Source organism: Pseudomonas sp. GL93 (genome assembly GCF_003408955.1).
Classification (GTDB): domain Bacteria; phylum Pseudomonadota; class Gammaproteobacteria; order Pseudomonadales; family Pseudomonadaceae; genus Aquipseudomonas; species Aquipseudomonas paracarnis.
Genome location: NZ_NKRF01000095.1, coordinates 57,672 through 155,770, shown reverse-complemented (window position 1 = coordinate 155,770; position 98,099 = coordinate 57,672). Strand labels below are relative to the sequence as shown.

Below are 98,099 nucleotides of genomic sequence, written 5' to 3'. Positions count from 1 at the left end.
GAGCGGTTGGTTAAGATCTTTCGTCTCAACCGAGGCGCGCATTCTACAGCAGCCTCATTTGCTGTCAAGTGGTTATTTTCAGAAGCTCTCGAAGATTTCTTCAACAACTTCAACCACTTGCGCTTGCGATCTCTCGTAAGCGGGAGGCGAATTCTACAGCGTTACACGCTGCTGTCAACACCTCTTTTTCAACTTCCTTTTGGCTTCGATGAACTGAAGCAACTTGCTGCCGAAAACCTCGTAACTCATTGTTTACCAAGGAGTTTTCCGTTTCGACTGCGCCGGAAGTGGGGCGAATTATAGACAGATATAATTCGCCGTCAACACCTATTTCAGACTTATTCGGATTTGAGCGTAATGCGCGCAAACGCCTTCTTGCCCGCCTGGCAAACGTGAGTGGCACCCAGCTCGTATATAAAGGTGCGATCAACCACCTCACCATCTATACGCACACCGCCCGACCCCAAAAGATCACGCGCGACCGCTGAATTCTTCACCAGACCAGCTTTATTAAGCACAGCAGCAATCGGCATCGCCTCGGCAGCAGTCAGCTCAATCTCGGGCAGATCGTCAGGCAGCTCGCCATCTTTCATGCGATTACCTGCCGCACGGTGAGCGCTGGCCGCAGCCTCCTCACCATGGAAACGCGCAACGATTTCTTCAGCCAGCTTAATCTTCACATCGCGAGGATTAGCGCCCGCCTCGACATCCGCACGCAGCGCATTGATCTCGTCCATCGAGCGGAAGCTCAACAGCTCGAAATAGCGCCACATCAGCGCATCCGGAATAGACACCAGCTTGCCGTACATCACACCCGGCGCTTCCTGGATACCAACATAGTTACCCAGGGACTTGGACATCTTCTTGACGCCATCCAAGCCTTCCAGCAATGGCATGGTCAGAATGCACTGAGCCTCCTGACCATAGGCGCGCTGCAATTCACGCCCCATCAGCAGGTTGAACTTCTGATCGGTGCCACCCAGCTCGACATCCGCACGCAGCGCCACCGAGTCATACCCTTGAACCAGCGGGTAAAGGAACTCATGGATGGCGATTGGCTGATTGGTCGAGTAGCGCTTGTCGAAGTCATCGCGCTCGAGCATGCGCGCCACGGTGTACTGAGAAGTCAGGCGAATGAAATCTGCCGGCCCCATTTTGTCCATCCAGGTGGAGTTGAACGCCACCTCGGTCTTGGCTGGGTCAAGAATCTTGAATACCTGGGTCTTATAGGTCTCGGCATTATCGAGCACCTGTTCGCGAGTCAGCGGCGGGCGCGTAGCGCTCTTGCCGCTTGGATCACCGATCATCCCGGTGAAGTCACCTATAAGGAAGATGACTTGATGGCCCAGCTCCTGGAACTGACGCAGCTTATTAATAAGCACGGTATGCCCCAGGTGCAGATCCGGCGCGGTCGGATCAAAGCCAGCCTTGATACGCAGGGGTTGGCCACGCTTGAGCTTTTCGATCAGCTCGGCCTCGACCAACAGTTCTTCCGCACCACGTTTTATCAGCGCTAGCTGCTCTTCAACCGACTTCATAACAGACCCGCAAGGCTCAGATTCAAAAGGGAACCAACCATACAAGATCAGGGACTAATTACAAGTTTTGCCCTGCGCACGGACACCGTTCAGCAAGCCCAGCGTTCGCGAGCTTGCGCCACAGATGATTTGGTTATATTTTATACAGTTATTTCATCTTCATCATGTCATTCATCTTTTCCATTTCATTTTCAAAGTCAAAATTACTTATGACCACTGAACCGTCTAAAGCGCCGCCGCTTTACCCGAAGACCCACCTGCTCGCCGCAAGTGGTATCGCCGCCCTTCTCAGCCTGGCACTGCTGGTATTCCCTTCCAGTGACGTTGAAGCCAAACGAACATCCCTGAGCCTTGATCTGGAAAGCCCAGTTGAACAACTGACACGAGATCAAGACGCTTCCGACGCTCAACAAGCCACAAACACTGCAACTGAGTCACCTTTCGCACAGATCGAAAGCACTCCCGAAGACACCCAGCAAGCCGCCCAGGAAGCACCTGCAGCAGCCGCAGCCAAGAATCCCCAGCATCGCGAAGTCATCGTGGGCAAAGGCGATACACTATCTACCCTGTTCGAAAAGGTTGGGTTGCCTGCCGCCGCTGTAAATGAAGTGCTCGCCAGCGATAAGCAAGCCAAGCAATTCACTCAGCTCAAACGTGGCCAGAAGCTTGAATTTGAGCTGACGCCAGACGGCCAGTTGAACAACCTGCATACCAGCATCAGTGACCTGGAAAGTATCAGCCTGAGCAAAGGCGCCAAAGGCTTCGCATTCAACCGAATCACCACCAAACCCGTCATGCGTTCCGCCTACGTACACGGCGTGATCAACAGCTCCCTGTCGCAATCGGCCGCGCGTGCGGGCCTGTCGCATAGCATGACCATGGACATGGCCAGCGTATTTGGCTACGACATCGACTTCGCTCAGGACATCCGTCAAGGCGACGAATTCGACGTAATCTACGAGCAGAAAGTAGCCAACGGAAAAGTGGTCGGCACTGGCAACATTCTGTCTGCACGCTTCACCAACCGTGGCAAAACCTACACCGCCGTGCGCTACACCAACAAACAGGGCAACAGCAGCTACTACACAGCTGATGGCAACAGCATGCGTAAGGCATTCATCCGCACCCCCGTGGACTTTGCCCGTATTAGCTCGCGTTTCTCCATGGGCCGCAAGCATCCAATTCTGAACAAAATTCGCGCACACAAGGGCGTCGACTATGCCGCGCCGCGTGGCACGCCAATCAAAGCGGCTGGCGACGGCAAGGTCTTGTTGGCGGGGCGTCGTGGCGGTTACGGCAATACGGTGATCATCCAGCACGGCAACACTTACCGCACGCTGTACGGCCACATGCAAGGCTTTGCCAAGGGCGTCAAGACTGGCGGCAACGTGAAACAGGGCCAAGTGATCGGTTACATCGGTACCACCGGCCTCTCCACCGGCCCGCACTTGCACTATGAGTTCCAGGTCAATGGCGTACACGTCGACCCATTGGGCCAGAAGCTGCCAATGGCTGACCCTATTGCCAAAGCCGAACGCGCGCGCTTCATGCAACAGAGCCAGCCGCTGATGGCACGGATGGATCAAGAGCGCTCCACCTTGCTGGCTTCGGCGAAGCGTTAAGGTATGCCGCTCTATATCGGTGTGATGTCCGGGACCAGCCTCGACGGCCTGGATATAGCCCTTATCGAACAAGGCGCGGCGATCAATCTGATCGCCACTCGCTATATCCCAATGCCCGACGCCTTGCGCACAGAACTGCTGAGCCTATGCGCCAGCGGCCCGGATGAAATCGCCCGCTCGGCGATCGCCCAGCAACAATGGGTAACGCTCGCTGCACAAGGCATCCACGCCTTGCTGGATCAACAGAACCTCAAGCCTAAGGACATTCGGGCGATTGGCAGCCATGGTCAGACGATTCGCCATGAACCCGCCCGAGGCTTTACCGTTCAGATCGGCAACCCTGCCCTTCTCACCGAGCTGACAGACATCACCGTCGTCAGCGACTTCCGCAGCCGCGATGTCGCTGCCGGCGGCCAAGGCGCTCCTTTGGTTCCGGCCTTTCATGAAGCCTTGTTCGGCGAACAGACGGGCAATCGCGCGGTATTGAATGTCGGCGGGTTCAGCAACCTCAGCCTGATCGAGACGGGCAAACCTGTCGCCGGTTTCGACTGCGGCCCGGGGAACGTCCTCCTCGATGCCTGGATTCACCTGCAGCGCGGCGAACACTTCGATCGGGACGGGCAATGGGCAGCCAGCGGCGAGGTCCAGCCCCAACTGCTCAATACGTTGCTCAGCGACCCGTTCTTCATGACCAAAGGCCCGAAAAGCACGGGCCGCGAAGTGTTCAACCTGGCCTGGCTGCAGCAGCACCTTGGCCGTTTGCCCGCCTTTGAACCCCAGGATGTACAGGCCACCCTGCTGGAGCTGACGGCCCTGACCATCGTCGAGTCCCTGCAAAGCGCCCAGACTGACACGACAACCTTGCTGATCTGCGGCGGCGGCGCCCATAACGCGGCACTGATGAGCCGGCTCACAACATTGCTGCCTTCCACCCATGTCAGCACTACAACGGCCTACGGCGTAGATCCTGACTGGGTAGAAGCAATGGCCTTCGCCTGGCTGGCCCATTGCTGCCTTGAAGGCATTGCCGCCAATCGCCCCAGCGTCACTGGCGCACGTGGGCTTCGAGTGCTTGGCGCGATCTACCCCGCCTGACTCCCAGACAGCAAAACGCCGCTTGGCCCGTATGAGCCAAGCGGCGTTTTTGTATCTGCTACCGATCAGATCGAGAACGAAGACCCGCAACCACACGTCGTGGTGGCATTAGGGTTCTTGATCACGAAACGCGAGCCTTCCAGACCTTCCTGATAATCCACCTCGGCACCCGCCAGGTATTGGAAGCTCATCGGATCCACGACCAGGCTCACACCTTCGCGTTCAACGATAGTGTCGTCATCGGCCACATCTTCATCGAAGGTAAAACCGTACTGAAACCCTGAACAACCGCCGCCCGTAACGAATACGCGCAGCTTCAAGCGATCATTACCCTCTTCATCGACCAGGCTCTTCACCTTGTGCGCAGCACCGTGGGTGAATTGCAAAGCCGTGGGGGTGAAGGATTCAACGCTCATGCTGATAATCTCCCGGCGTAGCGCCGCCATATGCGTAATGGCCGGTATTATCCGCTTCTCCTAGAAAAGCGGTCAACTATTGTTACGGTATATCAATCTGCCCAGCGACCATTAAAAATGCAAAAGGCCCGATCAACGGGCCTTTTGCGCAACGGTAAGCCCGCGTTAAGGCAACATCCCCGCGTGGGACAGGCCCAACTTCTCGTCCAGGCCGAACAGGATGTTCATGTTCTGCACCGCCTGGCCCGAAGCGCCCTTGACCAGGTTGTCGATCACCGATAACACCACCACCAGGTCGCCATCCTGCGGACGATGCACCGCAATACGGCACACATTGGCACCACGCACGCTGCGCGTTTCCGGATGGCTGCCGGCCGGCATCACATCGACGAACGGCTCATTGGCATAACGCTTTTCAAACAGCGCCTGCAGGTCTACCGAGCGATCGGTGACGGTCGCATACAGCGTGGAGTGAATCCCGCGGATCATCGGCGTCAGGTGCGGCACGAAGGTCAGCCCCACATCCTGGCCGGCAGCGCGACGCAAGCCCTGGCGGATTTCCGGCAAGTGCCTATGACCTTTTACCGCATAGGCTTTCATGCTTTCCGACGTTTCGGAGTAAAGGGAACCTACCGCTGCACCACGGCCCGCACCACTGACGCCCGACTTGCAGTCGGCGATCAGGCGCGACGCATCCGCCAAGCCAGCTTCCAGCAATGGCAGGAAGCCCAATTGCGTCGCCGTCGGATAGCACCCCGGCACCGCAATCAGGCGTGCTTGCTTGATCTGCTCGCGATTGACTTCCGGCAGGCCGTAAACCGCCTCTTCCAACAGTTGCGGCGCACCATGGGGTTGGCCGTACCATTTGGCCCACTCATCGGCGTCCTGCAGGCGGAAGCCTGCCGACAAGTCGATAACTTTGGTACCTGCCGCCAGCAGCTCGCCTGCCAACGCATGAGCCACTCCGTGAGGCGTGGCGAAGAACACCACGTCGCAGGCAGCCAGGGTCTTGGTGTCCGGCACACTGAACGCCAGGCCATCATAGTGGCCTCGCAGGTTGGGGTACATATCGGCCACGGCCAGCCCGGCTTCGGATCGGGAAGTGATGACCACCACCTCAGCCTGCGGATGCTGAGCCAACAGACGCAGCAATTCGACACCGGTGTAACCCGTGCCGCCGACGATACCGACCTTGACCATAAACCTGCCCTCAACGAACCCACTGGAAAGCCGTCGATAATAGGGGCCGTATCGTCCTGCGACAACCGTCAACGTGACGTACGGGCGCATGAGCCACTACTATCTTCGCTACCGTGAACCTGGGAATAACTAAAATGCTCTATCTATGGGTCAAAGCCTTCCATATCGTCAGCATCGTTTGCTGGTTTGCCGGGCTGTTCTACCTGCCGCGCCTGTTCGTCTACCACGCCCAAAGCGAAGACACCGTCAGCAAGGAGCGCTTCAGCATCATGGAGCGCAAGTTGTACCGGGGCATCATGGGCCCGGCGATGGTTGCCACACTGGTCTTCGGCATCTGGATGCTGGCCCTCAACCCCGGCATTTTCCAGTCGGGCGCCTGGATCCACGCCAAGCTGACCCTGGTCGTCCTGCTGATTGGCTACCATCACATGTGCGGCGCACAGGTAAAGCGCTTCGCCCGTGGCGAAAACACCCGCAGCCATGTCTTTTATCGCTGGTTCAATGAAGTCCCGGTTCTGATATTGCTGGCTATCGTAATTTTGGTCGTGGTCAAACCGTTCTAACGTCAATTACTCGGGGAACCTCCAATGTCGCTGCCCGCTCTGCTGGAACAACGTCTGCGCCTGCCCGTGGTGGCCGCGCCGATGTTTCTGATCTCCAATCCGCAACTGGTCCTGGCCTGCTGTCGCAACGGGGTAGTTGGGAGTTTCCCGGCGCTCAACCAACGCGAAAGCAGTGGCTTCAAGGCCTGGCTGGAAGAAATCGAAGCGGGCTTGGCGCTGCTGGACAACCCTGCGCCCTATGCCGTTAACCTGATCGTGCACAACAGCAACCCGCGGCTGGAGGCCGACCTGGCGATCTGTGTCGAGCACAAGGTGCCCATCGTCATCACCAGCCTCGGTGCGGTAAAGGAACTGGTGGACGCGGTTCATAGCTACGGCGGCCTGGTATTTCATGACGTTACTACCCGACGCCATGCGGAAAAAGCCGCTGAAGCCGGCGTCGACGGCCTGATTGCCGTAGCCGCTGGCGCGGGTGGCCACGCTGGCACCTGGAGCCCCTTTTCACTGATTGCCGAAATTCGCCAGTTCTTCGACAAAACCCTGCTGCTGGCGGGCTGCCTTAACCATGGGCACGAAATTCTTGCCGCCCAGATGCTGGGGGCAGACCTGGCATATTTCGGCACGCGCTTTATCGGCACCGCCGAAAGCCAGGCACCGGATGCCTATAAGGAGATGCTGCTCACATCGCGCGCTGCCGACATCGTGCACACTCCTGCAGTCTCCGGCGTACCTGCAAGCTTCATGCGCCAGAGCCTGGAAAATGCCGGTTTTGACCTCGCTGCGCTTCAGGGCAAAGGTGAGGTCAACTTCGGTTCCAAGCTCAAGCCATTGAGCGATGAGGCCAAAGCGTGGAAAACTGTATGGTCTGCTGGCCAAGGCGTCGGTGAGATCAATGATGTACCCACTGTGGATGAGCTCATAGCGCGCCTGGACGCCGAATACCGCAAAGCACGCGAGCACGCCGCGCAACTGCGCTGGCCACGCTGACCCACTGCCGGGCCTGCCAACTGGACAGGCCTGCATACTCTCCCTGATTAAGTGACAAGGATGCCCGCATGAGCGACAGCCGTTTCAAGATTGTGTTTGACGGAGCCTTGCGCCCAGGTGTCGAAAGCACCACCGCCAAGCTGAACCTCGCCGAGTTATTCAAAAGCGATGTTGAAGCGATCGAAAAGCTCTTCACCGGCCGCCCCGTCGCGCTCAAGCGCGACCTGTCCCACCCCGACGCGCAAACTTACCTGACGGCACTGCACAACGCCGGGGTCGACGCTCGCATCGAGGCCGAACAACCCGTGGCATTCAACCTTGCAGAAACCCACGAGACGGACTCGTCAACCTCTGACCGCGCCGCTGCGTCACCTTATGCACCGCCACGCGCTGCCGTTGGGGACGACCTGCCGGAGTTCGCAACCCTCAAGGTCTTCACCATCCACGGGCGCATCGGGCGCCTGCGCTACCTGGCCTGGACGCTGGCACTGACCGTCGCGATGCTGGTGGCGGCGGGCATCATCAGTACGGTGGGCTTCGCGGTGGCGACAGCCTCGCCAACCATCGCCATCATTATTGGCTCACTGCTGGGTTTCGCGCTGTTTGTGGCACTGGTAGTGGTGAGCGTGCAAATCGGCGTGCAGCGCCTGCATGACCTGGGCTGGTCTGGCTGGTTGTACCTGCTGAACCTGGTTCCGCTGGTTAACAGTGTTTTCCCGCTGCTGTTGCTGGTATTGCCAGGCAATACGGGCGCCAACCAATACGGCGCGCCACCACCACGCAACTCCACTGCGGTGAAAATCCTGGCCTCGCTGTGGCTGGCGTTCATTCCCTTGATGCTCATCATCGTCGTCACCCTGGGCATGAACGGCTACCTGGACCAGCTTGAAGCCAACATGGACAGCAGCTACGAAAGCAGCTCCATCACCTCCGATGCAGACGCCGATCAAAGCGCTATCGTTGACGAAGCCGCAGCGCAAAGTGCTGACGATGCAGCCGAACCTGTAGACTCTCCAGAACAGTGAAGAAACGCCCGCCGCCTGTGACGCACTGTCATAGGCCGGTGGCGTTGCGATGGAGAAAGGCATGACCCGTTACGCTCTGATCACCGGCGCCTCCAGTGGCATCGGCCTGGCATTGGCCGAGGCCTTGGCACGGCGCGGCCGTAGCTTGATTCTGGTGGCCCGCCAGCGTGATCAGTTGGAAAGCATTGCATTGGAGTTGACCCAACGCTTCGGCGTCGAGGTGCTGTTTCGTGCCTGTGATTTGGGCGAGCCGCTGCGTTTGTCCGGCTTTTTGCTGGAGCTCGAAGAGGGTGAGCGACAGATCGACCTGCTGGTCAACTGCGCCGGCATCGGCACCAGCGGGCCGTTCCTGGCCCAGGACTGGATGACCGAGCAGGACCTCATCGAAGTCAACATTCTGGCCTTGACCCGCATGTGCCACGCACTGGGCAATGCCATGGCCCTGCATGGCGGCGGGCAAATCCTTAATGTGGCTTCGGTCGCCGCCTTCCAGCCTGGGCCGTGGATGAGCAGCTACTACGCCAGCAAAGCCTACGTGCTGCACTTCTCCGAAGGGTTGCGCGAAGAATTAAAGACCTGCGGCATCAAGGTTTCAGTGTTGTGCCCCGGGCCTACGCGCACCGCATTCTTCGGCACCGCACAGATGGATACGGCGAAACTCGACCGCAGCCAGCAACTGATGAGCCCGGAAGAAGTCGCGCTTTACACCGTGCGGGCGCTGGAAAATAACAAGGCCATCATCATTCCCGGGCGCCGCAATCGTTGGCTGACGTTCAGCCCACGCCTGAGCCCCCGCTGGCTGACCCGCAAAATTGCCGGCGCCATCAACAAGGCCTATTGCCCACGCTGACGGCCTGGGTACACTCACCTAACTTTCACGATGGAGAAACGGCTGTGGATACTCTGTTCACCAAGATCATCAACAGAGAAATACCGGCGAGGATCATCTATGAAGATGACCAAGTCCTGGCTTTTCACGATATCGCCCCGCAGGCGCCAGTGCATTTCCTGGTTATCCCGAAAAAGCCCATTCGTACCCTCAACGACTTGACCGAGGACGATAAGGCGCTGGCCGGCCATATCCTGTTCACCGCCCAGCGCCTGGCCGTGGAACAAGGCTGCGAAAAAGGCTTTCGCGTGGTGATGAACTGCAATGAAGACGGCGGGCAAACCGTTTACCACATTCATATGCACGTGCTGGGTCAGCGCCAGATGAACTGGCCACCGGGCTGAGTGCACAAGGGCAAATTGACTCAGCACAAACGCTGCACGCTCTCTTGCGGTAAACTGGCCGCCGAGATTCTTCCCGGAGGTCAGCATGACTACCCAACGTCACTACTCGCCGATTGACCGTCTGTTGCTGCAAGCCGACATGGCCATGCGCACCCTGCTGCCGTTCAGCGGCCAGCCCTACCGCCCATCGCCCGCCATTGTGCAGCCGGATGTACAGCTGAGCGAGACCGACACCCGTCACGTCGCTGGCCTGATGCGCATCAACCATACCGGTGAAGTCTGTGCCCAGGCGCTGTACCAGGGCCAGGCGCTGACCGCCAAGTTGCCGCAGGTACGCACGGCAATGGAGCATGCGGCCGAGGAAGAGATCGACCACCTGGCCTGGTGCGAACAACGCATCCGCCAGTTGGGCAGCCATCCCAGCGTACTCAACCCACTGTTTTATGGTTTGTCGTTTGGTATCGGCGCTGCTGCCGGGCTAATCAGCGACAAAGTCAGCCTGGGGTTTGTGGCCGCGACAGAACATCAGGTGTGCAAGCACCTGGATGAACACCTGGAGCAACTGCCGGCCGAAGACGAAAAGTCACGGGCTATTCTTGAGCAGATGCGCATCGATGAAGAGCACCACGCAGAGAGCGCACTGGACGCGGGCGGCTTCCGCTTTCCAGCCCCGGTACGGTTCGGCATGAGCCTGTTGGCCAAGGTCATGACCAAAAGCACCTATCGAATCTGAACCGAAAAAAAGGGCGCCCGAAGCGCCCTTTCTTTTGCCTGCTGCAATCAACCCAACTCGATGATTTCGTAGTCGTGGGTAATGACCACGCCCGCGGCCCCCAGCATGATCGAGGCTGAGCAGTACTTCTCCGCCGACAGCTCGATGGCACGCTTGACCTGGGCTTCTTTCAGCGCCCGGCCCTTGACCACGAAATGCATATGGATCTTGGTAAAAACCTTGGGGTCTTCAGTGGCGCGTTCAGCTTCCAGGAAGGCTTCGCAGCTTTCCACGGCCTGGCGGGACTTCTTCAAGATGCTGACCACGTCAAAATTGCTGCAACCGCCCACACCCAGCAGCAACATTTCCATCGGGCGTACACCCAGGTTCCGACCGCCGGCTTCCGGCGGACCGTCCATGACCACCACATGGCCGCTGCCCGACTCACCGAGGAACATGGCTTCGCCCGCCCATTGGATGCGTGCCTTCATCGCCCAGACTCCACTGCTAAAAAAGGGTCGCCAGCTTAGCACAGGGCCTTGAAACAACAGCGCCCTGCATAAATTCGATAAATGACAGCGTTTGCCCGGTAAATTGGCTAATCGCGGCAGAAAGTGTCTGGTAAGCTGGCGCCAAATGAATGGCGCATTGCCATGACTTGTACAGCGTATATCAATGAGATGCCGCTGGATAAAAACAACGCCAACTACACCGCGCAGTCTTTTCGGGATACAACCATGGTTGCTCTTACTCCCACACCCAAGATCAAGAACCTCGACAAACTGTTGCTGCATTGCCAGCGCCGACGTCATCCGGCCAAGCACAACATCATCTGCGCCGGCGAGCGTTCAGAAACCCTATTCTTCATCATCAAGGGCTCGGTCACCATCCTGATCGAGGATGAAGATGGCCGTGAGATGATCATTGCCTACCTCAACGCCGGAGACTTCTTCGGGGAGCTGGGTTTGTTTGAACAAGCAGGCAAAGAGCAGGAACGCAGCGCTTGGGTACGGACCAAAGTTGAGTGCGAAGTGGCCGAGATCAGCTATACGAAATTTCGCGAACTGGCCCAGCATGATCCGGATATCTTGTACGCCCTGAGCGGGCAGATCGCCCAGCGCCTGCGCGACACCACCCGCAAAGTCGGCGACCTGGCGTTCTTTGATGTCACCGGCCGCGTCGCTCGCTGCCTGCTGGAGCTATGCAAGCAACCCGATGCCATGACCCATCCCGACGGCATGCAGATCAAAGTCACGCGCCAGGAGATCGGACGTATTGTCGGGTGTTCACGGGAAATGGTCGGCCGCGTGCTCAAGGACTTGGAAGAACGCAACCTGGTGCACGTCAAAGGCAAGACAATGGTGGTGTTCGGTACCCGCTAGAGCGGCAGGAAGCCAGCCAGCATCTGCCGGTACAGCGTGTCGAGCCGACTGATAGCATCCGGCGCCGTAAACGCTTCGTGCAGTGCGATATGGCTGTCGGCGCGAACCCGCTGCTCCAAGCCGCAGGCCTGATTGAAGCGGTTGACCGCCGCAATCAATTCCTCACGATCGTTCTCCAGCAACATCGCCCCATGCACCAACCCAACGGGGCGGCCACCGCTTTGTCGCCAACGCTGGGCAGTGCCCACCATTTTGCGGCCATTGAGGTTGACGTTGTAACGACCGTCGCAAAAGGCACCGTCAATTTCGCCGACGGACGCATCGCCACCCAACTCGATCAACAGATCACAGATCGGCTGGCACAAGCGCTGATAACCGGTTTCGATACGCCCCTGGTCGCCTTCACTGCGCGGCGGGGCATAGACCAGGGCGATATTGACCGTGGCGCCGGACTGCGGCCCCGGCTCACCGCCGGTTTCCCGCAGCAATACCGGCCAACCCGCATCGGCCGAGACTTGGCTCGCCGCCTCGAATGCCGGCAGCCGGCTCAAACGGCGCGGCATGACGAGCGCTTGGTCGCTGGGCTGCCAGAACAGCAGCCCGAATGCCTGCTCCCCCGCGCAAACGGCTGCCAATAGGGCTTGCTCGGCGGCAAGGCCTGCTTCGACAGTCATGATCACGGGCTGGAGCATCGAACACCTACCTACCTGAATAAACACAAAACCTAATGTGGGAGCTGGCCAGCTCCCACAGTTTCGAGCGTATTTCAAATCAATCCAACGTCGAACCGCTGATCGTCGTACCGCGCTCCGGGAAGAACAAACGCTGCAACTCCGCCCCCGGGTTCTCGGCGCGCATAAAGGTCTCGCCTACCAGGAACGAGTACACGCCGCTGATTTCCATCAACTCCACATCGGCGCGGTTGACGATGCCACTCTCGGTAATCACCAGACGATCGCGCGGAATACGCGGCAGCAGGTCGAGGGTGGTTTCCAGGCTGACGTCGAAGGTATGCAGGTTACGGTTGTTGACGCCCAGCAGCGGTGTGTCGAGGGTCTTCAACGCGCGCTCCAGTTCGTCGCCGTCGTGCACTTCTACCAGCACGTCCAGACCGACGCTTTTGGCCACGGCCGCCAGCTCGGCCATCTTCACGTCATCCAATGCGGAGACAATCAGCAACACGCAGTCGGCACCCAAGGCACGGGCTTCGACGATTTGGTACGGGTCGACCATGAAATCCTTGCGGATCACCGGCAGCTTGCACGCAGCGCGCGCCTGTTGCAGGAACAGGTCGGAACCCTGGAAGTAGTCAATATCGGTCAGCACAGACAGGCAGGTCGCCCCTCCCCTCTCATAACTGACGGCGATCTCAGCGGGTACGAAGTGTTCGCGAATCACCCCCTTGCTCGGCGAGGCCTTCTTGACCTCGGCGATCACGGCCGGCTGCTTGAGCTTGGCCTGGGCGATCAAGGCATTGGCAAAGCCACGTGGTGCATCGGCGGCTTTCGCCTGCGCTTCCAACTCGGCCAGGCTCACGCGGGCGCGGCGCTCGGCCACTTCTTCAGCCTTACGGGCCAGGATCTTTTCCAGAACGGTTGGCACACTCATCCTTCATTCTCCATCTTGAATACGGCGGTGAATGCTCCCAGCTCTTCGAGCTTCTCACGAGCCAGGCCGGTGTGCAGCGCATCGTGGGCCAAGGCGACACCTTCCTTGAGACTATAGGCGTGGTCGGCGGCGTAAAGGGCTGCGCCAGCATTGAGCACAATCATTTCCGCAGCTTTCTGACCGTTTTCGGTCTTGCGACGCCCCAAGGCGTCACGAATCAGCTCCAGCGAAGCCGCCGGGCTTTCCACCGCCAGGCCGTGCAAGCTCTGGCTTTTCATACCCAGGTCTTCGGGCTCGACCCAATATTCGGTGACCTCGTCGTTCTTGAGCTCCGCCACGAAGGTCGGCGCCGCCAGGCTGAATTCGTCGAGGCCATCCTTGGAATGCACCACCAGCACATGCTTGCTGCCCAAGCGCTGCAAGACTTCGGCCAACGGCCGGCACAGCGCCTGGCTGAACACACCCACCACTTGGTGCTTCACACCGGCCGGATTCGTAAGCGGGCCGAGCATGTTGAACAGGGTACGCAGGCCAAGGTCCTTGCGCGGGCCGGCAGCGTGCTTCATCGCGCCGTGATGGGACTGGGCAAACATGAAGCCAATGCCAACGCTGTCAATGCAGCGCGCTACTTGCACCGGCGTGAGGTTCAGGTAAATACCGGCCGCTTCCAGCAAGTCGGCACTGCCGCTCTTGCCAGACACTGCACGGTTACCGTGCTTGGCGACGGTGCAGCCAGCGGCGGCCACCACAAAGGATGAGGCAGTCGACACGTTGAAAATATTCGCCCCGTCACCGCCGGTACCCACTACATCGACGACGCCGTCGAGGGTCTTGAGTTCGACCTTGTCCGCCAGCTCACGCATCACCGACACCGCACCGACGATTTCGTCGATGCTTTCGCTCTTCATGCGCATCGCCATCATAAAAGCGCCGATCTGAGCATCGGTGCATTGACCGGTCATGATCTCGCGCATCACATCGCTCATTTCCGCGGTGCTCAGGTCCAGATGGCCGACGATACGGCTCAGGGCAGTCTTGATATCCATGAAAAGTCCTTAGCGCGTGCCGCCGCTCTGCTTGAGAAAGTTGGCGAACAGCTCGTAGCCCTGCTCGGTCAGGATTGACTCAGGGTGAAATTGCACCCCTTCGATGTTCAGTGTCTTGTGGCGCAGGCCCATGATCTCGTCGACCGAGCCGTCTTCCAATTGGGTCCAGGCGGTCAGTTCCAGACATTCGGGCAAGGTTTCACGCTTGACCACCAGTGAGTGGTAACGGGTCACGGTCACCGGCAGGTTCAGGCCATGGAACACACCCAGGTCGCGATGAAATACCGGACTGGTCTTGCCGTGCATAACCTCGCGCGCGCGCACCACATCACCGCCAAACGCCTGGCCGATCGACTGGTGCCCCAGGCAGACGCCCAGGATCGGCAGCTTGCCGGCGAAATACTGGATAGCTTCCAGAGAGATGCCCGCCTCGGTGGGCGTGCACGGGCCAGGTGAGACGACGATGCGCTCGGGGTTCAACGCGGCGATTTCGGCAACGCTGAGTTCATCGTTGCGCACCACCTTGACCTCGGCACCCAGCTCGCCCAGGTACTGCACAACGTTGTAGGTAAAGGAGTCGTAGTTATCAATCATCAGCAACATGTGGGTTCAAACCTCTTGAATTCACTGATTTCAAATGACCGCCTTCCAAGCGTGTGACCCGCTGCCAGACGCACGTTCCGGTTGCCAGGGTGAGTTGGCAAGGGGCGTCAGACAACGGGTGAAGAAGGCAAATCGGTACAGGTCCGGCCAGGCCGGCAGAGAAAAATGTCAGGCGCGCCAACGCCAACGGGCGTGTGCCTTGACTACTCGCATCAAGAGTTTGCTGATGATCAACACGGGGAGGGTCTCATTCATACGTTCAGGCACAGTAACGTAGGCTCGCCAGCGGTGCAATATGGAGCCGCAAATACGGGGATGCAACGTAGGCAGATTCCGGATTTCCCTACAGAAAATGCCAGAAATTTTGCTAGTGTTTCACTTCCGACATAAAAACAACCCAATGGAATCTTGCATGCTCAGACCAGCGTTTTTCGCGCCCCTTGCCGGCTGCCTCCTGTCATTGGCCTGCGCCCAGGCGTTCGCAGCCCCGTCACCTTATTCAACCATGGTGGTTTTCGGCGACAGCCTGGCGGATGCAGGCCAGTTCCCCGACGGTTCGGCCGGCGCCACATTGCGCTTTACCAACCGCACCGGGCCGACCTTCCAGGGTGAGTACGGCCTGGTCTCATCGACCCTGCTGGGCGCGAAACTGGGCGTCGCTCCCAACGACCTGAATGCCTCCACCTCACCGGTTCGCGCAGCCCAGGGTTTGCCAGACGGAAACAACTGGGCAGTGGGTGGCTACCGTACCGACAATATCCTCGACTCCATTACCTCAGTCTCCAATGCTGCGATTCCCCCAGGCAACCCTGGGGCCGGCACTTTATTACGCAGTCGGCAGGGCTATCTGCCGGCTAATGGTGGGAGAGCCGACCCGAACGCGCTTTACTTCCTTTCCGGTGGTGGCAATGACTTCCTGCAAGGCCGGGTACTGAGCCCCGCTCAAGCGGTCGCCGCCGGTGGCAGGCTGGCGGACAGCGCCCAGGCCCTGCAACAAGCCGGCGCGCGTTACATCATGGTATGGATGCTACCCGACCTGGGCCTGACGCCGGCGATCAACGGCACCCCACAGCAGGCGGCGACTTCGGCCCTGAGTAATATTTTCAATCAGTCCCTGGTGCAGCGCCTGTCGCAAGTCGATGCTCAGGTTATCCCGCTGAACATCCCGCTGTTGTTGAACGAGGCCTTCGCCGATCCAGCCCGCTTCGGCCTCGCCACCGGCCAGAACCTGACGGGCACCTGCTTCAGCGGTAACAGTTGCACCGCCAACCCAACCTATGGCATCGGCGGCACCAACCCGGACCCAACCAAGCTGATCTACAACGACTCGGTCCACCCTACCGTGGCCGGGCAACGCTTGATTGCCGACTACGCCTATTCGCTACTCGCCGCGCCGTGGGAACTGACCTTGCTGCCGGAAATGGCCCAAGGCACATTGCGGGCGCATCAAGACGAGTTGCGCAACCAATGGCAAGCAGACAACGGCAGTTGGCAAGCCGTCGGCCAATGGCGCGCCATAGTGGCCGGCGGCGGCCAACGCCTGGATTTCGATGATCAGAGCAGCTCGGCCAGTGGCGACGGCAGCGGCTACAACCTGAATATCGGTGGCAGCTACCGGCTCGATGAGAACTGGCGCGTGGGGGTTGCCGCCGGCCTGTATCGGCAGACACTCGAAGCCGGTGCCAATGATTCGGACTACAAGCTCAACAGCTATATGGGTACGGCATTCGCTCAATATCAGCAGAACCACTGGTGGGCCGATGCCGCATTGACCGGCGGCAAGCTGGACTTCGACAGCCTCAAGCGCAAGTTCGCCCTGGGCATCAGCGAAGGCTCGGAGAAAGGTGACACCGATGGCTGGCTCTGGGCCCTGAGCGGCCGCGTGGGGTATGACATCGCTGCGCCAGGCAGCGACTGGCACCTGTCGCCATTCATCAGCGCCGATTACGCGCGGGTTGAAGTCAATGGCTACTCGGAAAAAAGCAGCCGCTCCACCGCCCTGACCTTTGATGATCAACAACGCGACTCCAAGCGCCTGGGCGTCGGCCTGCAGGGCAGCTATCGCATCACGCCGCAAACTCAAGTTTTTGGCGAAGTGGCCCACGAGCATGAGTTTGAAAATGACACACAGAAGGTGAACATTTCGCTCAACAGCGTGCAGGGGATCGACTTCAAGCTGGACGGGTATACGCCTCGCAGTAACTCTGACCGCTTGAGCCTGGGTGTCAGCCACAAGCTGACTCAGGACCTGGCGTTGCGGGCGGCGTATAACCTCAGGAAGGATGACAACTTGACCCAGCAGGGCGTCAATGTCGGGGTCAGTCTGGATTTCTAAATACTGCGCAAAACAAATGTGGGAGCTGGCTTGCCTGCGATGGCGGTGGATCAGTCACTGAATATCTCGAGTGACACACCGCCATCGCGGGCAAGCCCTAATGCCAGTCAGTTAAGCGTACATCGCCCTCTGTAGGAGCGAGCTTGCTCGCGAAAAACCGCAACGATAACGCGTGCTTCCTGAATGAACGCGGCGCCTATGAGTTTTTCGCGAGCAAGCTCGCTCCTACAAAAGCCTTAACTGACTGGCATTGGGGCAAGCCCGCTCCCACATTTTTTATTCCAGCTTTAGTCTTGTGGAGTTTGCTCTGCCAATGCCACGGCACGGAACATCGCCCGACGCTTGTTCAGGGTTTCTTCCCACTCAAGGGCCGGCACCGAGTCCGCCACAATCCCGCCGCCGGCCTGCACATGCAGTTCGCCGTCCTTGATCACCGCCGTGCGGATCGCAATGGCGGTGTCCATATTGCCGTTCCAGGCGAAATACCCGACGGCGCCGCCATAGACACCGCGCTTGACCGGCTCCAGTTCGTCGATGATTTCCATCGCACGGATCTTCGGCGCCCCCGACAATGTGCCCGCCGGCAAAATCGCTCGCAGTGCGTCCATCGCCGTCAGCCCGGTTTTCAGTTCGCCGGTGACGTTGGATACGATATGCATCACATTGGAATACCGCTCGATGACCATCTTCTCAGTCAGTTTCACCGAGCCGATTTCCGAGACACGCCCGGTGTCGTTGCGCCCCAGGTCGATCAGCATCAGGTGTTCGGCGATTTCCTTTTCGTCGCTGAGCAGGTCTTCTTCCAGCGCCACGTCGGCTTCTTCGGTCGCGCCACGGGGGCGCGTGCCGGCAATCGGGCGCACGGTGATCAGGTTGTCTTCAACCCGCACCAGCACTTCCGGCGAACTGCCAACGACGTGGAAGTCGCCGAAGTTGAAGAAGTACATATACGGCGTCGGGTTGAAGCAACGCAGTGCGCGGTACAGGTCAATCGGCGCCGCCTTGAAGTCGATGGACATGCGTTGCGACGGCACCACTTGCATGCAGTCACCGGCGAGGATGTATTCCTTGATGGTATCGACGGCGCGCTCGTAGTCATCCTGGGTAAAGCTTGAGCGGAACACCGGGTCGGCCGCCGGTGGGCGACTGAGGTCCAGGCCGCGACGCGGGGTGATCGGCTGGCGGAGTTTTTCCAGCAGCGCTTCCAGGTTGGCCTGGCCTTGTTCGAATGCATCACCCTGGGCAGGGTCGGCGAGGACAATCGCATGCATCTTGCCGGCGAGGTTGTCGAACACTACCACTGCGTCGGACACCATTAGCAAAATATCCGGCACCCCCAACGGGTCTGGGTTCGGGCATTTGCCCAGGCGCTTTTCCACATAGCGCACGCAGTCGTAGCCAAAATACCCCACCAGGCCACCGTTGAAGCGCGGCAGGCCAGCAATGGTCGGCACGTTGTAGCGCGCCTTGAAGGTTTCGACAAAGGCCAGCGGGTCTTCTACGTCATGGCTTTCGATCTCCACGCCGTCATGGGTGATGCTCACATGATGGTCGTGGACCCGCAGCACCGTGCGGCATGGCAGGCCAATGATCGAGTAACGGCCCCACTTCTCACCGCCCTGTACCGACTCGAGCAGGTAAGAGTTGGGCTCGTCGGCCAGCTTCAGGTAGATCGACAGCGGCGTATCGAAGTCGGCCAGGGTTTCGCAAGCCATGGGGATACGGTTATAGCCGGCAGCGGCCAAACGCAGGAATTCTTCGCGGGTCATGAGGTGCCTCGTGGTGTGAGGGTCAAACAGTCAGGTAGGCAAACGTGCCGCACATGCGGCCAGGATCAGTCAGGCGCGCCAACGCCAGCGGGCCAGGGCCTTGATGACTTTCATCCAGAGTTTGCGAGTGACCACCACGATGGGATTTCCAGAAGGAGACGAATCGATGTCGGGCAACGTTATCTCAGCGCCCGCGCCCAAGCAACCGGGGATTAGCAGTCGCAAGTCATCAATGACCAGCGCGGGGGACTCCTCCGCAATCGGCCGGCCATGGTTGTAACCATAACTCAAGGCCACGCACTGCACGCCCGCCGCTTTCGCCGCCAGCACATCACTGCGCGAATCGCCGACAAACAACGACTGAGACGCCGGAATATTGGCCATTTTCATCACGAAGAACAGTGCCGCCGGGTCGGGTTTTTTCTGCGGCAAGGTATCGCCGCCGATAATCCAGCGGAAATAGCGACCGATTTTCATCTGGTCCAACAACGGCGCAACGAAGCGCTCCGGCTTGTTGGTGATCAGGGCCATTTCCACGCCCTGCTTGCTCAACCACTTGAGGGTGTCGCGCACGCCGGGGTAAACCACGGTCAGTTCGTGGCTGCTTTCATAAGCGGCATTGAATAATTCCAAGGCATGTTCTGCCTCTACCTCATCCACACCCGTGGCATCGATGTCGTTGGCCAGGGCCCGGCGCACCAACATCGGCGCGCCATTGCCGACCCACTCGCGCACCGACTCGATGCCTGCCGGCTTGCGCCCCAGCTTGAGCAGCATCTGGTCCACTGCGGCCGCCAGGTCGGGCACCGAGTCGATCAAGGTACCGTCCAGATCGAACATCACCAGCCGTGGCAATTTGCCGGGGAACAACTGCTCAAAACCGCTCATGGACGCGCCAGCGCCAGTTCGGCACGCATCTTGTCGATGACGGCCTGGTAGTCCGGGGCATTGAAAATCGCCGAGCCGGCCACGAAGGTATCGGCACCCGCTGCGGCGATCTCACGAATATTGTTGACGTTGACCCCGCCGTCGATCTCCAGGCGAATGTCACGCCCCGACGCATCGATCAGCGCACGGGCCTCACGCAGCTTGTTCAAGGTGCCAGGGATGAACTTCTGCCCGCCGAAGCCTGGGTTGACGCTCATCAGCAAGACCATGTCGACCTTGTCCATCACGTACTCAAGCACGCTCAGCGGAGTAGCCGGGTTGAATACCAAACCCGCCTTGCAGCCGCCTTCGCGGATCAGTTGCAGGGGGCGGTCAACGTGCAACGTAGCTTCCGGGTGGAAGGTGATGTAAGTCGCACCCGCCTCGATGAAGTCACCGACGATACGGTCCACCGGGCTGACCATCAGGTGCGCATCAATCGGTGCGGTGATGCCGTACTTGCGCAGCGCGGCGCACACCATCGGGCCGATGGTCAGGTTGGGCACGTAGTGGTTGTCCATGACATCGAAGTGCACGAAGTCGGCACCGGCGGCCAACACCTTGTCCACTTCCTCACCCAGGCGGGCGAAGTCGGCAGAGAGAATCGATGGAGCAATGACGAAGGGCTGCATGACGCACCTTTTTTGAGCTAAATCACGATGGCGCGCATTGTATACCTCATGCTTTGCTGCGCGCACCGTGACCTATCTCAACGGTTAGTAAGCTGCCCGGTAGATTTTTTCGATATCGGCGGCGCTGAGCTTGCGCGGGTTGTTACGCATTAAGCGCTCAATGCCTGCGGCTTCGCTGGCCATGGCCGGGATGGCGTCCTCGGGCACGCCGAAACTGCGCAGGCCCGAGGGGATCTCCACCGCCGCACACAGCCGCGTCATCGCCGCTACAGCCTGGTCGGCAGCGTCATTCACACTCAGCCCGGCGATATTGACGCCCATGGCCTGGGCAATGTCCTGCATGCGCTCGACGCAGGCCAATTTGTTCCAGTGCATCACATACGGCAACAACAGCGCGTTGCTTACGCCATGGGCAATGTTGAAGCGCCCACCCAACGGGTACGCCAGCGCATGCACGGCACCGACGCCAGCGTTGCCAAAGGCCATGCCGGCCATCAGGCTGGCGGTGGCCATGTCGTCACGGGCCTGCAGGTTCGCCGGGTTGGCATAAGCCTTGGGCAACGCGCTGGCAATCAATTTGATCGCACCGATAGCCAGGGCGTCGGTAATCGGCGAGGCATTCAGCGACAGGTAGGACTCGATGGCGTGCACCAAGGCGTCCACACCACTGGCGGCCGTGACACCCCGTGGGCAGGTCAAGGTCATTTGCGGGCTGATCAGCGCAACGTCCGGCAGCAAGTAATCACTGACAATGCCTTTTTTCAGCTGTGCGGCCTTGTCGGACAGTATCGCCACGTTGGTCACCTCCGAGCCGGTGCCGGCCGTGGTGGGGATGGCGATCAACGGCGGGCCTTTGCGCGGCACCTGATCGACGCCGAACAGGTCCGCCAGCGCGCCGTGATAACCGGCGTAGGCCGCCCCGCTCTTGGCGATGTCGATGGCACTGCCGCCGCCCACACCGATCAGGCCGTCATGCCCGCCTTCGCGGTACGCACGCATGCAGTCCTCGACGATGGCAATTTCCGGATCGGGCAGCACGCGGTCGAAGATTTCGTAGGCTCGATCCCCCAGATGCTCCAGGGCCAGCGCCACGGTGCCCGACTGGACCAGCGCGGCGTCGGTGACGATCAGCGGGTTATCCACATCCAGGCGCGTGAGTTCGGCAGCCAGTTGTTCGATGGCACCTGCGCCGGTCAGCAGTTTGTGGGCAATCTTGAATGAGGAAGTACTCATGTGCGCGGCCTCTTATGAATGATGGGCTGGCACAAGAATAGCCGCCCCTGGCGTGTTGTCTGCCATTCATTGGTTGAATGGTCGCGCAGCGCCCATCAAGGCAGCTAACAAACCGCCGATAGCCTGTTGGTAACGAGAACCGCACCTCACACCCCTGACAAATACCGACCAACCCATTAGGCTGCTGGAATAACTTCTGGCCGGGAATCAACGATGCTTTTTATTCACCGTTCGGCACTGCCAGCATTGTGCCTGTCACTCCTGTTTACCAGCGTCTTGCCTGTTCAGGCCGAGGATGCACCCTCGCCTGCCGTCGAAAAGCCGGCTGAACGCCAGCCCTTGCCCGAGCGTAGCCAGCAAGAAGCCAGCGCGCTCGAACGGCAGGTGCCGCAGCAGGAACAACAGCAATTGCAGGCCGGTAGCGATTCGTTCCTGGCGCTGTGGAAACCTGCCAACAGCGCCGAAGCCGAAGGTGTGGTGATCCTCATACCAAGTGCTGGGGAGAACGCGGACTGGCCGCAGGCCATCGCGCCTCTGCGGCGCAAGTTACCGGACGCCGCCTGGGGCACCCTCAGCCTGTCATTGCCTGACGTCAGTGTGGACACCCTGCCGCCACGGCTCATCGAGCCGCCGAAAGCGGCGGTCGATACCAGCAGCAAGGAAGGCAGCACCGCTGCCAAGCCGGTCGAACAGGCCGCCAGTGCCGAGGCCGAAGGCACGGACCCGGCGGTGGTGCCGGGGGCGGATGAACAGGACAAGACCGACGCCAAGCGCATCTTCGACCGCATCGACGCCGCCGTCGCCTTCGCCCAGACCCAAAGCGCCCGCAGCGTGGTGTTGCTCGGCCATGGCACCGGGGCTTGGTGGGCGGCACGCTACCTGAGTGAGAAACAACCCTCCCAGGTGCAGAGGCTGGTGATGGTGGCCGGCAAGACGCCCGTAGCTCGCCAACCGGACCTGCAGCAACTGGCGCCGGACTTGAAGGTGCCCACGGCGGATGTGTTCTATCAAGAGGGCGCTCAGGATCGCAAAAACGCCCTGGAGCGACTCCAGGCGGCCAAGCGCTCGAAGAATGACGGCTATAAGCAGGTATCGCTCACAGCGTTGCCCGGCAATAGCGCGGCGCAGCAGGAGCAGTTGTACCGCAGGGTCCGCGGGTGGTTGAGCCCGCAGGGCAGCGCTGACTGACACTCCGCTGTCGGGGGCAACATCGCTTTCTGTAGGAGCTCGCTCGCGAAAAACGTCAACGATAATGCGTGCTTCCTGAATAAACGCGGCGCCTGGGAGTTTTTCGCGAGCAAGCTCGCGCCTACAATTAGGGCTTGCCCCTCCCAGATGGAGTTGAGTGGCGATAGTCTCAACGAAAATCGCGCCGCTCGCGAATCAGCGCATAGGCGTTATGCAACTCACGGGTTCGTTCGGTCGCCTCCCGCACTTGCGCGGCGCTGGCACCCGTGCCGGCGATCTTGTCCGGATGGTGACGGCTGAGCAGTCGGCGGTAGGCGCGCTTGATCACCGAAGGCTCAGTGGTTGCCGTCACCCCCAGGATACGCAACGCCTCTTGATAGGCACCGCCACGATTGGCCACGGGCTTGCGCTCCGGCGCGTAATCGGTCGCCAATGCCTGCAACTGCTGCGGCGTCCAGCCCAGCCACCTGCCCCATTGGTCGATCAGGTCGCGCTCGGCAGCATCCGCCCGACCGTCCGCCCACGCCATGCGCCAACAGGCCCGGAGCACGCCTTCCGCCGCATGGGGCTGCGTCTTGAGCACCCGCAGGTAACTGCGTACCCGGTCGCTGCCGGATTTACCCCGGTTGAAGGCGCTGATCGCGCGGCGCTGGGCCGGCTCACTCATATCCAGTGCGCGCATTTCCTGGCGCGCTTGCTGGATATGCCCATCGACAACCCGGCCATTACTCTTGGCCAGGCGTCCCAGCAGCACAAACAATAGTTCGTCGTTGCGCAAGGCCGGGCGCCCACCCAAGCGTTCACGTAACTGCGCCCAGCTGTGCAGTTGCAAACGGCGGTCCAGCGCCTGCCCCAGCAATGCCCCCAACAAAGCCCCCGGAATACTGGCAATGGCAAAGCCAACCCCGGCGCCGATCAGCGTCCCTGGCCACAACATCCTACTGCCCCGCTGTCAGCAAGGTTTCGACCTGCGCCAGTCGCTCCAGCGTCCCCACATCCACCCAGCGTCCTGCCATGTGCTCCCCCGTTACCAAACCTTTGGCCATGGCCTCGCGCAACAGCGGGGCCAACTTGAAGGCACCGGCGCTGCAACCCGCGAACAATTTAGGGTCGAGCACTGAAATGCCACTGAAGGTCAGGTTATCGGCACCGGGCGCGGCATCATGAAGCCGCCCCTGATCTAGATAGAAGTCCCCGCCGGAGGGGTGATGCGCCGGATTATCGACCATCACCAAGTGGGCCAAGCCCTGGAGCGGCTGCCGCAATTGGCTGAAGTCATAATCGGTCCAGATATCACCATTGACCACCACAAAGGGCTCATCCCCCAGCAATGGCAGCGCCTGGAAAATCCCACCACCGGTTTCCAGCGGCTCGCCTTCGGCCGAATAGCGGATACGCAAGCCGAACTGGGCGCCATCGCCCCGGTAGCTTTCGATCTGCTCGCCGAGCCAGGCGGGGTTGATCACGATCTCGGTAAACCCGGCCTTTGCCAGCGCTTCAAGATGGTATTCGATCAATCGTTTGCCGCCCGCCTGTACCAGCGGCTTGGGCGTGTGCAGGGTGAGCGGACGCATGCGCTCGCCCTTCCCCGCCGCCAGGATCATCGCCTTCATACGATGGCCTCGGCGGGCTGGCGCAGGCTGGCGAGCAATTCGCCCAGATCGCTCAACTCAGGCCGGTCGGCCAGCACCGCTTCTATATAAGCAAAGAAACGCGGCACGTCGGCCAGGTAACGTGGCTTGCCGTCGCGGTGACAGATACGCGAAAAAATGCCGATAACCTTGAGGTGACGCTGCACGCCCATCAGGTCGCTGGCACGCAGGAACTCTTCAAAGTCGTCCTGTACGGGAATCCCCAGCTGCCCGGCGCGCTGCCAATAGCCGCGCTGCCACTCACGCACGCGGGCCTGGGGCCAACTGAGGAAGGCGTCCTTGAACAGGCAGGTTATGTCATAGGTCACCGGGCCGTAGACCGCGTCCTGGAAATCCAGCACGCCAGGGCTCGGCTCACTGATCATCAGGTTGCGCGGCATGTAGTCGCGGTGCACCAGCACCTTGGGCTGGGCCAGGGCGCTGTCGATCAACTGCTGGCTGGCACGTTGCCAGAGGGCTTGTTGCTCAGGGTCGAGGTCGATGCCCAGGTGACGACGCACGTACCATTCCGGGAACAGTTCGAGCTCACGACGCAATAAGGCCACGTCATAGCTGGGCAGTGGTGCATCCATCGGCAATTGCTGGAAAGCCAGCAGCGCGTCGATGGCATCGGCAAATAATTGATCGGCATTTTCACCGTCAATCACGTCCAGATAGGTTTTTCTGCCCAGGTCATTGAGCAAAAGAAAGCCGCGGGGCAGATCTTCTGCATAAATTTTTGGCACATTTATTCCCGATTTCGCGAGCAAATGCGCGATATCGACGAAAGGTTTGCAGTTTTCCTGGGGGGGTGGCGCGTCCATGACGACGAACGTATGGGCACCGCCCTCCCATCGGAAGTAACGCCTGAAACTCGCGTCGCTGCTGGCCGCGGTCAATGTGGCCGGGGGCACGGGGCCCCAGTCCTGCGCGTTGAAGAGGATCGGCAACTGCTCATCCAGCCAGACTTCCAGCTGTTGTAAACGTAGATCTTGCTCGGGCATTACAAGGGTCTCCGACGGCGCTAGCCGTCAAGCGGGGCATGCTTTATTATCACGCATCTTTTTCAGACCATCGAGAGGCGTGCGGCCCAAACCGCGGGCAGATGGCACGCAGGAAGCCCGGACTAATAAGATGGCATTGAAATCCCCCGCGTTTCGTAGAAAATTTCCGTTGCTGGTAACCGGCAGTCTGCTGGCCTTGCAACCTTTCGCCACCTCATTCGTGGTCGCCGCGGAACAGTATGACTGCTCAGTCTCTGCTTCGGGTGCCTGGGATTGCGCGCCGAAGACGGCCGCCGCCCCATTGCCACCGCGCCCGGTGCATGACGGTGCTGCCGTCAGCTCGGCCAACAGCACGCCGCAAGGCAAAGCTGGCGGCAGCGTCGACGCCGAACCCAAGACCATGCTGGTCACCGAAGCCAAAGGCCGTGGCCTGCGTTCGCGCAGTGCCGACTACAGCCACCTGGACTGGGTACCTCGCGACAAGTTGACCGCAGCACAGTTGGCCGAAACCGGCCCTTACTGCGGCGGCGCGTACATCGAGCCGACTCGTCCTGGCATGAACGACAAGACGAACAAGAGCGATGCACCGACCTTCATCGGCGCCAAGGCCTCTCGTTACGAGCAGGAGCAGCAGGTCGCGACCCTGGCTGGTGACGTGGTCATGCGCCAGGGCAGCATGCAGCTGGAAGCGGACGAAGCCAGCCTGTACCAGGCCGAGAACCGTGGCGAGCTGAACGGCAAAGTGCGACTGCGCGACAACGGCGCGCTGATCGTGGGCGACCATGCCCAGGTTCAGCTCGACACCGGCGCCGCCCAGATCGACAACGCCGAATACGTGATGCACAAGTCGCGCATTCGCGGTAACGCCCTCTACGCCAAGCGTGCCGAGAACGCGATTATCCGTCTCAAGGACGGTACGTACACCACCTGCGAGCCGGACAGCAACGCCTGGCAGCTCAAGGGCAACAACATCACGTTGAACCCGGCCACCGGTTTCGGTACGGCGACCAACGCGACGTTGCGGGTCAAGAACATCCCGATCCTGTACACCCCGTATATCTACTTCCCGATCGACGACCGTCGTCAATCCGGCTTCCTGCCGCCGAGCTTCAGCACCGGTGGCGAGACTGGCTTTACGCTGGTAACGCCGTACTACTTCAACCTGGCGCCGAACTACGATGCCACGTTGTACCCGCAGTACATGACTAAACGTGGCTTGTTGATGGAAGGCGAGTTCCGCTATCTGACCAAGTCGAGTGAAGGGCAGTTTGGCGGGGCGTACCTCAACGACGATAACGACGAGCGGAAGAACCAGACTGATTACGAAAAGACCCGCTATATGCTCAATTGGCAGCATAAGGGTGGGTTGGATTCACGTCTGACGTCGCAAGTGGATTACACCCGGATCAGCGATCCTTATTACTTCCAGGATTTGAAGTCGTTTGAGGAAGGGGTTGAGAGTCAAGACGCTCTGAACCAGCAGGGATCTTTGACATATCGGGGCGATTCTTATCAGGCCCGTTTGAATGTCCAAGCCTATCAACTGGCGACAATCACTCAGATCACTCCATATGACCGGTTGCCGCAACTCACGCTGAATGGCCAACTGCCATTTCATCCGGGCGGGCTGGATTTCAGTTATGAAACCGAAGCCGTACGCTTTGATCGAGACTTGGAGAACGGTAACTTTACGGACGAAAATGGCTTGGTTTCGCGTCGTCTGGATACCAACGTTACCGGCCTGACCCGTGCAAACGGCACTCGTCTGAACCTTGCGCCAGCTGTCTCTTATCCGATGAACTGGTCCTACGGCTTTTTGACGCCGAAGTTGAAGTACGTTTATACCAAGTACGATCTTGACCTTGACGGTACAGGCAAGAGCCAAATGGCTGCAGGAGGTCAAACCTTCAATAGCTCACAGGACCGCTCAGTACCTATTGCAAGCATCGACAGCGGCCTGTACTTCGACCGTAAAACCAATTGGTTCGGCAAAGACTACAACCAGACCCTCGAACCTCGTGCGTTCTACCTCTACGTACCGAATAAAGACCAGACCGAGATCCCTGTCTTCGACACCAGCGAGAACTCGTTCAGCTACTCCTCGTTGTTCCGGGATAACCGCTTCAGCGGTTCCGACCGCATCGGCGACGAGAACAAGTTGTCCTTTGGTCTCACCAGCCGCTGGATCGAAGAAAACGGTTTCGAACGTCAACGCGCCTCCATCGGCCAAGCGGTGTATTTCAAGGATCGTGAAGTTCAATTGCCTGGCATCGACGCCAAGACACGTGATGACGCTCACTCGAACGTATCTCCTGTTGCACTGGAGTACGAGTTCCGCTTCAACCGCGACTGGCGCGCCACAGCCGACTACAACTGGGATACCGAAAGCCATAGCCCTCGCTCCGGCAGCGCGATGTTCCACTACCAGCCGGAAGACAACCCGAACAAGGTCGTCAACCTGGGCTACCGCTATCGCAACGACCAGGTTGTCTACAACCAGCTGACCGGCAAATGGCAGTTCGGCGGAGACTTCGGCAGCCCGGGCCAAGAGAACTATGTGAAGGATTACTACAAAATCCAGCAACACGATTTCTCGATGATGTGGCCGATCATTCCCCAGTGGAACCTGATCACCCGCTGGCAGTACGACTATGCCCGCAACCGCACCCTGGAAGCCTTCGGTGGTTTCGAGTACGACAACTGCTGCTGGAAGCTTCGCGTCATCAACCGTTACTGGGTTTCCAACGACGAATACACGCAGATCGCCCCTCAGAACGAAAAGGGTGACCACGGGCTCTTCTTCCAGATCGTCCTTAAAGGACTCGGCGGCCTGACCGGCGCCAAGGTAGAGAGCTTCCTCGACAAAGGCATTGAAGGTTATCGTGAACGTGAAGACAAAGCTTTCTGAGTGTTTGCGCCCGCTAGTGCTGGGCGCGCTGTTCCTGGGTACTGTTTCGGCACACGCCGCAGTTCAACAGCTGGATAAAGTAGCGGCCATCGTCGACAACGACGTGATCATGCAGAGCCAGCTGGACCAACGGGTCAAGGAAGTTCAGCAAACCATCGCTAAGCGTGGCGGTGGGGGGCCGCCGACCAGCGTCCTGGAACCGCAGGTACTGGGGCGTCTGATCGTCGAAAACCTGCAATTGCAGATTGGCGACCGTTCCGGCATCCGTATTTCGGACGAAGAACTGAACCAGGCCGTTGGCACCATCGCTCAGCGCAACAACATGAGCATCGATCAATTCCGCGCCGCCCTGGCTCGCGATGGTTTGTCCTACGAGGACGCCCGTGACCAGATCAAGCGCGAAATGATCATCAGCCGTGTGCGCCAGCGCCGTGTGGCCGAGCGGGTTCAGGTGTCCGAGCAGGAAGTGAAGAACTTCCTGGCTTCGGACCTGGGCAAGATGCAGCTTTCCGAAGAGTTGCACCTGGCTAATATCCTGATTCCTACCCCGGACGGAGCCAACTCTGAGCAGCTCAATGCCGCCGCCGCTAAAACCCAGGCGATCTACGAGCGCCTGAAAGCGGGTGCGGACTTTGCCCAGATGGCCATTTCTCAGTCCGGCAGCGACAACGCCCTCGAAGGCGGCGACATGGGCTGGCGTAAAGCCGCTCAATTGCCACCTCCGTTTGATCGCGAATTGAGCGCCATGGAAGTCGGCGGCATCACCCAGCCAGCCCGCACCCCGGGTGGCTTCATCATCCTGAAGCTGCTGGAACGTCGCGGCGGCGAAACTTCGTTGAAAGACGAGGTACACGTTCGTCACATCCTGGTCAAACCGAGCGAAATCCGCACCGAGGCACAAACCAAGGAACTGGCCCAGAAGATCTACGACCGCATTGAAAGCGGTGAAGACTTCGCCACCCTGGCTAAAAGCTTCTCGGAAGACCCAGGCTCTGCCCTTAACGGCGGCGATCTGAACTGGATCGACCCGAAAGCCCTGGTGCCTGAGTTCCAGCAAGTTATGGCCGAGACACCACAAGGCGTATTGTCCAAGCCCTTCAAGACTCAGTACGGCTGGCATGTCCTGGAAGTCCTTGGCCGTCGCGCCACGGACAACACCACCCAGGCCCGCGAGCAGCAAGCCCTGAGCGTACTGCGTAACCGCAAATACGACGAAGAGCTGCAAACCTGGCTGCGTCAGATCCGCGACGAAGCCTACGTAGAGAACAAGCTGCCAGGCGCCGAGCAAACAGGCACCGACCAGGCAACCCAGTGAAACCCCAGCGTTTCGCGGTGACACCCGGCGAGCCGGCCGGCATTGGTCCAGACCTGTGCCTGCTGCTTGCCTCGCAACCCCAGCCACACCCTCTGATTGCCATTACCAGCCGCGACCTGCTCCTTGAGCGGGCCGCGCAACTGGGTATGGCCGTCAACCTGCTGGACGTGGCGCCAGGCAACTGCCCCGCCCGGCCGGCCCCCGCCGGTAGCCTGTATGTGTGGGACACCCCGCTGCAGGCCAAGGTGGTTACCGGGCAGTTGAACACGGCCAACGCGGCATTTGTGCTGGAGACGTTGACCCGTGCAGGCCAAGGCTGCATCGACGGCGACTTTGCCGGCATGATCACCGCACCGGTGCACAAAGGCGTGATCAACGAATCCGGCATCGCCTTTTCCGGCCATACCGAATTCCTCGCGGAACTGACCCATACCGCTCAAGTGGTGATGATGCTCGCCACCCGCGGCCTGCGTGTGGCACTGGTGACCACCCATTTGCCGCTGCGTGAAATCGCCGATGCCATCACTGCCGAGCGTGTGGAGCGTGTCACGCGCATCCTGCACAGCGACCTGCAACACAAATTCGGCATTGCCCAACCGCGTATCCTGGTTTGTGGGCTTAACCCCCACGCCGGTGAAGGCGGCCACTTGGGCCATGAAGAAATCGACATCATTGAACCGACATTAGAGCGCCTGCGCCAAGAAGGCATGGACCTACGTGGCCCATTGCCTGCAGACACCCTGTTTACCCCCAAATATCTGGAGCACTGCGACGCAGTGCTGGCGATGTACCACGACCAGGGGCTGCCCGTGCTGAAGTACAAAGGCTTCGGCGCCGCAGTCAACGTGACACTGGGCCTGCCGATCATCCGCACCTCCGTCGACCATGGCACTGCCCTGGACCTCGCAGGCAGCGGCAAGATCGATACTGGCAGCCTGCACGTAGCCCTGGAAACCGCCTATCAGATGGCCGAGACCCGTATATGACTGAGCATTACCAACACCGGGCGCGCAAGCGCTTCGGGCAAAACTTCCTGCACGACGCTGGCGTGATCGACCGCATCCTGCGCTCCATCCATGCCAAGCCAGAAGACCGCCTGCTGGAAATCGGCCCGGGCCAGGGCGCGCTGACCCAGGGCCTGCTGGCCAGCGGTGGGCAACTGGACGTGGTGGAACTGGACAAGGACCTGATCCCGATCCTCAACCAGCAGTTCGCCGGCAAAGCCAACTTCAACCTGCACCAGGGCGATGCGCTGAAGTTCGACTTCAACAGCCTTGGCGCTGCGCCCAACAGCCTGCGGGTGGTGGGTAACCTGCCGTACAACATTTCTACGCCGCTGATTTTCCACCTGCTGAACAACGCCGGGATCATCCGCGACATGCACTTCATGCTGCAAAAGGAAGTGGTGGAACGCTTGGCCGCAGGCCCTGGCGGTGGTGATTGGGGCCGTTTGTCGATCATGGTCCAGTATCACTGCCGCGTGGAGCACCTGTTCAACGTCGGCCCGGGCGCGTTCAACCCGCCGCCGAAGGTTGATTCAGCCATCGTGCGCCTGGTGCCACATGCCGTACTGCCCCACCCGGCCAAGGACCACAAACTGCTGGAACGCGTTGTGCGTGAAGCGTTCAACCAGCGCCGCAAGACCTTGCGTAACACCCTCAAGGCCCTGCTGAGCAATGCCGAGATCGAAGCTGCCGGCGTTGATGGAAGCCTGCGCCCCGAGCAACTGGACCTGGCCGCGTTCGTGCGCCTGGCTGACCAGCTTGCCATCCAGCCCGCAGCGACCGAGGAATAAGGCCCAACACCATCCAATGTGTGCGGGCTTGCTCGCGAATGCGGTGTGTCAGTCAACATTTTCGTCAACTGATACCGCTTTCGCGAGCAAGCCCGCTCCCACAGGTTTAACCGCGTTTCAAGAGCCCAGACAGCATGTCTGGCCTAGTGCCCACCTCTTGGCCTAGACTGACCCGCATCTGCTGTCCTTCGCTTTTAAGGCCTCTTGCATGTCCGATCCTCGCTATCAGATAGACGTCAGCGTCGTCACCCGCTTCCTGGCGGACCAATCGCAACCCGAACATAACCGCTTCGCCTTTGCCTACACCATCACGGTGAAGAACAACGGGCTGGTGCCGGCCAAGCTGCTGTCGCGCCACTGGGTCATCACCGATGGCGACGGTCAGGTCGAGGAAGTGCGCGGGGCAGGCGTTGTCGGCCAGCAGCCGTTGATCGACATAGGCGCCAGCCACACTTATAGCAGCGGCACGGTGATGACTTCCAAGGTCGGCACCATGCAAGGCTCGTATCAAATGAAGGCCACCGACGGCCAACTGTTCGATGCAATCATCAAGCCCTTCCGCCTGGCCGTGCCAGGAGCCCTGCACTGATGGCGACGTACGCGGTCGGCGATCTGCAAGGCTGCCTGGAACCTCTCAAGCGCCTGCTGGAGCGCGTAGCCTTCGAGCCGGCAAATGATCGCTTGTGGTTGGTGGGCGATCTGGTCAACCGCGGCCCGCAGTCCCTCGAAACCCTGCGCTACCTCTATAGCCTGCGTGATTCGCTGGTATGCGTGCTGGGCAACCATGATTTGCACTTGCTTGCGGCCGGCAACAATATCGAGCGCCTCAAAAAAGGTGACACCCTGCGGGAAATCCTCGAAGCCCCGGACCGCGCTCAACTGCTCGACTGGCTGCGCCGGCAAAAACTCATGCACTATGACGAGGACCGCAACATGGCCTTGGTGCATGCCGGTATCCCGCCGCAGTGGACACTGAAAAAAGCCCTCAAGTGCGCCGCCGAAGTTGAAAGTGCATTGGCCGATGACAACCTGTACACCGCTTACCTCGACGGCATGTACGGCAACGATCCGGTGAAGTGGGACAACGACCTCACGGGCGTGGCCCGCCTGCGAGTCATCACCAACTACTTCACGCGGATGCGCTTCTGCACGGCCGAAGGCAAACTGGACCTCAAGAGCAAGGAAGGCGCCGACACCGCCCTCCCCGGCTACAAGCCCTGGTTCGCCCACAAGGAACGCAAGACCCGTGACACAAAGATCATCTTTGGCCACTGGGCTGCGCTGGAAGGCAAGTGCGATGAACCCGGCGTGTTCGCCCTCGACACCGGTTGCGTGTGGGGCGGCGCCATGACCCTGATGAACATCGACACGGGCGAGCGCCTCGACTGCCAGTGCCAATCCCCTCTTTCCATTACCCCGCCGGCCGCCACCAAGCCATAGGAGCCCGCCATGACCGAATTCAAACGTATCCCCCCCGAACAAGCCCAGGCCCTGCGCGAGCAAGGTGCTGTAGTCGTCGACATCCGCGACCAGCCCACCTACGCCGCCGCCCACATCAGCGGCGCAAAGCACCTGGACAACGTCAACATCGCCGACTTCATACGCGCCGCCGACCTCGATGCGCCACTGATCGTCGCCTGCTACCACGGCAATTCCAGCCAGAGCGCAGCCGCCTATCTGATCAGCCAGGGTTTCTCTGACGTCTATAGCCTGGACGGCGGGTTTGAGCTGTGGCGTACGACCTATCCTGCGGAAATTTCTTCAGTCGATTCGCAATAATTTTTTTCACACCCCGCTACCCCGCGTGACGCTTGGGCTTGCGCCGTTTCTGACGAACGGCGCAGCCAAACTAATTGCGCATCGCGCCTTGACCTCCCGGATTCCGAACTATCCTTAAGCGCAGGCCATCCGAATCAGGGGAGAGCCGGTACACCGGCGTACGGGTCATCGGTAGCGTTTCAGGGTGTTCTGGGGGGAAAACAGCCATTGGCGCACGCCAATGACTGCCAGCATCGACTGATTGATCCGGCGTCGGCTCCACGTATCGAGCGAGGTGACGACGTCATGAGTATCTTTAGCCACTTCCAACAACGCTTCGCGTCCACACAGCAGGAAGAGCTCACGCTTCAGGAGTATCTCGAGCTGTGCAAGCAGGACCGCAGCACTTACGCCTCTGCCGCCGAACGCCTGCTACTGGCGATTGGCGAGCCAGAACTGGTGGAAACCGCCAATAATTCGCGCCTGTCGCGGATATTTTCCAACAAGGTGATCCGCCGCTATCCGGCCTTTGAAGACTTCCATGGGATGGAAGAATGCATCGACCAGATCGTTTCCTACTTCCGCCATGCCGCCCAAGGCCTGGAAGAGAAGAAGCAGATCCTCTATCTGCTCGGCCCGGTCGGCGGCGGCAAGTCGTCCCTGGCGGAAAAACTCAAGCAATTGATCGAGAAGGTGCCCTTCTATGCGATCAAGGGCTCGCCCGTCTTCGAGTCGCCCCTGGGCCTGTTCAACGCCACGGAAGATGGCGCGATCCTCGAGGAAGACTTCGGTATCCCACGGCGCTACCTCAACACCATTATGTCGCCATGGGCCACCAAGCGCCTGGCCGAGTTCGGCGGTGATATCAGCCAGTTCCGTGTGGTGAAACTCTACCCGTCGATCCTCAACCAGATCGGCGTGGCCAAGACCGAACCCGGCGATGAAAACAACCAGGACATTTCGGCACTGGTGGGCAAAGTCGATATCCGCAAACTGGAAGAATTCCCGCAGAACGACGCCGATGCCTACAGCTATTCGGGCGCATTGTGCCGGGCCAACCAGGGCCTGATGGAATTCGTGGAGATGTTCAAGGCACCGATCAAGGTGCTGCACCCACTGCTCACCGCTACCCAGGAAGGTAACTACAACAGCACCGAAGGCCTGGGGGCGATTCCGTTTACCGGGATCCTGCTGGCCCACTCCAACGAATCGGAATGGCATACCTTCCGCAACAACAAGAACAACGAAGCCTTCATCGACCGTATCTATATCGTCAAAGTGCCGTACTGCCTGCGGGTCAGCGACGAAATCAAGATCTACGACAAACTGCTGTTCAACAGCTCCCTGGCCAAGGCCCATTGCGCCCCCGACACCCTGAAAATGCTTGCCCAGTTCACCGTACTGTCGCGCCTCAAGGAGCCGGAAAACTCCAATATCTATTCGAAGATGCGCGTCTACGACGGCGAAAATCTCAAGGACACCGATCCCAAGGCCAAGTCGATCCAGGAATACCGTGACACCGCGGGTGTAGACGAAGGCATGAACGGCCTGTCGACGCGCTTTGCGTTCAAGATCCTGTCCAAGGTCTTCAACTTCGACCCCCACGAGATTGCCGCCAACCCGGTGCACTTGCTCTACGTGCTGGAACAGCAGATTGAACAGGAGCAGTTCCAGGCCGAAACCCGTGAGCGCTACCTGCGTTTCCTCAAGGAATACCTGGCGCCGCGCTACATCGAGTTCATCGGCAAAGAAATCCAGACCGCGTACCTTGAGTCCTACAGCGAATACGGCCAGAACATCTTCGACCGCTACGTCCTGTACGCCGATTTCTGGATCCAGGATCAGGAATACCGCGACCCGGAAACCGGCGAAATCCTCAATCGCGTGGCCCTCAACGAAGAACTGGAAAAAATCGAGAAGCCCGCCGGCATCAGCAATCCGAAGGATTTCCGCAACGAAATCGTCAACTTCGTACTGCGCGCCCGTGCCAACAACAATGGCAAGAACCCCACTTGGCTCAGCTACGAGAAGCTGCGGGTGGTCATCGAGAAGAAAATGTTCTCCAACACCGAGGACCTGCTGCCCGTCATCAGCTTCAACGCCAAGGCCAGCAAGGAGGATCAGCAAAAACACAACGACTTCGTCACACGCATGGTCGAGCGAGGCTACACCGACAAACAGGTACGACTGCTCTCCGAGTGGTACCTGCGGGTTCGCAAATCGCAGTAAGGCAGCGGCAAGCGCGCACTGCCAGGCATCCGGCCTGGCAGTTGACCGCTTGTCTCTAAGCTTCCAGCTCGCGGCTTGAAGCTTGTAACGTGAAGCTGCCCGGAGGGCTCCCCATGAGCTATGTGATCGACCGACGCCTCAATGGCAAGAACAAGAGCACGGTAAACCGCCAGCGTTTCCTGCGGCGTTACCGTGACCACATCAAAAAAGCGGTAGAAGAGGCCGTTAGCCGCCGTTCCATCACCGACATGGAGCATGGCGAACAAATCAGCATTCCCGGACGGGACATCGACGAACCGGTGCTTCACCATGGCCGCGGCGGCAAACAAACCGTGGTGCACCCCGGTAACAAGGAATTCACCACCGGCGAACATATCCAACGCCCACAAGGCGGTGGCGGTGGCAAAGGCCCAGGCAAAGCCGGCAACTCTGGCGAAGGCATGGATGAATTCGTATTCCAGATCACCCAGGAAGAATTCCTCGAATTCATGTTCGAAGACCTGGAACTGCCCAACCTGGTCAAGCGCAATCTGACCGGCACCGACACCTTCAAGACCGTACGCGCAGGGATCAGCAACGAGGGCAACCCCTCGCGCATCAACATCATCCGCACCCTGCGTTCAGCCCATGCACGGCGTATCGCCCTGTCCGGCAGCAGCCGCGCCAAACTCAAGCAGGCCAAGGAAGAGTTGGCACGCTTGAAGCGTGAAGAACCGGACAACTTCGGCGATATCCAGGAAATCGAGGCTGAAATTGAAAAACTCAGCGCGCGCATCCACCGCGTGCCGTTCCTCGATACCTTTGACTTGAAATACAACCTGCTGGTCAAGCAACCCAACCCCAGCTCCAAGGCGGTGATGTTCTGCCTGATGGACGTTTCCGGCTCCATGACCCAGGCCACCAAGGACATCGCCAAACGCTTCTTTATCCTGCTGTACCTGTTTCTGAAACGGAACTACGACAAGATTGACGTAGTGTTCATCCGCCATCACACCAGCGCGCGGGAAGTGGACGAAGAGGAGTTTTTCTACTCGCGGGAAACCGGCGGCACCATCGTTTCCAGCGCACTGAAGCTGATGCAGGAAATCATGGCCGAGCGCTACCCCGCCAACGAGTGGAACATCTATGCCGCCCAAGCCTCTGACGGCGACAACTGGAACGACGACTCGCCGATCTGCCGGGACATTTTGATCAACCAGATCATGCCGTTCGTGCAGTACTACACTTACGTCGAAATCACCCCCCGTGAGCACCAGGCCCTGTGGTTCGAATACGAGCGCATCGGCGAAGCCTTTGCCGACACGTTCGCCCAGCAGCAACTGGTCTCGGCCGGCGATATCTACCCGGTCTTCCGTGAACTCTTCCAGCGCAGGTTAGTGACATGACCGCCAAAAAAGAGAACAAGCGCCAACCCATTTCCACCGGCTCCGAGTGGACCTTCGAACTGATCCAGGCCTATGACCGGGAAATCAGCCGTATCGCGGCGGGGTATGCCCTGGATACCTATCCCAACCAGATAGAAGTCATCACCGCTGAACAGATGATGGATGCCTATGCCTCGGTGGGCATGCCCCTGGGCTATCACCATTGGTCCTACGGGAAACACTTCCTCAGTACCGAGAAGTCCTACACACGCGGCCAGATGGGCCTGGCCTACGAGATCGTGATCAACTCCGACCCGTGCATCGCGTACCTGATGGAAGAAAACACCATCTGTATGCAGGCGCTGGTAGTGGCCCATGCCTGCTATGGGCATAACAGTTTCTTCAAGGGCAACTACCTGTTTCGCACTTGGACAGATGCCAGTTCGATCATCGATTACCTGGTGTTCGCCAAGCAATACATCATGCAGTGCGAGGAGCGCCACGGTATCGATGCGGTGGAGGACCTGTTGGACTCCTGCCATGCGCTGATGAATTACGGCGTTGACCGCTATAAGCGCCCCTATCCGATTTCCGCCGAAGAGGAACGCCTGCGCCAGAAGGAACGCGAGGAGCACCTGCAGAAACAGATCAATGACCTGTGGCGCACCATCCCCAAGCGCGCCGACAAGAACAGCGACAAGGACAATGCACGCTTCCCCGCCGAACCGCAGGAAAACATCCTGTATTTCCTGGAAAAACACGCACCGCTGCTGGAGCCCTGGCAGCGTGAAATCGTGCGTATCGTACGCAAGATCGCGCAATATTTTTATCCACAGCGCCAAACCCAGGTGATGAACGAGGGCTGGGCAACCTTCTGGCATTACACCCTGATGAACGACCTGTACGACGAGGGCCTGGTCACTGACGGCTTTATGATGGAGTTCCTCACGTCCCATACCAGCGTGGTCTTCCAGCCAGGCTTCGACAGCCCGTACTACAACGGCATCAACCCCTATGCACTGGGTTTTGCCATGTACCGCGATATCCGCCGCATGTGCGAGCACCCCACAGAGGAAGACCGCCGCTGGTTTCCGGAAATCGCCGGCAGCGACTGGCTATCGACCATCAAGTTCGCCATGAGCAGCTTCAAGGATGAGAGTTTTATCCTGCAGTACCTGTCGCCCCAGGTGATCCGCGACCTCAAGCTGTTCAGCATCCTGGACGACGACCTCAAGGACGACCTGGTAGTACCTGCCATCCACGACGAACCCGGCTACCGCATCATTCGCGAAACCCTGGCCGCGCAATACAACCTCGGTAACCGCGAGCCTAACGTGCAGATCTACAGCATCGATGTGCGTGGCGACCGTTCGCTGACCCTGCGTCACCAGCAGCATGACCGCAAACCCTTGGGCGAATCCACTGAGGAAGTGCTCAAGCACCTGCATCGGCTCTGGGGCTTTGATATTCATCTGGAAACCCTGCAGGGCGACCAAGTGATGAAAACCCATCATGTGCCACCGCGCAGCGATCATAACGACAACGACTACGGCCGCCTGGACATGGCCGTCGTTCATCTCTGAAACAGCAAAGCCTCCATTGGCCAGGCTCAGGCGTTATCCTGTGCCACTAATGGAGGCTTTTTCATGAAAATCTACAAAGTCGGCGGCGCCGTGCGTGATCGCCTTCTGGGCATCGAGGTCACCGATATAGACCGCGTCGTCGTTGGCGCGACGGCCGAAGAGATGCTCGCCAAAGGTTATAAACCGGTGGGCGCCGATTTCCCGGTATTTCTCGACCCGAAAAACGGCGACGAATACGCCCTCGCTCGCACCGAACGCAAGAATGGCCGGGGTTACGGCGGCTTTATATTCCATGCGAGCCCCGACGTTACGCTGGAAGAAGACCTGATCCGGCGTGACCTGACCATCAACGCCATGGCAGAGGACGACGAGGGTAACCTGACCGATCCTTATCAGGGTCAACGCGACCTTGAAGCGCGTATTTTACGGCACGTTTCTCCCGCATTCGCCGAAGATCCCCTCCGCGTGCTGCGCGTTGCGCGTTTCGCCGCGCGCTATGCGCCTCTCGGCTTCACAGTCGCCCCTGAGACCCTGGAGTTAATGCGCCAACTCAGTGAGTCCGGCGAGTTGGAGGCGCTTACCCCCGAGCGCAGCTGGAAGGAAATCTCACGGGCGCTGATGGAAGATCAACCCCAGGTATTTATTCAAGTACTGCGTGACTGCGACGCACTGAAAACCTTGATGCCGGAAGTGGACGCGCTGTTCGGTGTGCCGCAGCCCGCAGCTCACCACCCGGAAATAGACACCGGCGTGCACACCTTGAGCGTGCTGGAGCAAGCTGCCCTGCACAAGCAACCGCTGAGCGTGCGCTGGGCCTGCCTGTTGCACGACCTGGGCAAAGGCCTGACGCCTGTGGATAAGTTACCGCAGCATATTGCTCACGAGCAACGCGGCCTGAAGCTGATCAAAGCGGTGAACGAGCGTTTCAAGGCGCCGAGGGATTGCCAGGAGTTGGCCTTGCTGGTGGGGCAATATCATACTCACGGGCATCGAGCGCTTGAGCTCAAGGCCTCGACATTGCTGGAGTTGCTGCAAAGCTTCGACGTGTACCGTCGGCCGCAACGCTTTGAAGAGTTCGTGGTGGCCTGCGAAATGGACGCTCGTGGCCGCGAGGGTTTTGAGCAACGCAGTTATCCACAGGCCGATTATTTGCGCGCAGCAGCAAAGGCTGCACGCGAAGTGCCGGTCGCGCCGCTGCTGGAAAAGGGTTTCAAAGGCCCCGAACTGGGCGAGGCGCTCAAGCGCGAACGGCTCAAGGCGCTTAAAGCCTACAAGGAAAATCCCTCACCCTAGGCGATGGCCGTTGTGGCGAGGGAGCTTGCTCCCGCTGGAGTGCGAAGCGCTCCCAAGATAGTGGGGCTGCTGCGCAGCCCAGCGGGAGCAAGCTCCCTCGCCACAACAAGCTCGGCTCCTACAAAAGAGCGTGTGGCGTGAGTGGCTGACCCTGCCACTCGAACGCCACAGGTGCCAATACCTGATCAATCTGCGCGTCTCGCCATAATTCGGCCATTGTCTTGCCCGCCTCAGGGTGCATACGGTCCGGCGCCATCATCGACAGCGGCCACAACACAAAGGCGTTTTTCAGAATTTCGGCCCGCGGCAAGATCAATCCATCGAAATTGCCCACCCAATCGCCATACAACAACACATCGATATCCAACGGCAGGCCTTTGCGGTCGGGCGCGTAGCGACCATTGTCAGCCTCGATGGATTTCAAGCGGCGATCCAACTCCATCAACGGCAGGTCGGTATAAGCCGACACCACCAGATTGAAAAACGGTCCACTTTTGATCCCCACCGGCTGGCTTTCGAACACCGCCGAACAGCGCATATCCGTCAAGAAACCCGCCAACGCATCCAAGCCGGCGCATAGGCGAGCCTCGCGGTCGATATTGCTGCCAAGCCCGAGGTAAACCTGAGTCAACGACATCCGCGCTCGATCTCCACGCCCACGCCCTTGGCAGCCGGTACCGCGCCGGGCTTGGTCAACTTGAGGTGCAGCCAGGGAATCTGGAATTCACTCATCAGCACTTCGGCCAGACGCTCGGCAAAGGTTTCCACCAGTTGGTACTGGGACTGCTCGGCAAAGGCCTGGATACGCGCAGACACCCTGGCGTAATCCAGTGCCAGGGTCAGGTCATCACCGGCCGCAGCTGGGCGATTATCCCAGGCGAAGCTCAGGTCCAGGCGCAGGCATTGCCGGATTCCGCGCTCCCAGTCGTAAGCCCCGATCACGGTGTCGACTTCCAGGCCTTCGATAAACACTCTGTCCAAGCACTTTTCTCCGCAGCACGACAAGGGCGCGATGCCCCGTTAGAATCAGGGCGTCCTCGCCCGGAATAGTTAGCATGTTTTGGTCACTGGCGATTTTCGCCTACCTGCTCGGCTCGCTGTCCTTCGCCATTTTGCTCAGCCGCTTGACGGGAAATCCCGATCCGCGAATGAGTGGCTCAGGCAATGCCGGCGCCACCAATATGTTGCGCCTGGCCGGCAAGAAACTCGCCGTCCTGACCTTGCTGGGCGACGTGTGCAAGGGCCTGCTGCCCGTGCTGATCGCCAGCCTCGTCGGCCTTAGCTTGCAACAGCAAGCCTGGGTGGGCCTATGTGCCGTCCTGGGCCACCTGTTCCCGTTGTACTTCCGTTTTCGCGGCGGCAAGGGCGTCGCCACGGCGGCCGGCCTGCTACTGGGCATTTACCCCCCTGCGGCGTTACTGGCCATGCTCGCCTGGCTGCTGACGTTCTACCTGACCCGCACCAGCTCGCTGGCCGCGCTGATTGCCACGCCGCTGACCCTGCCGCTGCTGGCCTGGCAGGAACCGCAAGCGCTGCTGCCGATGAGCGTGCTGACACTGCTGATCGTCTGGCGCCACCGCGGCAATCTACGCGACCTGTTTGCCGGGCGCGAACGGCATTTTTAAATTCTCCGCCTGGATCCGGCGCCCTTGAACCTTACAACGGCGGCAATTGCTCCATCGGCCAGCGCGCCTGCACGCTGATCGCCAGGCTTTCGTGCTGCCCGGCCTGCAAGCGCTGGCAACCGGCATAGGCGATCATTGCGCCGTTGTCAGTGCAGAACTCAGGGCGTGCGTAGAACACATTGCCATTCATATCGCCGAGCATTTTTCCCAGGGAACTGCGCAACGCCTTGTTGGCGCTGACGCCGCCTGCGATCACCAGCCGCTTCATGCCCGCCTGTTTCAGGGCGCGCTTGCACTTGATGGTCAAAGTCTCCACCACAGCCTGCTGGAACGCCAGCGCGATGTCGCAACGGGCTTGCTGGCCGTCGTCCCCGGCGCTGACGCTCTGCTGCCAGGTGTTCAAGGCAGAGGTTTTCAAGCCGCTGAAACTGAACATCAAGCCAGGACGATCACACATCGGCCGCGGGAACGTGTAGCGACCGGCAACGCCGTTCTCGGCAAGGCGGGCGATTTCCGGACCACCCGGATAATTAAGCCCCATCATCTTCGCGGTTTTGTCGAACGCTTCACCCGCGGCATCGTCCAGCGACTCGCCCAAGAGTGTGTATTGGCCGATCCCATCCACCTGAACCAGCTGCGTATGCCCGCCCGAAACCAACAAAGCGACGAACGGGAACTCTGGCGGTGTTTTTTCCAGCATGGGCGCCAGTAAGTGGCCTTCCATATGGTGCACGCCAAGGGCAGGAATACCCCAGGCAAAGGCCAACGCCTGGGCGCAAGAGGCCCCAACCAGCAGGGCTCCGACCAATCCGGGGCCGGCGGTGTAAGCGATGGCATCGATCTCGGTTGCCACACAGCCGGCCTCATCCAGCACCTGGCGGATCAACGGCAGCATGCGCTTGACATGATCGCGGCTGGCAAGCTCCGGCACCACGCCGCCATAGGCGCGATGCAGGTCGATCTGACTAAACAGTGCATCGGCCAAAAGCCCGCGTTCACTGTCGTATAGTGCGACTCCGGTTTCGTCGCAGGAGGTTTCAAGTCCCAGTACTAGCATGGGTTTGCGCCTTGTAGAGGCTGAATTCGAAGGCGCGCATAATAGTCGCCACTCCCCCTCCCGACTAGCGGTTTTCGATCAGAGGCTTTGCATTCCGGGCAATGAGGGGTTAACATCCGCAACCCTTAAAAACCGACGACCTCAGCCGCGAATTTTTTGCGACGAGAACGTTGATTCCCGGTAATGAAAGAAGGTAGCTCTGGATGCCAGCCGTCAAAGTAAAAGAGAACGAACCCTTCGACGTAGCTCTGCGTCGTTTCAAGCGCTCCTGCGAAAAAGCCGGTGTTCTGGCTGAAGTTCGTAGCCGCGAATTTTATGAGAAGCCAACTTCTGAGCGTAAGCGCAAAGCAGCAGCCGCTGTTAAGCGTCACGCTAAGAAAGTTCAGCGCGAACAGCGCCGCGCCGTTCGTCTGTACTAATACACAGACGTTCGTAGCAAGCTTCTGCCAAGCCCGGCCCTCAGCCGGGCTGTTGGCATTTGCGGATATCGCTTGATGCTTCACCGTCGACGCCGCACACGCGACCGAGACACTGCTTCACACGTCAGGGCTGGCTCTTTTGTCAGCGGTGCACGTCTCTTCTGACGAGCCTAACAAGGCTACTGACGAGCACACCTATTCTTCAAACAGACGATCAACTGTATCGGCTGTGCCCAACGATGCGTTTCCGAGGCCGCCATTGGCCAAGACCGGACGCCCGGGCAACATTTCCATGCCGAAGACTGATCAGAAACTATCCTCAGTAAATATTCGGCAGATACACTCCCTGATGACCCACGCAGACGATGATGATCGAGCATTCCATACGTGCGCTTGAACACATCACGGGCCCTCATTTACACGCAGTGATGACGAGAACGCCATGGCCGGGCTGATTCCCCAGAGCTTTATTGACGACCTTCTGAACCGCACCGACATCGTCGATGTTGTCAGCTCACGCGTACAGCTGAAAAAAGCCGGCAAAAACTACACCGCCTGCTGCCCTTTCCATAAAGAAAAAACCCCATCCTTCAGTGTCAGCCCCGACAAGCAGTTCTATTACTGTTTCGGTTGCGGCGCGGGCGGGAATGCCCTGGGCTTCTTGATGGACCACGACAACCTGGACTTCCCCCAGGCTGTCGAGGACTTGGCCAAAGCCGCCGGCATGGAAGTGCCCCGCGAGGAAAGTGGCCGGCCGCACAAACCCCGGCAACCCACCGATTCGCCGCTGTATCCGCTGCTGACCGCCGCTGCCGATTTTTACCGCCAGGCACTCAAGAGCCATCCGCAGCGCAAGGCCGCTGTCGATTACCTTAAAGGGCGCGGCCTCACCGGCGAAATTGCTCGGGACTTCGGACTCGGCTTCGCCCCGCCGGGCTGGGACAATCTGTATAAACACCTGAGCAGCGACACTCTCCAGCAAAAGGCCATGATCGATGCCGGCCTGCTGGTGGAAAACGCCGAGACTGGAAAGCGCTATGACCGCTTCCGCGACCGCGTGATGTTCCCGATCCGCGACAGCCGTGGCCGCATCATCGCCTTCGGCGGCCGTGTACTCGGGGACGACAAGCCCAAGTACCTGAACTCTCCGGAGACCCCGGTGTTCCACAAGGGCCAGGAACTCTACGGCCTGTTCGAAGCACGCAAGAACAACCGCAACCTCGACGAGATCATCGTGGTTGAAGGCTATATGGACGTGATCGCCCTGGCCCAACAAGGCTTGCGCAACGCGGTCGCGACCCTCGGCACCGCCACCAGCGAAGAACATTTGAAGCGCCTGTTCCGCGTCGTGCCCAGCGTGCTGTTTTGCTTTGACGGCGACCAGGCCGGCCGCAACGCCGCCTGGCGCGCGCTCGAAGCCACGCTGTCGAGCCTGCAGGATGGGCGCCGCGCACGCTTCCTGTTCCTGCCCGAAGGCGAAGACCCGGACACCCTGGTGCGCTCGGAAGGTACCGACGCGTTCCGCGCACGCATCAATCAACATGCGCAGCCGCTGGCGGATTATTTTTTCCAGCAACTGACCGAAGAAGCCGACCCGCGCTCCCTCGAGGGCAAGGCCCATATGGCCACCCTCGCGGCGCCGCTGATCGACAAAGTCCCCGGCGCCAACTTGCGCACGCTGATGCGCCAGCGCCTGCTGGAGATCACCGGCTTGAGCGGTGAAGCCGTAAGCCAGCTGGTGCACAGCGCCCCGCAAGAGGCGCCGCCAGCCTACGACCCCGGCATGGATTACGACGCCATGCCGGACTACGCCGATTTCCACCAGCCTCAGGAAGCCTTCGCGCCCCAGCAGGAATGGACGCCGAAAAAGCCCGGCGCAGGCGGCAAGAAGTGGGATAAAAAGCCGTGGAGCAAAAACGGCAAACGCGGTGATCGCGATGAAGCCTACGCGCCACGCACGCCCGTAGCGGTGGAAGCCCCCACATTGATTGCACTGCGCACACTGATTCACCACCCGCAATTGGCCGGCAAGGTTGAAAGTGCCGACCACTTTGCCAACGAAAGCAATACCTATGCTCAGGTGCTTATTGCACTGATCGAAGCCGTGCAGAAAAACCCTAAGCTAAACTCAATTCAGTTGATGGCTCGCTGGCACGGCACGGAACAGGGCCGTTTATTGCGGGCACTGGCGGAAAAGGAGTGGCTAATTGACGGCGACAACCTTGAACAACAGTTTTTAGACACCATTAATAGGTTATCCGCGGGTCAACACACTCAGACCCTCGACGAACTTATCAAGAGAGCGAGGCAGCCGGGATTATCGGCTGAAGAGCAAATTCAGATAGCAAAACAGATGCGCGACCTCTTAAAACAGAATGTTTACGCATCAAACCCGACCTCAGCTGGCGTGTGAGGTCATAGCTCGGGTATAATCCTCGGCTTGTTTTTTGCCCGCCAAGACCTTCAGTGGATAGGGTGTTATGTCCGGAAAAGCGCAACAGCAGTCTCGTATCAAAGAGTTGATACTTCTCGGTCGTGAGCAGGGTTACCTGACTTACGCGGAGGTCAACGACCACCTGCCTGAGGATATTTCAGATCCTGAGCAGGTGGAAGACATCATCCGCATGATTAACGACATGGGGATCAACGTATTCGAAGTCGCGCCAGATAAGGATTCCCTTATGCTGGCCGACGCTGATACCGACGAGGCCGCCGCTGAGGAAGCTGCTGCCGCGCTGGCTGCAGTAGAGACCGATATCGGCCGCACGACAGACCCTGTGCGCATGTATATGCGCGAAATGGGTACCGTCGAGCTGCTGACACGCGAAGGCGAAATCGAAATCGCCAAGCGTATCGAAGAGGGCATCCGTGAAGTGATGGGCGCCATTGCGCACTTCCCTGGCACGGTTGACCACATTCTCTCCGAGTACACTCGCGTCACCACCGAAGGTGGCCGCCTGTCCGACGTCCTGAGCGGTTATATCGACCCGGACGACGGCATTGCGCCGCCTGCCGCCGAAGTACCGCCGCCTGTTGATGCGAAAGCCGCAAAAGCGGACGACGACTCCGACGACGACGAAGCTGAAAGCAGCGACGACGAAGAAGAAGCCGAAAGCGGTCCAGACCCGGTCATCGCTGCCCAGCGCTTCGGTGCGGTTTCCGATCAAATGGAAATCACCCGCAAGGCCCTGAAGAAGCACGGTCGCGGCAACAAGCAGGCGATTGCCGAGCTGGTGGCCCTGGCTGAGCTGTTCATGCCGATCAAGCTGGTGCCTAAGCAATTCGAAGGCCTGGTTGAGCGTGTTCGCAGTGCTCTTGAACGTCTGCGTGCCCAAGAGCGTGCGATCATGCAGCTCTGTGTGCGTGATGCGCGCATGCCGCGTACCGATTTCCTGCGCCAGTTCCCGGGCAACGAAGTTGACGAAAGCTGGAGCGACGCACTGGCCAAGGGCAAGGCGAAATACGCCGAAGCCATCGGCCGCCTGCAGCCCGATATCATCCGTTGCCAGCAGAAGCTGACCGCGCTTGAGACCGAAACCGGCCTGACGATTGCAGAAATCAAAGACATCAACCGTCGCATGTCGATCGGTGAGGCCAAGGCCCGCCGCGCGAAGAAAGAGATGGTTGAAGCGAACTTGCGTCTGGTGATCTCCATCGCCAAGAAGTACACCAACCGTGGCCTGCAATTCCTTGATCTGATCCAGGAAGGCAACATCGGCTTGATGAAGGCGGTGGACAAGTTCGAATACCGTCGCGGCTACAAGTTCTCGACTTATGCCACCTGGTGGATCCGTCAGGCGATCACTCGCTCGATCGCCGACCAGGCCCGCACCATCCGTATTCCGGTGCACATGATCGAGACCATCAACAAGCTCAACCGTATTTCCCGGCAGATGTTGCAGGAAATGGGTCGCGAACCGACCCCGGAAGAGCTGGGCGAACGCATGGAAATGCCTGAGGATAAAATCCGCAAGGTGTTGAAGATCGCTAAAGAGCCGATCTCCATGGAAACGCCGATTGGTGATGACGAAGACTCCCATCTGGGTGATTTCATCGAAGACTCGACCATGCAGTCGCCAATCGATGTCGCCACTGTTGAGAGCTTGAAAGAAGCGACTCGCGACGTACTGTCCGGCCTCACTGCTCGTGAAGCCAAGGTACTGCGCATGCGTTTCGGCATCGACATGAATACCGACCACACCCTTGAGGAAGTCGGTAAGCAGTTTGACGTGACCCGTGAGCGGATCCGTCAGATCGAAGCCAAGGCGCTGCGCAAGTTGCGCCACCCGACGCGAAGCGAGCATCTGCGCTCCTTCCTCGACGAGTGATACCAGAACCCCCGGCCCAGGCCGGGGGTTTTGCTTTCTACCGATTGCTTTGCACAGATTAACTGCCCCGCACCACCCGCCCTCGCAATGCCCGTCTACACTCGAGACATTCCCCGTGCCATAACGAGACCGTTATGCCCAGATTGCCGACCGTGATACTGCTGTCGCTGCTGACCTGGACCGCAACGGCTGGCGCGTTGACTCTTACGGATGATGAGCGTAGCTGGTTGGCGGACCATCAGGAGCTGCGCCTAGGCGTGGATGCGTCTTGGCCACCTTTTGAATATCGCGATGAAAATGGCCGATATCAGGGCTTGGCAGCCGATTACGTACGCCTGCTCCAGGACCGCCTGGGTGTGCGAATCAAACTGATCGAACCGGTTAACTGGACCGCGGTGCTTGAACAAGCCCGCAACAACCAACTCGACCTGCTACCTGGCATCATGTCCACCCCCGAACGCCAGAACTTCCTGGCCTTCACACGCCCCTATCTCGACTTTCCCATCGTCATCCTGGCCCATGAAGGCGGCGCGAAACCACGCAGTCTCAAGGATTTGTACGGGCTGAAAATTGCCGTGGTGGAAAACTACGCGCCCCATGAACTGCTGCGTACCCACCATCCGGACCTGAATCTTGTGGCGATGCCCAACGTCAGTTCGACGCTGCAAGCCCTGGCCACCGATGAAGTGGATGCCGTGGTCGGCGACCTCGCCTCCAGCGTCTGGAGCCTGCGCCAACTCAAGCTCGACGGCCTGTACGTCAGCGGCGAAACACCCTATCGCTACCAACTGGCGATGGGCGTGCCGCGGGATGAGAAAATCCTGGTGGGCATCCTGGACAAAGTCCTCGCCGACCTCAGCTCAGCCGAGACGGATGCGATCCAGCAGCACTGGGTCGGCAGCTTCACCGATCACCGCACCTTCTGGGCTGACCTGCTCACGTACGGCCTGCCCGCGGTGCTGCTATTGAGTACGGTGCTGGCGATCGTCATTCGGATCAATCGCCGGCTCAGCTCGGAAATTTCCCGCCGGGTCGCCCTTGAGCAAGAACTGCGAAGCAGCGAGTACCACTATCGCGGCTTGGTGGAGAGCTTGTCCGCCATCGCCTGGGAAGCAAGCATCAGCGATTTCACCTACAGCTACGTGTCGCCCCATGCTGAAGAGCTGCTCGGCTATCCCCGCGCACATTGGCTGATTCCAGGCTTCTGGCGCAACATCATCCACCCCGCCGACCTGACCCGCGCCGAGGCCTATTGCTATCGGGAAACTCGCGCTAACCGTGATCACAGTATTGATTACCGGGTCATCACCGCTGATGGCCGCTGCCTGTGGGTACGTGACATTGTCAGCCTGATCGAACACGGCCACGAGCCGGTGCTGCGTGGCCTGATGATCGACATCAGCGAAGCCAAGCGCACCGAAGAAGCCCTGCAGCTGTCCGAGCAGAAATTTGCCTCGGTGTTTCAGCAGTGTCCGGACATTCTGGTGATTGCTCGGTTGTCTGATGGTTGTTTGCTGGAGGTCAACAAGGCATTCGAGGACCAGATTGGCCTGAGCTCTGATGAGGTCGTGGGCAAAACCGCCTCGGATCTGAATATATGGGGCATTCAGGGCGTCGGCCCGGATTTGCTGCAGCGGGTACAGACCACCAGTATCCGTAACCTGGAAATGTCCTTTCTGCGCAGCAATGGTCAGGCATTTACCGGGCTGATCTCAGCTGAGCCGTTCCAACTCGATACCACCGAAGCCCTGGTGGTGGTGGTGCGCGATATCACCCAGCTCAAGGAAACCCAACAGCAGCTACAAACCTCCGAAGAGAAATTCGCCAAGGCATTCCATGCTTCCCCCGACGGTTTACTACTGAGTCGCCAAAGGGATGGCCTGCTGATTGAAGTGAACGAAGGTTTCAGCCACCTGACCGGCTTCACCAGCGCCTCCTCACTTGACCAATCAACCTTGGACCTGGGCATCTGGGTCGACCTCAACGAACGCAAACACATGCTGGAGTTAATGCAGCGCGACGGCTTTGTCCGCGATTTCATCTGTCATATCCGTCGTGCCGACGGCCAGCTTCGCCTCTGCGAAGTGTCCAGCCGCCCACTGCCGATTGGCGACGAAGATTGCATGCTGACCATCGCCCGGGACATCACCGAACGCCAGTTGATGCAGGAAAAACTGCAGCAGGCCGCCACGGTGTTCGAAAGCACCGCCGAAGGCGTCTTGATCACCGACACACGGCAGAACATCAGCGCCGTCAACCGCGCCTTCACTGAGATAACCGGCTACAGCGAGGTTGAAGCCCTTGGCCATACCCCGCGCCTGCTTGCCTCCGGCCTGCATGACAGCGCGTTCTATGCGGCGATGTGGCACCAGTTGACGGCCCACGGTCACTGGCAAGGAGAGATCTCCAACCGCCGCAAGAACGGCGAGGTGTATCCGAGCTGGCTGACCATCAGCGCCGTGCGTAACCGCGAGCACTTGGTCACTCACTTCGTCGCCGTGTTCGCCGACATCTCCAGCCTCAAGCTGGCCCAGGCACGCCTGGATTATCAGGCCCACCACGACCCATTGACTGGCCTGCCCAACCGCACCTTGTTTGAAAACCGGCTGCAGGCCGCACTCAACGGCCAGCAGGAAAGTGGTAAACAGGGCGCGGTGTTGTTTCTCGACCTCGACCGCTTCAAACACATCAACGACAGCCTCGGCCACCCGGTCGGTGACCTGCTGCTCAAAGACATCGCCGTACGCCTCAAGGAGCAGTTGCGGGACGTGGACACCGTTGCTCGCTTAGGCGGCGACGAATTCATCATCCTCCTGCCCGGCTTGCAACAGGCGAGCGACGCCCAGCACTTGGCGAACAAACTGCTCGACTGTTTTACCCCGCCATTCCAGGCCGGCGAGCATGAGTTCTTTATCAGCGCCAGTATCGGCACCAGCCTATATCCGCAAGACGGTACTGACGTCGCCACCCTGGTCAAAAATGCCGACGCCGCGATGTATCGCTCCAAAGCCAAGGGGCGTAACCGGGTCGAGCGCTATACCCGCGACCTGACTGCCCAAGCCAATGAACGCGTAGCGCTGGAGCACGAACTGCGCCGCGCCATCGAACGTGAAGAATTGAGCCTGTATTACCAACCCAAGCGCAACCTGGTCACCCAACAACTGATCGGCGCCGAAGCCTTGATCCGCTGGCACCACCCGACGCTGGGCGAGGTCCCGCCCGAGCACTTTATTGCCTTGGCCGAAGAGAACGGCATGATCCTGCAAATCGGCGACTGGGTACTGGAACAGGCGTGCCGGCAGCTGCACGCCTGGCAAGCGGCTTTCGAGGATTTCGGCCCACTGTCGGTCAACCTCGCAGGCGCCCAACTGCGTCACCCCAACCTGCTGTCACGCATCGAACAACTGCTGCGCGATTACCGCCTCGAACCCGGCTGCCTGCAACTGGAAATCACCGAAAACTTCATCATGAGCCAAGCCGAAGAAGCACTCGCGGTGTTGCACCAACTCAAGCGCCTGGGCGTCCAGCTGGCGATCGATGATTTCGGCACCGGCTACTCGTCCCTCAGCTACCTCAAGCGCCTGCCCCTGGACTTCCTCAAGATCGACCAATCCTTCGTCCGCGGCTTGCCCGACGACCCTCACGATGCAGCCATCGTGCGCGCCATCATCGCCCTCGGCCACAGCATGCAATTCACCATCATCGCCGAAGGCGTGGAGACCCCGGCACAACAAGCATTCCTCGCAAGCGAGGGGTGTGAACAGATACAAGGCTACATCGTCAGCCTGCCCCTGCCGCCGGAGCTTTTTGCCGCCAGCTTCCTTCGTACACGGCATGAGGATTTTTCGGATGGCACAGTGAACAAACCATCGTTATAATCCGCGACCTACTGAGGGCCTATAGCTCAGTTGGTTAGAGCAGGGGACTCATAATCCCTTGGTCGTAGGTTCGAGTCCTACTGGGCCCACCACACAAGAAAGCCGCGCATTGCGCGGCTTTTGCGTATCTGGCCGAGTGATTTTGTCCGCAGGGCCAAGCCTGTAACATGCCTGCTCACTGCCCGCCCGCACTGGAGCTCTCCCCTTGCCCGTCCTAGACGAAATCGACCGCCAACTGATCGCCGCCCTGCAGCTCAATGCCCGTGAAAGCGTGGCCATGCTCGCCCGGCAGTTGGGCATCGCGCGTACCACCGTCACGTCGCGTCTGGCACGCCTGGAGAAAACCCAGGTGATCACCGGTTACGGCGTGCGCCTGGGCCAGCGCGTTGCGGATGGTGGGTTGCAGGCTTACGTGGGCATTACCGTGCAACCCCGTTCGGGCAAAGAGGTGTTGCGCAGGCTGAGCGCCATGGCGCAAGTGCAGCAGTTGTGCGCGGTGAGTGGGGAGTTCGATTACGTGGCTTGGCTGCGCACCGATTCGCCGGAGCAACTGGACCAATTGCTGGACCAGATCGGCAGTGTCGATGGCGTCGAGAAAACCACCACCTCGATCATCCTCAGTAACAAATTGGATCGCGGACAACCAATCTGATCACCATCTTCGTCATATTGACTAAAACCAGCGCAATACGACGACACATTGCGTCTTATTAACGAGCGCAACGCTCCCTAAACTGGCTGCCATCTTTTCCTATACTCAACGGGCCCTCCTCCCGCCGAGCCGTCAGTAAGGTCAGCCATGAGCATTCCGTCCAGCACCCTCAGCAAGCCCAATCGCCACCCGGGCGACGGTAAGAAACCCATCACCATCTTCGGCCCGGACTTCCCGTTTGCCTTTGATGACTGGATCGAACACCCCGCCGGGCTGGGCAGTATTCCTGCGGCCAATCACGGCGCCGAAGTGGCAATTGTGGGTGCCGGGATCGCGGGCCTGGTTGCGGCGTACGAGCTGATGAAGCTCGGACTCAAGCCCGTTGTGTATGAAGCCTCGAAGATGGGTGGTCGCTTGCGCTCCCAAGCCTTTGAAGGCGCCGAAGGCATCATCGCCGAGCTGGGCGGTATGCGGTTTCCGGTGTCGTCCACGGCGTTCTACCATTACGTGGACAAACTGGGACTGGAAACCAAGCCCTTTCCCAACCCGCTGACGCCGGCGTCCGGCAGCACTGTAATCGACTTGGAAGGCCAGACCCACTACGCGCAAAAACTCGCCGACTTGCCTGCTCTGTTCCAGGAAGTGGCCGATGCCTGGGCCGACGCCCTGGAGGCCGGTTCGCAGTTCGGCGATATCCAGCAGGCAATCCGCGACCGCGACGTGCCGCGGCTCAAGGAGCTATGGAACAAGCTCGTGCCGTTGTGGGATGACCGCACCTTCTACGACTTCGTCGCCACCTCCAAAGCCTTCGCCAAATTGTCGTTTCACCACCGCGAGGTGTTTGGCCAGGTCGGTTTCGGTACCGGCGGCTGGGACTCTGACTTCCCCAACTCCATGCTGGAAATCTTCCGCGTGGTGATGACCAACTGCGATGATCATCAACACCTGATCGTCGGTGGCGTGGCACAAGTGCCCATGGGCATCTGGCGCCACGTGCCGGAGCGCTGCGCCCATTGGCCGGCCGGCACCAGCCTCAGCTCGCTGCATAGAGGCGCACCACGGGCCGGCGTGAAGCGCATTGCCCACGCCGCCGATGGCCGCTTTGCCGTTACCGACAACTATGGTGACACCCGCGAATACGCGGCGGTGCTGACCACCTGCCAAAGTTGGCTGCTGACCACACAGATCGAATGCGACGAAACCCTATTCTCACAAAAAATGTGGATGGCCCTGGATCGCACTCGCTACATGCAGTCATCGAAAACCTTCGTGATGGTTGACCGCCCATTCTGGAAAGACAAAGACCCGCAAACCGGCCGCGACCTGATGAGCATGACCCTCACCGACCGCCTGACCCGGGGCACCTACCTGTTCGATAATGGCGACGACAAGCCGGGGGTGATCTGCTTGTCCTACTCATGGATGAGCGACGCGCTGAAAATGCTGCCCCAGCCTATCGACAAGCGGGTGAAACTGGCCCTCGATGCGCTGAAGAAGATCTACCCCAACGTTGACATCAAGGCGCGCATCATCGGCGACCCGATCACCGTGTCCTGGGAGGCCGATCCACATTTCCTCGGGGCCTTCAAAGGCGCTTTGCCCGGTCACTATCGCTATAACCAGCGGATGTATGCGCACTTCATGCAAAAGGATATGCCTGCCGAACAACGCGGGATCTTCATCGCGGGTGATGATGTATCGTGGACGCCTGCATGGGTCGAAGGCGCCGTACAAACCTCGCTCAACGCGGTATGGGGCATCATGAACCACTTCGGTGGCAGCACCCACCCGGAGAACCCAGGCCCAGGCGACGTGTTCGATGAAATAGGGCCAATCGCCCTCGCAGAATAAGGAGTTGAGCATGCGTGTCGCCCTGTACCAATGCCCGCCGCTGCCGCTGGATGTGGCCGCTAACCTGCAGCGCCTGCACCAGTTGGCCCATGAGGCACACGGCGCCGATGTGCTGGTGCTGCCAGAGATGTTCCTCAGCGGCTATAACATTGGCGCCGAAGCCGTTGGCGCACTGGCCGAGGCACAGGATGGGCCATCGGCGCAGGCGATTGCCCAACTGGCGCAAAGTGCTGGGCTGGCGATCCTGTATGGCTACCCGGAACGGGCCGAAGACGGCCAGGTCTACAACGCGGTGCAGTTGATCGATGCTCAGGGCAACCGCCTGTGCAACTACCGCAAGACTCACTTGTTTGGCGATCTTGACCACTCGATGTTCAGCGCCGGCCCCGATGATTTCCCGGTGGTGGAATTGAACGGTTGGAAGGTGGGCATGCTGATTTGCTACGACCTGGAGTTTCCGGAAAACACTCGGCGCCTGGCCCTGGCCGGTGCCGAACTGATCCTGGTGCCCACCGCCAATATGGTGCCGTTCGACTTCGTTGCCGACGTCACCGTGCGGGCGCGAGCCTTTGAAAACCAATGCTTCGTGGCCTATGCCAACTATTGCGGGCACGAAGGCGAAATTCACTACTGCGGGCAAAGCAGCATTGCCGCGCCGGACGGCCAACGAATTGCCCAGGCCGGCCTGGATGAAGCCTTGATCGTCGGCACCCTGGATCGCCAATCTATTGTCGACGCCCGCGCCGCCAACCACTACCTGCAAGACCGTCGCGCCGAACTCTACGGCGCACTGCACAAGCCCTGACCCATTGGGTTTGCTAGCATAGGCCCTTCCCACGCCTCGGAAGTGCCCATGCCTGCGCCGGTTCACCCTCATCCCGTTCACCTGACCCTCGCCAATGACCTGCGGGTTTGCCTGCGCCATGCGCCGCGCTTGAAGCGTTGCGCCGCCGTTTTACAGGTGGCTGCCGGCAGCCATGACGTGCCATTGGCTTCGCCTGGGCTGGCGCATTTTCTTGAGCACTTGTTGTTTCTCGGTACCGAGCGCTTTCCAGCAGGCGAAGGGCTGATGGCCTACGTGCAGCGCCACGGTGGGCAGGTCAACGCCAGCACCCGTGAGCGCACCACCGAGTTCTTCTTTGAACTGCCGGTGCCGGTTTTTGCAGACGGGCTGGCGCGTTTGGCGGATATGCTGGCTCACCCACGCCTGGCCCTCGACGATCAACAACGTGAACGCGAAGTGCTGGACGCGGAGTTCATCGCCTGGTCCCAGGATGCCAAGGCCCAACAGCAAGTGGCGCTGCTGCAAGGCTTGGCGGCAGATCATCCCCTCCGAGGTTTTCATGCCGGCAACCGCGACAGCCTGCCGGTGGAAAGCGACGACTTTCAGCACGCCTTGCGTGGGTTCCACGCAGACTTTTATCAAAGCGGGCAGATGACCTTGAGCCTCGCCGGCCCACAATCGCTGAGCGACCTTCAGGCCTTGGCCCAGCAGTTCAGTGACCAACTGACGCCCGGGCCATTGCACCCGCAGGCCGCTCCACCGGCCTTGATGCAAGGCTCGGCACGCTGCTATCAACACACGGCCGATCGCCACCTGCATCAAGTCATTACCTGTGACGCGCCACGGGAAGCGCTGGCGTTTCTCTGCACCTGGCTCAACGCCTCGGCCCCCGGCGGGTTGTTCGCCGAACTGCAAGCACGACGACTGGCCACCGCGCTGCAGGCGTCCGTGCTGTACCAATTCGCGGATCAAGCCGTGCTGGATATCCACTTCACTCTCGGCAGCGAGCGCGAACCGGCCACGCCGATCGAAGAGTTGCTGCACGACTGGCTGAGTTTCTTCGCACACAGCGACTGGACAGCGTTACGCGAAGAGTTCGCCTTGCTCAATGCTCGCCAACAACAGGTCCAAGGCGCCCTGGCGTTGGCGCGCAACGATGCCCAAGACCTGTCGGAACAAGGCGCAGCAGCCCTCAAGACCATGCTCGATTCACTGCACCTGCCCGCCTCCCGGCACCCTTGGCAACTGCCGCCCAACAACCCTTTGCTTCGTGCGCCCGCCAAGGAAGAACGCGCCGGCCTGATTCGCGGCCAAACGAGCGCCCATCGTGGCTTGCGTACCTTTGCTCAGGATCGCACACGGGGCCGGCGGGAGCGGTCGACATTGACCTTCAGCCAGGCATTGGCGGATGACACTGGGGAAGGCGCGCTATACCTGCACTGGCGGTTTGACTCGGCCGTACCCACCGGGCTGGAAGGCCTGTTGCGGCCGTTGCGCGAACAGGCACGCCAGGCGGGCGTCGAGTTGTCTTGCGAAGCGATCGCCACTGACTGGCAGGTGAGAATGCACGGCCTTCACGAGCCCATGCCGGCGGTGCTCGAAGCACTGGCGCTGTGTTTGAGTGACTCGAATGAACCTTTGCCTGCGCCCGCTCCCGTGCCGATGATCGCCATCCGGGAACTGCTCAAGGCGTTGCCTGCTTGCTGTGCGAGTGTTCAGCCCGAGCCTCAGGAGACGACAGCATCATGGGCTACCGCGCGCTGGCAGGGGCTGGGCACGGGCCTGCCCCCCGCCTGTGAAACCGCGATCAAAGCCGCAGCGGCCCGGCTGCCTGGGCAACCGGCAACTACGCCTTTCACACCCCGGGCCCTTGACGGACAAAAGCGCTGGCAAGAAGTCAGCACCGAATCCAGCGAAGCAGCGCTACTGTTATTTTGCCCAACGCCGACTCAATCCCTCGCCGATGAAGCCAACTGGCGGTTGCTCGGGCACGTGCTCCAGGGGCCGTTCTACCAGCGTTTGAGAGTCGAACTGCAAATCGGCTACGCCGTGTTCAGCGGCATCCGACAGATCAACGGCCAAACCGGCCTGCTGTTTGGGGTGCAATCGCCCAGCACTTCCCTAGACGGCATCGTCCAACAGTTGCAGACCTTCCTGGGGCAACTGCCGTCGTTGATCGACCGCAGCCCCGACGTGGGTAACCAGGCCCTCGCACAGCAGTTCGCGGCCCAGACGCTGCCCATCAACGAAGCTGCCGACTTGCTCTGGCATGCGCACCTGGCAGGTCATTCGTCGGGCTATCTGGATCAGCTTCAACAGTTGATCCAAGCGTGCACACGCGAGGATGTGCAGCGCGCCGCGCAACAACTCAATGACGCCGCAGGCGGCTGGCAATGCGTGGCCAACGGGCCGCGTATCAACGACGACTGGCAAGCAGCGCCGTGATCATTGCCAACCCTGCAACAGGCTTTCTCCACCGAGACAGCGCTAACTTTAATAAAATTGCGTAACATTGCGCAGCAATATCTGAACATCTCCAATGGGAGGTGGACTATATGTATTACTTGGTAGTGAACGTCCCATCCCTTGATAGGAGTAAGAATATGACCTGGTCCAAACCTGCTTACACTGATCTGCGTATTGGTTTCGAAGTCACCATGTACTTCGCCAGCCGTTGATTGGCTGAGTGATACAACGCCTCGGTTCGCCCGGGGCGTTTTTGTTTTGAGCTGTGCTTGATGGAGCGATCATGTTTGTCCAGATTCTAGGTTCCGCCGCCGGCGGTGGCTTCCCGCAGTGGAACTGCAACTGCGTGAATTGCGCAGGCTTTCGCGATGGCAGCCTGCGGGCCCAGGCGCGTACCCAGTCGTCCATCGCGATCTCCGACGATGGCGTGAATTGGGTGCTCTGCAATGCCTCGCCGGATATCCGCGCGCAACTCCAGGGCTTTGCGCCCATGCAACCGGGCCGCGCCCTGCGCGATACCGGCATCAGCGCAATCATCCTGATGGACAGCCAGATCGACCACACCACCGGCCTGCTGAGCCTGCGCGAAGGCTGCCCGCACCAGGTGTGGTGCACCGACATGGTCCACGAAGACCTGAGCACCGGTTTCCCGTTGTTCACCATGCTGACCCACTGGAACGGTGGCCTGGCCTGGAACCGCATCGAGCTGGACGCCAGCTTCACCATCCCGGCCTGCCCCAACCTGCGCTTCACGCCGCTGCCGCTGCGCAGCGCCGCACCGCCCTATTCGCCGCACCGCTTCGACCCGCACCCCGGTGACAACATCGGTCTGATCGTCGAAGACCTGCGCACCGGCGGCAAATTGTTCTATGCCCCGGGGCTGGGCAAGGTCGACGCACCGCTGCTGGACATCATGGCCGGCAGTGACTGCCTGCTGGTCGACGGCACGATGTGGGACGACGATGAAATGCAGCGCCGTGGCGTCGGCACCCGCACCGGGCGTGAGATGGGCCACCTGGCACAGAACGGCCCCGGCGGCATGCTTGAAGTGCTCGAGCAATTGCCCAAACAGCGCAAAGTGCTTATCCACATCAACAACACCAACCCGATCCTCGATGAAGACTCCCCCGAGCGAGCGGAGCTGGTGCGACGCAATGTCGAAGTGGCTTACGACGGCATGAGCATTGAATTGTAGGAGCGATCGAAATGACCGACACACCGTTGAGCAAGGCTGAGTTCGAAGCGGCCCTGCGCGCCAAGGGCGCCTTCTACCATATCCATCACCCCTACCATGTGGCGATGTACGAAGGCCGCGCCAGCCGTGAGCAGATCCAGGGCTGGGTCGCCAATCGCTTCTACTATCAGGTGAATATCCCGCTGAAAGACGCGGCGATCCTGGCTAACTGCCCAGACCGTGAAATCCGTCGCGAATGGATCCAGCGCCTGCTCGACCACGACGGCGCGCCCGGTGAAGACGGCGGTATCGAAGCCTGGCTGCGCCTGGGCCAGGCTGTGGGCCTGGACCCCGACCAACTGCGCTCCCAAGAGTTAGTGCTGCCCGGCGTACGCTTCGCCGTGGACGCCTATGTCAACTTCGCCCGCCGCGCCAGCTGGCAAGAAGCCGCCAGCAGCTCGCTGACAGAACTGTTCGCGCCGCAAATCCACCAGTCGCGCCTCGACAGTTGGCCCCAGCATTACCCGTGGATCGACCCGGCCGGTTACGAGTACTTCCGCACACGGTTGGGCCAGGCCCGTCGCGATGTGGAACACGGCTTGGCGATCACCCTGCAGCACTACACCACCCGCGAGGGGCAGGAGCGCATGCTGGAAATTCTCCAGTTCAAACTGGACATCCTCTGGAGCATGCTGGACGCCATGAGCATGGCTTACGAACTCAAACGCCCGCCCTATCACAGCGTGACCGAACAGCGGGTATGGCATAAAGGGATCACCCTATGAGCTTTGATCGCAGCAAAAAACCGAGCTGGCGCCAGGGCTATCGCTACCAGTACGAGCCTGCACAGAAAGGCCATGTGTTGCTCTACCCCGAAGGCATGATCAAGCTCAACGATAGCGCCGCATTGATCGGTGGCTTGATCGACGGCGAGCGCGACGTTGCGGCAATCATTGCCGAGCTGGATAAGCAGTTCCCCGGTGTGCCAGAGCTGGGTGAAGACATCGAGCAATTCATGGAGGTCGCCCGTGCTGAGCACTGGATCACCCTTGCCTGAAAAGCCAGCCATCGGCCTGCCGCTGTGGCTGCTGGCCGAGCTGACCTATCGCTGCCCGCTGCAGTGCCCGTATTGCTCCAACCCGCTGGATTTCGCCGAGCAGGGCAAGGAGCTGAGCACCGAACAATGGATCAAGGTATTTCGCGAAGCCCGTGAAATGGGTGCTGCGCAGTTGGGATTTTCCGGCGGTGAGCCGCTGGTGCGCCAGGACCTGGCCGAACTGATCGGCGAGGCTCGCAAGCTGGGCTTCTACACCAACCTGATCACCTCAGGCATCGGCCTCACCGAACAAAAAATCAGCGACTTCAAGAAGGCCGGCCTGGACCATATCCAGATCAGCTTCCAGGCCAGTGACGAGCAGGTGAACAACCTGCTGGCCGGCTCGAAAAAAGCCTTCGCGCAAAAACTGGAAATGGCCCGAGCGGTGAAAGCCCACGGCTACCCGATGGTGCTGAACTTCGTCACCCATCGGCACAATATCGACAAGATCGACCGCATCATCGAACTGTGCATTGCGCTGGAAGCGGATTTCGTCGAACTCGCCACCTGCCAGTTCTACGGCTGGGCACAGCTTAATCGCGTGGGTTTGCTGCCCACCCGCGAGCAGTTGGTGCGCGCCGAACGCATCACCAATGAATACCGCGCCAAACTGGAAGCCGAAGGCCATCCCTGCAAGCTGATCTTCGTGACACCGGATTATTACGAGGAGCGCCCCAAAGCCTGCATGAACGGCTGGGGCAGCATCTTCCTGACAGTCACACCCGACGGCACCGCCCTGCCCTGTCACGGCGCGAGGCAGATGCCAGTGCAGTTTCCCAATGTGCGCGACCACAGCATGCAGCACATCTGGTACGACTCATTTGGCTTCAATCGCTTTCGTGGCTACGACTGGATGCCTGAGCCATGCCGTTCATGCGACGAAAAAGAAAAGGACTTCGGCGGCTGCCGTTGCCAGGCCTTCATGCTCACCGGTGACGCCAGCAACGCCGACCCGGTATGCAGCAAATCCGAGCAGCACGGCATCATCCTTCAGGCGCGGGAAGAGGCCGAACATGCCACCCAGACCATCGAGCAACTGGCCTTTCGCAATGAGCGCAACTCAAGGCTCATTGCAAAAGGCTGAGGGCCTCAACGCTTGGCGATGATGTACACCGCGTGGATGATGCCAGGGAAGTAACCGCACAGGGTCAGCAGGATATTCAGCCAGAATGCGCCGCCGAAGCCTACTTGCAGGAACACACCCAATGGCGGCAGCAGAATGGCGATGATGATACGAATGATGTCCATGGGTCAGCTCCAGAAAATCGGCTCGTGTGAGCCGTGTAGCTAATCGACCTTGGCGGTTCGTGAGGGTTCAGTGGATTCTGGCATTGGGCCATCTCAGGCCAGAATCTCCAGCCATCTTTTCACACCACAAATTACCCAGACAAAAAAACGCCCCCAGCCAAAAGAATCAGGCTGGAGGCGCCGCGTATGCCGCGAGACGGTTCAGGAAACTGGGATCAAACGGCGATGCCCTTGCGGCATTGCACTTGAGCGGTACGCACCCGAGAAAAGGCGCGGGCGAGCCGCAGCAGCATTTCGTCGATATGGGTTTTGCTGATGTTCAGCGCAGGCGTAAAGCGCAGGCAGTCAGGTTGCGCGGCAGTGAGGATCAAGCCTTCGTGCAGCGCGGCCTTGACCACTGCAGCGGCGCAATCGTGCGACAGTGTCAGGCCCCAAAGCAGCCCGTTGCCGCGCAAGGGCCCATGGTCGTAACGGTAGGCCAGGCGGGCAAGGCCTTCTGCCAGGTACAAGCCGGATTCGCGTAGGTGCTCGAGAAAGCCGTTCGCCAATAGGGTATCGAGTACTGCGATACCCGCAGATGCCATCAGTGCATTGCCATGATGTGTACCGTCCAGCTCACCCGCTTCGAAGCAACAGGCAGTACCACGCGCCAGCAGCGCCGCCAGGGGCACGCCACCGCCCAGGCCTTTGCCCAGGGCAATGATGTCGGCGCGCACGCCGTATTGCTGTTCAGCCAGCACGCTGCCACAGCGTCCCATGCCCGTTTGCACTTCGTCGAAGATCAGCAGAATCCCCAGTTCGCGGCACAGGCGTTCGACGCCCTTGAGGTAATGCTCTGTCGCGGGGATGACACCGCCGCCGCTTTGTATCGGCTCCAGCATGATGGCGACGGTCTGCGCATCGACCGCTGCGTGCAGGGCAGGCAGATCGTTAAACGGCACCTGGCTGAAACCTGGCAACTGCGGTTCAAAACGGTTCTCGCAGGCCACAGCCGACGCCGACATCGCCCCAAGGCTCCGGCCATGGCAGCCATTGCTTACCGTGATGATGTGGTAAGCGCCGCCACGATGCAGCTGGCCCCACTTGCGTGCCAACTTGATGGCCGCTTCACAGGCTTCGGCACCGCTGTTGAGCAAGTAGGCCTGGTCGCTGCAGGTGTGGTGGCACAGACGATCGACGAGGTCTAGTTGCGCGCGGTTGTGCAAACCCAGGCCAGGGTTGATCACGGTGTGCATCTGTTTGGCAATGGCGTCGCGCACGGCCTGAGGACTGTGGCCCAGGCTGTTGGCGCCGCCGCCTTGACTGAAATCCAGATAGGCGCGGTCGTCAGCGTCCGAAAGCCAGGAGCCCTGCCCCTGCACAAATACTTGGGGCGGGCGCGCCACAGTGGGCATCAGGCACTGGCTGGAAACCTCTGCACGCGGGGCATGCACAACCAGGTCATCCAGACTCGGCGCGAAGCGACGGAACAAGTTCACACTTCACCTCCGTTGGCAACCTGACCTTGGTCGATGCCGCCTGCCAATGAGGCCTTCAGATTTTTAGCCTTGCCTATGTAAACGCTATCAACAAAAACGCTCTTCATTGTCCGATCCGGCCCTGTAAGCCCTGCGAATAGACGCTAGACTAGGCGCCTCGGGGGCCAGCGGCCATTTCGATTTTCCAGCTTTTTCGATAAGCAAACCTTATGGATTTCAAGCAACTGCGTTATTTCGTCGCGGTGTATGAGGAAGGCCACGTAGGCCGTGCCGCGGAGCGTCTGTCGATCTCCCAGCCAGCGCTGTCGCAACAGATTCGTCAACTGGAACAGAACCTCGACGTCAGCCTGTTCGAACGCAGCAGCAAGCGCCTGTTGCCGACCCTGGCGGCCCACACCCTATACAACCATGCGTTGCCGCTGATTGATGGTATGCAGCAAGCCGTCGAGGCGCTGCGCAACTTCAAGGGCCAGGCCATGCGCACCCTGGCCATCGGCGTGCTGCAAACCGTGCACACCAGCCTGGTACCGCAGATGCTTGAGCGCGTGCGCAAGGCCCAGCCCCATCTGGTGGTGCAGATCTACGAGCTGACCGGGCTTGAGATTGAACGGCGGTTGCTCCATGGCTCACTCGATATTGGCATCAGCTACCTGCCACCCCGTCAACCGGGCCTGCATGGCGTGCTGCTGTATGAAGACGAGTTGAAAGTGGTGATTCCCGAAGACCATCCGTTGCGCGAGTTCAAGAAAGTCTCGCTCAAACAAGCCGCCGAGTTACCGATGTTGCTGTTGGGGGAAGAGTTTCAGGTTCGGCAGATCTGGCAAGGCCAATTGTCCAACCTCGGGCGGCGTCCGCAAGTGCAGGCGGAGCTCAATACCATGGTGGGCATTCTCGACAGCCTGCCTCACACCCGCTTGGCGACAGTACTGCCTGGGCGCTCCCAGGACGAACACAACAGCAAGGCGCTGCTGTGGAAACCCTTGAGCGAGCCCAGGGTACCGCTGAAAGTAGGGTTGGTATGCCGCGATGTGCAACGCCAGCAGGCGACGGTGGCGTTGCTGCGCACCCTGCTGGAAGACGTGATGAATGCCCCGTCGGCAACCGCCTGACTTTTTCGCGGGCAAAAGAAAACCCCGCCGAAGCGGGGCTTTGCAGACTGTTTCCCTGACATCCATTTCACTCCGCCGTCCTGGCAGAATCCTACGTGTCCGTGTTGTTGCTTTGCGCTTCCTGCGCGACGTCCATGTGAAGTAGATTAGCCGTGGATCCAATGTGGCGATAGAGGACGATTAGCAGCACGTCATGTAAGAGAATGCTTACACGCCCTCCTCACCCTTAAAACAGGGCTTCATCCATCAGGAACAGTGATTCGCTACCGGCTTTTACCGATGCACTCAACGAGTGGATACGCGGCAACAGACGGGCAAAGTAGAAACGCGCAGTCCCCAGTTTGCTGGCGTAGAAATCCTCTTCGCCTTCCTTGCCCAACGCCGCCTTGGCCATGCGCGCCCACATATAGGCATAGGCCATGTAGCCGAACGCATGCAGGTATTCCACCGAGGCCGCGCCGATTTCATTGGCATTGCTCTTGGCGCGGTCCAGCACCCAGGCCGTCAACTCATCCAGGTTATCCACTGCCGCACTTAGCGGCTTGGTGAATTCAGCCAACTCGGGGCCCGATGCGGCGATGAACTGGCGGATCTCATCGGCGAACAAGGTATAGAACGCACCGCCGCTGCCGACGATCTTGCGGCCCATCAGATCCAGGGCCTGAATGCCGTTGGTGCCTTCGTAGATCTGAGTGATGCGCACGTCACGCACCAGTTGCTCCTGGCCCCACTCGCGGATGTAACCATGGCCACCAAACACCTGCTGGCCCAGTACGGTGGTTTCCAGGCCCAGGTCGGTGAGGAACGCCTTGGCAACTGGCGTCAGCAACGCCACCAGGTTATCGGCACGCTCGCGCGCCTGCGCATCGTTGCTGAACTTGGCGATGTCCAACTGCGTCGCCACGTAGGTGGAGAACGCCCGGCCGCCTTCGTTCGCCGCCTTCATGGTCAGCAACATGCGACGGACATCCGGATGCACGATGATCGGGTCTGCCGGCTTGTCCTTGGCCTGAGCCCCCAGCGGGGAGCGGCTCTGCAGGCGGTCGCGGGAATATTCAATCGCGTTCTGATAGGACCGCTCGCCAGAAGCCAAGCCCTGGATACCGACGCCCAGGCGCTCATAGTTCATCATGGTGAACATCGCCGCCAAGCCACGGTTGGGCTCACCGACCAGGTAGCCCACGGCTTCGTCGAAGTTCATCACACAGGTGGCAGATGCCTGAATACCCATCTTGTGTTCAATGGAGCCGCAGTTCACCGGGTTCCGCGCGCCCAGGCTACCATCAGTATTCACCAAGAACTTTGGTACCAGGAACAGCGAGATGCCCTTGGGCCCGGCCGGTGCATCGGGCAGTTTGGCCAGCACCAGATGGATGATGTTATCGGTCAGGTCGTGCTCGCCACCGGTGATGAAGATCTTGGTGCCGCTGACCTTGTAGGAGCCGTCCGCCTGAGGCTCGGCCTTGGTGCGGATCATCCCCAGGTCGGTACCGGCATGGGCTTCCGTCAGGCACATGGAACCGGCCCACTCACCGGAATACATCTTCGGCAGGTAGGTGGCCTTGAGTTCTTCACTGGCGTGGGTGTTGATCGATACACAGGCGCCGGAGGTCAACATCGGGTACAGGCCGAAAGCCAGGCTCGACGAGTTGATCATCTCTTCAACCTGCGCCGACACGGCCTTGGGCATGCCCATGCCGCCATAGGTCGGGTCGCCGCCCACACCCACCCAGCCGCCTTCGGCGTAGGTGTTGTAAGCCTGGGGAAAACCGTCGGGAGTAGTGACTGCGCCGTCGGCCCAGTGGCAACCTTGCTCATCGCCGCCGCGGCTGAGTGGGGCGATGGATTTGGCGGTAACCTTGCCGGCCTCTTCCAGGATCGCCTCGACGGTTTCGGCGTCAACGCTGTCTGCCAATGCCGGTAACTGGGCCCAAGTGTTAGCGACCTCAAATACTTCGTTGAGGACGAAGCGCATATCACGCAACGGCGCTTTGTAATCAGCCATGGCAAACCTCGTGAGAACGTGAAAAGTAATTCGATAGGATCGGTTTTACAGACCTCAAGTGTACCCGAACAACTTTTAAGACACATAGGGTCTGTTCGTGACCATTAAGTATTTACAAGTCACGCAAGGAGCCTTTTTGTAGGAGCGAGCTTGCTCGCGAAAAACCCAAGAACACCCCGCTAAACCAGACATGCGCGCAATCGTTGAAGTTCTTCGCGAACAAGCTCGCTCCTACAGGGAGAAAGCCTCGGCTGGGAGACTCATCAGGCATTCGCCCCCCGCCTCCACCGCAGCACGGTGCATGGCCGTACGCGGCAACAGGCGCTTGAAGTAAAAGTCGCAGGTCGCAAGCTTCGCCTGGGCAAACCCTTCGTCATCCTGCGCGTGCGCCGCGATCGCCATGCGCAGCCACAGGTAGGCAAGGATGATGTAACCGCTGTACATCAGGTAATCCATGGCCGCCGCGCCCACTTCGTCAGGGTTTTTCATCGCCGCCGTGCCGACCTTCAGGGTCAGTTCGCCCCATTGCTGGTTCAGCTCATTGAGTTGCGCCACCTGGGCCTTGAGTTGCGCATGCTCGGCATTGGCCGCGCAGAACTTATGCACAATCTTGGTAAACCCACGCAGCAACTTGCCCTGGCTGCCCAGCACCTTGCGCCCGAGCAGGTCCAGGGCCTGGATACCGTTGGTGCCTTCATAGATCGGCGCAATCCGTGCGTCACGGGCCAGTTGCTCCATGCCCCACTCACGAATATAGCCATGGCCACCGAATACCTGCATGCCGTGGTTGGTCACCTCCAGCCCGGTCTCAGTCATAAAGGCTTTGCAGATCGGCGTGAGGAAGGCCAGCAGATCTTCGGCTTCCTGGCGTTGGCCGGCGTCGCTGCCCAGGTGCGCGGTGTCGAGCAACTGCGCGGTGAAATAGGTCAAGGCGCGGTTGCCCTCGTTGAAGGCTTTCATGGTCAGCAGCATGCGGCGTACATCGGCGTGCACGATGATCGGGTCGGCGGCTTTTTCCGGAGCCTTGGCGCCGGTGAGCGAACGCATTTGCAGGCGGTCGTTGGCGTACCTGATCGCGCCCTGGAAGCTCGCCTCGCCGTTGCACAGGCCCTGCATGCCGGTGCCCAGGCGTGCGTGGTTCATCATGGTGAACATGCAGTTGAGGCCCTTGTTCGCCTCGCCAATCAAATAGCCTTTGGCGCCATCGAAGTTCAACACGCAGGTGGCCGAGGCCTTGATGCCCATCTTGTGTTCGATGGAGCCGCAGTGCACCGCATTGCGCTCGCCGGAGTCGGCATGGAACTTGGGCACGATAAACAATGAGATGCCCTTGGTGCCCGCCGGTGCGTCCGGCAGCTTGGCCAGCACCAGGTGGATGATATTGGCGCTCAGGTCGTGCTCGCCGGCCGAGATGAAGATCTTGCTGCCGGTGACCGCGTAACTGCCGTCCGCCTGCGGTAAGGCGCGGGTCTTGATCAAGCCCAAGTCGGTGCCGCAGTGGGCTTCGGTCAGGCACATGGTGCCAGTCCATTCGCCGGCGGTGAGTTTGCTCAGGTAGGTGGCTTTCTGCTCGTCGGTGCCGTGGGCGTGGATGGCCGACATCGCCCCGTGGGTCAGGCCCGGGTACATGCCCCAGGAGGTGTTGCTGGAGCCGATCATCTCGCTCAGTACCAGGCCCAGGGAATGGGGCAGGCCCTGGCCACCGTAGGCCGGGTCTGCCGCCACGCCGTGCCAGCCGCCTTCCACATACTGGGCAAAGGCTTGCTTGAAGCCTTTGGGCGTAGTCACCACGCCATTCTCGAAATGGCAGCCCTCTTCATCGCCGCTGCGATTGAGCGGCGCGAGTACGTTTTCGCAGAACCTGGCGCCTTCTTCGAGGATCGCACTGACCATGTCCGGGCTGGCATCCGTGGCGCCCAGGGCCGCGTAGTGGCCGTGGAAATCGAATACGGTGTCGATCAGAAAGCGCATGTCGCGCAGGGGAGCTTTGTACTCAGGCATGGCAATGTCTCCAGCAGCAGATAGGGTTAACCTACTGCCGGCCATGGCCGTGGACAATCACTGTAGCGCTGCTGAATACAGCGCCATTACTCAACCGGCAGCGCTCTCCATGCGTACCGCGCCACGGCGGGTTTGCCCGGCTGCGACCACACAATTACGCCCCGCCCCCTTGGCGGCGTACAGCGCCTGATCGGCGGATTTGAGCACCTCGTCGGGGCTGCGTTGCTCGGCCTGACGCTCGGCCACGCCGATGCTTACCGTCACCGACACACTGGACGCGCCGCTGCCCGCACGGCGCTGGCGGCCTTGATGGTCGTCCTGGGGGCGGTCCGGGTTGCGCAACTTGATGTCGTAGCTGGCGATGATCTCGCGGATCTCCTCCAGGTGCGGCATGCACTCATCCAGGGTCTTGCCGGCAAACACCACGGCAAATTCTTCACCGCCGTAACGGTAGGCGCGCCCGCCGCCGTTGACCTTGGACAGCTTGCTCGCCACCAGGCGCAGCACCTGGTCGCCCACGTCGTGGCCGTGGGTGTCATTGAAACGCTTGAAGTGATCGACGTCGCTCATCGCCAGCACATAGTTGCGACCTAGCCGCTGCATGCGCTCGTTGAGGGCACGGCGCCCCGGCAAGCCGGTGAGTTCATCACGAAACGCCATTTGATACGCCTCGTGCGCCACCCCCGCAGCGATCATCAGCATCACCTGGCTGCACATGATGTTGAGGGTGAACGGCAGGATGAAGGTTTGCGGCAACATCCAGAACATGCCCAGCAACCCCACCAGTTGTGCGGCGTGCAGCGGGCGCGGCTGGTACCAGTATTGGGCAGCCAGGGTGAGAAAGCCGATCAGGAACATTGGGTACGAGAGCTGGATCAGGCTCATCCAGGCGCCATGCAGCATCGGCCAGCGAATCTCCGCCAACCAGCCCAACAAGGCCTGGGGAAAACTCTGCTCCAGGGCCAGCGCCACACTGCCCACCGCCAGCAGCACCGCGCAGCGGGCGACGAAGTCACGGAACAGATGGGTTTTTTCCTGCCACAGCGCATAAATGCTGAACAGCAATGGCAACAGCAGGCAGCACAGGTGAAACACCACCGCAGCGTCTTCACGCACGCGGCCATTGTCGCGGTAGAAGTCGGTCTGGGTATCCAGCAGGAAATAGGCGACGTACACCGTGACCATCAGGAACAGTTCACGCTGGCGTCGATACACCGCGCAGTAAGCGCCACCGAGCAGCAGCACCAGAGTGGGCAGCACGTTGAACAGCGAGGTGAAGAAGACGCTGAGGTCCTTGACGTACGCAGCCGAGAGCCCGGCCAGCAACAGCAGCAGCGAAGGGAGAAAATGGCTGAAACGTACAGCGGACACGCGTGACAAGGGTAAAGCTCCGACCCGCTAACAAATAATGGCACTGTGCCTCTAAGCGATCAGTTAAGCACAACCGACCGAGCATGTATCACATTGCCATCACTGTAACGGCAGCTCATCGCAATCCCTGAGCGCATTGCTGCGGTTTTTTAGACGCGCACCCTGTAGGAGCGAGCTTGCTCGCGAAAATGTCACCGGCAACGCGTTTAACCAGACCGCCCGCGTTATCGTTAACGACCTTCGCGAGCAAGCTTGCTCCTACACAAGTGCAAAAAAACCGCCGCGTCCCGAAGGAGGCGGCGGCTTTTAGAAGAGCCCGGTAAGGCTTAGTAAGCCAGGCCGAAGTCTTCTTCTTTCATGTCCATCAGGTTGTTGGCGCCCGACAGCATGGTTGCCACGTGGGTGCGGGTACGCGGCAGGATGCGCTGGAAGTAGAAGCGCGCAGTCTGCAACTTGGCGGTGTAGAACGCCTCTTCGCTGGTGCCGGCGGCCAGTTTCTCGGCGGCCAGGCGTGCCATGTCGGCCCAGAAGTAAGCCAGGCACGCGTAGCCGGAGTACATCAGGTAGTCCACCGAAGCGGCGCCGACTTCTTCACGGTCTTTCATCGCGGCCATGCCGACCTTCATGGTCAACTCGCCCCACTCTTTATTCAGCGCCGCCAGCGGTGCCACGAACTCTTTGACCGCGTCGTTGCCTTCGTTGGCCTGGCAGAACTTGTGCACGATCTTGGTGAAACCCTTGAGCGCTTCGCCTTGGGTCATCAGCACTTTACGGCCGAGCAAGTCCAGCGCCTGGATACCGGTGGTGCCTTCGTACAGCATCGAAATGCGGCTGTCGCGCACGTTCTGCTCCATGCCCCACTCAGCGATAAAGCCGTGGCCACCGTAGATCTGCACGCCGTGGTTAGCCGATTCAAAACCGACTTCGGTCATGAACGCCTTGGCGATCGGGGTCATGAAGGCCAGCAGGGCATCCGCCTGTTTCTTGGCTTCGTCGTCGGTGCCGTACTTGACGATGTCCACTTGCTTGGCGGTGAAGTACACCATCGCACGGTTACCTTCGGCGAAGGCTTTCATGGTCAGCAGCATGCGGCGTACGTCAGGGTGCACGATGATCGGGTCAGCAGCTTTGTCCGGTGCTTTCGGGCCGGTCAGGGAGCGCATTTGCAGGCGATCACGCGCATATTTCAAGCCGCCCTGGAAGCCGATCTCGGCGTGAGCCAGGCCTTGCAGCGCGGTGCCCAGGCGAGCGGTGTTCATAAAGGTGAACATGCAGTTCAGGCCTTTGTTCGCCGGGCCGATCAGGAAACCGGTGGCCGCGTCGAAGTTCATCACGCAGGTGGCGTTGCCGTGGATGCCCATCTTGTGTTCCAGGGAACCACAGGTGACGGCGTTGCGCTCGCCCACCGAGCCATCGGCATTGGGCAGGAACTTAGGCACGATAAACAGCGAGATGCCTTTGGTGCCAGCCGGTGCGTCCGGCAGGCGGGCCAGTACGATGTGGACGATGTTGTCGGCCATGTCGTGTTCGCCGGCCGAGATAAAGATCTTGGTACCGGAGACTTTGTAGGAACCGTCAGCCTGAGGCTCGGCCTTGGTGCGCAGCATGCCCAGGTCGGTGCCGCAGTGTGGCTCGGTCAGGCACATGGTGCCGGTCCATTCGCCCGACACCAGCTTGGTCAGGTAAGCGTCTTGCTGCTCGGGGGTGCCGTGCTCGGAAATGGTATTCATCGCGCCATGGGATAGGCCAGGGTACATGCCCCACGACCAGTTGGCTTCGCCCACCATTTCGCTCACGGCCAGGCCCAGGGATTCCGGCAGGCCTTGGCCACCGTGCTCCACGTCGTGGGCCAGGCTTGGCCAGCCGCCTTCGACGAATTGTTTGTAGGCTTCTTTGAAACCCGCAGGGGTTTTAACGCCTGACTCACTCCAGGTACACCCTTCAATGTCGCCCACGCGGTTCAACGGTGCCAGTACTTGCTCACAGAACTTGGCGCCTTCTTCAAGGATGGCGTCGACCATGTCCGGAGTAGCGTCCTGGCAAGCCGGCAGGCTCTGATAGTGCGCTTCATAACCGAGCAGTTCGTCACGAACGAAGCGAATATCACGCAAGGGGGCCTTGTAGTCAGGCATAGCGATAAACCTCTGCTGATGTAACTGGGATGAACAACCGCGTGGATTTGTTATGGCGGTCAAACAGGTGTTTGAAACATACGTTTACCACCCAAGGTTGTCAAGCGTCGGCCAGATGCCGTTTGTCTTGACGCAGGTCAGCGTCAGGCACAGCGAGGCCTGCGGCGGGATGCCTCATGAGTCAAGGAAGGAAAAAGTACAGAAGAACGATTGTGGGAGCTGGCTTGCCTGCGATGCAGACGCCATGGTGTATCAGGTCGTACGCGTTGATGCTGTCGCAGGCAAGCCAGCTCCCACAGAAGAGCGGGCGTGCGATAGAGAAGTTAAGCGTAGGTATCGATCAGCGTACCGAGCATTTCATCCGAAGCCTTGGCGACTTTCGCCCCCAGCTCGACTTGAAACTTGCCCTGGGCCATTTCCACCATGTTGCTCGCCGAATTGGACGCTTGGGCGCGGTCATTGGCTTGCAGACGATCGCTTTGCGCGGCCGATGGCTGGGTGGTCGCGGCGCTGGCAATCTTGCCGGCCGCCTGGTCGACGCGGTTCTGCCCGGTCTGAATGCTGCTCAGGCCCGAATAAAACGCGCTGCTGCCAGAGATTTCCATGGCGTAAGCCTGCCTTTAGAGAATAGTGAAGACCGATTGAACCAGACATCCTGGCAAAAGGCCCGTCAAAAACACTAATGGCATATTGCCTTAGTGATAGCCAAAATCAGTCAAGCAGGTCCAGTTCCAAGTACTCGGCCACCGCGGCAGCCCCGGCGTGCTTGAGTTTCGGCACTCGCCCCAGGCAAGGCGCGGGCAGGCGCTCAGCCAGGGTGGCGAGGTTTTCTTCCAGACGAGAGGTCTTGGGGTCGATGATATTTGCCACCCAACCCGCCAGCGGCAAGCCGTCCCGTGCAATGGCTTCGGCGGTGAGCAACGCGTGGCTGATGCACCCAAGGCGCACGCCTACCACCAGGATCACCGGCAGTTTGAGCGCCATGGCCAGGTCCGACAGGTTGGCCGGGTCGGCCAAGGGCACGCGCCAACCGCCCGCCCCTTCGATCAAGGTGAAGTCCGCGCCCCGTGCCAGGATCTGCTGCATCGGCTTGAGCAGCGATTGCACCGTGAGCCCGACGCCCGCCTCGCGCGCTGCCAGATGCGGCGCGATAGCTGGTTCGAAGGCCACCGGGTTGACCTCGGCATAACTGAGCGGTACGGAACACTCGGCCAGCAACGCCAAGGCATCGGCATTGCGCAGGCCCTGGGCTGTCAGTTGGCAGCCCGACGCCACCGGTTTTCCAGCGGCCGTGCTTTTGCCGGAGAGCCTGGCGGCATGCAACAGGCCCGCGGCGATGGTGGTTTTGCCAACATCGGTGTCTGTACCGGTGATGAAGTACGCGGCGCTCATAACGGTTTCTCCAGTACGGCATACACCACCTGGTACGTGGCGGGCAGGCCCTGGGCCTGGCGGAACTGCTCGTAGGCCTCTACAAGCGCGACAATCCGCGCACGGCCCGTCAACCCTCCCGGGCGGCCTGGGTTGAGGTTGTGGGCGCCCAATGCCTTGAGCTCATGGGTCAGGCTGCGCACATCCGGGTAATGCAATACGTGGGGCTGTCGCTCCAGGCTGATCACGCGCAAGCCACTGGCCGCACACAGTTGCTGATACGCCTCGAAGGTGCGGAAGCGATTGACGTGGACCAGGCCGTCCGCCGCCCGCCAACTCTCGCGCAACTCATCCAGGGTGCCTACGCACAGGCTGGCAAAGGCCAGCACGCCACCTGGTCGCAGCACACGCCGGGCTTCGCTGAGCACCGCATCAAAAGGGGCACACCACTGTACCGCGAGGCTGGAGAAGAGCAGCTCAAAGCTGTCAGCTGTCAGCGGCAAGCGTTCGGCATCACCGGCTATAAAGTGCGCGGCACCGCCCAGCGGACGCGCGTGGTTGAGCATGCCCTCGGCAATGTCCAACGCCACACCTTGGCTGCCGGGCAAACGCTCGCCCAATACGCGGCTGAAGTAGCCCGTGCCGCAGCCCATGTCCAGCCAACGCTGTGGCGCCAGGGCGTGCGGCAAACGGCTGAGCAGTTCATGCCCGACCGCACGCTGCAACTCGGCCACGCTGTCGTAACTGGCCGCCGCACGGGAGAACGAGGCCGCAACCTGACGCTTGTCCGGCAAGCCCCCAGGCAAGGGCGGGTGGGATAGGTCAGTCATCAACACACTCATGCAAAAAAGCCTGGATGGCCCCGGCTACTCCGTGAGGGTCTTCCAGAAGAAACGCGTGACCGGCCTGTTCAATCAGGCCGATTTCTACATCGGGGAGCAAGGCCAGCAGGTCACTGGCGGCTTCGGCAGGCACCAGCCCATCCAGGCCGGCAAACAGGTGCAACTGCGGCCCACGAAACGCCTGCAAGGCCGCCCGCGTATCCAGTTGGGCCAGCAGCTCCAGGCCGGGCATCAAGACGCTGGGGGAGGTATTCGGCGCCCCACTGACCAACAACCGCGACAAGCCGCGCGGGTCTTCGGCACCCTTGGCGCACAACAGGCCAAAGCGCTTGAGCGTGACCTGGGAATCGGCGTGGCAGCCGGCCAGAAATGCATCGAAGGTTTCAGCAGGCATCCCATGGGGCCAGCCGTCATGGGCGACGAAACACGGGTTGCTCGCCAGCGTCAGCAAGCCACAGCACCGCTCGCCACGGCGCGCCGCCAACTCGGAAGCCAGCATGCCGCCCAGTGACCAGCCCCCGAGCCAGGCGTTGTCCGGCAGCGTCGCATCGAGTTCATCGAGCCATTCACCGAGTTCGCTGGCCTGCAGCGCCGGTAAGGGTTCGATCTGTACCTGCAAGTGCTCGTTCAGGCCGTGCAGCGCAGCGGCCAACGGTTCCAGCGGTGACACACCCAGGCCCCAGCCCGGTAGCAGGATCAGTCGATTACGCATAGCCGGGCTCCGAGGCGTCTAACAAGCGAAAACACGCTTGCAACCCGTCTAACAATAGCTGCACCTGCGCCTCGCTGTGGGCCGCCGTCAATGTCACCCGTAGACGGGCACTGCCGGCGGGCACGGTCGGGGGGCGAATGGCGGTCACCATCAGGCCGCGCTCGCGCAGCATCTGCGAGAGGCGCAGTGCCCGGGCGCTGTCGCCAATCAGGATCGGCTGGATCGGCGTAAAGCTGTCCATCAACGCCAGGCCTATCTGCTGCGCGCCATGACGAAACTGGCGGATCAACGCGTTGAGGTGCTCGCGTCGCCAATGTTCGCTGCGCAGCAGTTCCAGGCTTTTGAGGGTGGCGCAGGCCAGTGCCGGCGGTTGGCTGGTGGTGTAGATATACGGACGGGCGAATTGGATCAGGCTCTCGATCAAGTCCTCACTGCCGGCCACAAAGGCCCCGGCGGTGCCGAACGCTTTGCCCAAGGTGCCAACCAGCACGGGCACGTCGTCCTGGCTCAAGCCGAAATGCTCGACGATACCGCCGCCATTGGCGCCCAGCGGGCCGAAGCCATGGGCGTCATCCACCATCAGCCAAGCACCTTTGGCCCCGGTTTCACGGGCCAGCGCGGGCAGGTCGGCGAGGTCGCCGTCCATGCTGAACACACCGTCGGTGACCACCAAGGTATTGCCGGTGGCTTTCTCCAGGCGCTTGGCCAGGCTGCCTGCGTCGTTATGCAGGTAGCGGTTGAAACGCGCCCCGGACAGCAAACCGGCATCCAGCAAGGACGCGTGGTTAAGCCGGTCTTCCAGTACCGTATCGCCCTGCCCCACCAGCGCCGTGACCGCGCCGAGGTTGGCCATGTAGCCGGTGGTGAACAGCAAGGCACGCGGGCGACCGGTCAAGTCAGCCAGGGCTTCTTCCAGTTCATGGTGCGGTGTGGCGTGGCCCACCACCAAATGCGAAGCGCCACCGCCCACGCCCCAGCGGGATGCACCGGCGCGCCAGGCTTCGATCACTTGCGGGTGATTGGCAAGGCCCAGGTAATCGTTATTGCAGAAGGCCAACAACGGTTGCCCGTCCACCACCACATGCGGGCCTTGGGGGGTCTGCAGCAAGGGGCGCTGACGGTAAAGATGGTCGGCACGGCGGGCAGCGAGGCGCGCGGCGAGATCGAAAGACATGCTGGCCTCGATTTAACAGGTTCAACTCAATCCAATGGGGGAGCTGGCTTGCCTGCGATAGCGGTCCTTCTGACACTTCAATGCTGAAAGTGCCGCCGTCATCGCAGGCAAGCCAGCTCCCACACTGGAATGCATTCCAAAGGTGGTTACACCACAGCGTTGTAGAACTGCTCGCTGCTCTTTTGCTCCACCAACGCCTGCTCGATCGCCGCCTGGTGCACTTCATCGGCATGCTCTTCACGGGCTTCGGGCAGGATGCCCAGGCGTGCGAACAGTTGCATGTCCTTGTCAGCCTGGGGGTTAGCGGTGGTCAGCAGTTTGTCGCCGTAGAAGATCGAGTTGGCGCCGGCAAAAAAGGCCAGGGCCTGCATCTGCTCATTCATGGCTTCGCGGCCAGCCGACAGGCGCACGTGGGACTGCGGCATCAGGATGCGCGCCACCGCCAGCATGCGGATGAAATCAAAGGGGTCGATGTCATCGGCGTTTTCCAACGGCGTACCCGCTACCTTCACCAGCATGTTGATCGGCACCGATTCCGGATGCTCAGGCAGGTTGGCCAGCTGGATCAGCAAGTTGGCGCGGTCGTCGAGGGATTCGCCCATGCCGAGGATGCCGCCCGAGCAGATCTTCATCCCCGAATCACGCACGTACGCCAGGGTTTGCAGGCGCTCGCTGTAGGTGCGAGTGGTGATGATCGAGCCGTAGAATTCCGGCGAGGTGTCGAGGTTGTGGTTGTAGTAGTCAAGGCCGGCCTGAGCCAGGGCTTCGGTCTGGTCCTGGTCGAGGCGACCGAGGGTCATGCAGGTTTCCAGGCCCATGGCCTTCACGCCTTTGACCATTTCCAGCACGTAGGGCATGTCTTTGGCCGACGGATGTTTCCATGCCGCGCCCATGCAGAAACGCGTCGAACCGATGGCCTTGGCGCGCGCGGCCTCTTCGAGGACCTTCTGCACCTCCATCAGCTTCTCTTTTTCCAGGCCAGTGTTGTAGTGGCCCGACTGCGGACAATATTTGCAATCTTCCGGGCAGGCGCCGGTCTTGATCGACAGCAGCGTCGACACCTGCACGCGGTTGGCGTCGAAATGCGCGCGGTGCACGGTCTGCGCCTGGAACAACAGGTCGTTGAAGGGCTGCACGAACAGGGCTTTGACTTCAGCCAAAGACCAATCGTGACGCAGGGTGGCAGAGGTGCTGGCGCTCATGGGCGATTCCTTGATTATGCTTTGGCAAGCGCTGCGGGAAGGGCAATACCCACAGGCACGACACGGATGCTCGGCATATTTAAGGAAGATTCATGCACTGTCAACCTGAGTACAAACACCAAGTTTACATCTGGTTAAAAAGCATACAACCCTGTTTGATCTGCGATGAGTGCATCGAATCAGTCGAGCCCCTGTGCAGTGCCTGCGAAACAGAATTGCCATGGCTGATGGAACAGTGCGAACGCTGCGCACTGCCCTTGCCCATGGACGGACTGCTCTGTGGCCAGTGCCAAAAAGAGCCTGCGGCCTTTCACCAGGTGGTGGCGCCATGGGTCTACCGTTTTCCCGTGGACACCCTGATCAGCCGCTTCAAGCATCAGGCGCGTTGGCCGCTGGGGCACTTGCTGGCGCGCCTGCTGGGGCAGCACTTGCAGCATCGCTTCGATAACGCCGAACTGGAGCGCCCCGACTGCCTGCTGCCGGTGCCCATGGCGCGCAAACGCCTGCGCGAACGCGGCTTTAATCAAGCGTTGATGCTGGCCCGCTGGCTCAGTCACGCCCTCGACATTCCCTTTGATGAACACGCGCTATTACGTCCCCATGAAACCGTGGCGCAGCAAGACCTCGATGCCAAGACCCGCAGACGCAACCTGCTCAACGCCTTCGCACTGGCCCCCGGCATCCAGGTTACCGGACAACATCTGGCGCTGGTAGACGACGTCCTCACCACCGGCGCCACCGCCCACAGCCTGGCGCGCGTGTTGATAAATGCCGGCGCACGCCAGGTGGACGTGTATTGCCTGGCCCGTACGCCCAAACCCGGCAGTTGACTTGACTCCCCTGCGCCAGCGCGGCAACGTCGGCGCATCTCACCCAAGCGTATCTGCCATGTCTGTGCCCAGCCCTCTCAGCCAACACATCATCCGCCGCCCCCAGCGTATTGCCTTGCTGGGGCATATCGCCGAGCAGGGCTCCATCACCCGTGCGGCCAAGAGTGCCGGGTTGAGTTACAAGGCCGCCTGGGACGCCATTGATGAGCTGAACAACCTGGCGCAGAAACCGCTGGTGCAACGCAGCGTCGGTGGCAAGGGCGGTGGCGGCGCCAAACTGACGCAAGAAGGTGAACGGGTGCTGCGTCTTTATCAGCGCCTGCAACTGCTTCAGGCCGAGATCCTTGGCTCGGACGAAGCGGCCAGCGACTTCAACCTGCTGGGCCGTTTGATGCTGCGCACCAGCGCGCGCAACCAATTGCACGGCCAGGTCAGCGCCATAGAGAGCCACGGCCACAACGACATGATCCGCCTGCAATTGGCCGGCGGCCTGCACCTCGACGCCCAGATTACCCACGACAGCACCCTGCGCCTGGAACTGCAGAGCGGCGTGGAAGTGGTGGCCCTGATCAAGGCCGGATGGCTTGAATTACTGGCGGACGGGCAAGCTGAAACACTTGGACACAATTGCCTGAGCGGCGTGATCGAGACCATTCTCGCCGCCGAAGATGGCCCCAGTGAGGTGCGTATCGCCCTGCCCAACGGCCAAGTGTTGTGCGCGCTGGCGCAGCCCGTCGCACTCAAGGCCATCGACGCAGCGCAGGGCCAGCCGATCCGCGTGCAGTTTGCACCCAGCCATGTATTGCTCGGCACCCCGGTGTAACGGGCGCGCGTCTTCAAGCTGCAACAATTCGGTCACAAGCGCTGCTTAAGGTGTCTGCAAAAACCTTAAGGAGCCTGTGATGAGCCTATTAGAAGAAAACCAAGCCACCGACCTTGAACAGATGGTGGGCCTGACCCGCCGTCGCTTTATCGGCGCAGGTGCCCTGTGCGGCGCTGCGATGTTCCTCGGCGGTAACCTGCTGAGCCGCAGCGCCCTGGCGGTGAATGCCGCTTCCGCCAGCCCGCTGCTGGGGTTCACCAGCATCGCCGCCGCCACCAGCGACACCATCACCCTGCCACCGGGCTACAGCGCTTCGGTGTTGATCAGTTGGGGCCAGCCCCTGCACAAGAACGCCCCGGCTTTCGACCCGTCCGGCCATGGCACCGCCAAGGCTCAGGAACAACAGTTCGGCGACAACAACGACGGCATGAGCCTGTTTCCATTCCCCGGTGACGACAACCGCGCGCTGATGGCGATCAACAACGAATACACCAACTATCGCTACCTCTACGCCCACGGCGGCGCGCCACAATCGGCCGAAGACGTGCGCAAGGCCCTGGCCAGCGAAGGCGTGTCGGTGATCGAAGTGCGCCGCAAGGGTGACACTTGGCAGTTCGTCCAGGACTCGCGCTATAACCGGCGCATCCACGGCAATTCACCGATCCGTTTGAGTGGCCCTGCCGCCGGCCATGACTGGCTGAAAACCACCGCCGACAAGAGCGGCAAAAAAGTCCTCGGCACGTTCCAGAACTGCGCCAACGGCAAGACGCCGTGGGGCACCTACCTGACCTGCGAAGAAAACTTCACCGACTGCTTCGGCAGCAGCAACCCGCAGCAAACCTTCGATGCAGGGCAGAAGCGCTACGGCGTGGTGGCCGCCAGCAAGGACATCAACTGGCACCCGCACGACCCGCGCTTTGATATGGCCAAGAACCCCAACGAACTCAATCGCCATGGATGGGTGGTGGAAATCGACCCGTTCGATCCGCAATCCACCCCGGTCAAGCGCACGGCCTTAGGCCGCTTCAAACACGAAAACGCGGCCCTCACCGAAACCCGTGACGGCCGCGCCGTGGTGTACATGGGCGACGATGAACGCGGTGAATTCATCTACAAGTTCGTCAGCCGCGATCAGATCAACCACAACAACCCGAAGGCCAACAAAGACCTGCTCGACCACGGCACCTTGTACGTGGCGATCTTCGACGCGGGCGACGGCAACGCCGACCATCCCAAGGGCAAAGGCCAGTGGGTTGAACTCACCCATGGCAAAAACGGCATCGACGCCAGCAGCGGTTTCGCCAACCAGGCCGAGGTACTGATTCACGCGCGCCTGGCCGCCAGCGTGGTGAAAGCCACACGCATGGACCGCCCGGAATGGATCGTGGTCAGCCCTACCGACGGCCAGGTCTATTGCACCCTGACCAACAACGCCAAGCGCGGCGAAGAGGGCCAGCCGGTGGGCGGGCCCAACCCACGGGAGAAAAACCTCTACGGCCAGATCCTGCGCTGGAAAGCCGACGCCGATAACCACGGTGCCACGGACTTCACCTGGGACCTGTTCGTGGTGGCCGGCAACCCCGGCGTGCATGCCGGCAACCCCAAGGGCGGCTCGTCCAACATCAACCCGCAAAACATGTTCAACAGCCCCGACGGCCTGGGTTTCGACAAAGCCGGGCGCCTGTGGATCCTCACCGACGGCGACTACAGCAACGCCGGCGACTTTGCGGGCATGGGCAACAACCAGATGCTGTGTGCCGATCCGAGCACCGGTGAAATCCGTCGTTTCATGGTGGGGCCGGTGGCATGTGAAGTGACGGGGATCAGCTTTTCGCCGGACCAGAAGACGTTGTTCGTGGGCATTCAGCACCCAGGGGAAACCGGTGGCTCGACCTGGCCGGAACACCTGCCCAATGGCAAGCCGCGTTCCTCGGTGATGGCGATTCGGCGGGATGATGGCGGGACCGTAGGCGCCTGATAGACCGCTATCCCTGTAGGAGCGGGCTTGCCCGCGAAGATCGTCAACGATAACGCGGGAAACCTGACGCTCCGCGCCGCTCTCTGGTTTTTCGCGAGCAAGCTCGCTCCTACAGCGTTACCATACCCGGCCGGACGCGGCGCCCTGCTGCGCGCAGGAGTTCGCATGGCCCACCCGTTTGAAACACTCACCCCAGACCTGGTGCTCGACGCCGTCGAAAGCATCGGTTTCCTCAGCGACGCGCGGGTTCTGGCGCTCAACAGCTACGAAAACCGCGTGTACCAAGTGGGCATCGAAGACGCCGAACCGCTGATCGCCAAGTTCTATCGCCCCCAGCGCTGGACCAACGAGGCGATCCTGGAAGAACACCGCTTCACCTTCGAATTGGCCGAGTGCGATGTTCCGGTGGTTGCGCCGTTGATCCACAACGGCGAGAGCCTGTTCGAACACGCAGGTTTCCGCTTCACCCTGTTTCCGCGCCGTGGCGGCCGCGCGCCAGAGCCGGGCAACCTCGATCAGCTTTACCGGCTCGGGCAACTGCTCGGTCGCTTGCACGCCGTAGGCTCCACTCGCCCATTCGAGCACCGCGAAGCCTTGGGGGTGAAGAACTTCGGTCACGACTCCCTCACCACCTTGCTTGAAGGCAACTTCATTCCCAAAAGCCTGCTGCCGGCCTACGAGTCCGTGGCCCGCGACTTGCTCAAGCGTGTGGAAGAGGTTTACAAGGCCACGCCGCACAAAAACATCCGCATGCACGGTGACTGCCACCCCGGCAACATGATGTGCCGCGACGAGATGTTCCATATCGTCGACCTGGATGACTGCCGCATGGGCCCGGCGGTGCAAGACCTGTGGATGATGCTGGCTGGCGACCGCCAGGAATGCCTCGGCCAGCTTTCGGAGCTGATGGATGGCTACCAGGAATTCCACGACTTCGACCCCCGTGAACTGGCGCTGATCGAACCACTGCGCGCCCTGCGCCTGATGCACTACAGTGCCTGGCTCGCACGACGCTGGGACGACCCGGCGTTTCCCCATAGCTTTCCGTGGTTTGGCAGCGAACGGTATTGGGGTGACCAGGTGCTGGCGTTGCGCGAGCAACTGTCGGCGCTCAACGAAGAACCGCTAAAACTCTTCTGACCTGGCCCTACCTCCTGTGGGAGCTGGCTTGCCTGCGATGGCATCAACTCGGTGTTACTGATACACCGAGTCGTCTGCATCGCAGGCAAGCCAGCTCCCACCAAAAAGCGGCGCCCATTGTCTGACAAATATCCTTACAATTGCGCTTTGTTAGCTGCCTAAGCAAGGATTCTGCAATGCACGCCGCCAACCCTCGCAAGGGGTACATCCTGGGCCTGAGCGCCTATGTCATCTGGGGTCTGTTCCCGCTCTACTTCAAAGCCATCGCCAGCGTGCCCGCCGCCGAGATCATCGTGCACCGCGTGTTGTGGTCGGCGTTGTTTGGTGGGCTGTTGCTGATGGTGTGGAAACACCCCGGCTGGTTCCGCGAGCTGCGCGACAACCCCAAGCGCTTGGCGATCCTGGCCCTCAGCGGTTCGTTGATTGCCGCTAACTGGCTGACCTATGTGTGGTCGGTGAACACCGGGCGCATGCTTGAAGCAAGCCTGGGTTATTACATCAACCCACTGGTGAATGTGCTGCTGGGCATGTTGATCCTCGGCGAGCGCCTGCGTCGCTTGCAATGGGTGGCTGTCGGGTTGGCTGCGGCGGGTGTGGCGCAGCAGGTGTGGCAAGTCGGTAGCCTGCCGTGGGTGTCGCTGGCGCTGGCGCTGACGTTCGGCTTCTACGGTTTGATCCGCAAGCAGGCACCGGTCAAGGCGCTGCCTGGGCTGGTGGTGGAAACTTGGATGCTGGTCCCCATTGCCGTCGCCTGGTTGCTGTTCAACCCGACCGCCCACAGCGCGCAGCTGGCGTTCTGGAGCACCTCCGAGGCCTGGTGGCTGGTGGCCGCAGGCCCGGTGACGCTGATTCCCCTGGTGTGCTTCAACGCCGCTGCACGGCATTTGCCCTACACCGCCCTGGGCTTTTTGCAGTATGTGGCGCCGACGCTGGTGTTGCTCGAAGCCGTGCTGTTGTTCGGTGAACACCTGGCGCCGAGCACGTTGATCGCCTTCGCCTTTATCTGGGCCGGGCTGGTGGTGTACAGCCTGGATGCCTGGCTGACCGTGCGCAAACGCTGATCAAATAACGTACAGACCTCTGCAAGCCACAGCCTTCGTGGCTTGCAGCGTTCCACCCCAAGGTTATCCACAACCTGATCCCCGCCATTTGTGCACAAGCCCTTGAAACTGCTCGTTTTTTGCTCAACTTGCGCAAATGCCCGGCGGGCGTGGCCTGGGGTCGGGTCTCTACAGGTTATCCACAGGCCCATGCAAGATTTCGATGCATAACCTTGTGGCTCGTTATTCCTCCTGACGCAGTTCTACCATCAAGTCATCGGCCAAGGTTTCCAAAGCCTCCTGCAAGGTCTCCAATGACAGCGTGGCCGGCACTTGCAACAACGCCTCTGCGTTGAACAGCGGATCACCACTCATGGGCGCCGGGCGCACATCGGTGCTCAGGCGTTCAAGGTTGACGCCCTGCTGGCTCAACAGCGCCGTGATCTCACGCACGATGCCCGAGCGATCATTGCCCACCAGGGTCATCAGGATCGGCTTGGACGCCGATGCCTGGCCACTGCTGCCCTCACCCACCAACACGCGAATGCCATGGGTGGATAAATCCTCCAGCGCCCCCACCAATGCCTGGCGCTGCTCGGTCGGCACACTGACCCGCAGGATCCCGGCAAACTGCCCGGCCATGTGCGCCATGCGGCTTTCCAGCCAGTTACCACCGTGACTGGCAATGTTCTGCGCGATGCGTTCAACCAGGCCGGGTTTGTCGGCGGCGATAATAGTGAGTACAAGATGGTCCATGGCGCAGTCCCTCGGTTGGTTGATCCTCGATTATAGACATGCCGCGTTTATCCAGAAGGTTCGCGTGAGCGTTAACGACCATCGCAGGCAAGCCAGCTCCCACAGACAAATCGTGTACCATTTTTATATTTATCTGGAACAATCCAATAGTTTTTTGAGAACATCCGGTTCTCCGCTGTGACCGTACGACCAAAGTGGGTCGCTAAACGACGTATTTAGTCTAATTTTCACAACCGCAAGTCATCATGTAGTATGCCAAACCGTGCACTACATAATGAAAATCTGATAAAGCGCATAAGCTCCGCAGAGTGAGGCAAGCAATGACTGAACACGTTCAAGTCGGTGGCCTGCAGGTCGCCAAAGTCCTGTTCGACTTCGTGAACAACGAAGCCATTCCCGGTACCGGCATCACTGCCGACCAGTTCTGGGCTGGTGCCGACAAGGTCATCCATGACCTGGCTCCGAAGAACAAAGCCCTACTCGCCAAACGCGACGACTTCCAGGCGCGGATCGATACCTGGCACCAGACCCACGCAGGCCAGGCCCATGACCCGGTGGCCTACAAAGCCTTCCTGCAAGACATCGGCTACCTGCTGCCAGAAGCCGCAGACTTCCAGGCCTCGACCCAAAACGTCGATGATGAGATCGCACGCATGGCCGGCCCACAGCTGGTCGTGCCGGTGATGAACGCCCGCTTCGCCCTGAATGCCTCGAATGCGCGCTGGGGCTCGCTGTACGACGCGCTCTATGGCACCGACGCCATCAGCGAAGCCAACGGCGCCGAGAAGGGCAAGGGCTATAACAAAGTGCGTGGTGACAAGGTCATTGCCTTCGCCCGCGCCTTCCTCGACGAAGCCGCACCGCTCAGCGCCGGCAGCCATGTCGATTCCACCGGCTACAAAATCGTCGATGGCAAGCTGATCGTCAGCCTCAAAGGCGGCAGCAACAGCGGCCTGCGTGACGATGCCCAGTTGATCGGTTTCCAGGGCCCTGCGGCCGAGCCGATTGCGATCCTGCTCAAGCACAATGGCCTGCACTTCGAAATCCAGATCGACGCCAGCACCCCAGTCGGCCAAACCGACGCTGCCGGCGTCAAAGACGTGCTGATGGAAGCTGCGCTGACCACCATCATGGACTGCGAAGACTCCGTGGCTGCCGTGGACGCCGATGACAAAGTGGTGATCTACCGCAACTGGCTCGGCCTGATGAAGGGCGACCTGGCCGAAGAAGTGGCCAAGGGCGGCAAGACCTTCACCCGCACCATGAACCCTGACCGTGTCTACACCGGCGTGGATGGCAGCGACGTGACCCTGCACGGCCGTTCGCTGTTGTTCGTGCGCAACGTTGGCCACTTGATGACCATCGATGCGATCCTCGATAAAGACGGCAACGAAGTGCCCGAAGGCATCCTCGACGGCCTGATCACCAGCCTGGCGGCGATCCACAGCCTCAACGGCAACAACACGCGCAAGAACAGCCGCACCGGTTCTGTGTACATCGTGAAACCGAAGATGCACGGCCCGGAAGAAGCTGCGTTTACCAACGAACTGTTCGGTCGCATCGAAGAGGTGCTGAACCTGGCGCGCAACACTCTCAAGGTCGGGATCATGGACGAGGAGCGCCGCACCACGGTCAACCTCAAGGCCTGCATCAAGGCAGCCAGCGAGCGCGTGGTGTTTATCAACACCGGTTTCCTCGACCGCACTGGCGATGAAATCCACACCTCCATGGAAGCCGGTGCGATGGTGCGCAAGGCGGCCATGAAGGCGGAAAAATGGATCGGTGCCTATGAGAACTGGAACGTCGATATCGGCCTGAGCACCGGCCTGCAAGGTCGTGCACAAATCGGTAAAGGCATGTGGGCAATGCCCGACCTGATGGCAGCGATGCTTGAGCAGAAAATCGCCCATCCACTGGCCGGTGCCAACACCGCCTGGGTACCGTCGCCGACCGCAGCGGCCCTGCATGCGTTGCACTACCACAAGGTTGATGTGTTTGCCCGCCAGGCCGAACTGGCCAAGCGCGAGCGCGCTTCGGTGGACGATATCCTCACCATTCCTTTGGCCAGCAACACCGATTGGTCCGAAGAAGAGATCCGCAACGAGCTGGACAACAACGCCCAGGGCATCCTCGGCTATGTGGTGCGCTGGATCGACCAGGGTGTGGGCTGCTCCAAGGTGCCGGACATCAACGATGTCGGCCTGATGGAAGACCGCGCCACCCTGCGTATTTCCAGCCAGCACATTGCCAACTGGCTGCGCCACGGCATCGTCAACGAAGCTCAAGTGATGGAAAGCCTCAAGCGCATGGCGCCGGTGGTAGACCGCCAGAATGCCGGGGATGCGTTGTACCGCCCACTGGCTCCGGATTTCGACAGCAACATCGCGTTCCAGGCAGCGGTGGAGTTGGTGATTGAAGGGACCAAACAGCCTAATGGCTATACCGAGCCGGTGTTGCACCGCAGGCGTCGGGAGTTCAAGGCTAAAAACGGCCTGTAATGGTAGGAGCGAGCTTGCTCGCGAAAAACGTCAACGATAACGCAGGCATTCTGGATAAACGCGGTGGCTGTGTATTCTTCGCGAGCACGCTCGCTCCTACAGACACAAAAAAGCCCTGATCGAAAGATCGGGGCTTTTTTATCAGGTGTGTCAGTTAGACCGCGTTGCCTGAATCGCAGGCAAGCCAGCTCCCACAGGGGAATGCATTTCAAATGTGGGAGCCGGGCTTGCCCGCGAAGCGGCCAGGCCAGTCACCCCACACTCAGGGCACCATCCCCAACTCCCGCTTCACCAACTTCGCCAACTTCACGCTATCAATCGGCTTGAGCAAGAAATCCACCACGCTCAAGTGCATCGCATCAATCACATCGGGCGCTTCCGCGTCCCCCGACATGATGATGATCGGCAACGCCGCACGGGTGGACTCACGCACCTGGCGAATCAGTTCCAGGCCATTGCTGGGCGCCATGCGCAGGTCGGTGATCAGCAAACCGATGGAACTGCTCGTCTTCAACAACTCCCACGCTGCCTCGCCACTTTCGGCAGTCATGCAGCGAATACCGTCGAGCCCAAGGATTTCCGCCAACAGTTCACGCGCGTCCTTGTCGTCGTCCACGATCAATACGCGTTGGGGGGGTAAATCGGGCTCCAGCATCACGGCGCTCAGCGCCTCGCGCTCGGCATCACTCAAAATATCGTGGTCGGACATACGTTTCTCAGCAGTTCTCATCAATCTCCCAGCACACTCGTCAGACATCTGCGGAAGGGCGAACAATGTGCACTTCGTCGGAAAGTTTGCCTAGTGGGCGTTCTACGGGTTTTGGACGATTGTCATGTAAGGTTTTTCCCTAGTTTTGCGCGGTATTCCTCGACCTAGACTTACGTCCAATGGGCACCCACTGCGCAGGAGTCGACCATGCAGCACGATAACGACAAAAACACTGCGGTCACTGTTATGAGTAAAGCTGATGCATTCGCACAGGCGGGGAAAACCGCTGTGTTGCAGAACATCCACGGCACCCTGCAATTCCTGCAACGCTTCCCGCCGTTCAACCAGATGGAACAGGCGCACCTGGCCTTCCTGGTGGAACAGTGCCAACTGCGTTTCTACGGCCCCGGCGACAGCATCCTCAAACCGTCGGGCGGCCCGGTCGAGCACTTTTATATCGTCAAGCAGGGGCGGGTCGTGGGTGAACGGCCAGACTCGGCGGACACCACCTTTGAAATCGCCACCGGCGAATGCTTCCCCCTCGCCGCCTTGCTGGGTGAACGCGCGACCCGTACAGAACACAAAGCCGCTGAAGACACCTTTTGCCTGCAATTGAACAAACCGGCCTTTATCAAGCTGTTCGCCCTGTCTAGCCCGTTTCGTGATTTCGCCTTGCGCGGGGTCAGCAGCTTGCTCGACCAGGTCAACCAGCAGGTGCAGCAAAAAGCCGTGGAAACCCTCGGCACCCAATACTCCTTGAATACCCGCCTGGGTGAATTGGCCATGCGCCACCCGGTCACCTGCAGCCCGCACACGCCGTTGCGTGAAGCGGTGACCTTGATGCACGAACAGCAGGTCGGCAGCATTGTGATCGTCAACGAACACAAGGCGCCCCTGGGCATCTTCACCCTGCGCGATCTGCGCCAGGTGGTGGCCGATGGCATCAGCGATTTCAGCCAAAGCATTGCCGGGCACATGACCCAGGCGCCGTTTTTCTTGAGCCCGGAGCACAGCGCTTTCGATGCGGCCATCGCCATGACCGAGCGGCATATCGCCCACGTGTGCCTGGTGCAAGACCAACGCCTGTGTGGCGTGGTCTCCGAGCGTGACTTGTTCTCCCTGCAGCGTGTGGACCTGGTGCACCTGGCCCGCACCATCCGCAACGCGCCCCGGGTGGAAAACCTGGTGGCGATTCGCGGTGAAATCGGCCAGTTGGTGGAGCGCATGCTCGCCCATGGCGCCTCATCCACCCAGATCACCCACATCATTACGCTGCTCAACGACCACACCGTGTGCCGGGTGATCGAGCTGACCCTCGCGGAAAAAGGCGACCCCGGCGTGCCCTTCAGTTGGCTGTGTTTTGGCAGCGAAGGCCGCCGCGAACAAACGCTGTACACCGACCAGGACAACGGCATTCTGTTCGAGGCCAAGGACGCCGTTGAAGCCGCCGACATGCGTGAGCGCTTGCTACCGCTGGCGCAGCACATCAACCAAAGCCTGGCGCTGTGCGGCTTCAGCCTGTGTAAGGGCAATATCATGGCCGGCAACCCCGAGCTGTGCTTGTCCCGCGTGGAGTGGGCGCGGCGCTTCGGCGCGTTCATTCGTGAGGCGACACCGGAAAACCTACTGGGCTCAAGCATCTATTTTGACTTGCGCGTGGTGTGGGGCGACGAGCGCGGTTGCGAGCAACTGCGCCAGGGCATTCTCGACCAGGTGGCGGATAACCGCTTGTTCCAACGGATGCTGGCCGAAAATGCACTACTGCGACGCCCGCCAGTGGGGCGTTTCCGCGAGTTCGTGCTGACCCGCAAAAATGGCGAAAAAGCCACCCTCGACCTCAAGGTGCAGGGCCTTACGCCCTTTGTAGACGGCGCGCGCCTGTTGGCCCTGGCCCATGGCATCCACGCCAATAACACCCTGGAACGCCTGCGCCAGTTGGTGGACAAGGCCGTGATCCAACCCCTGGATGGCGCCGCCTATGAAGAGGCCTACCACTTTATCCAGCAGACCCGCATGCAGCAGCATCAATTGCAGACCCGCGAGAACCTGCCCTATTCCAACCGCGTCGACCCCGACAGCCTCAACCACCTGGACCGGCGCATCCTGCGTGAGTCCCTGCGCCAAGCTCAACGCCTGCAAAGCAGCCTGAGCTTGCGGTATCAGCTATGAGTTTGTTTGGCTGGCTGCGCGCCAAAAAACCTGGGCTCAGCACTGCGCAACAGCAGCGCCTGGAGCAGTTACCCAAGCCCGCCGAACTGGGCAACGGCCCATTGCGCAGCCAGCGCTGGGTCGTGGTGGACCTGGAAACCAGCGGCCTGAACCTTCATCGCGACCAGGTGCTGTCCATCGGCGCCGTGGTCATCGAGGACGGTGCGGTGGATTTCTCCCAACTGTTCGAACGCACCCTGCAGCGCACCGACACCAAGCTCAGCCCCAGTGTGCTGATCCACGGCCTGGGGCCCAGTGCAATCGCCGCCGGCAGCGACCCGGCCGAGGCGTTGCTGGATTTCATGGCGTTCGTGGGCGACAGTCCACTGCTGGCCTTCCATGCGCCATTTGATCAACACATGCTGTGCCGGGCGCTCAAGGACAGCCTGGGGCATCGCCTGGCCCATCCGTTCCTGGATGTAGCAGACTTGGCCCCGCTGTTGTGCCCCCAGGCGCATATCCGCGAGGCCGGGCTGGATGACTGGCTCAGCCACTTCAGGCTACAGGCCGGCGAACGCCACCATGCCAGCGCCGATGCGTTAGCGACGGCGGAGCTGATGCTGATCCTGTTCAGCCGTGCGCGGCAGCAACAGATCGACACGCCCCAGGCACTGCAAGAGCGTTTGGCCCAATGGAAACGGCGCAAACAGGCGCCATCGTTTTAATGTCATCTCCCGACAGACGCCAATTGCGCCCACCCCACGCCTCTGACACAATCGCGAATAATTCTCGTTAGTTTAAACCTTATTCGGTGATGCCTTGTCGTCGGTCCAGACCCCACGCAGTGAGCTTGTTGGTGCGTTATATCGCGACCACCGTAGCTGGCTGTTGGCGTGGCTGCGGCGTAACGTGGCGTGCCCGAGCCGTGCCGAAGACCTGAGCCAGGACACCTTCATGCGCCTGCTGGGCCGTGATGAGTTGCGCGAGCCCCGCGAACCGCGGGCGTTCCTGGTGGCCATCGCCAAGGGTTTGCTGTTCGACTATTTCCGTCGTGCGGCCCTGGAACAGGCCTACCTCACCGAATTGATGCTGATCCCGGAAAACGAACATCCTTCGCCGGAAGCCCAGCAACTGATCCTCGAAGACCTCAAGGCCATCGACCGCCTGCTCGGCAAGTTGTCGAGCAAGGCCCGCGCCGCATTCCTTTATAACCGCCTCGACGGCCTGGGCCATGCCGAAATCGCCCAGCGCCTGGGCGTGTCCGTACCCCGCGTGCGCCAATACCTGGCCCAGGGCATTCGCCAGTGCTACATCGCGCTGTATGGCGAGCCGTCGTGACTGCCATCGGCTCCAAACCGGTGTCGTCGCGCGTGCTGGATGCCGCGATTGCCTGGCAACTGTCCCTCGACTCGGGCGACGGCAGCGCGGTGGCACAGGAAGAGTTCAGCAAATGGCTGGCCAGCGATGAGGAACACGCTCGCGCCTGGCGCCAGTTGGGCATGCTCGACCAGCGTTTCAGCGTGGCCTCGGGCCCGGCCCGGACGGCGCTGCTGCAGTCGCGCCACGGCATTCGCCAGCGCGTGCGCAAACTGGGCCGGGGCCTGGCGAGTATCGTGCTGGTGTGCGGCCTGGCGCTGTTTGCCGGTGAGCGTTACGTGCCTATCCACTATTGGCTGGCCGACCAGCGCACCGCCACCGGTGAACAGCGCACGCTGAAGCTGGCGGACGGCACGCTAGTCAACCTCAACACCCACAGCGCCATTGATGTGCGCTTCGACGAAACACGCCGCTTGATCGTGTTGCAGGCAGGCGAAATTCTCGTCGAAACCGGCCACGACGATTCACGCCCTTTCTACGTGCAAACCCGCGACGGCAGCCTGCGGGCGCTGGGCACCCGGTTTATCGTCAAGCGCGAAGACGACGCTACGCGCCTGAGTGTGTTGCAGTCAGCCGTGGCCGCCCAGCCCGAGGCGTTGCACCAGGAACAGGTGTTCAAGGCGGGCCAGCAGGTGCTGATGCGCAGCGACGGCCTTGGACCGCTGCTGGCCGTCCCCCCGGCCACCGATGCCTGGACTCGCGGCATGCTGGTGGTCGACAACGCCCGGCTGGGGGATGTGATAGAGGAGTTGGCGCGCTATCGCACCGGCTACCTGGGTGTGGATAAGAATGTGGCCGACCTGCGCATCACCGGCAGTTTCCCACTGCACGACACCACCCTGGCATTGAACGCGTTGTTGCCGACCTTGCCGGTGCAGATCGAGCAGCACACGCCGTGGTGGGTGAACGTCAAGGGTAAGCCTTAGGGTCTGCAGCGCCTGGGCGATTGCTATCGCAGGCAAGCCAGCTCCCACATTTTGAATTGCGAACACCATCAACTGTGGGAGCTGGCTTGCCTGCGATGAGGCCCTCAAGCACACCTGCGAAAAATATTTTCACTCACCCCTATCACTTTTCGATTCTCGCTCGGCACCTAGGCAATTGAGAAATATTTCCATTCAGGAGCCGCCCTTATGTCCCGCACGCTAGACACCTTGTTGCGCCCCAGCCTGTTAGCCGTGGCGATCGCCCTCAGCGCCCCGCTCGCCAGCACACCGCTGATCGCCGCCGAACAAGCCTCCAGTGTGCGCGCCTATAACCTGCCCGCTGCGCCCCTGGCCACCACCCTGAACCAGATCGCCAGCCAGGCCGGCCTGGCGCTGACCCTCAACCCGGCACTCGCCGCCGGCAAGACCTCGGCGCCGGTCAAAGGCCAGTTCGATGCGCAGGGCGCGTTGCGGGAAGCTTTGCGGGGGACGGGGTTGCAGTTGGAGCAGAGCAGTGCGGGCACTTACACCTTGATGCCGGTTCCAGAGGACGTCGTTGCCTTGCCGACGACCAACATCACCGGCCAAGGCAGCTATGAAAGCGCTTGGGGGCCGGTGGAGGGATATGTAGCAAAGCGCACCGCCGCCGGCACCAAAACCGATACCGCGCTGGTCGAGGCGCCACGCTCGATCTCGGTAGCCACCCGCGAGCAGATGCAGGACCGTAACGTGCAGAACCTCGACGACGCGGTCAAATACATGCCCGGCATCGTGTCCGCCAGCTACGGCAGCGACACCCGTTACGACTGGATGCGCGTACGCGGCTTTGAACCCACCCAATTCCTCGATGGCCTGCCACTGTCACGCGGCGTGTACGCTAACCCAAAAGCCGAAACCTGGAACCTGGATCGCCTCGCCCTGCTGCGCGGGCCGGCCTCGTCAGTCTATGGCCAGACGCCTCCGGGCGGCCTGCTGGATATGGTCAGCCGCCGCCCCAGCGCTGAATCGAGCCACGCCATCCAGATGCAATACGGCAGTGACAACTACCGCCAGATCAATTTCGAAAGCACTGGCAAGATCGATGATGAGGGCCAGTTTCTCTACAGTGTCGGCGGCGTGGTGCGCGATGCCGGTACCCAGGTCGATCACATCGACAACAAGCGGTACAACATCGCACCGAGCTTGACCTGGAATATCGACACCGACACCAAGCTGACCTTGCTATCACAGTTCACCCGTGACGATACCGGCACCACCAGCCAGTTCCTGCCGATCCAGGGCACCAAAATCAAATCACCGCTAGGCAAGGTTTCCCACCACAAGAACCTCGGCGACCCGGACTACGATTTCTACGACCGCACCTACTACGCATTGGGCTACGCGTTCGAGCACCGCTTCAACGATACCTGGCAATTCAAGCAGAACCTGCGCTACACCAAATCCGAGTTGGCGTTCCAACAACTGACGGTAGGCTCGTTTGCCTTCTCCCCCGCCGATGCCAATGGCGACATCAGCCGCTCTTCAACCAATGTGGACGAGGACATCAGCCAGTTCGCAGTGGACAACAATTTCCAGGCTGACTTCGCCACTGGTGACATCTCCCACACCGTGCTGCTGGGTCTGGATCATCAACGCACCGACACCTCGTACCTGGCGATTTTCGGCGACGGTGGCACCACGAACATCTTTAACCCGGTCTATGGCCAGCCGATCGTGCGCCCGGCGCGCTCCACCGCGTTCTACGATTACAACCAGAAAACCGTGCAAACCGGCCTTTACGTGCAGGACCAGATGGCCCTGGACAACTGGCGCCTGACTCTTGGTGGTCGTGAAGACTGGGTGCACCAGGGCACCACCTACTTCAACAAGAACGACGCGACCAATACCGACCGCAGTAAGAATTTCAGTGGCAACGCGGCGCTGAGCTATGTGTTCGACTCGGGCTTTGTCCCCTACCTCTCGTACGCCGAGTCGTTCCAGCCTGCGAGCAACGCCAGCGTCGACCCCCTCCAGTCGTTCAAGCCGACGGAAGGCAAGCAGTGGGAGTTGGGGATCAAATACCAGCCACCCGGCTCCAACACCCTGCTTAGTGCGGCGGTCTACGACCTGACCCAGAAGAACGTGCAAGTCACCAGCTTCCAGTCCGGTGGCGCCTCCGTGACCGACCAGACCGGAGAAGTAAAGGTCAAGGGACTGGAGCTGGAAGCCGTGTCTGATGTGACCGAAAACCTCAAGGTCATCGCGGCCTACACCCTGGCCAAGTCTGAGGTGCAAAAAGGTCAGTACAAAGGCAACCGCCTGCAACTGATGCCTAATCAGCAAGCGTCCTTGTGGACCGACTACACCTGGCACACCGGCGCCCTCGACGGTTTCGGTATCGGCTTCGGCGCACGCTATACCGGCAATACCTATGGCGACCAAGCCAATACCTGGGCCGGCAAGGCCAACGCCTACACCGTGTTCGACGGCGCCGTGCATTACGACCTCGGTCGCCTGGACAACAGTCTCAAGGGCGCGTCGGTGAAAGTGAACGCGACCAACCTCTTCAACAAAGACTACATTTCCACCTGTGATGGCTCCTATTGCTACTTCGGCGACCAACGCAGCGTCGTCGCCAGCGCCACCTACCAGTGGTAATCAGCTGAGCTAACCACCAGGCCGCCCCACAGGGCGGCTTTGGTGCATCTGAAGGCTAGACAATGAAAAGCAAAACCATCCGCCGCTGGTCCTTCATCCACACCTGGACCAGCCTGATCTGCACCGTATTCCTGCTGCTGCTCGCCCTCACCGGCCTGCCATTGGTGTTTCACCACGAGATCGACCACCTGCTGGGCAATGAGCCCGAACTGGCGCAGATGCCCGCCGATACCCCCCGGCTCAACCTCGAGCAGCTTGTGGCTAAAGCGCAGGCCCATCGCCCCGGCGAGGCCATGCAGTACCTTGCCTGGGACAAAGACGACAACAACGGCGTGATCGCGATCATGGCGGCCACAGCCGGCACTGAGCCGAACTCGTCGCACACCTTCATGCTCGATGCCCGCACTGGCGAAACCGTCGAAATGCCGTCTGCCAATGGGGGCTTCACCCTGTTCCTGCTGCGCCTGCATGTGGATATGTTTGCCGGGCTGCCGGGCAAGTTGTTGCTGGCGTTCATGGGCCTTCTGTTTGTGCTGGCGATTATCTCGGGCACGGTGTTGTACCTGCCGTTCATGCGTCGCTTGAAGTTCGCCACGGTGCGCCAGGATAAGTCCCCCCGCCTGCGCTGGCTCGACCTGCACAACCTGATCGGCGTGGTCACCCTGACCTGGGCGCTGGTGGTGGGTGTGACCGGCGTGATCAGCGCCTGCGCCGACCTGATCATCGCGGCGTGGCGCGAGGACAGCCTCAGCGCCATGATCGAACCCTATAAGAACGCCCCGCCGCTGACCCAGCGCGCGCCCGCCACAGAGCTGTTGAGGATTGCAGCCAAGGCCGCTCCGGGTATGGAGCCGGACTTTATCGCCTTCCCCGGCACGCGCTTTTCCAGCGAACATCACTACGCCGTGTTCATGAAAGGCAGCACCCACCTGACCTCCCATTTGCTGACACCGGTACTGATCGACGCCAGCACCCTGGCAGTCACCGCCATCGCCGAACGGCCGTGGTACATGGATGCAATGGGCATGTCCCAACCCCTGCATTTCGGTGATTACGGCGGTATGCCAATGAAGATCCTGTGGGCGGTACTGGATGTGCTGACCATCATCGTGCTGGTGAGCGGCATTTACTTATGGATCGTACGGCGCAAGGCGGCCAGGGTATGAAGCCGCGGCAGTCGAATTTCTGGAAGGTCTTTGCCATACCGCTGGGGATTGGCCTGCTCAGTGCTGCCGGGTTGTTTGCGGCGTTGCTGGGGGATGGGTGGTGGGACTCGTTGAGTTGGGTCGGGTTGGGCATACCCGCGGCCATTGCCGTCTACAAACTACTGTAGGAGCGAGCTTGCTCGCGAAAAACCTGAGAGCACCGCGTTAAACCAGGTGAGCTGCGTTATCGTTGGCGTTATTCGCGAGCAAGCTCGCTCCTACAGAGGAATGCCCATGTCCGCGCCCAGCATGACCTTGTTCCACAACCCCGCGTCACCGTTCGTGCGCAAAGTCCGCGTGCTGCTGATCGAGACCGGCCAACAGGACCGGGTGGCCCTGCACGCTTGCATGCCCACCCCCATCACCCCGGACGCCGAGGTGCTGCAAGGCAACCCCACGGGCAAGATCCCGGCCCTGCGCCTGGCCGACGGTTCGGTATTGCACGACAGCCGGGTGATTCTCGATTACTTCGACCACCAGCATGTTGGCAACCCGCTGATTCCCCGCGACGGCTCGGCCCGCTGGCGGCGCCTGACCCTGGCCTCGATGGCTGACGGCATCATGGATGCCGCCGTGCTGGTACGTTACGAGACCGCCATGCGCCCGCCAGAAAAACACTGGGCTCCCTGGCTGGATGAACAGCGCAACAAGATCCGCCGCGCCCTCGCCGAGCTGGAGCGGGACGCCATTGCCGAATTGGCCAGCCACTTCGACATCGCCGCTATCAGCGTGGCCTGTGCACTGGGCTATATCGACTTTCGCCACCCGGATATGCAGTGGCGCTCGGACACTCCCAAGCTTGCCGCCTGGTACGCCGAGGTCAGCCAGCGGCCTTCGATGCAGCAGACTCAGCCGCCTCTGTAGGAGCGAGCTTGCTCGCGAAAATCGTCAACGATAACGGGGGTCGTCTGGTTAAAAGCGGTGTCCTTGCGTTCTTCGCGAGCAAGCTCGCTCCTACAGTGAGAGGCGGTGTGATTGAGGAAGTTGACCATCCTCGCTTTCATCCGCTGATCTTCGCGCAGTCCGATCATTGCCCTTGCTCCACCTTGCGTTTACCCACCCCGTACCAATCCAGCTTGCGTGTCAGCACCATCACTGTGCCCAACAGGCCAAACAGCAGCAGCGAGCCCATCAACAGCGCGTAATCCTCGGCACTGAGCAACCCGTACAACAAGCCATACAACGCCGCCAGCCCGGCCGAAAACCCCAGGCCGTGGGCGACGCTGCGCAGCACATGGCATACGTAGAAGCCGATCAACACCACACAGGCGCTGGCGGATATCAGGTAGGCCAGGGCAAAGCCCAGATGCTCGGACAACGACAGCAACAGCAGGTAGAAGAACGCCAGCGCGACGCCCACCAAGGCGTACTGGATCGGGTGCACCGCCAGACTCTTGAGCACCTCGAAGAGGAAGAAGCCGGCAAAGGTCAGGGCGATAAACAGCAGCGCGTACTTAATCGCCCGGTCGCTCTTGAGGTACTGGTCTACCGGGTCGATGAAGTTCACACCAAAGCTGCGGTTGCTGAAGTTTTCACAGCCTTGCCCGTCCAGGCAGTTCTGCAGGGCTTGTTCGAGGTTGGTGGAGAAGAATGTCGTCTGCCAATTGGCGCTGAAACCCAGGTCGGTGACTTCACGTTGAGTCGGCAGGAAGTTGCCGATAAAGCTCGGGTGCGGCCAGTTGGACGCCAGTGACACCTGGCTGGTCTTGCCCACGGGCACCACTTGCAGTTGCTCGGTGCCTTGCAGGCGCAGGTCGAAGGCGAACTCCACCACGGCGGGTTTCTTGCTGTCCTGCCCAGGCAACGTCACATGCACGCCCTCACCCAGCCAGTCGACTTGGGAGCCTGGCGAGAACTCCAGCCGCTGGTCACCCAGTTCCAGCTTCAGTGCGTTTTCAATGCCGCGAATATCGCTGATGCCCACCGCCAGAAACGCCGGCTCAAAGCGGTAATCGGCAAAGTCTTCGGTGATCCCCAACTGCGCAGGCAACTCGAAACGCCCGCTGATACGGTTGTCGGCATGGAACAGCCGCGCCTGGTAGATGCCCCGCGAGCGCAGTTCGGTTTGCACTTTGCCGTCGAGCTCAAAACGGTCCGGCAGGAAATACAAACGGCCGCGTTCTTCACGGGTTTCTTCGTAGCGTTTGTTGAGCTTTTCATTGAGCTTCCACTCACGCACGGTCTTGCGATACGGCACCACCATCACCGGCCCGGTGAGGCGCTGGGCAAAGCTTGAACTGCGGGCAATGTCCATCAACACGCCGTCGCGCAATTGCTGACGGTCGCTGATGATGCCGTTGATCATCAGCAACGGAATGAGCAACAGCAGGATCAGCAGCGCAATCGCGCCCAATTTGAAAAGCAGGTTGCGGTTCATGGGTCTCTCCCTGTTTTGATGGGGAGAGTCTGCCCAGCCGGTATGAGGGATTTATGTGGGCAATGTGGAGACTGTGTGGAGATGCAGCACCGCTTGCACGCCGCCCGGTACGTTGCCGATCTGCAGGGTACCGCCGTGCAGCTTCATCACTTCTTCGACAAAGTTGAGCCCCAGGCCCGTACTTTTGCGCCCGCTGGCTGGGCGCGGCAGCGAGTAGAAGCGCTCGCTCAGGCGCGGCAAGGCGTAATCGGGAATCGCCTCCGCCTGGTTGAACAGACTGACCTGGACCGCGTTATGCCGCACCTGCGCGCTAAACCTCAGCGTGCCGCCGGGCGGGGTGAAATCCAGAGCATTGTCCAGCAGGTTGCCCAGGGCCTGGCGCAGCAGGAAGGGTTCGCCAAACACCCGCACATCAGCGGCGATGGCCTGCTCGACGTGCAAGCCGGCGCCTTCGACCCGTGCACATTGAGCCTTCAGCACATCCTCAACCAGGGCTGCCAAAGGAATGCTCGACTGCTCTTCCAGACCCTGGCGCTGCTCCACCTGGGCCAGGTTCAACAGGCGTTCGATCAACTGTTGCAGGCGCGCGCTTTCGCTGTCGATATTACCGACGAAACGCTGCTGCTGCTCGTGGCTCATATCGCCCTGCAACAACTCCGCCGCCCCGCGAATCGCCGCCAACGGGCTTTTCAATTCATGGGTCAGCGTATGCACGTAGCGCTCTACGTAAGCCTTGCCTTCCAGCTGCGTGCGCATGTGTTCCACGGCGGTGGATAACTGCTTGAGCTCGCCGCCGCGATAATGCGGCAACTCGGCGCGGCGGCCCTCGCTCACGGCTTCGGCATAGGCGGTAAGAGGTCTGAGCGCCGCCGTCAGCCACCACGACAATAGCGCGCCCAGCAGCAGCCCCAGGGTGACCAGCCCGGCGCCGTACCATAGCAGGCGCCGCTCAGTGCGATCCACGTAGGGTTGCAAGGAGCTGTTGGGCTTGGCCACCGTGACCACGCCGATGATCTGGCCGTTATCACGAATCGGCGCCCCCACATGCATCACCGATGAGCTGGGATCGTCCGCGTCGCTGCGGGTGGAGCGCGCACCGTATTCGCCACGCAGAGTCAGGTACACGTCGTTCCATTTCGAATAGTCCTGGCCGACTGCTTCACCGCTGGAATCGAGCAATACCCTGCCCGTGGCGTCGGTTACGTAAATGCGATGGTTGACCTGATTTTTCGGCAGGCCCCAGATCACCGCACCCGGCTGACGGTTGCCATAGGCCTTGAGCAGCTCGGGCCAATGACTCTGGCCGAGGGTGCCGTTTTTAACGTCTGCACGCAGGATTTCAGCCAACAGGTTGGCGGTGTCCACCAATGTTTCTTCGGTGGACTGGCGCACGCCGGGGCGGATTTCCTTCATCACGGTGTTGAGCACGAAGTAGCCGGTCAGGCCGATAAACAGCGCATACACCAGGAAAATCCGCAGCCCCAGGCGCATCAGCTGTGGCTCGGGCTGTAGCTATAGCCGAGGCCACGATGGGTCTGGATCGGCTCGGCATCCGCCGCCACGCTCCCGAGTTTGCTGCGCACACTCTTGATATGGCTGTCGATATTGCGCTCATAACCGGCATCGGCGGGCACGCCCACCGCGTCCAGCAGTTGTTCGCGACTGAACACGCGCTCAGGTTGTTCC

At 60.4% G+C, this 98,099-nt stretch carries 88 protein-coding genes and 1 tRNA gene (1 of these 89 only partly in view); 53 read left to right on the top strand and 36 right to left on the bottom strand.

Annotated elements, in window-relative coordinates; genetic code table 11:
- The coding region (locus CER19_RS28940) for a hypothetical protein (RefSeq protein WP_218568482.1) at window positions 1-303 on the top strand (303 nt) is incomplete at its 5' end.
- A gap of 35 nt (window positions 304-338) precedes the next feature.
- Here the strand turns inward: CER19_RS28940 and tyrS are convergent.
- A complete protein-coding gene (gene tyrS / locus CER19_RS22230) occupies window positions 339-1,538 on the bottom strand; it encodes a tyrosine--tRNA ligase (RefSeq protein ID WP_005791998.1) in 1,200 nt (399 codons plus the stop codon).
- Between the two features lie 209 nt (window positions 1,539-1,747).
- On the opposite strand from tyrS, the gene CER19_RS22225 reads away from it, so the two are divergent.
- Both CER19_RS22225 and CER19_RS22220 read left to right on the top strand, forming a co-directional pair.
- Complete coding sequence (locus CER19_RS22225) at window positions 1,748-3,160, top strand: peptidoglycan DD-metalloendopeptidase family protein (RefSeq protein ID WP_116667989.1); 1,413 nt, start codon at window positions 1,748-1,750, stop codon at window positions 3,158-3,160.
- A 3-nt stretch (window positions 3,161-3,163) separates the two neighbouring features.
- On the top strand, window positions 3,164-4,255 hold the full coding sequence (locus CER19_RS22220) for an anhydro-N-acetylmuramic acid kinase (protein ID WP_116667988.1): 1,092 nt from the start codon (window positions 3,164-3,166) through the stop codon (window positions 4,253-4,255).
- A gap of 65 nt (window positions 4,256-4,320) precedes the next feature.
- Here the strand turns inward: CER19_RS22220 and erpA are convergent, their stop codons facing one another.
- Together erpA and argC are read right to left on the bottom strand one after the other, a co-directional pair.
- On the bottom strand, window positions 4,321-4,671 hold the full coding sequence (gene erpA / locus CER19_RS22215) for an iron-sulfur cluster insertion protein ErpA (protein ID WP_003176443.1): 351 nt from the start codon (window positions 4,669-4,671) through the stop codon (window positions 4,321-4,323).
- Between the two features lie 165 nt (window positions 4,672-4,836).
- Window positions 4,837-5,871, bottom strand: coding sequence for an N-acetyl-gamma-glutamyl-phosphate reductase (gene argC, locus CER19_RS22210; RefSeq protein ID WP_116667987.1), 1,035 nt, complete (start codon window positions 5,869-5,871; stop codon window positions 4,837-4,839).
- A gap of 134 nt (window positions 5,872-6,005) precedes the next feature.
- Between argC and hemJ the strand changes: the two genes are divergently transcribed.
- The 6 genes from hemJ (at window position 6,006) to coq7 (ending at window position 10,412) form a co-directional block, all read left to right on the top strand.
- The gene (gene hemJ / locus CER19_RS22205; protein WP_003194674.1) at window positions 6,006-6,434 is read left to right on the top strand and encodes a protoporphyrinogen oxidase HemJ; all 429 of its coding nucleotides are present in this window, start codon (window positions 6,006-6,008) and stop codon (window positions 6,432-6,434) included.
- Window positions 6,435-6,458: 24 nt separating this feature from the next.
- The gene (locus CER19_RS22200; RefSeq protein ID WP_116667986.1) at window positions 6,459-7,421 is read left to right on the top strand and encodes a nitronate monooxygenase family protein; all 963 of its coding nucleotides are present in this window, start codon (window positions 6,459-6,461) and stop codon (window positions 7,419-7,421) included.
- A 68-nt stretch (window positions 7,422-7,489) separates the two neighbouring features.
- Window positions 7,490-8,446 (top strand): DUF805 domain-containing protein, encoded by a 957-nt coding sequence (locus CER19_RS22195; RefSeq protein ID WP_116667985.1) that lies wholly within the window; start codon window positions 7,490-7,492, stop codon window positions 8,444-8,446.
- 61 nt (window positions 8,447-8,507) lie between these two features.
- Window positions 8,508-9,296 (top strand): SDR family oxidoreductase, encoded by a 789-nt coding sequence (locus CER19_RS22190; RefSeq protein WP_116667984.1) that lies wholly within the window; start codon window positions 8,508-8,510, stop codon window positions 9,294-9,296.
- Window positions 9,297-9,340: 44 nt separating this feature from the next.
- Window positions 9,341-9,679 carry a histidine triad nucleotide-binding protein gene (locus tag CER19_RS22185; RefSeq protein ID WP_116667983.1) on the top strand — a complete coding sequence of 113 codons (339 nt, stop codon included), beginning with the start codon at window positions 9,341-9,343 and terminating at the stop codon, window positions 9,677-9,679.
- An 85-nt stretch (window positions 9,680-9,764) separates the two neighbouring features.
- Window positions 9,765-10,412 carry a 2-polyprenyl-3-methyl-6-methoxy-1,4-benzoquinone monooxygenase gene (coq7, locus tag CER19_RS22180; protein WP_003194684.1) on the top strand — a complete coding sequence of 216 codons (648 nt, stop codon included), beginning with the start codon at window positions 9,765-9,767 and terminating at the stop codon, window positions 10,410-10,412.
- Between the two features lie 47 nt (window positions 10,413-10,459).
- On the opposite strand, the gene CER19_RS22175 is transcribed toward coq7, so the two are convergent.
- The gene (locus CER19_RS22175; protein ID WP_003194686.1) at window positions 10,460-10,882 is read right to left on the bottom strand and encodes an OsmC family protein; all 423 of its coding nucleotides are present in this window, start codon (window positions 10,880-10,882) and stop codon (window positions 10,460-10,462) included.
- 246 nt (window positions 10,883-11,128) lie between these two features.
- On the opposite strand from CER19_RS22175, the gene crp reads away from it, so the two are divergent.
- Window positions 11,129-11,773 carry a cAMP-activated global transcriptional regulator CRP gene (gene crp, locus CER19_RS22170; protein ID WP_116667995.1) on the top strand — a complete coding sequence of 215 codons (645 nt, stop codon included), beginning with the start codon at window positions 11,129-11,131 and terminating at the stop codon, window positions 11,771-11,773.
- On the opposite strand, the gene CER19_RS22165 is transcribed toward crp, so the two are convergent.
- The 4 genes from CER19_RS22165 to CER19_RS22150 all read right to left on the bottom strand — a co-directional run bounded on the left by CER19_RS22165 (window position 11,770) and on the right by CER19_RS22150 (window position 15,030).
- Window positions 11,770-12,465, bottom strand: coding sequence for a lipoate--protein ligase family protein (locus tag CER19_RS22165; RefSeq protein WP_116667982.1), 696 nt, complete (start codon window positions 12,463-12,465; stop codon window positions 11,770-11,772). The genes crp and CER19_RS22165 overlap by 4 nt on opposite strands.
- Window positions 12,466-12,544: 79 nt before the next feature.
- The gene (trpC, locus tag CER19_RS22160) at window positions 12,545-13,381 is read right to left on the bottom strand and encodes an indole-3-glycerol phosphate synthase TrpC (RefSeq protein ID WP_116667981.1); all 837 of its coding nucleotides are present in this window, start codon (window positions 13,379-13,381) and stop codon (window positions 12,545-12,547) included.
- Window positions 13,378-14,427: an anthranilate phosphoribosyltransferase gene (trpD, locus tag CER19_RS22155; protein ID WP_003194694.1), complete on the bottom strand. Its 1,050-nt coding sequence runs from the start codon at window positions 14,425-14,427 to the stop codon at window positions 13,378-13,380. Before trpD ends, trpC begins: the two co-directional genes overlap by 4 nt.
- 9 nt (window positions 14,428-14,436) lie before the next feature.
- On the bottom strand, window positions 14,437-15,030 hold the full coding sequence (locus CER19_RS22150; protein ID WP_003194696.1) for an aminodeoxychorismate/anthranilate synthase component II: 594 nt from the start codon (window positions 15,028-15,030) through the stop codon (window positions 14,437-14,439).
- Between the two features lie 412 nt (window positions 15,031-15,442).
- Between CER19_RS22150 and estP the strand changes: the two genes are divergently transcribed.
- The gene (gene estP, locus CER19_RS22145; protein WP_116667980.1) at window positions 15,443-17,365 is read left to right on the top strand and encodes an esterase EstP; all 1,923 of its coding nucleotides are present in this window, start codon (window positions 15,443-15,445) and stop codon (window positions 17,363-17,365) included.
- A gap of 287 nt (window positions 17,366-17,652) precedes the next feature.
- Here the strand turns inward: estP and trpE are convergent, their stop codons facing one another.
- The 4 genes from trpE to CER19_RS22125 form a co-directional block, all read right to left on the bottom strand.
- On the bottom strand, window positions 17,653-19,134 hold the full coding sequence (gene trpE / locus CER19_RS22140) for an anthranilate synthase component I (RefSeq protein ID WP_116667979.1): 1,482 nt from the start codon (window positions 19,132-19,134) through the stop codon (window positions 17,653-17,655).
- A 69-nt stretch (window positions 19,135-19,203) separates the two neighbouring features.
- Entirely contained in the window at window positions 19,204-20,022 is an 819-nt protein-coding gene (locus CER19_RS22135; protein WP_116667978.1) for a phosphoglycolate phosphatase, read from the bottom strand.
- A complete protein-coding gene (gene rpe / locus CER19_RS22130; RefSeq protein ID WP_116667977.1) occupies window positions 20,019-20,693 on the bottom strand; it encodes a ribulose-phosphate 3-epimerase in 675 nt (224 codons plus the stop codon). The genes CER19_RS22135 and rpe overlap by 4 nt, the downstream gene beginning before the upstream one ends.
- Window positions 20,694-20,777: 84 nt before the next feature.
- On the bottom strand, window positions 20,778-21,926 hold the full coding sequence (locus CER19_RS22125) for an iron-containing alcohol dehydrogenase (RefSeq protein WP_116667976.1): 1,149 nt from the start codon (window positions 21,924-21,926) through the stop codon (window positions 20,778-20,780).
- Between the two features lie 213 nt (window positions 21,927-22,139).
- Here CER19_RS22125 and CER19_RS22120 point away from each other — a divergent pair, with 213 nt between their 5' ends.
- Complete coding sequence (locus CER19_RS22120) at window positions 22,140-23,114, top strand: alpha/beta hydrolase family protein (protein ID WP_116667975.1); 975 nt, start codon at window positions 22,140-22,142, stop codon at window positions 23,112-23,114.
- A gap of 169 nt (window positions 23,115-23,283) precedes the next feature.
- Here CER19_RS22120 and CER19_RS22115 read toward each other — a convergent pair whose 3' ends face one another.
- Genes CER19_RS22115 through CER19_RS22105 form a run of 3 tightly spaced genes read right to left on the bottom strand, consistent with a single transcriptional unit; the run spans window position 23,284 to window position 25,749 of the window.
- Complete coding sequence (locus CER19_RS22115; protein WP_116667974.1) at window positions 23,284-24,051, bottom strand: TerB family tellurite resistance protein; 768 nt, start codon at window positions 24,049-24,051, stop codon at window positions 23,284-23,286.
- A gap of 1 nt (window position 24,052) precedes the next feature.
- Window positions 24,053-24,727 carry an N-acetylmuramate alpha-1-phosphate uridylyltransferase MurU gene (murU, locus tag CER19_RS22110; protein WP_116667973.1) on the bottom strand — a complete coding sequence of 225 codons (675 nt, stop codon included), beginning with the start codon at window positions 24,725-24,727 and terminating at the stop codon, window positions 24,053-24,055.
- Window positions 24,724-25,749 (bottom strand): aminoglycoside phosphotransferase family protein, encoded by a 1,026-nt coding sequence (locus CER19_RS22105; protein WP_116667972.1) that lies wholly within the window; start codon window positions 25,747-25,749, stop codon window positions 24,724-24,726. Before CER19_RS22105 ends, murU begins: the two co-directional genes overlap by 4 nt.
- Window positions 25,750-25,879: 130 nt before the next feature.
- Between CER19_RS22105 and CER19_RS22100 the strand changes: the two genes are divergently transcribed.
- The 11 genes from CER19_RS22100 to CER19_RS22050 all read left to right on the top strand — a co-directional run bounded on the left by CER19_RS22100 (window position 25,880) and on the right by CER19_RS22050 (window position 39,994).
- Window positions 25,880-28,657 (top strand): LPS-assembly protein LptD, encoded by a 2,778-nt coding sequence (locus tag CER19_RS22100; protein WP_060766706.1) that lies wholly within the window; start codon window positions 25,880-25,882, stop codon window positions 28,655-28,657.
- Window positions 28,638-29,972 (top strand): peptidylprolyl isomerase, encoded by a 1,335-nt coding sequence (locus CER19_RS22095; RefSeq protein ID WP_165861663.1) that lies wholly within the window; start codon window positions 28,638-28,640, stop codon window positions 29,970-29,972. The genes CER19_RS22100 and CER19_RS22095 overlap by 20 nt, the downstream gene beginning before the upstream one ends.
- Entirely contained in the window at window positions 29,969-30,958 is a 990-nt protein-coding gene (gene pdxA / locus CER19_RS22090; protein WP_116667970.1) for a 4-hydroxythreonine-4-phosphate dehydrogenase PdxA, read from the top strand. The genes CER19_RS22095 and pdxA overlap by 4 nt, the downstream gene beginning before the upstream one ends.
- Window positions 30,955-31,767 (top strand): 16S rRNA (adenine(1518)-N(6)/adenine(1519)-N(6))-dimethyltransferase RsmA, encoded by an 813-nt coding sequence (gene rsmA, locus CER19_RS22085; RefSeq protein ID WP_116667969.1) that lies wholly within the window; start codon window positions 30,955-30,957, stop codon window positions 31,765-31,767. The genes pdxA and rsmA overlap by 4 nt, the downstream gene beginning before the upstream one ends.
- Before the next feature lie 208 nt (window positions 31,768-31,975).
- Window positions 31,976-32,356, top strand: a complete 381-nt coding sequence (gene apaG / locus CER19_RS22080; protein WP_099585670.1) for a Co2+/Mg2+ efflux protein ApaG — start codon at window positions 31,976-31,978, stop codon at window positions 32,354-32,356.
- Complete coding sequence (locus tag CER19_RS22075) at window positions 32,356-33,207, top strand: symmetrical bis(5'-nucleosyl)-tetraphosphatase (protein WP_116667968.1); 852 nt, start codon at window positions 32,356-32,358, stop codon at window positions 33,205-33,207. Before apaG ends, CER19_RS22075 begins: the two co-directional genes overlap by 1 nt.
- A gap of 9 nt (window positions 33,208-33,216) precedes the next feature.
- Window positions 33,217-33,546, top strand: coding sequence for a thiosulfate sulfurtransferase GlpE (gene glpE, locus CER19_RS22070; protein ID WP_116667967.1), 330 nt, complete (start codon window positions 33,217-33,219; stop codon window positions 33,544-33,546).
- A 285-nt stretch (window positions 33,547-33,831) separates the two neighbouring features.
- On the top strand, window positions 33,832-35,754 hold the full coding sequence (locus tag CER19_RS22065) for a PrkA family serine protein kinase (RefSeq protein WP_003194732.1): 1,923 nt from the start codon (window positions 33,832-33,834) through the stop codon (window positions 35,752-35,754).
- Between the two features lie 113 nt (window positions 35,755-35,867).
- Window positions 35,868-37,139 carry a YeaH/YhbH family protein gene (locus tag CER19_RS22060; RefSeq protein WP_003194735.1) on the top strand — a complete coding sequence of 424 codons (1,272 nt, stop codon included), beginning with the start codon at window positions 35,868-35,870 and terminating at the stop codon, window positions 37,137-37,139.
- Window positions 37,136-38,701 (top strand): SpoVR family protein, encoded by a 1,566-nt coding sequence (locus CER19_RS22055; RefSeq protein WP_003194736.1) that lies wholly within the window; start codon window positions 37,136-37,138, stop codon window positions 38,699-38,701. The genes CER19_RS22060 and CER19_RS22055 overlap by 4 nt, the downstream gene beginning before the upstream one ends.
- A 63-nt stretch (window positions 38,702-38,764) precedes the next feature.
- On the top strand, window positions 38,765-39,994 hold the full coding sequence (locus CER19_RS22050) for a multifunctional CCA addition/repair protein (RefSeq protein ID WP_116667966.1): 1,230 nt from the start codon (window positions 38,765-38,767) through the stop codon (window positions 39,992-39,994).
- 118 nt (window positions 39,995-40,112) lie between these two features.
- Here CER19_RS22050 and folK read toward each other — a convergent pair whose 3' ends face one another.
- Both folK and folB read right to left on the bottom strand, forming a co-directional pair.
- Window positions 40,113-40,631: a 2-amino-4-hydroxy-6-hydroxymethyldihydropteridine diphosphokinase gene (gene folK / locus CER19_RS22045; protein WP_116667965.1), complete on the bottom strand. Its 519-nt coding sequence runs from the start codon at window positions 40,629-40,631 to the stop codon at window positions 40,113-40,115.
- Window positions 40,622-40,975 carry a dihydroneopterin aldolase gene (gene folB, locus CER19_RS22040; protein WP_032895029.1) on the bottom strand — a complete coding sequence of 118 codons (354 nt, stop codon included), beginning with the start codon at window positions 40,973-40,975 and terminating at the stop codon, window positions 40,622-40,624. The genes folK and folB overlap by 10 nt, the downstream gene beginning before the upstream one ends.
- 74 nt (window positions 40,976-41,049) lie before the next feature.
- Here folB and plsY point away from each other — a divergent pair, with 74 nt between their 5' ends.
- The gene (gene plsY, locus CER19_RS22035) at window positions 41,050-41,619 is read left to right on the top strand and encodes a glycerol-3-phosphate 1-O-acyltransferase PlsY (protein ID WP_116667964.1); all 570 of its coding nucleotides are present in this window, start codon (window positions 41,050-41,052) and stop codon (window positions 41,617-41,619) included.
- A gap of 31 nt (window positions 41,620-41,650) precedes the next feature.
- On the opposite strand, the gene tsaD is transcribed toward plsY, so the two are convergent.
- Window positions 41,651-42,676, bottom strand: coding sequence for a tRNA (adenosine(37)-N6)-threonylcarbamoyltransferase complex transferase subunit TsaD (gene tsaD, locus CER19_RS22030; RefSeq protein ID WP_116667963.1), 1,026 nt, complete (start codon window positions 42,674-42,676; stop codon window positions 41,651-41,653).
- 203 nt (window positions 42,677-42,879) lie between these two features.
- Here tsaD and rpsU point away from each other — a divergent pair, with 203 nt between their 5' ends.
- The 14 genes from rpsU (at window position 42,880) to pqqE (ending at window position 60,408) form a co-directional block, all read left to right on the top strand.
- Window positions 42,880-43,095 carry a 30S ribosomal protein S21 gene (gene rpsU / locus CER19_RS22025; protein ID WP_002551877.1) on the top strand — a complete coding sequence of 72 codons (216 nt, stop codon included), beginning with the start codon at window positions 42,880-42,882 and terminating at the stop codon, window positions 43,093-43,095.
- A 442-nt stretch (window positions 43,096-43,537) separates the two neighbouring features.
- Entirely contained in the window at window positions 43,538-45,508 is a 1,971-nt protein-coding gene (gene dnaG, locus CER19_RS22020; protein WP_014720188.1) for a DNA primase, read from the top strand.
- A gap of 67 nt (window positions 45,509-45,575) precedes the next feature.
- Window positions 45,576-47,423, top strand: a complete 1,848-nt coding sequence (gene rpoD / locus CER19_RS22015; protein ID WP_034128833.1) for an RNA polymerase sigma factor RpoD — start codon at window positions 45,576-45,578, stop codon at window positions 47,421-47,423.
- Between the two features lie 134 nt (window positions 47,424-47,557).
- Complete coding sequence (locus CER19_RS22010; RefSeq protein ID WP_116667962.1) at window positions 47,558-51,301, top strand: bifunctional diguanylate cyclase/phosphodiesterase; 3,744 nt, start codon at window positions 47,558-47,560, stop codon at window positions 51,299-51,301.
- 15 nt (window positions 51,302-51,316) lie between these two features.
- Window positions 51,317-51,393, top strand: a tRNA-Ile gene (locus CER19_RS22005).
- 113 nt (window positions 51,394-51,506) lie between these two features.
- Complete coding sequence (locus tag CER19_RS22000) at window positions 51,507-51,953, top strand: Lrp/AsnC family transcriptional regulator (RefSeq protein ID WP_096144789.1); 447 nt, start codon at window positions 51,507-51,509, stop codon at window positions 51,951-51,953.
- 147 nt (window positions 51,954-52,100) lie between these two features.
- Window positions 52,101-53,804: an NAD(P)/FAD-dependent oxidoreductase gene (locus CER19_RS21995; protein ID WP_116667961.1), complete on the top strand. Its 1,704-nt coding sequence runs from the start codon at window positions 52,101-52,103 to the stop codon at window positions 53,802-53,804.
- A 10-nt stretch (window positions 53,805-53,814) separates the two neighbouring features.
- Window positions 53,815-54,609: a carbon-nitrogen hydrolase family protein gene (locus CER19_RS21990; protein ID WP_116667960.1), complete on the top strand. Its 795-nt coding sequence runs from the start codon at window positions 53,815-53,817 to the stop codon at window positions 54,607-54,609.
- A 48-nt stretch (window positions 54,610-54,657) separates the two neighbouring features.
- Entirely contained in the window at window positions 54,658-57,033 is a 2,376-nt protein-coding gene (pqqF, locus tag CER19_RS21985; protein ID WP_116667959.1) for a pyrroloquinoline quinone biosynthesis protein PqqF, read from the top strand.
- A 158-nt stretch (window positions 57,034-57,191) separates the two neighbouring features.
- Window positions 57,192-57,266: a pyrroloquinoline quinone precursor peptide PqqA gene (gene pqqA, locus CER19_RS21980; RefSeq protein ID WP_003194766.1), complete on the top strand. Its 75-nt coding sequence runs from the start codon at window positions 57,192-57,194 to the stop codon at window positions 57,264-57,266.
- Window positions 57,267-57,337: 71 nt separating this feature from the next.
- A complete protein-coding gene (gene pqqB / locus CER19_RS21975; RefSeq protein WP_116667958.1) occupies window positions 57,338-58,249 on the top strand; it encodes a pyrroloquinoline quinone biosynthesis protein PqqB in 912 nt (303 codons plus the stop codon).
- 11 nt (window positions 58,250-58,260) lie between these two features.
- Window positions 58,261-59,013, top strand: a complete 753-nt coding sequence (gene pqqC, locus CER19_RS21970; protein WP_003194770.1) for a pyrroloquinoline-quinone synthase PqqC — start codon at window positions 58,261-58,263, stop codon at window positions 59,011-59,013.
- The gene (gene pqqD, locus CER19_RS21965) at window positions 59,010-59,285 is read left to right on the top strand and encodes a pyrroloquinoline quinone biosynthesis peptide chaperone PqqD (RefSeq protein WP_116667957.1); all 276 of its coding nucleotides are present in this window, start codon (window positions 59,010-59,012) and stop codon (window positions 59,283-59,285) included. Before pqqC ends, pqqD begins: the two co-directional genes overlap by 4 nt.
- Window positions 59,278-60,408 (top strand): pyrroloquinoline quinone biosynthesis protein PqqE, encoded by a 1,131-nt coding sequence (gene pqqE / locus CER19_RS21960; protein ID WP_052200001.1) that lies wholly within the window; start codon window positions 59,278-59,280, stop codon window positions 60,406-60,408. Before pqqD ends, pqqE begins: the two co-directional genes overlap by 8 nt.
- Before the next feature lie 5 nt (window positions 60,409-60,413).
- Here the strand turns inward: pqqE and CER19_RS21955 are convergent, their stop codons facing one another.
- Both CER19_RS21955 and CER19_RS21950 read right to left on the bottom strand, forming a co-directional pair.
- Window positions 60,414-60,572 (bottom strand): YqaE/Pmp3 family membrane protein, encoded by a 159-nt coding sequence (locus CER19_RS21955; protein ID WP_003194776.1) that lies wholly within the window; start codon window positions 60,570-60,572, stop codon window positions 60,414-60,416.
- Between the two features lie 215 nt (window positions 60,573-60,787).
- Window positions 60,788-62,050 (bottom strand): aspartate aminotransferase family protein, encoded by a 1,263-nt coding sequence (locus tag CER19_RS21950; protein WP_116667956.1) that lies wholly within the window; start codon window positions 62,048-62,050, stop codon window positions 60,788-60,790.
- A 209-nt stretch (window positions 62,051-62,259) separates the two neighbouring features.
- Here CER19_RS21950 and CER19_RS21945 point away from each other — a divergent pair, with 209 nt between their 5' ends.
- Window positions 62,260-63,159 (top strand): LysR family transcriptional regulator, encoded by a 900-nt coding sequence (locus tag CER19_RS21945; protein WP_116667955.1) that lies wholly within the window; start codon window positions 62,260-62,262, stop codon window positions 63,157-63,159.
- A gap of 226 nt (window positions 63,160-63,385) precedes the next feature.
- On the opposite strand, the gene CER19_RS21940 is transcribed toward CER19_RS21945, so the two are convergent.
- The 10 genes from CER19_RS21940 to bioB all read right to left on the bottom strand — a co-directional run bounded on the left by CER19_RS21940 (window position 63,386) and on the right by bioB (window position 75,969).
- Window positions 63,386-65,164, bottom strand: coding sequence for an acyl-CoA dehydrogenase C-terminal domain-containing protein (locus CER19_RS21940; RefSeq protein WP_116667954.1), 1,779 nt, complete (start codon window positions 65,162-65,164; stop codon window positions 63,386-63,388).
- Window positions 65,165-65,395: 231 nt separating this feature from the next.
- Window positions 65,396-67,165: an acyl-CoA dehydrogenase C-terminal domain-containing protein gene (locus CER19_RS21935; protein ID WP_116667953.1), complete on the bottom strand. Its 1,770-nt coding sequence runs from the start codon at window positions 67,163-67,165 to the stop codon at window positions 65,396-65,398.
- 90 nt (window positions 67,166-67,255) lie between these two features.
- Window positions 67,256-68,545 carry a diguanylate cyclase gene (locus CER19_RS21930; RefSeq protein ID WP_116667952.1) on the bottom strand — a complete coding sequence of 430 codons (1,290 nt, stop codon included), beginning with the start codon at window positions 68,543-68,545 and terminating at the stop codon, window positions 67,256-67,258.
- Between the two features lie 317 nt (window positions 68,546-68,862).
- Complete coding sequence (locus CER19_RS21925; RefSeq protein ID WP_014720204.1) at window positions 68,863-70,668, bottom strand: phenylacyl-CoA dehydrogenase; 1,806 nt, start codon at window positions 70,666-70,668, stop codon at window positions 68,863-68,865.
- A gap of 323 nt (window positions 70,669-70,991) precedes the next feature.
- Window positions 70,992-71,273 carry a hypothetical protein gene (locus CER19_RS21920; protein WP_034128847.1) on the bottom strand — a complete coding sequence of 94 codons (282 nt, stop codon included), beginning with the start codon at window positions 71,271-71,273 and terminating at the stop codon, window positions 70,992-70,994.
- Window positions 71,274-71,379: 106 nt separating this feature from the next.
- Window positions 71,380-72,060, bottom strand: a complete 681-nt coding sequence (gene bioD, locus CER19_RS21915) for a dethiobiotin synthase (RefSeq protein WP_116667951.1) — start codon at window positions 72,058-72,060, stop codon at window positions 71,380-71,382.
- Window positions 72,057-72,869: a malonyl-ACP O-methyltransferase BioC gene (bioC, locus tag CER19_RS21910; protein ID WP_116667950.1), complete on the bottom strand. Its 813-nt coding sequence runs from the start codon at window positions 72,867-72,869 to the stop codon at window positions 72,057-72,059. Before bioC ends, bioD begins: the two co-directional genes overlap by 4 nt.
- Window positions 72,862-73,593: an alpha/beta fold hydrolase gene (locus CER19_RS21905; protein ID WP_014720207.1), complete on the bottom strand. Its 732-nt coding sequence runs from the start codon at window positions 73,591-73,593 to the stop codon at window positions 72,862-72,864. Before CER19_RS21905 ends, bioC begins: the two co-directional genes overlap by 8 nt.
- Window positions 73,586-74,767, bottom strand: coding sequence for an 8-amino-7-oxononanoate synthase (gene bioF, locus CER19_RS21900; RefSeq protein WP_116667949.1), 1,182 nt, complete (start codon window positions 74,765-74,767; stop codon window positions 73,586-73,588). The genes CER19_RS21905 and bioF overlap by 8 nt, the downstream gene beginning before the upstream one ends.
- 146 nt (window positions 74,768-74,913) lie before the next feature.
- Complete coding sequence (bioB, locus tag CER19_RS21895) at window positions 74,914-75,969, bottom strand: biotin synthase BioB (protein ID WP_014720209.1); 1,056 nt, start codon at window positions 75,967-75,969, stop codon at window positions 74,914-74,916.
- 92 nt (window positions 75,970-76,061) lie between these two features.
- Here bioB and CER19_RS21890 point away from each other — a divergent pair, with 92 nt between their 5' ends.
- The 5 genes from CER19_RS21890 (at window position 76,062) to rarD (ending at window position 81,801) form a co-directional block, all read left to right on the top strand.
- Window positions 76,062-76,799: a ComF family protein gene (locus tag CER19_RS21890; protein WP_116667948.1), complete on the top strand. Its 738-nt coding sequence runs from the start codon at window positions 76,062-76,064 to the stop codon at window positions 76,797-76,799.
- 58 nt (window positions 76,800-76,857) lie between these two features.
- Window positions 76,858-77,622: a TOBE domain-containing protein gene (locus CER19_RS21885; protein WP_116667947.1), complete on the top strand. Its 765-nt coding sequence runs from the start codon at window positions 76,858-76,860 to the stop codon at window positions 77,620-77,622.
- A 79-nt stretch (window positions 77,623-77,701) separates the two neighbouring features.
- Window positions 77,702-79,600, top strand: coding sequence for a PhoX family phosphatase (locus CER19_RS21880; protein ID WP_116667946.1), 1,899 nt, complete (start codon window positions 77,702-77,704; stop codon window positions 79,598-79,600).
- Between the two features lie 165 nt (window positions 79,601-79,765).
- Window positions 79,766-80,740, top strand: coding sequence for a serine/threonine protein kinase (locus tag CER19_RS21875; protein ID WP_034128855.1), 975 nt, complete (start codon window positions 79,766-79,768; stop codon window positions 80,738-80,740).
- A 176-nt stretch (window positions 80,741-80,916) separates the two neighbouring features.
- Entirely contained in the window at window positions 80,917-81,801 is an 885-nt protein-coding gene (gene rarD / locus CER19_RS21870) for an EamA family transporter RarD (protein ID WP_094773874.1), read from the top strand.
- Between the two features lie 222 nt (window positions 81,802-82,023).
- Here rarD and CER19_RS21865 read toward each other — a convergent pair whose 3' ends face one another.
- Window positions 82,024-82,536 carry a glycine cleavage system protein R gene (locus CER19_RS21865; protein ID WP_116667945.1) on the bottom strand — a complete coding sequence of 171 codons (513 nt, stop codon included), beginning with the start codon at window positions 82,534-82,536 and terminating at the stop codon, window positions 82,024-82,026.
- 320 nt (window positions 82,537-82,856) lie between these two features.
- Here CER19_RS21865 and CER19_RS21860 point away from each other — a divergent pair, with 320 nt between their 5' ends.
- Window positions 82,857-85,034, top strand: a complete 2,178-nt coding sequence (locus tag CER19_RS21860; RefSeq protein WP_116667944.1) for a malate synthase G — start codon at window positions 82,857-82,859, stop codon at window positions 85,032-85,034.
- A 262-nt stretch (window positions 85,035-85,296) separates the two neighbouring features.
- Here the strand turns inward: CER19_RS21860 and CER19_RS21855 are convergent, their stop codons facing one another.
- Window positions 85,297-85,743 (bottom strand): response regulator, encoded by a 447-nt coding sequence (locus CER19_RS21855; protein ID WP_116667943.1) that lies wholly within the window; start codon window positions 85,741-85,743, stop codon window positions 85,297-85,299.
- Window positions 85,744-85,989: 246 nt separating this feature from the next.
- Here CER19_RS21855 and CER19_RS21850 point away from each other — a divergent pair, with 246 nt between their 5' ends.
- The 8 genes from CER19_RS21850 (at window position 85,990) to CER19_RS21820 (ending at window position 94,900) form a co-directional block, all read left to right on the top strand.
- Window positions 85,990-87,912 carry a putative nucleotidyltransferase substrate binding domain-containing protein gene (locus CER19_RS21850; protein ID WP_116667994.1) on the top strand — a complete coding sequence of 641 codons (1,923 nt, stop codon included), beginning with the start codon at window positions 85,990-85,992 and terminating at the stop codon, window positions 87,910-87,912.
- Window positions 87,909-88,616, top strand: a complete 708-nt coding sequence (locus CER19_RS21845; RefSeq protein WP_116667942.1) for a PolC-type DNA polymerase III — start codon at window positions 87,909-87,911, stop codon at window positions 88,614-88,616. The genes CER19_RS21850 and CER19_RS21845 overlap by 4 nt, the downstream gene beginning before the upstream one ends.
- Before the next feature lie 94 nt (window positions 88,617-88,710).
- Complete coding sequence (locus tag CER19_RS21840; protein WP_116667941.1) at window positions 88,711-89,229, top strand: RNA polymerase sigma factor; 519 nt, start codon at window positions 88,711-88,713, stop codon at window positions 89,227-89,229.
- The gene (locus CER19_RS21835; protein WP_116667940.1) at window positions 89,226-90,194 is read left to right on the top strand and encodes a FecR domain-containing protein; all 969 of its coding nucleotides are present in this window, start codon (window positions 89,226-89,228) and stop codon (window positions 90,192-90,194) included. Before CER19_RS21840 ends, CER19_RS21835 begins: the two co-directional genes overlap by 4 nt.
- Window positions 90,195-90,401: 207 nt before the next feature.
- A complete protein-coding gene (locus CER19_RS21830) occupies window positions 90,402-92,831 on the top strand; it encodes a TonB-dependent siderophore receptor (protein WP_116667939.1) in 2,430 nt (809 codons plus the stop codon).
- Between the two features lie 62 nt (window positions 92,832-92,893).
- The gene (locus tag CER19_RS21825; protein WP_116667938.1) at window positions 92,894-93,997 is read left to right on the top strand and encodes a PepSY domain-containing protein; all 1,104 of its coding nucleotides are present in this window, start codon (window positions 92,894-92,896) and stop codon (window positions 93,995-93,997) included.
- The gene (locus CER19_RS28840; protein ID WP_165861662.1) at window positions 93,994-94,164 is read left to right on the top strand and encodes a hypothetical protein; all 171 of its coding nucleotides are present in this window, start codon (window positions 93,994-93,996) and stop codon (window positions 94,162-94,164) included. The genes CER19_RS21825 and CER19_RS28840 overlap by 4 nt, the downstream gene beginning before the upstream one ends.
- 106 nt (window positions 94,165-94,270) lie before the next feature.
- Window positions 94,271-94,900 (top strand): glutathione S-transferase family protein, encoded by a 630-nt coding sequence (locus CER19_RS21820; RefSeq protein ID WP_116667937.1) that lies wholly within the window; start codon window positions 94,271-94,273, stop codon window positions 94,898-94,900.
- Here CER19_RS21820 and CER19_RS29310 read toward each other — a convergent pair.
- The 4 genes in view from CER19_RS29310 to creB are tightly spaced (at most 51 nt apart) and all read right to left on the bottom strand, a layout consistent with a single transcriptional unit that may run on beyond the window.
- On the bottom strand, window positions 94,885-95,067 hold the full coding sequence (locus CER19_RS29310) for a hypothetical protein (RefSeq protein WP_133298358.1): 183 nt from the start codon (window positions 95,065-95,067) through the stop codon (window positions 94,885-94,887). The genes CER19_RS21820 and CER19_RS29310 overlap by 16 nt on opposite strands.
- A complete protein-coding gene (gene creD / locus CER19_RS21815) occupies window positions 95,064-96,413 on the bottom strand; it encodes a cell envelope integrity protein CreD (protein ID WP_116667936.1) in 1,350 nt (449 codons plus the stop codon). The genes CER19_RS29310 and creD overlap by 4 nt, the downstream gene beginning before the upstream one ends.
- Before the next feature lie 51 nt (window positions 96,414-96,464).
- Window positions 96,465-97,904 carry a two-component system sensor histidine kinase CreC gene (creC, locus tag CER19_RS21810; protein ID WP_116667935.1) on the bottom strand — a complete coding sequence of 480 codons (1,440 nt, stop codon included), beginning with the start codon at window positions 97,902-97,904 and terminating at the stop codon, window positions 96,465-96,467.
- On the bottom strand, window positions 97,904-98,099 hold the end of the coding sequence (gene creB / locus CER19_RS21805) for a two-component system response regulator CreB (RefSeq protein WP_116667934.1). Its footprint extends 473 nt past the window's final position; the window shows 196 of its 669 coding nt (coding positions 474-669); the start codon falls outside the window, past its right edge; the stop codon is at window positions 97,904-97,906. The genes creC and creB overlap by 1 nt, the downstream gene beginning before the upstream one ends.

What these genes read in the sequence shown, in the direction of transcription:
- tyrS (WP_005791998.1), bottom strand. Translation starts at nt 1,538, where the DNA reads ATGAAGTCGGTTGAAGAGCAGCTAGCGCTGATAAAACGTGGTGCGGAA.
- CER19_RS22225 (WP_116667989.1), top strand. Translation starts at nt 1,748, where the DNA reads ATGACCACTGAACCGTCTAAAGCGCCGCCGCTTTACCCGAAGACCCAC.
- CER19_RS22220 (WP_116667988.1), top strand. Translation starts at nt 3,164, where the DNA reads ATGCCGCTCTATATCGGTGTGATGTCCGGGACCAGCCTCGACGGCCTG.
- erpA (WP_003176443.1), bottom strand. Translation starts at nt 4,671, where the DNA reads ATGAGCGTTGAATCCTTCACCCCCACGGCTTTGCAATTCACCCACGGT.
- argC (WP_116667987.1), bottom strand. Translation starts at nt 5,871, where the DNA reads ATGGTCAAGGTCGGTATCGTCGGCGGCACGGGTTACACCGGTGTCGAA.
- hemJ (WP_003194674.1), top strand. Translation starts at nt 6,006, where the DNA reads ATGCTCTATCTATGGGTCAAAGCCTTCCATATCGTCAGCATCGTTTGC.
- CER19_RS22200 (WP_116667986.1), top strand. Translation starts at nt 6,459, where the DNA reads ATGTCGCTGCCCGCTCTGCTGGAACAACGTCTGCGCCTGCCCGTGGTG.
- CER19_RS22195 (WP_116667985.1), top strand. Translation starts at nt 7,490, where the DNA reads ATGAGCGACAGCCGTTTCAAGATTGTGTTTGACGGAGCCTTGCGCCCA.
- CER19_RS22190 (WP_116667984.1), top strand. Translation starts at nt 8,508, where the DNA reads ATGACCCGTTACGCTCTGATCACCGGCGCCTCCAGTGGCATCGGCCTG.
- coq7 (WP_003194684.1), top strand. Translation starts at nt 9,765, where the DNA reads ATGACTACCCAACGTCACTACTCGCCGATTGACCGTCTGTTGCTGCAA.
- CER19_RS22175 (WP_003194686.1), bottom strand. Translation starts at nt 10,882, where the DNA reads ATGAAGGCACGCATCCAATGGGCGGGCGAAGCCATGTTCCTCGGTGAG.
- crp (WP_116667995.1), top strand. Translation starts at nt 11,129, where the DNA reads ATGGTTGCTCTTACTCCCACACCCAAGATCAAGAACCTCGACAAACTG.
- CER19_RS22165 (WP_116667982.1), bottom strand. Translation starts at nt 12,465, where the DNA reads ATGCTCCAGCCCGTGATCATGACTGTCGAAGCAGGCCTTGCCGCCGAG.
- trpC (WP_116667981.1), bottom strand. Translation starts at nt 13,381, where the DNA reads ATGAGTGTGCCAACCGTTCTGGAAAAGATCCTGGCCCGTAAGGCTGAA.
- trpD (WP_003194694.1), bottom strand. Translation starts at nt 14,427, where the DNA reads ATGGATATCAAGACTGCCCTGAGCCGTATCGTCGGCCATCTGGACCTG.
- CER19_RS22150 (WP_003194696.1), bottom strand. Translation starts at nt 15,030, where the DNA reads ATGTTGCTGATGATTGATAACTACGACTCCTTTACCTACAACGTTGTG.
- estP (WP_116667980.1), top strand. Translation starts at nt 15,443, where the DNA reads ATGCTCAGACCAGCGTTTTTCGCGCCCCTTGCCGGCTGCCTCCTGTCA.
- trpE (WP_116667979.1), bottom strand. Translation starts at nt 19,134, where the DNA reads ATGACCCGCGAAGAATTCCTGCGTTTGGCCGCTGCCGGCTATAACCGT.
- CER19_RS22135 (WP_116667978.1), bottom strand. Translation starts at nt 20,022, where the DNA reads ATGAGCGGTTTTGAGCAGTTGTTCCCCGGCAAATTGCCACGGCTGGTG.
- rpe (WP_116667977.1), bottom strand. Translation starts at nt 20,693, where the DNA reads ATGCAGCCCTTCGTCATTGCTCCATCGATTCTCTCTGCCGACTTCGCC.
- CER19_RS22125 (WP_116667976.1), bottom strand. Translation starts at nt 21,926, where the DNA reads ATGAGTACTTCCTCATTCAAGATTGCCCACAAACTGCTGACCGGCGCA.
- CER19_RS22120 (WP_116667975.1), top strand. Translation starts at nt 22,140, where the DNA reads ATGCTTTTTATTCACCGTTCGGCACTGCCAGCATTGTGCCTGTCACTC.
- CER19_RS22115 (WP_116667974.1), bottom strand. Translation starts at nt 24,051, where the DNA reads ATGTTGTGGCCAGGGACGCTGATCGGCGCCGGGGTTGGCTTTGCCATT.
- murU (WP_116667973.1), bottom strand. Translation starts at nt 24,727, where the DNA reads ATGAAGGCGATGATCCTGGCGGCGGGGAAGGGCGAGCGCATGCGTCCG.
- CER19_RS22105 (WP_116667972.1), bottom strand. Translation starts at nt 25,749, where the DNA reads ATGCCCGAGCAAGATCTACGTTTACAACAGCTGGAAGTCTGGCTGGAT.
- CER19_RS22100 (WP_060766706.1), top strand. Translation starts at nt 25,880, where the DNA reads ATGGCATTGAAATCCCCCGCGTTTCGTAGAAAATTTCCGTTGCTGGTA.
- rsmA (WP_116667969.1), top strand. Translation starts at nt 30,955, where the DNA reads ATGACTGAGCATTACCAACACCGGGCGCGCAAGCGCTTCGGGCAAAAC.
- apaG (WP_099585670.1), top strand. Translation starts at nt 31,976, where the DNA reads ATGTCCGATCCTCGCTATCAGATAGACGTCAGCGTCGTCACCCGCTTC.
- CER19_RS22075 (WP_116667968.1), top strand. Translation starts at nt 32,356, where the DNA reads ATGGCGACGTACGCGGTCGGCGATCTGCAAGGCTGCCTGGAACCTCTC.
- glpE (WP_116667967.1), top strand. Translation starts at nt 33,217, where the DNA reads ATGACCGAATTCAAACGTATCCCCCCCGAACAAGCCCAGGCCCTGCGC.
- CER19_RS22065 (WP_003194732.1), top strand. Translation starts at nt 33,832, where the DNA reads ATGAGTATCTTTAGCCACTTCCAACAACGCTTCGCGTCCACACAGCAG.
- CER19_RS22060 (WP_003194735.1), top strand. Translation starts at nt 35,868, where the DNA reads ATGAGCTATGTGATCGACCGACGCCTCAATGGCAAGAACAAGAGCACG.
- CER19_RS22055 (WP_003194736.1), top strand. Translation starts at nt 37,136, where the DNA reads ATGACCGCCAAAAAAGAGAACAAGCGCCAACCCATTTCCACCGGCTCC.
- CER19_RS22050 (WP_116667966.1), top strand. Translation starts at nt 38,765, where the DNA reads ATGAAAATCTACAAAGTCGGCGGCGCCGTGCGTGATCGCCTTCTGGGC.
- folK (WP_116667965.1), bottom strand. Translation starts at nt 40,631, where the DNA reads ATGTCGTTGACTCAGGTTTACCTCGGGCTTGGCAGCAATATCGACCGC.
- plsY (WP_116667964.1), top strand. Translation starts at nt 41,050, where the DNA reads ATGTTTTGGTCACTGGCGATTTTCGCCTACCTGCTCGGCTCGCTGTCC.
- tsaD (WP_116667963.1), bottom strand. Translation starts at nt 42,676, where the DNA reads ATGCTAGTACTGGGACTTGAAACCTCCTGCGACGAAACCGGAGTCGCA.
- rpsU (WP_002551877.1), top strand. Translation starts at nt 42,880, where the DNA reads ATGCCAGCCGTCAAAGTAAAAGAGAACGAACCCTTCGACGTAGCTCTG.
- dnaG (WP_014720188.1), top strand. Translation starts at nt 43,538, where the DNA reads ATGGCCGGGCTGATTCCCCAGAGCTTTATTGACGACCTTCTGAACCGC.
- rpoD (WP_034128833.1), top strand. Translation starts at nt 45,576, where the DNA reads ATGTCCGGAAAAGCGCAACAGCAGTCTCGTATCAAAGAGTTGATACTT.
- CER19_RS22010 (WP_116667962.1), top strand. Translation starts at nt 47,558, where the DNA reads ATGCCCAGATTGCCGACCGTGATACTGCTGTCGCTGCTGACCTGGACC.
- CER19_RS21995 (WP_116667961.1), top strand. Translation starts at nt 52,101, where the DNA reads ATGAGCATTCCGTCCAGCACCCTCAGCAAGCCCAATCGCCACCCGGGC.
- CER19_RS21990 (WP_116667960.1), top strand. Translation starts at nt 53,815, where the DNA reads ATGCGTGTCGCCCTGTACCAATGCCCGCCGCTGCCGCTGGATGTGGCC.
- pqqF (WP_116667959.1), top strand. Translation starts at nt 54,658, where the DNA reads ATGCCTGCGCCGGTTCACCCTCATCCCGTTCACCTGACCCTCGCCAAT.
- pqqB (WP_116667958.1), top strand. Translation starts at nt 57,338, where the DNA reads ATGTTTGTCCAGATTCTAGGTTCCGCCGCCGGCGGTGGCTTCCCGCAG.
- pqqC (WP_003194770.1), top strand. Translation starts at nt 58,261, where the DNA reads ATGACCGACACACCGTTGAGCAAGGCTGAGTTCGAAGCGGCCCTGCGC.
- pqqD (WP_116667957.1), top strand. Translation starts at nt 59,010, where the DNA reads ATGAGCTTTGATCGCAGCAAAAAACCGAGCTGGCGCCAGGGCTATCGC.
- CER19_RS21955 (WP_003194776.1), bottom strand. Translation starts at nt 60,572, where the DNA reads ATGGACATCATTCGTATCATCATCGCCATTCTGCTGCCGCCATTGGGT.
- CER19_RS21945 (WP_116667955.1), top strand. Translation starts at nt 62,260, where the DNA reads ATGGATTTCAAGCAACTGCGTTATTTCGTCGCGGTGTATGAGGAAGGC.
- CER19_RS21940 (WP_116667954.1), bottom strand. Translation starts at nt 65,164, where the DNA reads ATGGCTGATTACAAAGCGCCGTTGCGTGATATGCGCTTCGTCCTCAAC.
- CER19_RS21935 (WP_116667953.1), bottom strand. Translation starts at nt 67,165, where the DNA reads ATGCCTGAGTACAAAGCTCCCCTGCGCGACATGCGCTTTCTGATCGAC.
- CER19_RS21925 (WP_014720204.1), bottom strand. Translation starts at nt 70,668, where the DNA reads ATGCCTGACTACAAGGCCCCCTTGCGTGATATTCGCTTCGTTCGTGAC.
- CER19_RS21920 (WP_034128847.1), bottom strand. Translation starts at nt 71,273, where the DNA reads ATGGAAATCTCTGGCAGCAGCGCGTTTTATTCGGGCCTGAGCAGCATT.
- bioD (WP_116667951.1), bottom strand. Translation starts at nt 72,060, where the DNA reads ATGAGCGCCGCGTACTTCATCACCGGTACAGACACCGATGTTGGCAAA.
- bioC (WP_116667950.1), bottom strand. Translation starts at nt 72,869, where the DNA reads ATGACTGACCTATCCCACCCGCCCTTGCCTGGGGGCTTGCCGGACAAG.
- CER19_RS21905 (WP_014720207.1), bottom strand. Translation starts at nt 73,593, where the DNA reads ATGCGTAATCGACTGATCCTGCTACCGGGCTGGGGCCTGGGTGTGTCA.
- bioF (WP_116667949.1), bottom strand. Translation starts at nt 74,767, where the DNA reads ATGTCTTTCGATCTCGCCGCGCGCCTCGCTGCCCGCCGTGCCGACCAT.
- bioB (WP_014720209.1), bottom strand. Translation starts at nt 75,969, where the DNA reads ATGAGCGCCAGCACCTCTGCCACCCTGCGTCACGATTGGTCTTTGGCT.
- CER19_RS21890 (WP_116667948.1), top strand. Translation starts at nt 76,062, where the DNA reads ATGCACTGTCAACCTGAGTACAAACACCAAGTTTACATCTGGTTAAAA.
- CER19_RS21885 (WP_116667947.1), top strand. Translation starts at nt 76,858, where the DNA reads ATGTCTGTGCCCAGCCCTCTCAGCCAACACATCATCCGCCGCCCCCAG.
- CER19_RS21880 (WP_116667946.1), top strand. Translation starts at nt 77,702, where the DNA reads ATGAGCCTATTAGAAGAAAACCAAGCCACCGACCTTGAACAGATGGTG.
- CER19_RS21875 (WP_034128855.1), top strand. Translation starts at nt 79,766, where the DNA reads ATGGCCCACCCGTTTGAAACACTCACCCCAGACCTGGTGCTCGACGCC.
- rarD (WP_094773874.1), top strand. Translation starts at nt 80,917, where the DNA reads ATGCACGCCGCCAACCCTCGCAAGGGGTACATCCTGGGCCTGAGCGCC.
- CER19_RS21865 (WP_116667945.1), bottom strand. Translation starts at nt 82,536, where the DNA reads ATGGACCATCTTGTACTCACTATTATCGCCGCCGACAAACCCGGCCTG.
- CER19_RS21860 (WP_116667944.1), top strand. Translation starts at nt 82,857, where the DNA reads ATGACTGAACACGTTCAAGTCGGTGGCCTGCAGGTCGCCAAAGTCCTG.
- CER19_RS21855 (WP_116667943.1), bottom strand. Translation starts at nt 85,743, where the DNA reads ATGTCCGACCACGATATTTTGAGTGATGCCGAGCGCGAGGCGCTGAGC.
- CER19_RS21850 (WP_116667994.1), top strand. Translation starts at nt 85,990, where the DNA reads ATGAGTAAAGCTGATGCATTCGCACAGGCGGGGAAAACCGCTGTGTTG.
- CER19_RS21845 (WP_116667942.1), top strand. Translation starts at nt 87,909, where the DNA reads ATGAGTTTGTTTGGCTGGCTGCGCGCCAAAAAACCTGGGCTCAGCACT.
- CER19_RS21830 (WP_116667939.1), top strand. Translation starts at nt 90,402, where the DNA reads ATGTCCCGCACGCTAGACACCTTGTTGCGCCCCAGCCTGTTAGCCGTG.
- CER19_RS21825 (WP_116667938.1), top strand. Translation starts at nt 92,894, where the DNA reads ATGAAAAGCAAAACCATCCGCCGCTGGTCCTTCATCCACACCTGGACC.
- CER19_RS28840 (WP_165861662.1), top strand. Translation starts at nt 93,994, where the DNA reads ATGAAGCCGCGGCAGTCGAATTTCTGGAAGGTCTTTGCCATACCGCTG.
- CER19_RS21820 (WP_116667937.1), top strand. Translation starts at nt 94,271, where the DNA reads ATGTCCGCGCCCAGCATGACCTTGTTCCACAACCCCGCGTCACCGTTC.
- CER19_RS29310 (WP_133298358.1), bottom strand. Translation starts at nt 95,067, where the DNA reads ATGATCGGACTGCGCGAAGATCAGCGGATGAAAGCGAGGATGGTCAAC.
- creD (WP_116667936.1), bottom strand. Translation starts at nt 96,413, where the DNA reads ATGAACCGCAACCTGCTTTTCAAATTGGGCGCGATTGCGCTGCTGATC.
- creC (WP_116667935.1), bottom strand. Translation starts at nt 97,904, where the DNA reads ATGCGCCTGGGGCTGCGGATTTTCCTGGTGTATGCGCTGTTTATCGGC.